Origin of the sequence: Streptomyces roseicoloratus (assembly GCF_004117935.1) — a bacterium.
Taxonomy (GTDB): domain Bacteria; phylum Actinomycetota; class Actinomycetes; order Streptomycetales; family Streptomycetaceae; genus Streptomyces; species Streptomyces roseicoloratus.
Window position 1 is genome coordinate 1 of the sequence record NZ_SDOY01000164.1, and the last position, 80,831, is coordinate 80,831.

The 80,831-nt window shown below is 72.8% G+C and carries 81 protein-coding genes, 2 pseudogenes and 1 riboswitch; of the genes and pseudogenes, 51 read left to right on the top strand and 32 right to left on the bottom strand.

The window, feature by feature from the left end:
• The 8 genes from ESG85_RS28350 to ESG85_RS28385 all read left to right on the top strand — a co-directional run.
• A partial coding sequence (locus ESG85_RS28350) for a dCTP deaminase (RefSeq protein WP_128984031.1) occupies window positions 1-497 on the top strand: 497 nt, incomplete at its 5' end.
• Complete coding sequence (locus ESG85_RS28355; RefSeq protein WP_128984032.1) at window positions 494-1,603, top strand: glycosyltransferase family 4 protein; 1,110 nt, start codon at window positions 494-496, stop codon at window positions 1,601-1,603. The genes ESG85_RS28350 and ESG85_RS28355, both read left to right, overlap by 4 nt.
• Window positions 1,604-1,715: 112 nt before the next feature.
• Window positions 1,716-2,759 (top strand): serine hydrolase domain-containing protein, encoded by a 1,044-nt coding sequence (locus ESG85_RS28360; RefSeq protein ID WP_128984033.1) that lies wholly within the window; start codon window positions 1,716-1,718, stop codon window positions 2,757-2,759.
• Between the two features lie 198 nt (window positions 2,760-2,957).
• Window positions 2,958-3,461 carry a DUF4365 domain-containing protein gene (locus tag ESG85_RS28365; RefSeq protein WP_128984034.1) on the top strand — a complete coding sequence of 168 codons (504 nt, stop codon included), beginning with the start codon at window positions 2,958-2,960 and terminating at the stop codon, window positions 3,459-3,461.
• Between the two features lies 1 nt (window position 3,462).
• Window positions 3,463-4,590 (top strand): hypothetical protein, encoded by a 1,128-nt coding sequence (locus ESG85_RS28370; RefSeq protein ID WP_128984035.1) that lies wholly within the window; start codon window positions 3,463-3,465, stop codon window positions 4,588-4,590.
• A 488-nt stretch (window positions 4,591-5,078) separates the two neighbouring features.
• Window positions 5,079-5,573, top strand: coding sequence for a FliH/SctL family protein (locus tag ESG85_RS28375; RefSeq protein ID WP_246095341.1), 495 nt, complete (start codon window positions 5,079-5,081; stop codon window positions 5,571-5,573).
• Between the two features lie 440 nt (window positions 5,574-6,013).
• Entirely contained in the window at window positions 6,014-6,361 is a 348-nt protein-coding gene (locus tag ESG85_RS28380; RefSeq protein ID WP_128984036.1) for a transcriptional regulator, read from the top strand.
• Entirely contained in the window at window positions 6,358-7,029 is a 672-nt protein-coding gene (locus ESG85_RS28385; RefSeq protein WP_128984037.1) for a nucleotidyl transferase AbiEii/AbiGii toxin family protein, read from the top strand. Before ESG85_RS28380 ends, ESG85_RS28385 begins: the two co-directional genes overlap by 4 nt.
• A 271-nt stretch (window positions 7,030-7,300) precedes the next feature.
• Here ESG85_RS28385 and ESG85_RS28390 read toward each other — a convergent pair whose 3' ends face one another.
• From ESG85_RS28390 to ESG85_RS28405, 4 genes are all read right to left on the bottom strand, one after another.
• Complete coding sequence (locus ESG85_RS28390) at window positions 7,301-7,957, bottom strand: response regulator (protein ID WP_128984038.1); 657 nt, start codon at window positions 7,955-7,957, stop codon at window positions 7,301-7,303.
• A complete protein-coding gene (locus ESG85_RS28395; protein WP_128984039.1) occupies window positions 7,954-8,871 on the bottom strand; it encodes a sensor histidine kinase in 918 nt (305 codons plus the stop codon). Before ESG85_RS28395 ends, ESG85_RS28390 begins: the two co-directional genes overlap by 4 nt.
• Before the next feature lie 183 nt (window positions 8,872-9,054).
• On the bottom strand, window positions 9,055-9,690 hold the full coding sequence (locus ESG85_RS28400; RefSeq protein WP_128984040.1) for a DUF998 domain-containing protein: 636 nt from the start codon (window positions 9,688-9,690) through the stop codon (window positions 9,055-9,057).
• 298 nt (window positions 9,691-9,988) lie between these two features.
• Complete coding sequence (locus ESG85_RS28405) at window positions 9,989-10,480, bottom strand: DUF5994 family protein (RefSeq protein ID WP_128984041.1); 492 nt, start codon at window positions 10,478-10,480, stop codon at window positions 9,989-9,991.
• A gap of 236 nt (window positions 10,481-10,716) precedes the next feature.
• On the opposite strand from ESG85_RS28405, the gene ESG85_RS28410 reads away from it, so the two are divergent.
• The 7 genes from ESG85_RS28410 to ESG85_RS28440 all read left to right on the top strand — a co-directional run bounded on the left by ESG85_RS28410 (window position 10,717) and on the right by ESG85_RS28440 (window position 15,296).
• Window positions 10,717-10,983: a hypothetical protein gene (locus ESG85_RS28410; RefSeq protein ID WP_128984042.1), complete on the top strand. Its 267-nt coding sequence runs from the start codon at window positions 10,717-10,719 to the stop codon at window positions 10,981-10,983.
• 6 nt (window positions 10,984-10,989) lie between these two features.
• Window positions 10,990-11,139, top strand: coding sequence for a hypothetical protein (locus ESG85_RS37060; RefSeq protein WP_425471288.1), 150 nt, complete (start codon window positions 10,990-10,992; stop codon window positions 11,137-11,139).
• A gap of 297 nt (window positions 11,140-11,436) precedes the next feature.
• Window positions 11,437-11,895 carry a DUF5994 family protein gene (locus ESG85_RS36810; RefSeq protein WP_342781429.1) on the top strand — a complete coding sequence of 153 codons (459 nt, stop codon included), beginning with the start codon at window positions 11,437-11,439 and terminating at the stop codon, window positions 11,893-11,895.
• Window positions 11,896-12,523: 628 nt separating this feature from the next.
• Window positions 12,524-12,727, top strand: coding sequence for a cold-shock protein (locus tag ESG85_RS28425; RefSeq protein WP_042817427.1), 204 nt, complete (start codon window positions 12,524-12,526; stop codon window positions 12,725-12,727).
• 245 nt (window positions 12,728-12,972) lie between these two features.
• Window positions 12,973-14,535, top strand: coding sequence for a DEAD/DEAH box helicase (locus ESG85_RS28430; protein WP_128984043.1), 1,563 nt, complete (start codon window positions 12,973-12,975; stop codon window positions 14,533-14,535).
• A complete protein-coding gene (locus tag ESG85_RS28435; RefSeq protein ID WP_128984044.1) occupies window positions 14,532-14,834 on the top strand; it encodes a CBS domain-containing protein in 303 nt (100 codons plus the stop codon). Before ESG85_RS28430 ends, ESG85_RS28435 begins: the two co-directional genes overlap by 4 nt.
• Before the next feature lie 153 nt (window positions 14,835-14,987).
• Complete coding sequence (locus ESG85_RS28440) at window positions 14,988-15,296, top strand: SCO5918 family protein (RefSeq protein WP_128984045.1); 309 nt, start codon at window positions 14,988-14,990, stop codon at window positions 15,294-15,296.
• A gap of 157 nt (window positions 15,297-15,453) precedes the next feature.
• On the opposite strand, the gene ESG85_RS28445 is transcribed toward ESG85_RS28440, so the two are convergent.
• Complete coding sequence (locus tag ESG85_RS28445; RefSeq protein WP_128984046.1) at window positions 15,454-15,834, bottom strand: hypothetical protein; 381 nt, start codon at window positions 15,832-15,834, stop codon at window positions 15,454-15,456.
• Window positions 15,835-16,629: 795 nt separating this feature from the next.
• Between ESG85_RS28445 and ESG85_RS28450 the strand changes: the two genes are divergently transcribed.
• Complete coding sequence (locus tag ESG85_RS28450; RefSeq protein ID WP_128984047.1) at window positions 16,630-16,968, top strand: MerR family transcriptional regulator; 339 nt, start codon at window positions 16,630-16,632, stop codon at window positions 16,966-16,968.
• 520 nt (window positions 16,969-17,488) lie between these two features.
• Here the strand turns inward: ESG85_RS28450 and ESG85_RS28455 are convergent.
• Window positions 17,489-18,358, bottom strand: coding sequence for an alpha/beta fold hydrolase (locus tag ESG85_RS28455; RefSeq protein ID WP_128984048.1), 870 nt, complete (start codon window positions 18,356-18,358; stop codon window positions 17,489-17,491).
• A gap of 114 nt (window positions 18,359-18,472) precedes the next feature.
• Here ESG85_RS28455 and ESG85_RS28460 point away from each other — a divergent pair, with 114 nt between their 5' ends.
• A complete protein-coding gene (locus ESG85_RS28460) occupies window positions 18,473-19,057 on the top strand; it encodes a TetR/AcrR family transcriptional regulator (RefSeq protein WP_128984049.1) in 585 nt (194 codons plus the stop codon).
• The gene (locus ESG85_RS28465) at window positions 19,054-19,245 is read left to right on the top strand and encodes a hypothetical protein (RefSeq protein WP_128984050.1); all 192 of its coding nucleotides are present in this window, start codon (window positions 19,054-19,056) and stop codon (window positions 19,243-19,245) included. Before ESG85_RS28460 ends, ESG85_RS28465 begins: the two co-directional genes overlap by 4 nt.
• 167 nt (window positions 19,246-19,412) lie before the next feature.
• Here ESG85_RS28465 and ESG85_RS28470 read toward each other — a convergent pair whose 3' ends face one another.
• Window positions 19,413-20,432, bottom strand: coding sequence for a hemolysin family protein (locus tag ESG85_RS28470; RefSeq protein WP_128984051.1), 1,020 nt, complete (start codon window positions 20,430-20,432; stop codon window positions 19,413-19,415).
• Entirely contained in the window at window positions 20,429-21,754 is a 1,326-nt protein-coding gene (locus ESG85_RS28475) for a hemolysin family protein (RefSeq protein ID WP_128984052.1), read from the bottom strand. The genes ESG85_RS28470 and ESG85_RS28475 overlap by 4 nt, the downstream gene beginning before the upstream one ends.
• Before the next feature lie 340 nt (window positions 21,755-22,094).
• Here ESG85_RS28475 and ESG85_RS28480 point away from each other — a divergent pair, with 340 nt between their 5' ends.
• Window positions 22,095-23,180 (top strand): sporulation protein, encoded by a 1,086-nt coding sequence (locus tag ESG85_RS28480; RefSeq protein WP_128984053.1) that lies wholly within the window; start codon window positions 22,095-22,097, stop codon window positions 23,178-23,180.
• 352 nt (window positions 23,181-23,532) lie between these two features.
• Here the strand turns inward: ESG85_RS28480 and ESG85_RS28485 are convergent, their stop codons facing one another.
• Both ESG85_RS28485 and ESG85_RS28490 read right to left on the bottom strand, forming a co-directional pair.
• Complete coding sequence (locus ESG85_RS28485) at window positions 23,533-24,465, bottom strand: M56 family metallopeptidase (RefSeq protein ID WP_128984054.1); 933 nt, start codon at window positions 24,463-24,465, stop codon at window positions 23,533-23,535.
• A gap of 4 nt (window positions 24,466-24,469) precedes the next feature.
• A complete protein-coding gene (locus ESG85_RS28490; protein ID WP_128984055.1) occupies window positions 24,470-24,874 on the bottom strand; it encodes a BlaI/MecI/CopY family transcriptional regulator in 405 nt (134 codons plus the stop codon).
• Between the two features lie 213 nt (window positions 24,875-25,087).
• Here ESG85_RS28490 and ESG85_RS28495 point away from each other — a divergent pair, with 213 nt between their 5' ends.
• Complete coding sequence (locus ESG85_RS28495) at window positions 25,088-25,663, top strand: TerD family protein (protein WP_128984056.1); 576 nt, start codon at window positions 25,088-25,090, stop codon at window positions 25,661-25,663.
• Between the two features lie 42 nt (window positions 25,664-25,705).
• Entirely contained in the window at window positions 25,706-25,960 is a 255-nt protein-coding gene (locus ESG85_RS28500) for a twin-arginine translocase TatA/TatE family subunit (protein ID WP_128984057.1), read from the top strand.
• Between the two features lie 67 nt (window positions 25,961-26,027).
• Here the strand turns inward: ESG85_RS28500 and ESG85_RS28505 are convergent, their stop codons facing one another.
• Window positions 26,028-26,468 carry a hypothetical protein gene (locus ESG85_RS28505; protein ID WP_128984058.1) on the bottom strand — a complete coding sequence of 147 codons (441 nt, stop codon included), beginning with the start codon at window positions 26,466-26,468 and terminating at the stop codon, window positions 26,028-26,030.
• A 319-nt stretch (window positions 26,469-26,787) separates the two neighbouring features.
• On the opposite strand from ESG85_RS28505, the gene ESG85_RS28510 reads away from it, so the two are divergent.
• The 5 genes and pseudogenes from ESG85_RS28510 (at window position 26,788) to ESG85_RS28530 (ending at window position 30,681) form a co-directional block, all read left to right on the top strand.
• Window positions 26,788-27,357: a DUF4352 domain-containing protein gene (locus ESG85_RS28510; protein ID WP_128984059.1), complete on the top strand. Its 570-nt coding sequence runs from the start codon at window positions 26,788-26,790 to the stop codon at window positions 27,355-27,357.
• Between the two features lie 345 nt (window positions 27,358-27,702).
• Window positions 27,703-27,819 (top strand): annotated as a pseudogene (locus ESG85_RS28515) (DNA-binding response regulator); the annotation flags it as partial.
• A 332-nt stretch (window positions 27,820-28,151) separates the two neighbouring features.
• A complete protein-coding gene (locus ESG85_RS28520; RefSeq protein ID WP_128984060.1) occupies window positions 28,152-29,279 on the top strand; it encodes an ABC transporter permease in 1,128 nt (375 codons plus the stop codon).
• A complete protein-coding gene (locus tag ESG85_RS28525) occupies window positions 29,276-30,001 on the top strand; it encodes an ABC transporter ATP-binding protein (RefSeq protein ID WP_128984061.1) in 726 nt (241 codons plus the stop codon). Before ESG85_RS28520 ends, ESG85_RS28525 begins: the two co-directional genes overlap by 4 nt.
• Before the next feature lie 68 nt (window positions 30,002-30,069).
• Window positions 30,070-30,681, top strand: coding sequence for a TetR/AcrR family transcriptional regulator (locus ESG85_RS28530; RefSeq protein WP_128984062.1), 612 nt, complete (start codon window positions 30,070-30,072; stop codon window positions 30,679-30,681).
• A 261-nt stretch (window positions 30,682-30,942) separates the two neighbouring features.
• Here the strand turns inward: ESG85_RS28530 and ESG85_RS28535 are convergent, their stop codons facing one another.
• Window positions 30,943-32,349 (bottom strand): M23 family metallopeptidase, encoded by a 1,407-nt coding sequence (locus tag ESG85_RS28535; protein WP_128984063.1) that lies wholly within the window; start codon window positions 32,347-32,349, stop codon window positions 30,943-30,945.
• A 244-nt stretch (window positions 32,350-32,593) separates the two neighbouring features.
• Here ESG85_RS28535 and ESG85_RS28540 point away from each other — a divergent pair, with 244 nt between their 5' ends.
• Entirely contained in the window at window positions 32,594-33,043 is a 450-nt protein-coding gene (locus ESG85_RS28540; RefSeq protein ID WP_128984064.1) for a MarR family winged helix-turn-helix transcriptional regulator, read from the top strand.
• A complete protein-coding gene (locus ESG85_RS28545; protein ID WP_128984065.1) occupies window positions 33,030-33,587 on the top strand; it encodes an aspartate carbamoyltransferase in 558 nt (185 codons plus the stop codon). The genes ESG85_RS28540 and ESG85_RS28545 overlap by 14 nt, the downstream gene beginning before the upstream one ends.
• A 79-nt stretch (window positions 33,588-33,666) precedes the next feature.
• On the opposite strand, the gene ESG85_RS28550 is transcribed toward ESG85_RS28545, so the two are convergent.
• Window positions 33,667-34,116 (bottom strand): large conductance mechanosensitive channel protein MscL, encoded by a 450-nt coding sequence (locus tag ESG85_RS28550; protein ID WP_128984066.1) that lies wholly within the window; start codon window positions 34,114-34,116, stop codon window positions 33,667-33,669.
• 330 nt (window positions 34,117-34,446) lie between these two features.
• On the opposite strand from ESG85_RS28550, the gene ESG85_RS36330 reads away from it, so the two are divergent.
• A complete protein-coding gene (locus ESG85_RS36330; protein WP_246095342.1) occupies window positions 34,447-35,916 on the top strand; it encodes a glycosyltransferase in 1,470 nt (489 codons plus the stop codon).
• Window positions 35,917-35,968: 52 nt separating this feature from the next.
• On the opposite strand, the gene ESG85_RS28565 is transcribed toward ESG85_RS36330, so the two are convergent.
• The 3 genes from ESG85_RS28565 to ESG85_RS28575 form a co-directional block, all read right to left on the bottom strand.
• Window positions 35,969-36,193, bottom strand: a complete 225-nt coding sequence (locus ESG85_RS28565; protein WP_128984067.1) for a DUF4287 domain-containing protein — start codon at window positions 36,191-36,193, stop codon at window positions 35,969-35,971.
• 155 nt (window positions 36,194-36,348) lie between these two features.
• Window positions 36,349-37,143: a YhjD/YihY/BrkB family envelope integrity protein gene (locus ESG85_RS28570; protein ID WP_128984095.1), complete on the bottom strand. Its 795-nt coding sequence runs from the start codon at window positions 37,141-37,143 to the stop codon at window positions 36,349-36,351.
• Window positions 37,144-37,526: 383 nt separating this feature from the next.
• A complete protein-coding gene (locus ESG85_RS28575; protein WP_246095343.1) occupies window positions 37,527-38,981 on the bottom strand; it encodes a hypothetical protein in 1,455 nt (484 codons plus the stop codon).
• Window positions 38,982-39,194: 213 nt separating this feature from the next.
• Between ESG85_RS28575 and ESG85_RS28580 the strand changes: the two genes are divergently transcribed.
• Entirely contained in the window at window positions 39,195-40,154 is a 960-nt protein-coding gene (locus ESG85_RS28580) for a D-2-hydroxyacid dehydrogenase family protein (RefSeq protein WP_181019141.1), read from the top strand.
• A 224-nt stretch (window positions 40,155-40,378) separates the two neighbouring features.
• On the opposite strand, the gene ESG85_RS28585 is transcribed toward ESG85_RS28580, so the two are convergent.
• Both ESG85_RS28585 and ESG85_RS28590 read right to left on the bottom strand, forming a co-directional pair.
• Window positions 40,379-41,218, bottom strand: coding sequence for a CbtA family protein (locus ESG85_RS28585; protein WP_128984068.1), 840 nt, complete (start codon window positions 41,216-41,218; stop codon window positions 40,379-40,381).
• Between the two features lie 14 nt (window positions 41,219-41,232).
• Window positions 41,233-41,460 carry a CbtB domain-containing protein gene (locus ESG85_RS28590; RefSeq protein ID WP_128984069.1) on the bottom strand — a complete coding sequence of 76 codons (228 nt, stop codon included), beginning with the start codon at window positions 41,458-41,460 and terminating at the stop codon, window positions 41,233-41,235.
• Between the two features lie 239 nt (window positions 41,461-41,699).
• Here ESG85_RS28590 and ESG85_RS28595 point away from each other — a divergent pair, with 239 nt between their 5' ends.
• Window positions 41,700-42,344, top strand: a complete 645-nt coding sequence (locus ESG85_RS28595; protein WP_246095344.1) for a histidine phosphatase family protein — start codon at window positions 41,700-41,702, stop codon at window positions 42,342-42,344.
• A 76-nt stretch (window positions 42,345-42,420) separates the two neighbouring features.
• On the opposite strand, the gene ESG85_RS28600 is transcribed toward ESG85_RS28595, so the two are convergent.
• A complete protein-coding gene (locus ESG85_RS28600; protein ID WP_128984070.1) occupies window positions 42,421-42,777 on the bottom strand; it encodes a GntR family transcriptional regulator in 357 nt (118 codons plus the stop codon).
• A 2-nt stretch (window positions 42,778-42,779) separates the two neighbouring features.
• The gene (locus ESG85_RS28605; protein ID WP_128984071.1) at window positions 42,780-43,919 is read right to left on the bottom strand and encodes a hypothetical protein; all 1,140 of its coding nucleotides are present in this window, start codon (window positions 43,917-43,919) and stop codon (window positions 42,780-42,782) included.
• Window positions 43,920-44,120: 201 nt separating this feature from the next.
• On the opposite strand from ESG85_RS28605, the gene ESG85_RS28610 reads away from it, so the two are divergent.
• Complete coding sequence (locus ESG85_RS28610) at window positions 44,121-45,827, top strand: ABC-F family ATP-binding cassette domain-containing protein (RefSeq protein WP_128984098.1); 1,707 nt, start codon at window positions 44,121-44,123, stop codon at window positions 45,825-45,827.
• On the opposite strand, the gene ESG85_RS28615 is transcribed toward ESG85_RS28610, so the two are convergent.
• Together ESG85_RS28615 and cobN are read right to left on the bottom strand one after the other, a co-directional pair.
• Entirely contained in the window at window positions 45,805-46,302 is a 498-nt protein-coding gene (locus tag ESG85_RS28615) for a hypothetical protein (protein ID WP_128984072.1), read from the bottom strand. The two genes, ESG85_RS28610 and ESG85_RS28615, sit on opposite strands and share 23 nt — an antisense overlap.
• A 175-nt stretch (window positions 46,303-46,477) precedes the next feature.
• Entirely contained in the window at window positions 46,478-50,134 is a 3,657-nt protein-coding gene (gene cobN, locus ESG85_RS28620) for a cobaltochelatase subunit CobN (RefSeq protein WP_128984073.1), read from the bottom strand.
• Between the two features lie 36 nt (window positions 50,135-50,170).
• A riboswitch (cobalamin riboswitch) is annotated at window positions 50,171-50,317 on the bottom strand.
• 332 nt (window positions 50,318-50,649) lie between these two features.
• Between cobN and ESG85_RS28625 the strand changes: the two genes are divergently transcribed.
• Genes ESG85_RS28625 through ESG85_RS28635 form a run of 3 tightly spaced genes read left to right on the top strand, consistent with a single transcriptional unit; the run spans window position 50,650 to window position 54,241 of the window.
• Window positions 50,650-52,110, top strand: coding sequence for a cobalamin biosynthesis protein CobG (locus ESG85_RS28625; protein ID WP_246095345.1), 1,461 nt, complete (start codon window positions 50,650-50,652; stop codon window positions 52,108-52,110).
• Window positions 52,107-52,760, top strand: a complete 654-nt coding sequence (locus ESG85_RS28630) for a precorrin-8X methylmutase (RefSeq protein WP_128984074.1) — start codon at window positions 52,107-52,109, stop codon at window positions 52,758-52,760. Before ESG85_RS28625 ends, ESG85_RS28630 begins: the two co-directional genes overlap by 4 nt.
• Window positions 52,757-54,241 (top strand): precorrin-2 C(20)-methyltransferase, encoded by a 1,485-nt coding sequence (locus ESG85_RS28635; RefSeq protein WP_128984075.1) that lies wholly within the window; start codon window positions 52,757-52,759, stop codon window positions 54,239-54,241. The genes ESG85_RS28630 and ESG85_RS28635 overlap by 4 nt, the downstream gene beginning before the upstream one ends.
• An 88-nt stretch (window positions 54,242-54,329) precedes the next feature.
• On the opposite strand, the gene ESG85_RS28640 is transcribed toward ESG85_RS28635, so the two are convergent.
• The gene (locus ESG85_RS28640) at window positions 54,330-55,145 is read right to left on the bottom strand and encodes a cobalt-precorrin-6A reductase (RefSeq protein WP_128984076.1); all 816 of its coding nucleotides are present in this window, start codon (window positions 55,143-55,145) and stop codon (window positions 54,330-54,332) included.
• Between the two features lie 21 nt (window positions 55,146-55,166).
• Between ESG85_RS28640 and ESG85_RS28645 the strand changes: the two genes are divergently transcribed.
• Both ESG85_RS28645 and ESG85_RS28650 read left to right on the top strand, forming a co-directional pair.
• Window positions 55,167-56,282, top strand: a complete 1,116-nt coding sequence (locus tag ESG85_RS28645; protein WP_128984077.1) for a cobalt-precorrin-5B (C(1))-methyltransferase — start codon at window positions 55,167-55,169, stop codon at window positions 56,280-56,282.
• Window positions 56,283-56,351: 69 nt separating this feature from the next.
• Window positions 56,352-56,912 carry a GNAT family N-acetyltransferase gene (locus ESG85_RS28650; RefSeq protein WP_128984078.1) on the top strand — a complete coding sequence of 187 codons (561 nt, stop codon included), beginning with the start codon at window positions 56,352-56,354 and terminating at the stop codon, window positions 56,910-56,912.
• A 158-nt stretch (window positions 56,913-57,070) separates the two neighbouring features.
• Here the strand turns inward: ESG85_RS28650 and ESG85_RS28655 are convergent, their stop codons facing one another.
• Entirely contained in the window at window positions 57,071-57,817 is a 747-nt protein-coding gene (locus tag ESG85_RS28655; RefSeq protein WP_128984079.1) for a hypothetical protein, read from the bottom strand.
• Between the two features lie 102 nt (window positions 57,818-57,919).
• On the opposite strand from ESG85_RS28655, the gene ESG85_RS37065 reads away from it, so the two are divergent.
• Window positions 57,920-57,994 carry a 50S ribosomal protein bL37 gene (locus ESG85_RS37065; RefSeq protein WP_099895366.1) on the top strand — a complete coding sequence of 25 codons (75 nt, stop codon included), beginning with the start codon at window positions 57,920-57,922 and terminating at the stop codon, window positions 57,992-57,994.
• A 117-nt stretch (window positions 57,995-58,111) separates the two neighbouring features.
• On the opposite strand, the gene cobM is transcribed toward ESG85_RS37065, so the two are convergent.
• The gene (gene cobM, locus ESG85_RS28665; protein WP_128984080.1) at window positions 58,112-58,861 is read right to left on the bottom strand and encodes a precorrin-4 C(11)-methyltransferase; all 750 of its coding nucleotides are present in this window, start codon (window positions 58,859-58,861) and stop codon (window positions 58,112-58,114) included.
• Window positions 58,858-60,105 (bottom strand): precorrin-6y C5,15-methyltransferase (decarboxylating) subunit CbiE, encoded by a 1,248-nt coding sequence (cbiE, locus tag ESG85_RS28670; protein WP_128984081.1) that lies wholly within the window; start codon window positions 60,103-60,105, stop codon window positions 58,858-58,860. The genes cobM and cbiE overlap by 4 nt, the downstream gene beginning before the upstream one ends.
• 366 nt (window positions 60,106-60,471) lie before the next feature.
• Between cbiE and ESG85_RS28675 the strand changes: the two genes are divergently transcribed.
• The 3 genes from ESG85_RS28675 (at window position 60,472) to ESG85_RS28685 (ending at window position 62,782) form a co-directional block, all read left to right on the top strand.
• Complete coding sequence (locus tag ESG85_RS28675; protein ID WP_246095346.1) at window positions 60,472-61,614, top strand: LLM class flavin-dependent oxidoreductase; 1,143 nt, start codon at window positions 60,472-60,474, stop codon at window positions 61,612-61,614.
• A gap of 4 nt (window positions 61,615-61,618) precedes the next feature.
• Window positions 61,619-62,251, top strand: coding sequence for an FMN reductase (locus ESG85_RS28680; RefSeq protein WP_128984082.1), 633 nt, complete (start codon window positions 61,619-61,621; stop codon window positions 62,249-62,251).
• A 147-nt stretch (window positions 62,252-62,398) separates the two neighbouring features.
• A complete protein-coding gene (locus ESG85_RS28685) occupies window positions 62,399-62,782 on the top strand; it encodes a VOC family protein (RefSeq protein WP_128984083.1) in 384 nt (127 codons plus the stop codon).
• On the opposite strand, the gene ESG85_RS28690 is transcribed toward ESG85_RS28685, so the two are convergent.
• The 5 genes and pseudogenes from ESG85_RS28690 to ESG85_RS28715 form a co-directional block, all read right to left on the bottom strand.
• The gene (locus tag ESG85_RS28690) at window positions 62,783-63,637 is read right to left on the bottom strand and encodes an ABC transporter permease (RefSeq protein WP_128984100.1); all 855 of its coding nucleotides are present in this window, start codon (window positions 63,635-63,637) and stop codon (window positions 62,783-62,785) included.
• A 281-nt stretch (window positions 63,638-63,918) separates the two neighbouring features.
• Window positions 63,919-64,866 (bottom strand): annotated as a pseudogene (locus ESG85_RS28700) (ATP-binding cassette domain-containing protein); the annotation flags it as partial.
• A 126-nt stretch (window positions 64,867-64,992) separates the two neighbouring features.
• Window positions 64,993-65,397 carry a hypothetical protein gene (locus ESG85_RS28705; RefSeq protein ID WP_128984084.1) on the bottom strand — a complete coding sequence of 135 codons (405 nt, stop codon included), beginning with the start codon at window positions 65,395-65,397 and terminating at the stop codon, window positions 64,993-64,995.
• A gap of 110 nt (window positions 65,398-65,507) precedes the next feature.
• Complete coding sequence (locus ESG85_RS28710) at window positions 65,508-65,939, bottom strand: RidA family protein (protein WP_128984085.1); 432 nt, start codon at window positions 65,937-65,939, stop codon at window positions 65,508-65,510.
• Window positions 65,940-66,110: 171 nt separating this feature from the next.
• Window positions 66,111-66,581 (bottom strand): RrF2 family transcriptional regulator, encoded by a 471-nt coding sequence (locus tag ESG85_RS28715; RefSeq protein ID WP_128984086.1) that lies wholly within the window; start codon window positions 66,579-66,581, stop codon window positions 66,111-66,113.
• 111 nt (window positions 66,582-66,692) lie between these two features.
• Here ESG85_RS28715 and ESG85_RS28720 point away from each other — a divergent pair, with 111 nt between their 5' ends.
• The 6 genes from ESG85_RS28720 to ESG85_RS28745 all read left to right on the top strand — a co-directional run bounded on the left by ESG85_RS28720 (window position 66,693) and on the right by ESG85_RS28745 (window position 73,213).
• Entirely contained in the window at window positions 66,693-67,130 is a 438-nt protein-coding gene (locus tag ESG85_RS28720) for a DUF7144 family membrane protein (RefSeq protein WP_128984087.1), read from the top strand.
• Window positions 67,127-67,570, top strand: coding sequence for a hypothetical protein (locus ESG85_RS28725; protein ID WP_164986341.1), 444 nt, complete (start codon window positions 67,127-67,129; stop codon window positions 67,568-67,570). The genes ESG85_RS28720 and ESG85_RS28725 overlap by 4 nt, the downstream gene beginning before the upstream one ends.
• A gap of 45 nt (window positions 67,571-67,615) precedes the next feature.
• A complete protein-coding gene (locus ESG85_RS28730) occupies window positions 67,616-67,852 on the top strand; it encodes a DUF2630 family protein (RefSeq protein WP_128984088.1) in 237 nt (78 codons plus the stop codon).
• Between the two features lie 81 nt (window positions 67,853-67,933).
• Entirely contained in the window at window positions 67,934-70,201 is a 2,268-nt protein-coding gene (locus tag ESG85_RS28735; protein WP_128984089.1) for an FUSC family protein, read from the top strand.
• A 381-nt stretch (window positions 70,202-70,582) separates the two neighbouring features.
• Window positions 70,583-72,127, top strand: a complete 1,545-nt coding sequence (locus ESG85_RS28740; protein ID WP_128984090.1) for an APC family permease — start codon at window positions 70,583-70,585, stop codon at window positions 72,125-72,127.
• A gap of 66 nt (window positions 72,128-72,193) precedes the next feature.
• A complete protein-coding gene (locus ESG85_RS28745) occupies window positions 72,194-73,213 on the top strand; it encodes a hypothetical protein (protein ID WP_128984091.1) in 1,020 nt (339 codons plus the stop codon).
• A gap of 63 nt (window positions 73,214-73,276) precedes the next feature.
• Here the strand turns inward: ESG85_RS28745 and ESG85_RS28750 are convergent, their stop codons facing one another.
• Complete coding sequence (locus ESG85_RS28750; protein ID WP_128984092.1) at window positions 73,277-75,385, bottom strand: PhoX family protein; 2,109 nt, start codon at window positions 75,383-75,385, stop codon at window positions 73,277-73,279.
• 511 nt (window positions 75,386-75,896) lie between these two features.
• Here ESG85_RS28750 and ESG85_RS36340 point away from each other — a divergent pair.
• The 4 genes from ESG85_RS36340 to ESG85_RS28775 all read left to right on the top strand — a co-directional run.
• Complete coding sequence (locus ESG85_RS36340) at window positions 75,897-77,507, top strand: VWA domain-containing protein (RefSeq protein WP_246095347.1); 1,611 nt, start codon at window positions 75,897-75,899, stop codon at window positions 77,505-77,507.
• A 197-nt stretch (window positions 77,508-77,704) separates the two neighbouring features.
• Window positions 77,705-79,312 (top strand): methionine--tRNA ligase, encoded by a 1,608-nt coding sequence (gene metG, locus ESG85_RS28765; protein ID WP_128984093.1) that lies wholly within the window; start codon window positions 77,705-77,707, stop codon window positions 79,310-79,312.
• A gap of 251 nt (window positions 79,313-79,563) precedes the next feature.
• Window positions 79,564-80,121 carry a Uma2 family endonuclease gene (locus ESG85_RS28770; RefSeq protein ID WP_128984103.1) on the top strand — a complete coding sequence of 186 codons (558 nt, stop codon included), beginning with the start codon at window positions 79,564-79,566 and terminating at the stop codon, window positions 80,119-80,121.
• A 330-nt stretch (window positions 80,122-80,451) separates the two neighbouring features.
• On the top strand, window positions 80,452-80,831 hold a 380-nt coding region (locus ESG85_RS28775; protein WP_164986195.1), incomplete at its 3' end, for a transposase family protein.

Genomic DNA, 80,831 nt, shown 5'->3' on the forward strand with positions numbered 1-80,831 from the left:
CCGGCGAGATCACCATCGACCCGTACGACCCCGCCCGCGTCTCCCCGAACGCCTACGACTGGCGCCTCGGCGACACCCTCCGCGTCTGCGCCGGCGACCTCGACGCCGCCATCCCCACCACCTACACCGAGCAGGCGATCCCCACCACCGGCCTGGTACTCCAGCCCGGCCTGCTCTACCTCGGCGTCACCCACGAGCGCACCGGCTCGGAGGCGTACGCGCAGATGCTCAACGGCGACCGCACCATCGGAGCCCTCGGCATCTGGGTCCACGTCTCCGCCCCGCTCGGACACCAGGGCCACGCCATCCGCTGGACCCTGGAGATCCGCGCGGCCCGGCCCGTCCGCGTCTACCCGGGCATGACGTTCGGCAAGCTGGTCTTCCTGGCCTCCCAGGGCACCCCGGCCAGCTACCAGCGGCAGCTCGCGAAGTACGCCTCCACCGACGGGATCGACATCTCCCGCCTCTACGAGGAGATCGACGGAGGCCGCCGGTGAGTCCTGACCGGAATCCGCTGGTCGCCACCTTCCTGGACCTGCCCGTCGGCAGCCCCGGCGGCAGCGTCGAACTCTTCCTCGACCTCTACACCGGCGAGAAACCCCTCATTCCCGCAAGGGCCTTCATGCTCGCCCCGACCGGACCCCGCCCGCGGACACCGGCCGGCCTCGACCTGCTCAGCGCGAGCGGTAAGTGCCTGGAGGGCCCCGCCTTCCACCGGTACGTCTCCCACCTGCGCCAAGCCCTGACGGCCGCGATCAACCCGTCCCAGATCGACGTCCTGCACCTGCAGCACCTCGCCTTCGGCGCCACCCCCGCCCTGATCCGGGCCCTGCCCGCGCACCCCCGCATCGCCCTGGTCCACGGCACCGACCTGCTCTTCGCCGAAGCCCACCGCGACCAGCTCCAGATCCTGCGGGCCACCGCCCGGGCGGCCGATGCCATCGTCGTCCCCACCGGTGCCATGGCCGACCACCTCCTCAAGCTCGCCCCGCAGACCGACCGCCGCAAAATCACCCACATCCCTTGGGGCATCCCCGACCGCCTCCTCACCGACCCGCCCGCCCGAACCACCCACACATCCAAGAGCCACCTCCGCCTGCTGTACGCGGGCCGGCTGACCGCCGAGAAAGGCGTCGAGGCCCTGATCCGGAGCGTGGCCCCGCTCCAGGGCGTCGAGCTGTCGATCGCCGCCCCCAGCGCTCAGTTCCGCGCGCTGGCCCCACGGCTGCGACAGGCCGGGGTGAGGGCCCGCTATCTCGGCTGGCTCCGCCGTCCCCAGCTGTGGAAAACGTTCGCCGAGCACGACGTACTCGTCATGCCCTCCACGACCCTGGAGGCCATGGGCCTGGTCGGCCTGGAAGCCCAAGCCTGCGGCCTCCCCGTCCTCTACCAGCCCGTCCCCGGCCTCAGCGAAGCCCTCGCCCGCTCCGGCATGGCCACCGACTTCACCCACCCCTCCGCCCTCACCCGGGACCTGGACCGCCTGCGGACCGAACCCGGTCTTCTCTCCGCCCTCAGACAGGCCGGCTACGCCAACGCCGCCCGCTACCTCCTGTCGAAGACGGCCCGCGAACTGGCTGGCCTCGGCCGACAGCTCACCTGAGATCCAGCCGGGCCGGGCAGCACTCCAGGCGACCACCGGCACGCCGTTGCCCGGCCCGACCGACCCACGTCACTACGCTGGCCGCTGGGATGCCCACACGAAGAGGGAGACCATGCCGTACCGCACCGACCGCATCGAGCATCTGCTGAGCGAAGGCGTCCGTGACAAGGTCTACCCGGGCGCGGTGTGGGCCGTCGGCGACTCCGGCGGCGTCCGGGCGGCAGGCGCCACCGGCGTCCTGGATCCCGACGAGCCGGACGTGAAGATGCGGCCGGACACCGTGTTCGACGCCGCCAGTCTCACCAAGATCCTCGCGGTCTGGGCCTCCATCGGAGCCCTGTGGGAGGACAGCATCCTCGACCTCGACGCCCCGCTCGGCACCTTCTGGGACGAGGTCACCGGTCACCCGCTCGGGGCCGTGACCGCCCGGCAGCTCCTGACCCACACTGCCGGCCTCCCCCTCCGCGCCCAGTTGAAGAACCTCTACGGCACCGACCCCACCGACATCCGCCGCGGAGTCCTGCACGAAGCCCTCAACCGGCCGCCTGGCGAAGCCGTCGAGTACACCGACCGGGCCGCCCTCATCCTCGGCTACCTCGCCGAACACCTCTCCGGCCGACCCCTCGACCAGCTCTGCGAGGAGAGGACCTGGCGCCCGCTGGGCATGGACTCCACGCGCTTCGGCCCGTTGTCCGCCGACATGGCGACCCGGTGCGCCCCCACCGAAGTCGACCAGGACACCGGCGCCCACCTCAAGGGCACCGCCCACGACTTCTCCGCCCGTCTCCTCGGCGGAGTGTGCGGCATCGCCGGCACCTTCACCGTCCTCGACGACCTGGCCGTCTTCCTTCGCTACATGCTCGACCACACCACCGCCCCCGCCGCGGCCGGCTTCGGCGCCGAGTGGAGCGCTTACTCCCTCACCGTGCAGACTGGCGGCCTCCAGCCAGAACGTGGCCTGTTCTGGCACCCGGCCCCCGGCACCACCGACGAGCAGGACGTCTGGGTCCACTACGGCTTCACCGGCACCGGGATGTGGATCTCCCCCACCCAGGACCGCTGGGCGGTACTGCTGACCAACAAGCTCTACTACACCCGCGACCGCCAGCCACTGACCGACGTCCGCAACGCCTTCCGCCAGGCGGCATTCGCCTGATCTCTCGGTGCGGCCCAGAGCAGAACGCCGCTGGCTTGACCGCAAACGGCTTCAAAGATGAGGACTCGTGGCCCTGCTGGACGCGCGTGGCGCAAAAGAAGCGGCGACGACTCCTGTTACCGATCTGGACGTTGAGGGCCTGTTCCCACATGCTCCACCCGCCCCTATCCTCGCGATCAAGCGGCAAGGGGAGGGCGCGTGGCAGGCGAAGCGACAAGCTGGCAGAAGGAACAGATCAGCCGCGCGTACGTACATGCCCTCGCTTCCCAAGGCGGTTACACCGTGGGCGAGTGGAACGTCGACAAGGACGGTGTGGACGTCACGCTCCGGGATCGCGGCCTGATGGTCGACTTTCAGCTCAAGTGCACCCAGAGCCCCCGTGTCATCCGAGGCGGATACAGCTTCGACCTGGATGTCGAGACCTACGACAAGCTACGGAGCACGGAGCGCTCCGCACCTGGGCACTTGGTGCTCCTGGTGGTACCGCCCAACCTCGAACTCTGGGTCACCCAGCACTCCGATTCAGTCGTACTCGCCTGCCACGGATACTGGGCCTGCCTGCACGGCCGCGACTCGGCGGCCAGTCGTGCCACCACCGCGATCAGCCTCCCGGAGGAGCAGCAGCTCTCGGTGAAGTCCATGCGTGGCATGTTCGATATGGCGCGCAGCATTCTCCTGTCCGGCAGCGCGAGGGTGAACTGACATGGCTACCGACACGCTTCCCTTCGGGCCGGACGAGATCCGCAGCTATCTCAAGGTCACCGGCTGGTCCACCGTGTCCGGAAGCGACGTCGCCGAACTCTGGCGCCTGCCGGGACCGACCGAGGAAGTCGTCCTCGTTCCCATGAAGTCCGGGGCCCCGGACTTCGGCAAGCGCGCACGCATGCTCGTCGAAGACCTGGCGCGCGTCAGCGCCGAAGACACGCGAACCGTGCAGGACGCCATCGCCTCCGTGTTCCACGACGTGACGGACCTCAGGGCCTCCCACCCCACGATTCGGGACGGATCGATCCCCCTGGATGCCGGATTCGAGCTGTTCCAGTCCGCTAAGCGCCTCCGCGTGGCCTCGGCCGCGGCCACCATCCGACGCCAGGGACACTTTCGTAATTTCCCGACTCGCGCCCGGGACCAAGCCCGCGACGTACGCCTCGGACAGACCCGTAAGGGCTCGTACATCGTGCCCATCATCAGCCAGGCACGGTCACCGCTGGACGTGTACGAGCGGGGGCAGGAGCAGATCGACATCGAGGTCGAGGAGACGCTCTTCGACCGACGAGTGACCGCGACCATGTCCCGTGCCTTGGGCGTGCTGGAGGAAATGGCCGGCGCAGAGCGAGTGCCCACGCCGAGCGAGATCACAGATTCCATCGGGGAAGGCGTCTCGTACGAGCTGTGCCAAGCCCTGTCCAAGGTCGTGAACAGTGACGCGGTCGACACGCTGGACGTCACTTTCAACTGGTCCCGCGTGGCAGCGGCTCCACCTGGCACGCCGCGTGAGGTCGAGTTCAACCACGATGCCATCGCCATCGTGGAGCGAGTATCCGACCAGCTCAAGACGAGCGTTTACAGCCGCGAGAACGTAATCTTCGGCTTGGTCACTCACCTGAACCGTCATCCAGACGACGAAACAGGCCGGGTGGGCGTCCAGGCCCTCATCCAGCGACGCAGCCGCACGGTCTGGATGGACCTTCCCGACGCCGGCTATCACGAGGCAGTCCGCTGCCATGACTCCGGCATCCCCGTGCGCGTCCGCGGGGTGCTCAATAGCCCACCCGGAGGTTCCGCCACCATGCAGGTCGCCGACTTCGGGCCGGATCCGTCCCTGGGGTAGTAGTCGGCCCCACTGATGCCGTACCGGGCGCAAGGCGTGCCCCATCGACACCTCTCGGCACACGTCATGGCGGCGGATATCGGGAATCGGCCTGACGTCACGCTCAAGACAAATAGGCTGCTTGCCGGATCTGACGGGAAGAGGCCGATGCAGTACTGCGAACGCCACGAGATGAACAACTGTGCGGACTGCGCTCCGCGCACACCACGCAGCGCCACGCCCGCCGGCGAATGGGACGGGTGGCCGGCGGCTGCGATCGTCATCCACGCCAGTGGCAAGGCCCACCTCCCGGGCTGCGGACACATCGCCCCGGCCGACATTCGACCACCCCTGTACGGCTGGGTGCTCGCCCCCTCGCCTGGAGCATGGCGTCGCCTCGCACCTTCTAACCCGCTCCACGCCACGAGTGGCAACACGGAGCGAGCGGCCGTAAGCCGCTGCATGACCTGCGACGCAACGCAGTAGGGCAACCGAGAGGACCGCTACGCGTGACCTATCAGCCGGACCGGACCTGCGGGCGACCTACCCGTTCAGGCACCCCCTGCAAGATCCGGATTTCAGGTTCGGACGTGGCCTGCGGCACCCATGCCACCGAGCAGGACAAGGCCGTAGCAGAAGCCCACCGTCGAGGGTGGAACGAAGGGTGGAAAGACGGATGTGAAAGCGGTGCGAGCTCCTCCAAGTCTCACATCGCGCATCTGGAGAAGCGCGTCAAGGAGCTTGAGGAGCAGCTCGACGCCGCACGGCGCGTGTACGAGGTCGACGGCTGCCAGGTCGTGCAAGTCGGTAAGTACAGCTATCGCTGGCGCGGAAGCGACCCACTTGCAGTCGGCGACCGCGTACTACTGCCCGAGAACTGGCTGAGCAAGATCAAGGAAGGCCCGGGCCCCACAGTGGGCGTCGTCACCAAGCTCGGCACCACGTACCGCGGTTCCCTGGCGGACATCGTGGGGCGGGCGCCGACCACCGACGGGACCGATTGACGAACCCCGTGCCACAACGTGCCAGTAGGGGCGGTAAACAGCGGTCAACAGCAGGCGCGGGAGGACAGTCGAGAGACCTACGCCTGACGGCCTTTTCCGCAGGTCAGAGGCCATTTGAGTGCCCAAGTGCGGGGTGATTCCCAAGCTTATAGCGCGGGTTCGATTCCCGTCATCCGCTCCACAGCAAAGCCCCAGGTCAGAGACCTGGGGCTTGTTTGTTGGCAGACGAGTCTCGCGACTCACACGCCCTTCAGCACCGCGAGACGGGGCACGCGAAGGGCACGAAAATCCTCATCGTCTCGCGGGAGGTCCCGTATGAGCCCGCTGACCTGCATCTAGACCATCCTTACCGCCACTGAAGCCCGGTGGGAGCCCTGAGCCAGGTGTTCCCTGTACCGGAATCGCCCGGCCGTCTCGCGCTCCTGCGGAATAATCAAGGCATGGCAGCCACGCCCAGCGTCCCCGAGGTCCGCCGTACCAGATACGCCCGGCGGCTTCCCGCCAAGCTCTCGGAGCTCGGCGGTCCCGCCCACGGCCACGTCGCCCTTCCACTGCACCTCTCGTGGTCCGGCCTGGCCCGGTTCGACCTTGACCAGCCCCGGTTGCGGATGAGCTGTTACCGGATCGTCCTGGCGGAGGGGCAGCACGATGACCTGGTTCACTATCTGAACCGGGACCTGCTGGTCGCCATGTGGCCCGTCCTGCGCACGCTGATCAGCCGGGACATCCGTGACGTCTGGGAGAACGCCTTCAACGAACTGGCGCCCGACGACCAGGCTGCTGCGTGAATCTCACGGAACTGCACCGGCGGCTCCTCGCGGATCTCCTCGCCGTAGGCAACGATTACCCGCTCGTGCTCACGGGTGGCTACGCCGTCCAGGCGCACGGATTGGTCGACCGGCTCAGCAAGGACCTCGATGTCGCCACCGAGAACCCGGCGCCGATGGCGAAAATCGCCGCGACCGTACGCACCGGGCTGGAGCAACGCGGCTGGCAGGTGCGGGGGTTGGAAACCGACCCGCTATACGCGCGGTTGATCGTCACCGACGCCGCCACCGGCGAGGAGTGCGAGGTCGACGTCCTCAAGGAAGCACTCTGGCGCCCGCCCGTGAAGACTCAGCACGGTTTGGTGCTTTCCCTGGAGGACGTCGTCGGCACAAAGGTCCGGGCACTGGCAGACCGCGGCCTGGCACGTGACCTGATCGACGTCCGCGCGGCAGCCGACCGCTGGGGGCACAGCGAACTCGAAGAACTCGGCCGCCGCCATGCCCGCGACAGCTTCGACCTCTCCGACCTTCAGGCCCGGCTCGCCGGCGCGGACTGGATCGATGACACCGAGTTCGCCGCGTACGGACTCGACGACGACCAGACTCTCGAGCTGCGACAGTGGGCTCAGGAGTGGGCCGATGACATCGCCGAGAGACTCCAGGAAGCGGAAGAGCCACCGGACGACTGATCACCGAGCGCCGAACACCACGAGAAGGCTTCACATCTCCGAGGAATCCGGTCGTGCCCCAGCCGTGCCCTTCGGGGCGGTGCCCAGCGGTCACCACGCGTATCGCCGAGCCAACGAGAAGCGCCGCACCAGGCGCCGTTTTCGCAGGTCAGGCATCAGATGATCAAACTGGGCGACGGTGATTCCCAAGCTTATAGCGCGGGTTCGATTCCCGTCATCCGCTCTTCCACGAAGCCCCAGGTCAGCGACCTGGGGCTTCGTTTTGCCATCGTCAACCGTCGGAGCGCGAGGCTCTTACGAGACCGTGCTCGTAGGCGGTGATGACCAGTTGCACGCGGTCGCGCAGGCCCAGTTTGGTGATGGCCCGGGAGATGTGGGTCTTCACGGTCAGCGGGCTGATCACCAAGGCGGCGGCGATCTCGTCATTGGACAGCCCTTCCGCCACCAATCTGACCACCTCGTTCTCACGCGCCGTCAGCGCGTGCAGGGTGGCGGTGGGCCGGGGGCGGTGCGCGAAGCGCTCGATGACACGGCGGGTGACACCCGGGGACAACAGGGAGTCGCCCGCCGCCACGACCTCGACCGCCCGGCGCAGTTCGGCCGGTTCGACCTCCTTGGTGAGGAACCCGCTCGCGCCTGCTTGCAGCGCCTCGAAGACGTGCTCGTCGGTGTCGAACGTGGTCAGGATGATCACCCTGGTCGTCGGCAGCTCGGTCAGGATGCGGCGAGTGGCCACAATGCCGTCCATGCCCGGCATTCTGATGTCCATCAGCACGACGTCCGGCCGCAGCAGAGCGGCCTGACGCACCGCCTCCTCTCCCGAGGCGGCCTCGCCGACGACGGCCAGGAATTTGGCGCGGCCGAGCAGGCTGCGGAACCCTGCCCGGACCAGCGCCTGGTCGTCGGCGAGCAGCACACTGATGGTCATGGCATCAAGCCTGTCACGTGATCCGTCAGAGGCAGGACGACCTGAACGGCGAAGCCCTTGCTCGCGTCGACGCGCAGCGTTCCCCCGAGTGCCGTGACGCGCTCACGCATCCCGGTCAGGCCGTGCCCCTCCGTGAAGCCCGCGGCGGGGCGCCCGTCGTCGGTGACCGTCACCTCCAGTGCTCGCGGTCGTGCCTGCACTCGGATGGCGAGGCGCCCGGCGTCGGAATGGCGCAGGGTGTTGACCACGGCCTCCTGGACGACCCGATAGGCGGTGAGCGCCTGGGCCGCCGGAACGGCGTCGGGATCGCCCGCCGAGTCGTAGCGCACTTCCAACCCGGCCGCCTCGGCCTGCGACACCAAGCCGGCAACGGACTCCAAGCCGTGCTGTGGCACATCGCGGAGCTCACCCACGAACGCCTTCAGGTCGGTCATGGCCTGGTTGCGCACGGCGATCGCGGTGCGGAGGGCGGCGCGCGCCTCCTCGGGCGAATCGTCCAACGCCTCGACGGCGACGTTCAGGTGGACACCGACGACGGCCAGCGTATGGGCGACCACATCGTGCACCTCCCGGGAGATGATCAGCCGCTGCTCGACCAGCCGGGTCTGTTCCAGTTGGAGGATGCGGGCCTGATGCTCGGCCCGCCAACGGCCGTACTGGCGCCAGGAACTCTCGGCGGTCGACACCAGGGCCAACCAGAGCAACTCGACGCCGCCTCGGGCGAGAGCTTCAGGGGCGTCCAGCCCCTGCATGGCCAGGCCGTATGCCAGGGTGAGGGTGCCGACAGCGGCGGCCCAGCCCGGGCGGCTGCGCGCCGCGGTGAACAGGGCGAAGGACAGAGGCCAGACCGCGCCGCCCTCGAACAGACCAGCAGTTTGGTAGCCGACGAGCGTGGCGGCGGACAGGACGAGCACCAGCAGGGGGGCGGCGTCTGCGGACCAGCAGCAGACCGCCCAGGATCACGCCCAGGCCGAACGTGCCGTGCCACGACAGCGGCGCACCCATCGCGGCGGGACCTGCGCCGATGGCCACGGCGGTCAGGAACGCGAGGGCCAGGTCCACCAGCCGCGCCCGCCACCTGCTCTGCGGACGGGAACTCACCGGACGATGCCTGACGTCATGCGGCCCATCGTGCCCGACGCCGAAGGCCGGCACTTCGCCGAGGTGGCGGCCAGGGCCAGCCAGGCCAGGTTCAGGGCGATGACGATGCGTTCGGCCAGGCCCAGGGGGGCCGTGTGGGTGAGGGCGGCCTTGTCCACCAACGCCACGGCGAACAGCACGAACGCCGTCGACGACGCCCACGCGAGCACGGTCAGCGCACGCGCCCTCGAGGCCCACGCCGGATCGCGCCGCCGGACGACCGTCAGCCGGACGATCGCGATCGCCAGCGCCAGGAATCCCGCCCAGGCCGCGACCCCGTGCACACTGTCGGAGAGCGAGGGGCGGCTCCAGTTGCCCGGCGGGTCGGCCGGAAAGACGGCGGCGATCAGTACGCACCCTGCCCAGAAGTGCAGGAGCCACCCGCCCCATCCACTGCCGACGGCCCGAACGGCCACGGCCGCCGATCCGACCGCGACCGCCAGCAGGCCGACGGTCACCAGCCAGCCGTGCTGCAGGTTGACGTACCTGCTGACCGTCTCGGCCATGGGGTCGTACCCCTGATTGACCGCATCGGATATCGCGAAGGCGAGGACGGCGACGGTGAAGCCGGCCAGAGAGACTGTCTTGGTCATAGGGCCAGACAGTAGGTCTGGCCTCCGCCCGGGAGCGTCGTCCCCGCCGCGTCATCCGAGCCTGCGTCAGCGGAGTACACGACTACTCCGATCGATGTACGACCGGGCCAGGACTCACGCTGGTGCTCTGCGGAGCGGACAGGTCCCGGCCGGGCCGGACGTGCGGGGGCGGGCGCAGCCCGGAACTCGGCGATCACGCTCACCGCGTGACGGTGCCGGTTCGATTCCCGTCATCCGCTCTGCTGCGAAGCCTCAGGTCGGAGACCTGGGGCTTCGTCGTTGTCCGGGTGGAGCCGACCTACGAGGCCTCGGGGTGGGGGAGTTCGGCAAGGAGGATCTCGGCGGCCCGGGTGACGTTGTCGGCGCGGACGGCTCGGGCCATGGCGGTGCGGGCGGCTTCGGGCGTCGTGTTCGGCGGGATGACCATGAGGGAGAAGTGGTCGTTCTCGCCGCGGGTGATCAGGACGGTGTCGTCGCCGACGGGGAAGGAGTCGAGGTGCACGACCCGGTCGTCGACGACCAGGCGGGTCGGGATGCTGTTCCAGGCGGAGGCGTCCAGGCCGACCCGGGTGATGGGGCCGAGGTGCTCGGCCAGGGCGGCGACCAGCGGCGGGATCTCCCGCTCCACGTCACGCGAGCGCGGCCACCACGCGCCGTCGAGAAGGCTCTGCCTGGACCCCGTCGTCTCCAGCCGGAGGAGCGCCGTGCCCGGTTCGACGGCTCGGTGGATCTCGTCCGGCAGGAGGCGCGGAGGTGTGGGTCCCCGGGGGGAAGTGCCGGCGTCGGTCATGATCGGTCCGCCCGTCCACGGTGCTTCCGCCTGCCGTCCCTCGGTGGTGGCTTGTGCCGACCGGCGGGCGGGGCCCGTTCTTTCACCGTACTCCGGCAGGGCCCACGTACGCGCCGCGCCCGGTGCGGAGCCGTCCGGCACCGGCCCTGTCGGACGTACGGTGGACGTATCGGTGCGCGTCCACCCCGCTCGGGCCACCCGCGGACGTCCCCCGCTACGGAAAGGACGGTGCCGCCTTGGACCGCAACGAACCAGAAGCCCTGCCTCCGCCGGGATACGCGGAGATCCGCGTCGTGGCCGCCACACCGGACACCGCCCGTAGGGTGGCCGAGGTTCTCCGCCGCTGCTTCGCCGGCGGGGAGCAGCGCAGCTACCCCGCCCCGGGCGGAGGCACCCGCCTCCACCTCACTGTCGACACCGCCCGCCCCGCCGAACCGGCCCGTTCCTGGCTGACCACCAGCAGGCCGCCGAGCGGCACCGGGCCCCACGCCGAGGAACCCTGACCACGCGTGGCGGCTCCTGCCGGCGGGGGCGTCCTGGAAGCCGCGCCGCGGTATCGCGCCACCACCCTCCCCGTCGGCTTCGGCGGCGACCAGCCGCGGGTCGGCGGGGTGACACTCGCGCCCGGGGACCGGATCCTCTGCTTCACCGACGTCTGATCGAGGAGCGCTTGCGCGGGCAGGAGGAGTTCGGCGAGGAGCAGCTGATCGACTGGGTCCACCCGGCCGGCCGGGGTGGCCCGGTACTAGCTGGATCAGGACGACCGGGTCGTACGGGCCGTGGCACGCGGCCTGTCCCACACCCTCGGACGAGCCCGCGGCGAGACCACCACCGACGACGCCACCCTCGTCCTCGTCGAGTGGCGCGGGTGACGGGGTCTCCGCACGTCCGGCGGCACGGCCGACCGAAGAACCGGGCCGTCCCGACCCCCGCGCCCGGCCCCGGCGCGGAGTACGTTGGAGGTACCGGGGGCACCTCGTACCCCGCCTTCACGCGGGCGTCGTTCCCGGCGATCGCTACGCCGGGCCGCCCGCAGGCGTCCCGGGGACGGGGCTCGGCCTCATGACCAGCACGACCGTTCCCACCCGCCAGGCACGCTGGCACTGACACCACACACCTCCCTCGCCGGCCTGCTGGACGGCGCCTGGTGGCCGTACTCACGCGATCTCACCACCGAGCTGCCGCCTCTGGTGGACGCGCTGCGGGGCCGCTGCGGCCGCATCACGCGCATCACCGCGAACCCCGGACCCTGGCCCGTCTCCCCCTACGAGATCCCCGTCGGCGGACATGCCGTGCACGTCGGCTGGTTCACCGAACAGGACCCCGACGCGATGATCCTGCTGTCGTACAGCCTCGACCGCTGCGACCTGCTGGTGATTCCCCCGAGACCGCACCCGAATCCGCCACACGCCTGATGGCCGCCGCGTCCGTCCCTGGCAACCTGCACACCGCAGGCACCCTCATGTCCGACGAGGACACGGTCGGTCGCCGCCTTCGGGAGGCCCGAACCGGTGAGGACACCTGGGAGACGGAAGGCGGGGCCTTCCCGCAGCCCCGCCCCCACCCTCGCCCCGTCGTGGGGGCACGCATGATCTTCCTGCCGCAGCGCGCGTGGAGATGACATCGCCGCAACTGCCGGGCGGTCCGCCTCGTGTCGGCATCGAGCGCCGAGGCGCTGCGCTCATTTCCTTCGGTCTGCCGAGGCGAGCCAAGGCAGGACCGCCCGGAGCGGGCCGGGCGGCGTGAATGCCTCATTCGGGAGGCAATAAATACCTGTCACCGCCAGTGGAGATTCTCACCGGTGCCACGAAGAGGATTTCTTCCGGCGTCACGCGCGGGAAAACGCGGAACGCACACGGACGGCCCCGGCGTGCTACTGTCGAATCAGTTGCAGTTTTGGTACCCGAAATTTCGCACGCTTCGCCGGCCGCAGGTCGTACGGAAGCGTTTCGCATTCCGGTATTTTTCCGGGCAGGGAATCATCGCGGCGACACGGCATCCGTAAAGTGCGGATTCCGCTGCACTGCCCGAAGGAGATATGACATGGCTGCAGGCACCGTGAAGTGGTTCAACGCGGAAAAGGGATTCGGCTTCATCGAGCAGGATGGTGGCGGCCCCGACGTGTTCGCCCACTACTCGAACATCGCCGCCCAGGGCTTCCGCGAGCTCCAGGAGGGGCAGAAGGTCTCCTTCGACATCGCGCAGGGCCAGAAGGGCCCGACGGCGGAGAACATCGTTCCCGCCTGACGCTGACCCGCGGTACGCAGCTGGGGCCCGCATCCTTCGGGGTGCGGGCCCCAGCTGCATGCGTTTCCCAGGGTTTTCCCGCGTCCCCGCACCACGGGCACCACCCCACTCGATCCACCGCGTCAATCATCTTCCACTGGATCCGCATCGCCTGATTCCCTCTCCGCTTCGACCGTTCCGGCAATTTCGAGCGCTTTCGTTCCCGTCGGAATCATCGCCGCGCGCCGCATCAAGGAAGGTTCTGGATGAACCCCACACGCACGGACGGCCGTTCCTCACGCAACCGCCGCAAGGGCGGCCCTGCACACGACTCCTCCGCCGAAACGGGAAGAGGCAGTCGTTCCGCTTCGTCCGGCGCGAAACGAACGGGACGTCCGAGCCGACCGGGCGGGCGCGGCCGACGTGCGGCCACCGCGCGGGGAGAGTTCGCCCTGCCGGAGACGATCACTCCGGCGCTGCCGGCCGTCGACGACTTCGCCGGCCTGGCGCTGGACCGTCGTCTCCTCTCCGCGCTCGCCGCGCAGGGCGTGTCCGTCCCGTTCCCCATCCAGGGGGCGACGCTGCCGAACTCCCTGGCGGGCCGTGACGTCCTGGGCCGCGGACGGACGGGTTCCGGCAAGACGCTCGCCTTCGGTCTGGCCGTGCTCGCCCGGACGGCCGGACAGCCGGCCGAGCCCCGTCGGCCTCTGGCCCTGGTCCTGGTTCCGACCAGGGAACTCGCCCAGCAGGTCACGGACGCCCTCGCCCCCTACGCCCGGGCGGTGGAACTGCGCCTGGCCACCGTCGTCGGGGGAGTGCCGATCGGCCGGCAGGTGAAGGCCCTGCGCCACGGCGCCGAAGTCGTCGTGGCCACCCCGGGCCGCCTCAAGGACCTCATCGACCGCGGCGACTGCCGGCTCGACCAGGTCGCCGTCACCGTCCTGGACGAGGCCGACCAGATGGCCGACATGGGCTTCATGCCCCAGGTGACCGCGCTGCTGGACCAGGTGCGGTCCGGAGGCCAGCGGATGCTGTTCTCCGCGACGCTGGACCGCAACGTCGATCTCCTGGTCCAGCGCTACCTCACCGACCCCGTCGTCCACTCCGTGGACCCCTCCCAGGGCGCGGTCGTGACGATGGAGCACCACGTCCTGCACGTGCACGGCGCCGACAAGCAGCGGCTGACCGCGGAGATCGCGGCGCGGGACGGCCGGGTGATCATGTTCCTGGACACCAAGCACGCGGTGGACCGTCTCACCGACGACCTCCTCGGCCGCGGGATCCGGGCCGCCGCCCTGCACGGCGGGAAGTCGCAGCAGCAGCGCGCCCGCACCCTGACCTGGTTCAAGAACGGCCACGTCACCGTGCTGGTCGCCACGAACGTCGCGGCCCGCGGAATCCACGTCGACCGGCTCGACCTCGTGGTCAACGTGGACCCGCCGGCCGACCACAAGGACTACCTCCACCGCGGCGGCCGCACCGCCCGGGCCGGCGCTTCGGGCAGTGTCGTCACCCTGGTCACCGCCGGCCAGCGCCGCGGCATGGTGCGCCTCATGGCGGCCGCGGGCATCGTGCCCGAGACCACCCCGGTCCGCTCGGGCGAGGACGCGCTGGTCCGGATCACCGGCGCGCGGACCCCCTCCGGCGTTCCGGTGACGATCACGGCGCCGCCCGCCGAGCGGCGGAGCCGGCGGGGCGCCGCCCCCCGCGGTCGACGCGCTCCCCTCTCGACGGCACGGCACTCGGGCGTGCGGCGTTCCGCCGGGCGCGGCGGTCCCGCCCCCGCCCTGTCCGGAAGCCGACCCATCTCCTCAGGAGGCACCTCGTGACGCCGGTCCACACGCAGCCCCGCCCGTCCCGCCCCGTGCCCGCACGTCCGGCGGGCGCCGACGCCGCGGACACCGCCGGACCACAGGTCTGCGACGACATGACCGTGGAGGTGGCCCTGGCCGTCATGGCCGGCGCCCGCACCGGGCACCTGCTCCTCTGCGACAACGACGATCAGCACACCGGCCTCGTCACCCGCGCCCAGCTCATCACCGTCCGCGACAGCGCCGCCTACACGGACCGGCTCCGGCTGCGCGACCTCCCCGACGACGGCCGCCGTTTCCCACGGCGGCCCCTGTGACGCCCTGACGGGCCCGGCTCCCCGCCGAGCCCCGCACCGGCTGTCACGACCGGGAACGGGGCGAGACCCCCAACCCCACCCCGTCCCCGGTCGTCACGTGAACCGCCCCGCGCCGCCGGGACCGCCCCTCTCCCTCGACCTCTGTGAGGCACCATGCGCTGCGTCATCGCCCGCTTCCCCTTCGAGCTCACCAAGACCGGCGTCCTGGACGCCATGAACGGCGTCACACCCGAGGAGATCACCGGCGAGTCCGTGATCATCGGTCGCCGCACCTACCCCGTCAAGCAGGTCGGCCAGGTCATCACCCGGCAGGACCGGCGCGACTTCACCGCCCGTGAGGTCGTCCTCGCCATGACCAAACTCGGCTTCACCTGCCGCGACCTCCCTCGGAGCAGCGCTCCCGCCCACGGCACCGGTTCCCTCCGGGACGCCTCCGCGGCGCTCGGCGCCCCGGCGGCCTGACCCCCGCGGTCCGCGACCCACGGGCGGACACGGACCGACGACCGGGCACCGAGAGGGCCCGACCGGCACCCGGCCGACGCCGCACAGGCGGCGCCGGCCCTGCCGGTCGGGCCCTCCTCCGTATCCGCGTACGCCCGCCGCGGGTCCTCCCGCCAGGTCAGTGATCGGAGTACGTGACGTCGCCGATCGTCCAGGCGCTGACGTCTTCGATCGAGACGCGGTACATGCCTCCCGTCTCCGGAATCGCCGTCGTGCCCTGGAGGATCCGGGCCATGTGGAAGTGCAGGTGCGTGGGCGTCTCGTCCCCGCTCCCGGCGGCGGACTCGTCGCCGCTCCCGGCGGCGAAGGCGACGGAGAACTCGCCCAGCCGGTCGGAGTCCGCCAGGACCTCGGAGACCCGCTGTCGCCACACCGCCTCGGGTGCCAGCCGACCCGTGATCACAGCGCCCCCGATGACGACGGTCAGGGACATCTGGTTGCTCCGCCCGGACTCCACCAGCCGGGCGACGTAGCCAAGCAGCTCGTCAATCTTCGACATGAGGGCGATCCTACGAGTCCCTTCCCCCCGCCCGCCGCGTCCTTCCGAGTGGGCGGCCGGCCTGGCGCTGCCCGTGCGTCTCGGAGACCGGCGGTCGGTCCGGCACGACCTCCCCCGTCTCCGCTCTTCCCTCCGCCCTTCTCTCCGCTCCGCAGGACCGAAAATCTACTGCGGCCACGGTAGACATCAGCATGTGGGCGAGCTATGTTTTTTCTCGTATCCCGCAGAGACAAAGAGGCCTGGCAGAGACGAACTGCCGGCAAGCAGTACAGGTAGTCGCAGTGAGCAGGGCAGTGCGGCGGTGGAGTTCCGAAGCCAGGGCTTTCGCAGGACGGTGACGGAACTGACGGCCGGACTGGGCGGCCCGCAGTGATCAGGGGCCTCCATCAGCGGTACCCCTGGTGAAGGCGCGTCGGGCTGCGGGGCGCGCACCAGGGCACGGAGACGGCGGCGCTCCCTCAGGCCGCCGAGCAGTACGCATCACCAGCAGTACGCATCACCAGCAGTGCGCAGTATCCGCAGGACAAGAAGTCGATCGGCAGGAACGGAGGAACGCGGCGCCATCAGGATCGCCCGGGCGGAAGTCCCGCGTCCGGGTACCGCAGGACATCGATAGCGAGGTGGTCTCCGGTCAAGCAACCGCGATCCCCGCACCCCCGGCAGCAGCCAGGCCGGGCGGGCGGACACGGAAGGCCGGCGTTTCATCAGGGCCGGCAGGTGGTGTAGTAGTTCCTTCAGGGCCCTGGTGCCAGTACTGGCACCAGGGCCCTCTATGCGTTTCCGGGAGAGGTGCGAATGACGGCAGACAACTCGTACGACCGTTTCGACGACGACGACTACCCCGCCTACACCATGGGCAGAGCGGCCGAAATGATCGGCGCTTCCCAGGGCTTCCTCCGCGCCATCGGCGAAGCCCGCCTGATCACGCCGCTGCGTTCCGAGGGCGGCCACCGCCGCTACTCCCGCTACCAGCTCCGCATCGCCGCCCGCGCCCGCGAACTCGTCGACCAGGGCACCCCGATCGAGGCCGCCTGCCGCATCATCATCCTCGAGGACCAGCTCGAAGAGGCCCGCCGCATCAACGCGGAGTACCGCCGCGCCGCCGAGTCCGACGCGCCCTCCGATCGGGCGTGAGACCCTCTGCCCGCCGGCTGCGCCGCCGCACGCCCGGGCAGGGTGGTCGGGACGGTCCGTGTCGGTGGTCGGTGGTCGGGACGGTCTGTGTCGGTGGTCGGTGGTCGGTGACAGGGAGCGGTGCACGGGTGTCGACCGGTCTCCCGCCGGGCCCGGCCGGGTCCTTCTTCGACCGCCTGACGGAGGAGAACCGCGGTCAACGGCCGCGGGATGACGGATGACGGCCCACCGACCGAGCCCGCCGCCGCGGACGAACGAGCGAGGCTGCTGCTGCGCCGAAGCCTCGCGCATGCCGGAGCCTGTCTGCGGACCGCACCGACCATTCGTGCCTTTCCCGAACGTTTCGGCAGGTCGGATCCCCTTGCCACGTCGCCGCGCCGCGTGATTCCCAGGCTTGTGGCGCGGGTTGGACTGGATTCCCGTCACCCGCTCCGCGTCGAGGCCCCAGGTCGGCGACCGGGGCTTCGACGTCGTCCGGACCTCACGCGGCGTCAGGACCCGGGCGGCGGGCTTCCGCTGATCAGCGGGCCAGGAAGGCGAGGATGCGCTGGTTGACCTCCTCCGGCTTCTCGGAGAGGAGGAAGTGGCCGGCGCCTTCGATCATCGCCCCGTCCGAACCCGGCGGCAGCATGGCCACGATGTCGGCGAGCGCCTCCGCGTCGACCACGGGGTCCTCGGTTCCGTGGAGGTAGAGGGTGGGCTGGGACGGCAGCTTGTTCAGCACGCGCGCCATTTCCCATTGCGGGGTGCCGAAGGTCGCAGCCGGGAAGTTCTGCCGGTAGAGCTCCAGGCCGAGGTGGAGCCGCTCCGGCGTGTCGAGTCCCTCCTTCATCGCCTTGCGGTCCTCGGTGGAGTCGTAGCCGGGGACGGTTCCCGTCCAGTGCTCCCAGAGCCAGTCGAGGTACGCGAGATTGTCGGCCGCGACGAGTTGGTCGGCCATGGCCATCTGGAAGAAGTAGAAGTGGACGTACCGCTCGATCCTGCCCGGGTCCGCGCTGTTGCGGTCGTAGAACTCCAACGGCGGGACGTCGTTGACGACCACCTTGGTCCACCGCTCGGGTGCGGCCGCGGCGGCGCCCCAGGTGACGAAGCCGCCCCAGTCGTGTCCGATCAGGACCGCGTCGGAGCCGCCGCCGAGCGCCTCGTGCAGGCCATTGGCGTCAGCGATCAGGTCGGGCAGGCGCATGCTGCCGTCCGGCGGCACCTGGGACGGGGCGAACCCCCGCATGGTGGGGGCCACGGCGTGGTACCCCGCCTCTGCCAGCGCGGGCAGGAGGTACCGGTACAGGTGGGGCGTGTCGAAGCCGTGCAGCATCAGGGCGAGCGGCCCTTCTCCCGCCTCGACGTAGGCCAGGTCCAGGCCGTTGACGGTGATCCGCTTGTGCTCCATTGCCGGCTCCTTGCGAGAGTTACTAAAACGAACGTTCTAACTAGTCGGAAGCTAGCACGGCGCTCACGCGACCCACAAGCTAGAACGAACGCTCTATTCAGTAGACTTCGCGGTATGGCGAACACACCACAGCCGGGCACCCGGGAGCGCGTCGTCCGCGCGGCCTCTCTACTGATGCAGCGGCAGGGGTACGAGGGGACCGGCATCAAGCAGGTCGCCCAGGAGGCCAAGGCCACGCTCGGCTCGGTCTACCACTTCTTCCCCGGCGGCAAGCAGGAGCTGGGTGTGGCCGCGGTCCAGCACGCCGACCAGGAGTTCGCGGAGCTGCTGTCGACCTCGCTGTCCGCGGAGGCCGACCCGGCGAAGGCCGTCGTCGCCTGCGCCGGCGAGCTCGCCCGCCTCCTGCGCGACTCCGGCTGGGTGGACGGCTGCCCGATCAGCGCGACGGCGCTGGAAACCACCGGGCGAGCCCCCGACATCGAGCAGGCCGTCGCCGAGGCGTTCCAGCATTGGCGGGACCTGGTGGCGGGCACGCTCCGCGAAGCCGGGTTCCCGGAGGGCGATGCGCGCGACCTGGCCATCACCGTCATCAGCACCCTCGAAGGCGCCGAGCTCACCGCACAGGTCGCCAAGAGCGAGACACCACTGAGGGTCGCGGGTGAGCACCTCGCCCGGCTCATCGACTCCTACAAGAGGTGAGAGCCGGTTCGGAGTTCGGTGAGGTCGCGATCGTCACCGGGGCCGACCGTGTGTCGGCCGGCGTGTCGGCCGGCGTGTCCGCCGACGTGTCCGCCGGCGTGTCCGCCGGCGTGGCGGCCGACGTGTCGGCCGGCCTCGCCCTCGACTGGGCCCTCTCGCCCACTCCCGGCGACCTCGACAAGCCCTGACCTCCTCCGCCCGGACCTCCTGCCCGGACTTCCTCAGCCCAGACCTCCTGCCCTGACCTCCTCTTGCCCTGACCTCCTCTGCCCGGACTTCCTCCGCCCGGACCTCCTGCCCGCCCCCACCGCGTTTGCCGACTCGCTGACGTCGGCCGCACGGCGCCACCCACGGTTCAGACGGTCTGCGGCCCCATGATCCGGACGAGCAGGTCGTCGAGGCTGACCAGGCCCGTGAGCACACCCTCCTCGTTCCGGACGACGGCGAGGGAGGCACGGACCCGACGCAGCTGTTCGACGGCTTCGGACACCGTGGTGTCGGTGGCCAGTTCGGGTACGGGGCGGGCCAGGTCGCGGGCCGTGCCGAGCCGGCCGCGGGTGCGGGCGACGAGGGCGTCGCGGGCGTGGAGCGCGCCGAGGACGCGGTCGCCGTCGCGGACGAGAAGGCGGGAGCGGTCCGCGGCGGAGGCGCGGGCGAGAACCGTGTCGAGGCCGGCCTCGGCCGGGACACTGACGATGTCGTCCGCCGGTGTCTGGATCTCCGCGACCGGGGTCTGCGGCTCGGTGAGGGAGCGGGTGATGAGCTGCGAGTCGGTCTTGTCGATCAGGCCGAGCCGCTCGGACTCCTCGACGAGGTGGTGGAGTTGCTCGCGGTTGTGGACGGTGGTCAGTTCGTCGCGGGGCTGCACGCGGCACATCCGTACGAGCGCGTTGCTCACCTTGTTCAGGAGCCGGAGCAGCGGGCGGACCGCCTTCACCAGGGCGCGGAAGGGCGGGGTGAGGAGCATCGCCGAGCGCTCGGGGTGGGCGATGGCCCAGGACTTGGGGGCCATCTCGCCGACGACCATGTGGAGGAAGACCACGAGCACCATGGCGACGGCGAACGCGATGCCGTAGCTGAGCGCTTCGGGCAGCCCGAGCTTCACGAGCAGCGGGTCGAGTTCGTGGGAGACGGCCGGCTTGGAGATCGCGCCGAGGCCCAGGGTGCACAGGGTGATGCCGAGCTGGGCGCCCGCGAGCATCAGGGACAGCTCGCGCATCCCGGCGAGCGCGGCCTTGGCGCCGCGCTGCCCGTCGGCGACGGCCTTCTCGATGCGGTGGCGCTTGGCGGCGACGAGGGCGAACTCGGCGGCGACGAAGAAGCCGCTGCCGATGAGGAGCAGGACGGTGACGAACAGGGCCATGGGGAAGCTCATGACTGGGCCTCCTCGGCGGCCGGGCGGGTCGGCTGGACGCGTTCGAGGCGGACGCGTTCGGGAACGTGGCGGTCGAGGCTGAGGACCTCGATCCGGACGTCGTCGACGGTGAGGGTGTCGCCGATGGCCGGGAAGCGGCCGAGGCGATCGATGACCAGACCCGCCACGGTGTCGTAGTCGTCGTCCTCGGGCAGCGCGATGCCGGTGGCGTCCTCGACCTCGTCGAGGCGGCGGCCCGCGTCCACGCGCCAGCCGTCCCCGTCCGGAGTGGCGAGTACGACGACCTTGTCGCTCTCGTCGGCGATGTCGCCGACGAGTTCTTCGGCGATGTCCTCGTAGGTGACGATGCCGGCGACCCCGCCGTGCTCGTCCAGGACGACGGCGAACTCGTCGTCCGCCTCCCGCATCCGTGCCACCGCCTGCGGCAGCGGCAGCGTGTCGGGCAGCAGCAGGGGCCGCCGTGCGGACTCCCCCGCCGTCAGGTCGCCGAACCGGTCCGCGGGCAGGCGGACGAGTTCGCGCACGCCGAGGACGCCGGCGACGTCGTCGGGGTGGTCGCCGAGGACCGGGTAGTTGGAGTGGCCGTACCGCGCGATCAGTTCGACGGCGTCGGTGAGCGTGGCGTCCTTGCGTACGAAGGCGGCGTCGACGCGCGGCACCATGACCTCGTCGAGGGTCCGCTCGGTGAACTCCAGGGCGTGGTCGAGGAGCTCGGCCGTGTCGGCCGGCAGCCGGCCCTGCTCGTGGGACTCGCCGATGAGGTGGCTGAGCTCTTCGAGGGTGGCGCCGTGGTGGAGTTCCTCGACCGGCTCGATGCCCACCTTGCGCAGCAGCCTGTCGGCGGCGCCGTCGAAGACGCGGACGACCGGTCCGACGATCTTCAGGTAGACGAGGGTGGAGGAGGCCAGGGACTTGGCGAGCCGCTCGGGCACGGCCAGGGCCAGGTTCTTCGGGGCGAGTTCGCCGAGAACCATCTGCAGCACGGTCGCCACGACGAAGGCGAGGACGACGGAGATCGTCGACACGACTCCGTCGGACAGGCCGGTGCCCTCCAGGGCGGGCTTCAGGAGGGCCGACACGGACGGCTCGGCGAGGAAGCCGACGACCAGGCCGGTGACGGTGATGCCGAGCTGGGCGCCGGAGAGCATGAAGGAGAGCCGTTCGAGGACCTTCAGCGCGCGGGCGGCCCGCTTGTCGCCGGCCGCCGCCTCTCCGGCGAGCGCGATGCGGTCGGCGGCGACGTAGGCGAACTCCTGGGCGACGAAGTAGCCGGTGCCGGCGGTCAGTACGAGAACGGCCAGCAGACCGAGAGCGGCGTTCATCGGCTGTCGCACCCCTTCGCGTCGTCGGGGTGCGTCGATCTGGCGGACAACAAGGTGCTCCTTCGTCGGGCGGTGATCAGAACCGAGTATCAGGGGAGAGGCGGCGGGGCGCGCCTGCCTGGCCGAGGTGGAGGCCGACCGGTCCCTTCCGTTCCGCCGAAGGGGCGCCCGCCGTCCCTCCGGCCGCGGGCGCTCGTCGTCCGGATGTGTACGCCCCACGGCCCCGACTGGTGCCGAAACCGGATGGCCCATCCTATGCTTCTACACGGATGTAGATGGAACGAGGCCCCACGGCCCGAAGTGCCCGACCGCACAAGCTATGTGAAGGAGTGAACGCCCCATGGTGTTCAAGCGTCTGCTCGGCTCGCTCGGTGTGGGCGGCCCCTCGGTGGACACCGTGCTCGACCCCGGCGCGGTGACACCCGGAGGCACCCTGAGCGGCCAGGTCCACCTCCAGGGCGGCAATGCCGACTTCTCCATCGAGCACATCACCCTGGAGCTCGTGGCCCGCGTCGAGGCCGAACACGACGAAGGGGAGTCCGAGGGCACGGTGGTCTTCCACCGGAGCGTCGTCGGCGGGAACTTCCGCCTCGCCGAGGGCGAGCACCGCAGCGTGCCGTTCTCGTTCCCGGTGCCCTGGGAGACGCCGATCACCGAGCTGCACGGCCAGGGCCTCGGCATCGCCCTCGGCGTGCGCACCGAGCTCGGCGTCGCCGGCGCGAAGGACAAGGGCGACCTCGACCCGCTCGCGGTCCGCCCCCTGCCGGTCCAGGAGGCCGTCCTCGAAGCGTTCGGCCGGCTCGGCTTCGGCTTCACGTCCGCCGACCTGGAACTGGGCCACATCAACGGGACCGGCCAGCAGCTCCCCTTCTACCAGGAGATCGAGCTCGCCCCGGCGCCGCAGTACGCGCACCAGGTCAACGAGGTCGAGGTGACCTTCCTGGCCGGCCCGGCCGGCATCGAGGTGATCCTGGAGGCCGACAAGCGCGGCGGCTTCTTCTCCGAGGGCCACGACGCCCTGACCCGCTTCACCGTCGGGCACCACGGCGCCGAGTCGACCGACTGGAACGCCGAAGTCGACGGCTGGATCCGCCGGCTCGTCGAGCACCGCGCCTCGTACGGCACGGATTCCGCGTACGGCACGCCTTCCTCGTACGGCACGCCTTCCTCGTACGGTTCCCACGACGCCTACGGTCACGGCACCCCGTACGCCGAGAAGGACCGTCACGGTCACCACGGCCATCACGGCCACCACGACGAGCACGGCCACCGCTCCGGCCCGGGCATGGGGACCGCGGTCGCGGCGGGCGCGGCCGGACTGGCCGTCGGCGTCGTCGGCGGAATGGTCGCGGCCGAGGTCGTCGACGAGATCGGCGACTTCTTCGAGGGGGACGAGGAGGGGGAGGGGGAGGGCGACGAAGGCTGAGACCGGCCTACCGGGCGCCGGCCGGACGCGTCTCGGCCCGACGCGTCACGGCCCGACACGTCTCGGCCCAACGCGTCACGGCCCGACACGTCACGGCCCAACGCGTCACGGCCCGACACGTCACGGCCCAACGCGTCACGGCCCGACACGTCACGGCCCGACGCGGGCTCCCCGCATCTGATGGCTTCCGCCTGACCGCCTGATGGCCGCCGTGCGACAACGGCTGCGGCCCCACGCGCTGCCGGCGGTCGCACGGGCCGGCCTCGTCACGGGCCGGCCTCGTCACGGACCGGCCTCGTCACGGACCGGCCTCGTCACGGACCGGCCTCGTCACGGACCGGCTCCGGCGGCGTCAGAGCGGAGTCGCCGCCTTCAGGATCAGGAAGAGCGTGACGGCCGAGTTCGCCGAGGCGAGCGCGGAGACCGTGGTGCCGGCCGCCGCGGCCCACGCGGCCAGGCCCGCGGTGGTGAAAAGCGACGGCCAGACGCTCGCGGCGGGAGCCGGACGCAGCAGGGCCGCCACGCGACGCGGTACCGGGCCGGCCGAGGCGAAACCGGCGAGCGTCACCGACGGGGCGCCCCTGGAAGTCAGCGCCGCCTTGCCGACCGCCCGGGCCACGGTCCGGCGGCTGCCGACCCGGTCGGCCGCCTCCTCATCCGCCCAGCGCTCCGTGGTGTACGCGACCGCCGTGCGCAAGGGACGCAGGAAGGGGTTGGCCCGGGCCGCCACCTGCACGGTCAGCAGGAACCGGTGGTGCCGGGCGTTCAGGTGGGCGCGCTCGTGGGCGAACAGGGCGCGTCGCTCCGGCCCGGTCAGGGTGGCGAGCATCGCGGTCGTGACCACGACACGGTTCCTCCGGCCGGGAAGTGCGTACGCGTAGGCGCTCTCGTCGTCGGGCAGGACCGCCACCGACGTAGCGGGCAGGCCCGCCAAGGCCCGTTCGGCACTCCGCCGTACGCGGTGGTGTCGCCAGGCTGCCCGGGCGCAGGAGACGAGGACGGCGATCAGCGCCGGAATGGCGACCTTGCCCGCGACCTCGTCAAAGGGGACGGCCTCGCGGACCTCGGGGTCGGACCATCCGTCGGGCAGCGGGTTGCCGGGGAGCTGGGCGGTGCCGACCACCATCAGCAGCGCCAGGCACAGGGTGCTGCACACGGCCAGCACACCGGAGAGAGCGGTCAGCAGCCAGGTGGCCACCCGGGGATGCAGATGGTGCTCGGCGAGACGTGCGACCGGCCACGCCGTCAAGGGCAGGACCAGCGGCAGGAAGACGAAGACCCCCATGCCGTCAGTCTTCCCCCTCCTGGGGGCCCTGAGCCAGCAGATCCCGCAACAGACGCTCGTCATGGGCCGAGAGTCCCGTCACGAACCGGGCCAGCACCGCCTCCCGGTCCGCCTCGCCGTCCAGGACCTTCCGCATGCGCAGGGCGGCGAGTCCGGCCTCGTCCGCGACGGCCGTCCACTCGAACGAACGGCCCGCCCGCTCCCTGCTCACCGCACCCTTGGCATGCAGGCGGGTCAGGATGGTGATGACGGTGGTGTACGCGAGGTCGCCGCCGAGCCGTTCCTGCACCCACCCGGCGGTCCGGGCACCGCCGGCCTGGCGCAGGGCGCCCACCACCTGCACCTCGAGTTCGCCCTGCCCACGCCGCCGGGGGTGGGGGCCCTGCCCCTCTCGCCCGCTCTTCGTCATTCCGCCGCCCTCCCGCCGACTCGTCCCGCCCTGTGGAGCGGTTCATCGTACTGAGACGACACGCTTCGGCCCGTCGCCGTTTCCGTGGCGTTGGTCGCGATGTCTCGAGGAGCGGAAGCCGTGGGCCACCGCGCGCGCCCGCCCTTCCGCACGCCTTCTACATCACTGTAGATTTTTGTGCGCCGGCACGCCACGACCCAGAAGGAAGACGACATGAGTGTGAACCTCGCCAAGGGCGGCAACGTCTCGCTGACCAAGGAAGCCCCCGGGCTCACCGCGGTGCTCGTCGGCCTGGGCTGGGACGTCCGCACGACCACCGGAGCCGATCACGACCTCGACGCGAGTGCCCTGCTGCTCGACGACAGCGGGAAGGTCGTCTCCGATCGGCACTTCGTCTTCTACAACAACCTCACCAGCCCGGACGGCTCCGTCGAGCACACCGGTGACAACCTGACGGGTGAGGGAGAGGGCGACGACGAGTCCATCAAGGTCGACCTGGCCGCCGTACCCGCCGCCGTCACGAAGATCGTCTTCCCGGTCTCCATCCACGACGCCGACAACCGGGGCCAGAGCTTCGGACAGATCCGCAACGCCTTCATCCGTGTGGTCAACCAGGCGAACGGCACCGAGCTCGCCCGCTACGACCTCTCCGAGGACGCCGCCACGGAGACCGCCATGGTCTTCGGCGAGCTCTACCGTCACGGCACCGAATGGAAGTTCCGGGCCGTCGGCCAGGGCTACGCCTCCGGGCTCGCCGGCATCGCGGCCGACTTCGGCGTCAACGTCTGAGGCACGAGCAGGACACCCCTCCCCTCCAGAGAACGGAAGAACGTGTTCGGAATCAGCGAGATAGCGATCCTCCTGATCGTCGTCATTCTTCTCCTCGGCGCCAAGAAGCTGCCGGAGCTGGCCCGCAACGCCGGCAAGGCGGCCCGCATCCTCAAGAGCGAGACCAAGGCGATGAAGACGGACGGCGCCCCGGAGCAGCAGGCCACCTACCAGGTCACCGACAGCCGCCCCCACCAGAACCCGCCGCAGAAGGGAACCGAGCACCCCGACAGCCCCTCGGGAAGCCCGCGCCCGTAGCCACCCCCCTGCCGGGGGCGGTGAACGGCGGAGCGAAGCCCCAGGTCAGCGGCCTGGGGCTGCTTCGTCAGTTTTTCAGCGGCGGAAGATGCGGATTTCGCGGATCGTCGATGTCGACGGCGATGGTGAACCCCGCGGTCGAGCTGAAGGTGGCGACGTCGCCGGAAAGCCGGATGCGATCAAGCGGATTGGATGCGGCGAAGAACATCGCCCAGGTCAGTGCGCGGTCGGGAGTCAGGCGTGCGATGAACCCCTCCGAACCGTACGGACCCTCGCCGCCCCACAGGAATCCCCGCTCCCTCAGGTCCACCGCGGCAAGACCGTCGACCGAGGACACCCGGGACGGGTCGTCTTCCCGCACCTCGTCGAGCGCGAACGGGGACAGCACGGAGAAGCCGCAGGGCGCGGCGGCGTCGAGGGCGACGTCATAGGAGCGCCCGTCGGCGAAGTGGAGGGCGTCCTTGACGGGAAGCTCCCACTCTTCCCACAGGCGTTCGATCGCGGTCATTTCCTCTTCCTACGCCTCCGTTACGCCTATTCGGGCCAGAATTCATGCGCCTTCTGATTCGCTCTGCCCAGTTTGCCGGGTGCTGGACCTGTCGCGGGCCACGCACTTCGCCCGCGAGAAGCGGCCGAAGCCGGCCCGCCGGCTCCGCGACGAGCAGCTGACGCCTCAGCTCAGTGGTGCTGATCGACTGCCCGCAGCCGCAACCCCGCCAGTGAAGCCCCGTACCGTGCCTGAGATGCGGTGACCTGCCACGCAGGAGATCATGCCTGTATCCCCGTCACATCGCGCCTTGCAGGACGTGAAGGTTCACGGAGGAAACATGTCTCGTCTGCCAGCGCTCGCGCTGACTGTGGTCCTGTTCGCCGTAGGGGTCTCTGCCTGCGGCAGCCAAACCGTCACCGAGAGTCCAGCGAGCAGCAACCCCACTCCGCCGAGGAAGACCGAACCCCTGGCATCACGGCCCAGCCCCACGCCCGCCGTCGCCGTAGTCGGCGACACGCTGGACCTCACCGGCTCCACCAATGACGCGAAACTCGCCGTGACCGTTGTGAAGGTGGTCGATCCGGCCGCCGGCAAGGATACGAGCCCGGGCGCGGGTGAGCGGTACGTCGCCGTGCAGTTCCGGCTGCATAACACCGGCTCCAAGACTTACAGCGACGCGCCGGATAACAGCGCCAAGCTCATCGACGATCAAGGCCAGCGGTTCAACTCCTGGATCACTGATACGACCGCTGGTCCGGGCTTCGGCGGAACCGTGGTGGTCCCGGTCGATGACACCGCACTCGGATACATCACGTTCAAGGTGCCGACTGACTCCAAGATCACCAAGATTCAGTTCACAATGGAAAGCGGCTTCGCCGAAAACACCGGCCAATGGCGCGTGCCGTGACGGGTCACCTCAGCTGACTCGCCGCCTTGGTCACCGCTGACCCCGAAAGTGCGAACGCACGGGCTCTCCACGGTGGGTTTCAGCCCAAAGTGCCTTCGAAGGCTCCGGTCATCGCGTCCTCCTCGCTGATCTGGAAAGTCCCTCGACGTGTGACCTCCACCTTGTAGCAACCGCGCCCAGTAGGGACATCGGGCACGAGCACCTCGAAGCGGCATACAGCCCCTGGCTTGGTCGACTCACCGAGGCCACCCGTGGCGACGTCCGTCCCTTCGCGAGCGGCACGACGTGCCGGGCCCGGTGGGCCGGACCGTCTACCGGATCAAAGACATCGCCCCGGACTAGTACTTCCTGGACACCGTCCGCATGGCCGCACGCGGCGACGCCCTGCTCGCGCCCTCGATCACCCGTCGGCTGATCGACAGATACCCGTCCCAGCCGCTCGACGCCGGCGTCGGCGGCCTGGTCGTCCCGCGCACCTCCTGAACGTCCCGGGCCGCGACCCGGGTGTCTCCGTGCCCCGCGCCCCTGCGCATCCCGGCCGCACGGCCGGGGCGACGGTCGCGCCGAGAGCGTTCGGCGGCGCATGCCACACCACGTACCGACAGTCGTGTCGACAACATTGGCTAAGATGCCGACGCGGATGTCGTCAAGTTTAAGCAAAGCGGCGCGCCCGTTCCGTCGTCATGCCCCCATCCCCTGTCCCTCCCTCCCCCACTCCCTGGCCCCCGCCCCTGGCCCCCGCCCCTGCCCCTCCCTCTGCTGTCCCCCATCCCCTCCCTCACTCGGAGAGTTCCGTGTTCCTCGCCCTACGCGATCTGCGCTTCGCCCGCGGTCGCTTCGCCCTCATGGGCGCGGTGGTCGCGCTCATCGCCGTACTCGGCGTCCTTCTGTCCGGGCTGGCCTCCGGCCTGGCGGATGCCGGCATATCCGGCCTGCGGGCGCTGCCCGTGACCCACATGGCCTTCGACGAGAAGGCGACCAGCGAGCAGTTCTCCCGTTCGACCGTGGAGCAGGAGGACTGGCAGGCGTGGTCCAAGACCCCGGGAGTGGAGCGGGCGGAGCCGTTCGGGAACACCCTGGCCAATGCCCAGGTGACCCAGGGCGCCAAGAAGGGCGAGCAGGTCAACCTCGCCGTCTTCGGCATGGCACCGGACTCCTCCCTGGCCCCCCGCCCCAGCGAGGGTGAGGGCCTGGAAGAGGGCAGCGCGGGCATCGTGATCACCCAGGAGATCGCCGACCTGGGCGTGAAGGTCGGGGACGTCCTGACCGCGGACAAGAGCGAGGTGCGGCTGAAGGTCGTCGGCCTGGTCGACGACAGCATCTCCTACGGCCACATCGGCGTCGCCTACACCGACCTCGACACCTGGCGTCACCTCCACTACGGCCTGCCGGGCGACCTGCCCGAGGCCGCCGGCCGACAGGCCACGGCCGTCGCCCTGACCCTTGCGCCGGGCGCCGACGTCGCGGCCGTGGAGAAGGCGACCGGCACCCGCGCCGACACCAAGGAGACCACCTTCGGCGCGTCCCCCGGCTACACGGCCGAGTCCAGCACCATGGCCCTGATCAAGGGCTTCCTGTACGCCATCTCCGCCCTGGTCGTCGGCGCGTTCTTCACCGTGTGGACCGTGCAGCGCAAGGCCGAGATCGCCCTGCTGAAGGCGCTCGGCGCCCCCACCGGATACATCCTGCGCGACGCGCTCGCCCAGGTCGTCGCCGTGCTGGTCGGAGCCACGGCCCTCGGCACCGCCGTCGGCCTGGCCCTGGGCAGCGCGATGATCGGCAAGGCCCCCTTCTCCCTCTCCGCCCCGGCCATCGCCACCTCCTCCGGCCTCCTCATCGTCCTCGGGACCGTGGGCGCCGTCGTCGCCGTCCGCCGCATCACCGCCGTCGACCCCCTGACCGCTCTGGGAGCCACCCGATGACCACCCCCGCCACCGACCACCAGGCCACCGCGGCCACCACGGACACCGCGGGCCCCGGCGGACTGCGCCTGGACGACGTCACCCTCACCCTCGGTGACGGCGACGCCGCCGTCACCGCCCTCGACCACGTCGGCCTGACCGTCGCCCCCGGCGAGTTCGTCGCCGTCGTCGGCCCCTCCGGATCCGGCAAGTCCAGCCTCCTCGCCGTCGCCGGCGGCCTCCAGAGGCCCACCTCGGGCACCGTGCACATCGCCGGCACCGAGCTGACCGCCCTGTCGGACAAGGAACGCACCGCCGCCCGCCGCCGCCACATCGGCTTCGTCTTCCAGCAGTCGAACCTGCTGGCCTCCCTCACCGTCAGGGAACAGCTGTTGCTACCCCTGCACATCGACGGCCGTCTCGACACCGCCGCGCGGACCCGCGCCGACGAGCTCATCGAGGCGGTCGGACTGACCCACCGCGCCGACTCCCGCCCCCACCAGCTCTCCGGCGGCGAGCGCCAGCGCGCGGGCCTGGCCCGGGCCCTGATGACCTCCCCCGCCGTCCTGCTGGTGGACGAGCCCACCTCGGCACTGGACCGGGTGCGCTCGGCCGAGGCGGTGCGGCTGATCGCCGAGCAGACCCACGAGCGCGGCACGGCCACGGTCATGGTCACCCACGACACGGCGATAATGGACGCAGCCGACCGGGTGTACGAGATGGTCGACGGCCGCCTGTCCTGACCGACCGGCGGCTTCGGCCCGGCACCTCGCTCCCGGGCCGAAGCCACCCCCTCAGGAGCCCGCCCCGCATGCCGAAGATCAACGCCTCCACCGTCGCCGAGCACCGCGCCCAGCAACGCGAGGCGCTGATCGGGGCTGCGATCGACCTCCTGGTCAACGAGGGCGCCGCCGCCGTCACACCGGCGGCGGTCGGCGCCCGCGCGGGGCTGGCCCGCTCCAGCGTCTACCAGTACTTCGACTCGTCGGCGGCCCTCCTGGCCACCATCACGGAGGAAGCCTTCCGGCGCTCCGACGAGGCACTCACCCGCGCCCTGGCCGCCGCGAACGGGCCGCTGGAGCGCGTCGAGGCGTTCTTCCGGGAAAGCCTCCGCCTCGGCGCCGAGGGCGCACACCGGCCCGCCGTCGCCCTCATGAACGCCGGCCTCCCTCCGGCCTGCCAGCAGCGGCTGATGGAACTCCACCTGGAGCAGGTCGAACCGTTCCGCGCCGCCGTCCGGGAGCTCGGCGTTCCCGAGCCCGCGCTCACGGCCGACCTGATCGCCGGCATGCTGCACACCGCCCTGTCCGCCGTCGAGAACGGCACGCCCCTCGACACGGTCACCGGGAGCACCCTCGCCCTCGTGCGCCGCTGTCTCACCCCGGACGGCGGCACGGTCCGCGCACCGGAGGCGGACGCCTGACGCCCTCGCCCCGCCGAAGCGCCTCGGCCGACCGTCACCCGGGGAGGCCGAGCGGCCGGGCAGCGCCCCGGGGCCCGGCAGGTGCCCAAGCGGCCGGCAGGCGCCCATGCGGCCCGGCAAGCTACTCAAGCGGCCCGGCAAGCACTCAAGCGGACCGCCGGCGCCCGAGCAGCCCGACAGGCCAAGCGGACCGCCGGCGCCCGAGCGGCCCGGCAGGCCATGCGGCCCGCCAGGCGCCCGAGCGGACCGGCCGGAATCCGGTCAGAACTTCAGCACCTCGCGGTCGAGCGGATACCGCGCGCGGTGAAGGCCGTCGTACGGCGAGGGCGTGATCGGCAGGACGCCGGTCGGCTGCAGGCCCAGGTTGTCGTCCCAGATGCGGGGTTCGACGTGTCCGACGACGCGGAACTCCCGGAAGGTGAACGGCGGGCTGTCGGTCGGGAAGAACTCGGGGGTGGTCATCACCTGGAAGTGCAGGTGCGGCGTGGTCGAGTTGCCACTGTTGCCGATCAGCCCGAGGACCCGGCCGGGTTCGACGTGGTCGCCCTCCCGGACCTTGAGCGAACCGGGCTTCAGGTGGGCGTAGAGCAGGTAGCGGCCGGGCGCGACCTCCACGGTGACGTGGTTGCCGACGGTCTCCTCGATCGGCGGGACCGGCGGCGTGACGGGCGGCGTGTTGTCCGGGATCCCGTCCTGGACCTCCACCACCCTGCCGCCGGCCGCCGCCACGACCGGCTGCCGGTAGCTCAGGTAGCTGGTGAGCCGTGCGGGGTCGCCCTCCCAGGTCTGTCCCCGCTCGCCGACCCGGTACCAGTCGATCGCGAAGCGCTGCGGTACGTAGAAGCGACCGTTGATCGGGCCGAGGCCGCGCCGGTGGTGGGTGTTGCCGCAGCACGACTCGCTGGAGTACCAGGTGCCGGGGCGGACCGGCGCGTTCAGGTTCAGCGGCGCGGTGCGGCCGGTCGGGGTGGCCTGAACCGTCTCCTCGAACGGGGAGGAACCGGAGGCGGTGACGACGGCGCCCGAGAGATGGTGTTCGAGGACCTTGGGCGCCCGTTCGCCGCGCTCGAGAACCAGGTCCAGCCAGATCACCCACTGCTGGGAGCCCGCGATGACGGTCGGCGTCGGCCCCGGGGGCGCGGGGGTGTAGCCGTCCGCACCCGGCAGGGGATCACCCACGGGATTGGCGGCGTCGGCCAGCGCCTGGCCGCCCAGTGAGCCCACCACCCGGTGGGTGCGGGCGTCCCGGACCTCGACGCGGTCGAGGCGCACCCGCGTGCTGCTGGACAGGGCGTTCGTGGTGAGCAGTTCGTACGAGAGGTGCGTCCTGCCGTCCGTGGCGCGGAACGGCGTCGGTTCGGTCATCACCGCCGCCGTCAACGGCGTGAACTGCGGGCCGGGTGCCGGACCGGCCCCGTCGGTCCCGTATCCGGGTGCCGTCGAGGCCGTCAGCATGCCGGCTGCGAGGAGGGCGGCCACGAGCCCGCGACGTAGCGAGCTCCGGCGTGTGCGGTTGCGAGGGTCGCGCTCTGCCATGGTGCTCTTCCAGTCGTCGGATCCCGTGCCGTGCAGGGCACCGGCACGCCCCGCGCCGAGGCGCAGGCCCATGTGTAACCCGGCGAGGCGCCGCTCCGGCCCGAGGGCGCCGGAGCCCGGTCCGAACTGCACCCGTCCAGCCGCATCCTGCCCGCCGGGTCGCCGCCGGCGGTGCCGGAGCGGTGGGGCCTTCCCCCGTCCTGTGGAGGGACGTGCCACGCCCCGCCCGCGGAGGCGATGAACAGCGGTCGCCGCGGGGCGGGCCGCGGCCGGGACGCCGGGGCGGCCGGGAAGCCGGGAAGCCGGGAAGCCGGGAAGCCGGGAAGCCGGGCAAAACTGGTTGCATTGCCGAACCTTCTGGTTGTACGGTCGAACCATGTCCAGGAAACACAGCGCCGATGACCCGGCCGCTCTCCAGGCGGCGGTGGCGGGCTTCGTGCGCGCCTTCGGGCTGCATCAGACGGAAACCACCCCCTGCGGGCAGCCGATCTCGGTCTCCGAGGCGCATGCGATGGGTGAGCTGGCGCAGGACGGGGAGCTCCGGCAGGTCGAACTGACCCGCCGGCTACGACTGCAGAAGAGCACGGTGAGCCGGTTGGTGGGGCAGTTGACCGGCCGTGGCTGGGTGGAGCGCGCGCAGGCCGAGGACGACGGACGCGGTGTCGTCCTGCGACTCACTCCCGCGGGGCGGCAAGCGGCGCAGAACCTCGCCGAAGCCCGGCGGGAACGGTTCGCCCGGCTGCTCGACTCGATCCCGGCCCATGAACGGGCGGGCGTGCTCCACGCCTTCGACGTCATGAGGGAGGCATGGGATGGGGATCGGTAGGCGCCGGGGTGCGGGCGCGGGCGCGGGCGCGTTCGGGGGCAGCGTGGGCGTGGCGGTCGTCGGCGCGGTGACGGTCGTCGCGCTGGCGGCGGGCTGTTCGCCACAGGATTCCGGCGGGAGCCGGGCGGATCGGCAGGGCTCGGTCGCCGAGCGGGGCGAGAGCGTGATGCCGTTCGACCTCGAGCGGACCACCCACCGTTTCACCGCCACGGCGACAGGCGGCGTCCAGGACGTGGTGGCCGACCGGCGCGGTGACACCCGGCAGATCGACCTGATACGGGTTCACCTGCGCGAGGAGGCCGAGGCGTTCGGCCGGGGCGACTTCGGCGACCCGGCCGCGATCCACGGCGCCGACATGCCCGGCCTCGCCGAACTGCGAGCGGGGCATGACCGTATCGAAGTGCGCTACACGGAGCGGACCGACGGGGCCACCCTGACGTACACCACCAGGGATTCCGCCCTGGTCGACGCCTTGCACGACTGGTTCGCAGCCCAGCTCGGCGACCACGGCGCACACGCCGAGTCCGGCCACGGAAGTCGATGACGGGGGGAGGGACGGAGAGAGGGCGGAGAGGGGGCGGAGAGGGGGCGGACGCGCGGCCGGCTCCGAGGTCTACCGCCGGTCAGACGGTGGGGGCGACGGTGGAGGTGGTCGGGGGCTGTTCGGTCGCGCAGTGGAGGCACTTGCTCGCTGCCGCCGGCAGGTCCTCGGAGAGGCAGGCCGGGCAGGTCTTGACGGGGCCCGGTTCGCCGAAGGCCTTGACGCCGCGGCGGGCCTGGTAGTGCTTGTACGGCACGACGATCAGGAAGTAGACGACCGCCATGAAGATGATGAAGTAGATCAGGGCGGAGATGAACTGTCCCAGGTCGAGATAGGTCGCCTGGTTGCCGTCGTCCCCGAGCTGCCATCCGAGTCCCATCGACTCGCCGCCCTGGAAACGGCTGACGATCGGGTTGATCACGAAGTCCGTGAAGGCCTTGATCAGGGTGGAGAAGGCCAGCGCGATGACCAGTCCGACGGCGATCGTGACGAGATCGCCGCGCATGAGGAAGTTCTTGAAGCCTTTGAGCACCGTCCGCGTCCTTTCTGGGTGTCCGGATGCCCCGCGTCGGGCTCCGCGGGAGCCGTGCTGAGCAGCTAATCGCAGGTCGCGCGGCAGGCACGGGAGCCACGGCGCGATGACGCACGGACGGCGGCAGCCGAACCGCCGACCGCCTCACCCGTCTCGGCGTTGTCCGACCGGTACGGGCGAGGCGGTCCGTCCTCGCGGGCGGGGGTCCCGGGCAGGCGGGGCGGAGGGCTCGTCCACCGTGCCGTCGTCCATCCCGGGTGGCCGGGACCGAGCGGCTCGTCTACCGTGCCGTCGTCCCCCCGGGGGCGGGGCAGGAAGGCTGGTCGTGTCGTGCGCGTGCTGATCGTCACCGCCGGGTCGCGAGGAGACGTCGCGCCCTTCACCGGGCTGGGGCAGCGGCTCGCGCGGGCCGGCCACGAGGTCGCCGTGGCCGCCCACCCGGCCTTCGCCGAGCTCGTCGGCGGGTGCGGTCTCGGTTTCCGGCCCGTACCGGGAGACCCGCAGCGGCTGATCCGGGACTGGGCCCGCGCCGGATCGCGGGACGAGGTGCGGGCGTTGACCAGGGCGTACGCGGACGGGCTCGCCGACGGAGTCGCGGAGGCGGTGGCGGGCGGGGCCGACCTGCTGCTGACGCCCTTCGGTCCGGCACCGCTCAGCAGGACGGCCGGCGAGGCCCTCGGCATCCCGGTCGTCGGGACGTACCTCGTGCCCGCGTTCGCCACCGGACGGTTTCCGCTGCCCCACGCCAACGGCGGCGACGACGACCTGGGCCCGGACGGCAACCTCGCGGCGGGCCGGGAGGTGCTGCGGCGCGCGGAAGCCGCCTTCGCGGGCGCCGTGACCCGGCTGCGGGCCCGCCTCGGGCTGCCCGACGGCACGCCGTCGGCGCCCGCGGACGTCCGGCCGGTCTTCCACGGCTACAGCCCGCTGGTGGTACCGCGCCCCGACGACTGGCCGTCCGGGGTCCACGTGTCGGGCTACTGGTGGCCCGCCCGTCCGGACGGCTGGCGTCCGCCGGACCGACTGGTCGACTTCCTCCGGGCGGGCCCGCCCCCGGTGTTCATCGGCTTCGGCAGCATGGCGCCGGGGGAGGGAGAACGCCTCGGCGAGCTGGTGGCGGCGGCGGTCCGGCGCGCGGGCGTCCGCGCGGTGGTGCAGGCGGGATGGGCCGGGCTGGGCGGCCACGGCAGCGGAAGCGGAAGGGACTACGGGAGTGCCGGTCGCGGCGGCGGTGGCGGCCACGACGGGAGTGCCGGTCGCGGTGGCGGTGGCGGTGGCGGCCACGACGGCGGCGACGGGAGCCACGGGAGCTACGGGAGCTACGGCTACGCCGACTACAGCAACCACAGCAGCCACGGCGACTACAGCAACCACGGAAGCCACGGCGACCACGGCGACTACGGCGACTACGGCGATGACAGCGATGACGTCCTCGCCATCGGCGACGTCCCGCACGACTGGCTGTTCCCCCGTACCGCCGCCGTCGTCCACCACGCCGGGGCCGGTACCACCGGTGCCGGGCTGCGGGCCGGGGTGCCCGCCGTGCCCGTGCCCGTGATGGCGGACCAGCCGTTCTGGGCCTCTCGGTTGTGCGAACTGGGCGTCGCCCCGAGGGCGTTGACGTTCCGGGAGCTCACCGCCGAGGCCCTCGGTGACGCGATCACCGCCTGCCTGTCCGAGCCTGCCCTCCGGCGCCGCGCGTCCGGGCTCGCCCAGGGAATCGCGGCGGAGGACGGCGCGGCGGCGCTGCTCGCGCACCTCGACGCCCGCCCGGGCACGGGGCCCGCCGGAGCCGGGTGAGGGGGACCGGCTTCCTGCCGGGTGCGGCGGCCGGTTTCCCTCTCGGCCGCGCTTACCGGCCGCTGTCCTCGGCGAGGGTGTGGGCGACGAGGGCGTTGGCGTGGCCGTGGCCCAGGCCGTGCTCGGTCTTGAGCCAGCCGACCAGCTCCATGTGCTTCGTCAGCGGGGAGGAGCGGATGAGGTCCTTCCACTCGGCGATCGGCCGGCCGTACTTCTTCTCGATGGAAGGGAAATAGCTGGCAGGGCCCTTCACGGAGGCGTTCGCCGTGGCGGTCATGGGTGGCTCCGTTTCGGATGACGACGGGTTGTCGCCGGTATGACCGGCGGCACGGCGAGAAGTCATCGCTCCCGGCGGTGTGTTCCGGGTCACTCCGCGGACCGCCGCACCGTCCTCGGATGTCCGGCGCCCCCGTACCGATGTCCGCCGGGGCCTCAGGTGTCCGGGTCCGGAGGCTTCCCCTGCGTCCCGGGGTCGCCGGTCGGCCCGGAGCCATCGGCGCGTCCCTGCGGGGGTGTGCCCAGCCAGGCGGGGAACGGGCCCGAGGTCGCCACGACCTGACCGACCGCCACGCAGACGACGATCACGCAGCAGCCCGCGATGAGCCACGACAGGAACGTGAAGACGTAGCCGATCGGGCCGTAGTGCGCCTGGCTCTGCTGGAGTGCCTGCGGCATCACCAGCGGTGAGGCGTAGGTGAACGCCGTCATCCCGACGCCTGCGAGCACGGCGCCCGGCAGCAGCGGCGCCCAGCCGATCCGCGCGCCGAGCAGCAGGTGCTGCGTCCACCACCACAACGCGACCGACGCCACCACCGAGACCAGCAGCCCTACGACGGCCCCGCCGCCGAAGCCCTGGCGGATCGCCGTCTGGAAGAGGAAGACGCACAACCAGCCCAGGATCCACACCAGCCACCTCCACGCCGTGAGGCGGGCGCTCCCCTTGGGCAGGTCCCAGCAGCGTTCGCAGACCCGCTGGAGCGCCCGGCTGAGTGCCGTCGCCGAGATCAGCATGACGATCACGCCGGCCGCGCCGACACTGCTCCCCAGCTCGCCGTCGGCGGTCAGCGCCTGCTCGACGTCGTCCGTCGGGGCCTTGTCGCCCAGGAACGAGTGGACGGCGTCGGCCAGGAGGTCCTTCACGCCCTGCGGCGCGAAGGTGGACACGACGATCAGCAGCGGAAGCGCCGCCAGGAACGTCTGCGCGGCCAGCCGCGCGGCGGCCTCCATCGTGTTCACCCGGGACAGACGCACGAGGACCCGGCCGACGACCGGTGTCCCCTGGAGCTTCGACTCCGCGAGAGCCCTCCACCGACGCGCGAACGTCTCCCCACGCGGAGGACTCCCCTCACGCGGAGGCTCTCCCTCACGCGGAGGCTCTCCCTCACGCGGAGGCTCTCCCTCACTCGGAGGCTCTCCCTCACTCGGGGGCCTTCCCTCACGCGGAGGCTCTCCCTCACGCGAGGACTTCCCCGCGCTCACGAGCTTCCGCCGACGGGCGAGCATCCCCTCCCGCGGGGGCGTCTCCTCACGTTTCCCCTCGCGCTTGCCCTCCCGCACGAGCTTCCGCCGGCGCGCGGAGCGGGCCTCCGACGTCGTGCTCGGGCGGCGCCTCAGACCGCCCCCTCGGGCGGTGTCGGGGGCGGCCCGCTCCCTGCGACGTGGCGCGCCGGGCGCTCGGCGTCGGTCGTGGCGCGGCCGGTCGCCGCCAGGAGGGCGATCACCGCGAGGACGGCCAGCAGGATCAGTACCAGGAGCAGGATGGTGAGGGCCGTGGGGTGGTTCCAGAGCGCGAAGAGCAGCACCACGACCAGCAGGGCGCCGAGCGTGATCCACCGCCGGTTCGTCTCCGTCCAGACGCCCGCCCGGCCGGTCCGCACGTGGTGGGCGTATCCCCAGGCCGCCGCCGAGTCCGCGGTGCGCTCGGCCGCTCCCCGTACCGCCACGGGCAGCCGGCCGGGGCCGATCAGATACGCGCCGAGGGCGACGACGAGGCCCAGGACGATCGCCGTGCGCAGCGCGACGCGCAGGAAGTGCAGCAGCGTGTCGAACACGGACGCCGCGGCGGCCTTCGACTGGACCTGCGACGGCAGGTGGTCGAGGTAGTAGCGGCGTGCCACGACCAGGCCGATGACGACGACCAGGCAGGCGAACGCCGCCCCCAGCGCCGTACGGGCCAGCGCGCGCCGCCGTCGGTGGGCCAGCAGGACGCCGGCGGCGCCGATGGCGACGACGATCACCGGGAACCAGTTGCCCACGACGTCCAGCGCGTGCGCCAGGCCGCGGACCTTGCCGAGCTGGTCGGACTGGAACAGCACCATCTGCTTGTCGACGTCGGGGATCTTGTCGGCCGGCCCCACGCCCGCGTTCACCAGGTCTTCCTTGACGCGGTCGACGGCCTCGCCGATGTCCAGGGTGACCGTGCCCCCGTCCACGCCGACCGCGCCGCGCCCCTGTCCGGTCAGCGCGTGCACGACGGCGTTGTGGGCGGCCCGGTTGGCGGTCGTCCAGACCTTCTCGAAGCGGTCGCTCTCGACGAAGCGCGTGGCGATCTTCCGGACGGCTCCGTCGACGGCCGAATCGAGCTGCGGACCGAGTTTCCGCACCGCGTCCGCGGCCCGCGGCGGCAGGCCTTCCTTCTTCAGCCAGTCGGAGACGTCCGCCATGACCTGGCCGCCGTCGACGCGTACGTCGGCCGCGTGGGTGATGCGGGCGACGGCCGCCGCCTCGATGTCCGGATCGCTCGCCAGCGGGGCGACCGTCTGCACGTACCGATCGGTGTCCAGGGCGATGTCGTGCACCCATACGGTGAGCAGCGCGACCGGCACCAGGATGCAGGTGAGGACCAGGAGGACCGCCGAGGAGACGCGCCGCGCCCACCTGACCGCCGAGGAGCCGCCCGCCGGGCCGCCAGTCGGGTCCGGGCCGCGAGTCGGGTCGGGGCCGTGAGTCGGGTCCGGGCCGTCCGCCGGGGTCTCCGCCGGGTCCCGTGCGGGGCCGTCCGCCGGCCCTCCCGCCGGTCTCGCCGGCTTCCCGCCCTCCGCGGGTGGTTCCTGCTGGCTGCTCATGAGCGCTCCTGGAGGGTCGGGTGCCTGCCTTCCATTTCTGCCGCCGGCCGGCGCGAGCGCACGTCCGGATGGGCTGTACGGGCTGTACGGGCTGGGCGGCCGCTCGGGCCGTACGCGTGGGGCGCCCCGCGTACTGCGCGCTCCGGAGCCCGCACCCCCGTCCCCTCGTCCCCCCCTCCCCGCCCCGCGCCGTCGTGCGCGATCATGCGCTGTATGAAGCCGCGTTGCGCCATCCTCGACGACTACCAGGGCGTCGCCCTCTCCTCCGCCGACTGGAGCCCGCTCGACGGCCGGGTCGACGTGCGCGTCCTACGGGAGCACCTCACCGACCGGGACGCCCTCGTCGCCGCCGTCGAGGACTGCGAGATCCTCGTGGTGATGCGCGAGCGGACCCCGCTCGACGCCGACCTCCTCGCCCGCCTCCCCCGGCTGCGGCTGATCGTCACCTCCGGCATGCGCAACGCCTCGATCGACGTCGCCGCCGCCCGCGCCCGCGGCGTCGTCGTCTGCGGTACGGCCAGCGCCTCCGAACCGCCCACCGAGCTGACCTGGGCGCTGATCCTGGGCCTGGCCCGGCAGGTGCACACGGAGCACCGGGCGATGCGCGAGGGCGGGCCGTGGCAGTCCACGGTCGGCCTCGACCTCGCGGGCCGGGTCCTCGGCCTCGTCGGTCTCGGCAAGATCGGCGGCCGGGTGGCGCGGATCGGCCTCGCCTTCGGCATGGACGTGGTCGCCTGGAGCCCCCACCTCACCGACGAGCGGGCCGCCGAGCACGGCGTGCGGCGCGCCGGCGGCCTCCACGAGCTGCTCGGCGCCGCCGACGTCGTCTCGCTGCACCTGGTGCTCTCCGACCGCACCCGCGGGCTGATCGGCGAACCGGAGCTCGCGGCGATGCGCCCGCACGCGTACCTGGTCAACACCTCGCGCGCGGGGCTGGTGGACGGTGCCGCGCTGCTGCGGGCGCTGCGCGAGGGACGGATCGCGGGGGCGGGCCTCGACGTGTACGGCACCGAGCCGCTGCCCGCCGACGACCCGCTGCGCACCCTGCCGAACGTGCTCGCGCTGCCGCATCTCGGGTACGTCACCGAGGCCAACTACGCCCGCTACTTCGGCCAGGCCGTCGAGGACATCGAGGCATGGCTGGCGGGCGCGCCCGTACGGGAGCTGGGCTGACGGTCGTACGGGAGCCGGGCCGGCGGTCGTACGGGAGCCGGGCCGACGCCCGTACGGGGCCCGGGTTTTCGCCCGTACGACGGCTCGCCCGTACTGCGACGGCTCGCCCGTACGACGACAGCGCTCCCAGGAGCACGCGATCGGCCCCGCACCTCACGTCGGGTGCGGGGCCGATCGCTTGGCGCGCCGGGAGCCGGGCGCCAGGGGTCGTGGGGTGCGGGCGATCAGGCGGCCGGGGTCGCCGCTCGGACCGCCTGCGCCGCGGCGGGTCCCGGTGCGAGCAGTCGCTGCGCGAGCAGACCGAAGGCGAGTCCGAAGACCGCCCACAGGACGGCCTGGATGCCCAGGGTGGCGAGCCTGAAGTCCCACAGCACGGCGGCCGGGAAATCGGGCTTCACGGCGTCGTCGTTGGCGGGCAGGACCGCGCAGGCGATCACGACCGCGGCGACGAAGCCGGCGCCCGCGACCACGGTCGCGTTCCCGTTGCCGAGGCGCGGGGCGAGCCTGCGGCCCGCGATGACCGCGGCGATGCCGAGCAGCACGCTCAGCAGGATCATCAGGAAGAAGAGCGTGGTGCGCTTCCCGATGGTGTCCGGGTTGCCGACGGCCGGCGGGGTCGCCGGGTACTTCAGGAACGGCACCAGGTAGACCGTGGTGAAGGCCGCCGTCGCGACGAGCGCCGCGGTGGCCTTCGGGGTGAACCGGCCCACCCGTCCGAGGACGAAGCAGAACGCCAGGGACGCGATGCCGCCGAGCGCGACGCCGTAGACGAGCACACCGGTGGCGAGACCCGCCGTGGACTGCATGTCCCGGCTGACGATCTCCTCCTCCTCGGCGGGCTCCTCGGCGGCGCCGTGGCCCCCGCCGTGGTCGTGCGCGGTGGCCTGTTCGGCCTTGGCGGCGGCCTCCTCGACGGCGATCGAGGCGTTGACGGACGGCTCACCGGCGACGTAGGCGACGGCGAAGGCGAACAGTCCGGCGATCAGGCCCGCGAGCATGCCGCGGACCAGGAGCTTTCCCACGAGCGAACCCGTGGGAGCGCTTGGAGCGGTGGGAGCAGACATGGTGCGGTGACCCCTCAGTGGCAGGGGAAACCGAGCAGGTGGCGACCGTCGTGCACCCACTCGTGCACGTCGCTGCCCGCGATCAGGGAGGTGGCACCCTGCTCGGCACCGACGAAGTAGAGGGCGACGAGCGCCAGGATGCCGATGAACGCCGCCCACGGGAGCACCGCGCGGACCGGCAGGGAGACCGGGGCGACGGACGGGGTGGACGTGACGGCGGGCGACGCAATGGCCTCGGCCATGGTGGAACCTCCTCGGGAACGCGCGTCCCATACGGTGGTGCGCGACGACGGTCGTCGGGTCTGACTCGCCGCCCCGCGGGCTGGGGGCGGCTCACAGTGGCGCGACCGTGCCGGACTTGCACCGGGCTTCCGTCTCGCCGTCGTCGTTCTGTGGAAATGTCGACTGACCGTACCGCGCCGGACACTCCGCGCCAAGGGCGCGGGGAGCGGCGCCCGATGAATTGAGGGATGTATCACCCATGGCACCCGCCGAGCCCGTGACGCCCATGGCATCCGCCGGGTCCGCCTCACCCACGGCACCCACCGGGTCCGTCCCGTCCGGCGCCGCCTCGGCCACGACCGTACGGCTCTCCCTCGTCGCTCCCGCCGTGAACACCGCCCTGCGCGAGGCCAGGTTCGACGACTCGGGGCCGGTGGAGCCCGTGGGCCGGGGGCCGTTGGCGGTGTCGGCGGGCACCCTGGTGCTCCGCTCGCCGTCCGGGCGGTGCCGGGCGACCGCCGAGGCGCTGGGCCTGCCGGACGTCCCGGCCGAGGAGGCGCTCGCCGGGTGTGCGATGGGACGGTGGCAGGGCCGGACCCTCGCCGAAATCGCCGCCGAGGACGCGGAGTCGACGGCCGCGTGGCTGTCCGACCCGGCCGCCGCGCCGCACGGCGGCGAGTCGCTGCGGGAGCTGCGGGCCCGGGTCGGCGCCTGGGTGGCGGGCCTGGAGCCCGGCCGCGTCCTGGTGTTCGCCGAACCCGACGTGATCCGCGCGGCGGTCGCCCACGCGCTGGGCGCCCCTGAGGAGGTCTTCTGGCGGCTGGACGTACGCCCGCTGCAGTGCGTGGAACTGTCCGGGCGGTCCGGCCGCTGGAACCTGCGGCTCGGGGCGCCGCTGCGGTGACCGGACCGGAACCGCGAAGGACGGCGGCGGTGGCGTAGCCGGCCGGGGGCGGCGGGCGCCCTGGCGGCGGCTGCCGTCAGCCGAGGCCCGCGCGGGCCAGATCCAGGAACTCCTCGTCCGTCAGGCCCAGTCGGCGTGCCTCGGCCACCAGGGCGTGCAGCCGCTCCACCAACTGGGCCCGGTCGGGCGCCTGCGCGCCGGGCACGATCACGGCGCCGCGCCCCCGCCTCAGCTCGATCAGACCCTCCTCGCGCAGCCGCTGATAACCGCGCAGCACGGTATGGACGTTGACGCCGAGCGATTCCGCGAGTTCGCGCGCCGGGGGCAGCCGCTCGCCGGGAGCGGCGGTGCCGTCGGCGAGGGCGCCGCGCACGCAGGCGGCGATCTGGTCGCCGAGCGGGACGGAGGAGGCGGGGTCGACCCGGAAGAGCACGGTCAGATCCTCTCACCGGGAACGCCGGGCGCGCTGGAGGCCCCGGGGCCTGCCTCCTTCTCCCTCTCCGTCTCCCTCTCCGTCTCCCTCTCCGTCTCCCTGTCGCTCCGGCTCTCCCTCTGAACCTCCTTCGCCCTCGCCGCCAGCGTGTTCAGCAGCGCCGCCGCCGTCTCCCCGTCAGGGACGGTGACCAGGAACTCGAAGCCGTTGGCGCGGCGTACGGACAGGGCCTCGCCCGAGCGGAAGAGGAGGGCCGAGCGGTGGGGGCGGGTGCGGTAGCCCCAGCCGCCGAACTCGGCGAAGCCGTCGACCTCCCGGACCGTCGCGGAGACGATGTCGTCGAGCGGGATCCGGATGCGCGGGCGGTGCAGCACGGCGGGCGTGACCGTCAGGCCGCGGCGGTCCACGGCGACCCGGACCCGGGACAGCGCGAGGCCCGGCACGCCGACCGCCAGGCCGACGAGGGCGATCAGGGCGTACGGCCAGGGCTCCACCAGCACCGCGAGGACCGGCGCGACCGCCCCCGCCAGCACGAACACCGCGGAGAGCGCCGTCATCCCGCGCGAGCCGGTCGCGCGGGACCAGCCGGCGACCTCGCCCGCACCGAGTTCGAGCCGAGGCACCCGCGACCCGCCGTCGGGGCCGTCCGAGGCGGCCGAGACCGCCGGCTCCGGCGGCACGAGGCCGGTGAGCGCGCGGCCGGCCAGGGCGGCGAGCGCCGCGATGCCCGCCACGACGGTGAAGGTGGCGAGCGGCACGGTGACGTCGGCCGGGTCGGTGGCGTCGAGGTTGTCGCGCAGGACGAGGCCGAGCAGTCCGCCCGCGAATCCCGCGGTGGCCCAGGCGCCCCAGAGCACGGCGCGGCGGGCGAACAGGGTCCATCCCGCCCCGAGGGCCACGAGCAGCCCGGAGCCGAGGGCGGCGAAGCCCGCGAGCGGGGTGAAGCCGTCGGCCCTGCCGCCGTTCCCGGCGGCGAAGTGCGTGGCCAGCGGGTCCGGGAGCCGGTCGTACCAGAGGGCGAGGAGGAGCAGGTGGACGCCGAGCGCGAGGACGAACGGCGCGGCGGCGAGCGCACGGACGTGGAGGCGGGGACGGAAGCGGCGACGGGGACGCGGACGGGGCCGGATGCGGAGACGGTTCACGGGACCAGGACCTCCCTCGGTTCTAGTTGTTTGCACTCTACTAGAACAATCCCGCACCCGAGAGAGATTCTCGCGAGACGAAGCGTCTTGCGAGCACCGACGGGGCGGCGTACGGTGAGTGGCGAACGCGAGACGATACGTCTCGGCTCGCAACCTCACCGCTCGACTCGCCCCGCTCCCTTCTCCCTCCCGGAGGCCACCCTGTTCCGTGTCCAACTCACCGACGTCACCAGGCGCCACGAAGACCGGACCGTCCTCGACCGGGTCGCCCTGACCGTCCGCGCCGGCGAACGGCTCGGCGTCGTCGGCGACAACGGTTCCGGCAAGTCCACCCTCCTGCGACTGCTCGCCGGGCAGGAGGCCCCCGACAACGGCACGGTCGCCGTCGAGGCCCCCGGCGGCCTCGGGCACCTCGCCCAGACCCTGGACCTGCCCGGCACGGCGACCGTCGGGGACGCCGTCGACCAGGCCCTCGCCGACGTAAGGGAGTGGGAACGGCGCATCCGGGAGGCGGAGACGGCGCTCGGCTCCGCCGGCGAGCCCGTCGCCGGCACCGGCCGCGTCCGCCAGGCCTCACACCCCGGCCTCGACGCGTACGCCGAACTGCTCGCCGCCTACGAGGCCCGTGGCGGCGCCGACGCCGACCGGCGGGTGGCGACCGTGCTGCGGCGGCTCGGCGAGCGGGCGCCGCTCGACCGCGACCAGGCCCTCGACACCCTCTCCGGCGGACGCCGGCGGCGGCTCGCGCTCGCGGCGGTCCTCGCCGCCGAACCCGAACTGCTGCTGCTCGACGAGCCGACCAACGACCTCGACGACGAGGCCGTGTCCTGGCTCGAGGAGCGGCTGCGCGGCCATCGCGGCACGGTCGTCGTCGTCACCCACGACCGCGCGTTCCTCGACCGGGTCACCACCGCCATCCTGGAGGTGGACCACGAGACCCGGACGGTACGGCGGTACGGCAACGGCTACGGCGGCTACCTGGCCGGCCGGGCCGCCGACCGGGCCCGCCGCGAGCGGGAGTACGCGGAGTGGCGCACCGAGACCGCCCGCCACACGGCCCTCGCCGACGGCGCCATCGACCGCTTCTCGCACATCCCGCGCAAGGCTCCCGCCGCGTTCAGCGGCGCGGGCGCCTTCCGGGCCCGGTCACGGGCGCACGGCGCCATGAGCCGCATCCGGGCCGCCCGCACCCGGCTCCGGGAACTCGCCGAGCACCCGGCGCCGAAGCCCCCGGAACCGCTGCGGTTCACCGCCCGGTTCGAGGGCGGGGCCGCCGCGGTCGACCTCGCGGACGTACGGGTCGCGGGCCGCCTCCGGCTCGACGCCCTTCGGCTCGCGCCCGGCGGACGACTCCTCGTCACCGGGCCCAACGGCGCGGGGAAGACCACCCTGCTGCGGCTGCTCGCGGGCGAACTCGCCCCGGACGGCGGCACGGTGAGCACACCCGAGCCGGGCCGCGTCGGACTGCTCCGACAGGACGGCGGCGGCGGGCCGGCCGCGGACTCCCGTACGGTGGCGGCCGCGTTCGGCGAGGGACGCGAGGAAGAGCTGCTCGCGCTCGGCCTGTTCGCCGAGCGCGACCTGGCCACCCCGGTCCGCGCCCTGTCGGCCGGGCAGCGCCGCAGGCTGGACCTCGCCCGTCTGGTGAGCCGGCCCGTCGACCTGCTGCTGCTCGACGAGCCCACCAACCACCTCTCGCCCGGTCTGGTGGAGGAGCTCGACGCGGCCCTCGCCGTCTACCCGGGCACCCTCGTGGTCGTCAGCCACGACCGGCGGCTGCGCGCGGGATTCCGGGGCGGACGGCTCGAACTGACGCCATGGACGGGCGGCCCCGGCACACCGCGAACGGCCGGCACACCGCGAACGGCTGGCACACCGCGTCCGGTCAGCGCACCGCGTCCGGCGTGAACGTGGGCTGGTCGAAGGTGGGCACCGGGACGACGGTCACGGGGTCGCCCGGCTGCCACGCGGGCGGCGGCTTGTAAGGGGGCGGCGTCGGACGCGGCGGGGCCGGCGGCGGGTTCGGGCCCGCGTAGATGTTCTGCGGCTCCGACGCCGTCCGCTTCGTCACGCCGGTCTTGCCGCCGGTCTTCGCACCGGTCTTCCCGCCCGTCGGGTACGGCTTGGGCGAGCCGCTGATGGCGGGCCGCGTCCGGAGGTCCGACGGCGTTCCGGACGGCTTCGGCTTCGCGGACCCGGTCGCCGACGGTTCCCCGGGGGGCGTGGCCGACGGGCTCGGCGAGCCGGTGGGCGTCGCCGAGCCGGTGGCGCCCGGCTTCCGGTCCTTGCCGTCGCCGGAACCCGAGCCCGAGCCCGAGCAGGCTCCCAGGGCCAGGCTCAGGCCGAGCACCACCGACACCGTCACAGCTCCGCGGGCACGCACGCCCACCACCCCACCCCTGGTCACGTCCTCGATTCGCACATAGGTGCGGCCGGGATCGTAACCCGGGCCCGAGGCCGGCCCCGGACCCCGGCCGACCCCGGCTCCGGCCCGCCCGGGGCCGTGCCCGGACCTCCGCCCACCCCGGCTCCGGCCGAGCCCGGACGCCCGTCCGGGCTCAGTCCTCGTCGCCGCCCTCCAGGTCGCCCTCCGTCTCCAGGAAGACCTGCCGCAGCGCCGCCAGCGTCTCCGGGTCCGGCTTCTCCCACATGCCGCGGGACTCCGCCTCCAGGAGCCGCTCGGCGATGCCGTGCAGCGCCCACGGGTTGGCCTCCTTCAGGAAGGCCTGGTTCTCCGCGTCGAGGACGTACTCCTGCGTCAGCTTGTCGTACATCCAGTCGGCGACCACGCCCGTCGTCGCGTCGTAGCCGAAGAGGTAGTCGACCGTCGCCGCCAGCTCGAACGCGCCCTTGTAGCCGTGGCGGCGCATCGCCTCGATCCAGCGGGGGTTGACCACGCGGGCGCGGAAGACGCGGCTGGTCTCCTCGACGAGCGTGCGGGTGCGGACCGTCTCCGGACGGGTGGAGTCGCCGATGTACGCCTCCGGCGCCGTGCCGCGCAGCGCGCGCACCGTCGCCACCATGCCGCCGTGGTACTGGAAGTAGTCGTCCGAGTCGGCGATGTCGTGCTCGCGGGTGTCCGTGTTCTTCGCCGCGACCGCGATCCGCCGGTACGCCGACTCCATCTCGGCGCGCGCCGGGCGGCCTTCGAGGCCGCGGCCGTACGCGTAGCCGCCCCACACCGTGTACACCTCGGCCAGGTCGGCGTCCGTGCGCCAGTCGCGCGAGTCGATCAGCTGCAGCAGGCCCGCCCCGTACGTGCCCGGGCGGGAGCCGAAGATGCGGGTGGTGGCGCGGCGCTCGTCGCCGTGCTCGGCCAGGTCGGCCTGGGCGTGGGCGCGCACGTGGTTGTCCTCGGCGGACTCGTCCTCGAGGCCCGCGACCAGCCGTACGGCATCGTCGAGAAGCCCGATGACGTGCGGGAACGCGTCCCGGAAGAAGCCGGAGATGCGCAGCGTCACGTCGATGCGCGGGCGGCCCAGCTCGGCGAGCGGGATCGGCTCCAGGCCGTTCACGCGGCGCGAGGCGTCGTCCCACAGCGGGCGGACCCCGAGCAGCGCGAGCGCCTCGGCGACGTCGTCGCCGGCGGTGCGCATCGCGCTCGTCCCCCACAGCGACAGGCCGACGGACGTCGGCCACGCGCCGTTGTCGTCGCGGTAGCGGGTGAGCAGCGAGTCCGCGAGCGCCTGGCCGGTCTCCCACGCGAGGCGGGACGGCACGGCCTTCGGGTCGACCGAGTAGAAGTTGCGGCCGGTCGGCAGCACGTTCACCAGACCGCGCAGCGGCGAACCGGACGGGCCCGCCGGGACGAACCCGCCGTTCAACGCGTGGACGGCGTGGTCGAGTTCGTCCGTCGTGGCGGCGAGCCGGGGCACGACCTGGACGGCGGCGAAGTCGAGCACGGCCGCGACCTCCGGGCCGTACCCGGCGGCGACGGCCGCGACGGCGGCCGGGTCCCAGTCCGCCGCCTCCATCGCCTCGACCAGCTCCCGGGCCTTCGCCTCCGCCTCGTCGGCGGTCGTCCGGGTCGCGGCCGACTCGTCGAGGCCCAGCGCCTCGCGCAGACCGGGCAGCGCCTGCGTGCCGCCCCAGATCTGGCGGGCGCGCAGGATCGACAGGACCAGGTTGACCCGGGCCTCGCCGGCCGGGGCGCCGCCGAGGACGTGCAGACCGTCGCGGATCTGGGCGTCCTTGACCTCGCACAGCCAGCCGTCGACGTGCAGCAGAAAGTCGTCGAAGCCGTCGTCGTCCGGGCGGTCCGCCATGCCCAGGTCGTGGTCCAGCTTCGCCGCCTGGATCAGCGTCCAGATCTGCGCGCGGATCGCCGGCAGCTTCGCCGGGTCCATGCTGCTGATCTGCGCGTACTCGTCGAGCAGCTGCTCCAGGCGCGCGATGTCGCCGTACGAGTCGGCGCGCGCCATCGGCGGGACGAGGTGGTCGACGAGCGTGGCGTGCACCCGGCGCTTGGCCTGGGTGCCCTCGCCCGGGTCGTTCACGAGGAACGGGTAGACCAGCGGCAGGTCGCCGAGCGCCGCGTCCGGGCCGCACGCGGCGGACAGGCCCGCGTTCTTGCCCGGCAGCCACTCCAGGTTGCCGTGCTTGCCCAGGTGCACCATGGCGTCGGCGCCGAAGCCGCCGTCCTCGGCGCGGGCCGCGATCCAGCGGTAGGCCGCCAGGTAGTGGTGGGACGGCGGCAGGTCCGGGTCGTGGTAGATCGCGATCGGGTTCTCGCCGAAGCCGCGCGGCGGCTGGATGAGGACCAGCAGGTTCCCGCGGCGCAGCGCCGCGAGCACGATGTCGCCCTCCGGGTTCCGCGAACGGTCCAGGAACATCTCGCCCGGCGCCGGGCCCCAGTGCTCCTCGACCTGCTCGCGCAGCTCCCGCGGGAGTTCGGCGTACCAGCGCTTGTAGTCGGCGGCCGGGATGCGGACCGGGTTGCGGGCCAGCTGCTCCTCGGTCAGCCAGTCCTGGTCATGGCCGCCGGCCTCGATCAGGGCGTAGATCAGCTCGTCGCCGTCACCCGAGACGAGCCCCGGGATGTCCTCCTCCGGCCCGAAGTCGTAGCCCTCCGCCCGCAGCCTGCGGAGCAGGGCGACGGCGGAGGCCGGGGTGTCGAGGCCGACCGCGTTGCCGATGCGGGAGTGCTTCGTCGGGTACGCGGAGAGGACCAGCGCCAGTTTCTTCCGGGCGTTCGGGATGTGCCGGAGCCGGGCGTGGCGCACGGCGATGCCGGCGACGCGGGCGGCGCGCTCGGCGTCGGCCACGTACGCCGGGAGGCCGTCCTCGTCGATCTCCTTGAAGGAGAACGGGACGGTGATGAGCCGGCCGTCGAACTCCGGCACCGCGACCTGGCTCGCGGCGTCCAGCGGCGACAGGCCCTCGTCGTTCTCCTCCCACGCCGACCGGGAACCCGTCAGGCACAGCGCCTGCAGGACCGGCACGTCCAGCGCGGCGAGCGCGCCCGCGTCCCAGGCCTCCTCGTCGCCGCCGGCCTGCGCGTCGGCCGGCGTCGTGCCGCCCGCGGCCAGCACCGTCGTCACGACGGCGTCGGCGGTGCGGAGCGTCTCGATCAGCTCCGGCTCGGGCGCCCGCAGGGAGGCCACGTACAGGGCCTTGGCCTGCCCGCCCGCCTCCTCGATCGCGTCGCAGAGGGCGCCGACGAACGCGGTGTTGCCGCTCATGTGGTGGGCGCGGTAGTAGAGCACGGCGACGGTGGGGCCGTCCGTGCTCTTCGGGGTCCGCTCCAGCGCCCCCCAGGTCGGGGCGGGCGCCGGGGCCTCGAAGCCGTGGCCGGTCAGCAGCACCGTGTCCGACAGGAAGCGGGCGAGCTGGGCGAGGTTGCCCGGGCCGCCGTGCGCCAGATACGCGTGCGCCTCGGTGGCGACGCCGACCGGGACGGTGGAGGAGCCCATCAGCTGGGCGTCCGGCGCCTGTTCGCCGCTGAGCACGACGACCGGCTTCCCGGCGGCGAGGACCGTGTCCAGGCCCTCCTGCCAGGAGCGGACGCCGCCGAGGAGGCGGACGACGACGAGTCCGGCGCCGTCGAGCAGCGCGGGAAGGTCGTCCTGGGGCAGCCGGGCGGGGTTGGCGTAACGCCACTCCACCGGGTTCGTGGTGTCCTCGCCCCCGCCCGCGGCGGCGTTCGCCGCGGCCGCGGCATTCGCCGCGCGGGCGCTGAGCAGGTCGGTGTCGGAGTGCGACAGCAGCAGGAGCATGGCGAGCTCAGGCCCTTCCTCGGGGTTGTCCGCGCCCCGGGTGGTCGTAGGACGGCGGGAGTTCCTGACTCACCGGCCACCCGGAAACCCGGAGCCGGCTCACAGTGGCGGGACCGCGCCGGATTCTCACCGGGCTTCCTCCCCGGGGCCCTGGGACCCCATGCCGGTCTGCATCCTAGATCGTGCGGGAACGGTGACGGGCGGAGACGTGACGTCGACCGAGTCACACCGGCGGGGCCGGGCGCCTTCGAACCCGTCGTCGCCGGCGGCGGGGCCGGGCGCCTTCGAACCCGCCGTCGCCGGCTTGCCGTCCTCTTCGACTTCCCGGGTTCCCGGCCCTCCCGTTCCCGGCACTCCCGCTCCCGGCCTTCCCGTTCTCGGCCCTCCCGCCGTCGCCGGCTGCGGCCGGCCCTCCCGCTCCCGGCCCTCCCGCCGTCGCCGGCTGCGGCCGGCGTGGGGTGTGGCGTCGTCCACAGCACGGGGAAGGCGTTCCGCCCGTGGGTATGCTCGCCGCCATGCCGGCCACCCCTCACGCCTCGTCCCGGCGGGACGAACCGCTCATACGGGACCGCGGTGACGCATGCCCGGGGGCGTTGCGCCTGCACCGCGCCGACGACGGCTTCCTCGCCCGACTCCGCCTGCCCGGCGGGAGACTGACCGGGCGTCAGGTGGAGCTCCTGGCCGATGCGGCCGAGCGTCTCGGGGACGGCGGCATCAGCATCACCTCGCGGGGGAACGCCGAGCTGCGGGGCCTGCGGGACGGCTGTGGTGGTGAGCTCGCGGCGCTCCTGGAAGAGGGCGGGCTGTTGCCCTCGCCCACCCATGAGCGGGTCCGCAACATCGTCGCCTCGCCGGCCGCGGGCCTGGACGGACTCGGTTGCGCGGACGTGCAGTTGTGGGTCCGCGAGCTGGACGCGCTGCTGTGCGGCGAGCCGTGGGCCGCGGGACTTTCCGGGCGTTTCCTCTTCGTGCTCGACGACGGCCGCGGCGATGTCGCCGGGCTCGGCGGCGATGTGACCTTGGTCGCAGCGGACGACCCGCACGCGGACGACGACGGGCGTGGGGCGGGGCCGCACGCGCTCGTGCGCCTCGGCCCCCAGGCCTTCCGCGTGGCCGCCGCCGACGCGCCGCGCGCCGCGCTCGCCGCGGCCGGCGCGTTCCTGCGGGCCGCCGAGGAGGCCGGCAACGGCGCCTGGCGGGTACGGGAACTGCCCGGGGGCCACATACCGGACCTGGCCGGCGCCCTGGCGCGGGCCGGCATCACGGCGGACCCCATGACGGAGGCCGCGGCGCACCCCGTGGCCGACGCCCGGACGCCGCACCGCGACCCGCGGGGCACCCGTCCGCACGGCACCGGTCCGCACGGCACCGGCCCGCACGCCGGCCCCCTCGTACCCGGCCCGCTCGTACCCGGCCCGCTAGGCGGCGGTGCCGCCACGGTCGCCGACGCGGTGTCTGCGGCAGGGGCGGGCACCGGCGCCAGCAGCTCCGACTCGGACACCGGTGCCGACACCGGCACCGACTCCAGCACCACCGCCGGCACCGGCGCCGTGTACGTCCTCGCGCCGCTCGGGCGGCTGACCGCCGTCCAGTTGCGGGCGCTGTTGCCCGCCGACGAGGTGCGGCTCACGCCCTGGCGCGGTGTGGTCGTGCGGACGGACCCCGCTCGGCTCCCGGAGCTGGCGGCGTGCGGTCTCGTCACCCGCCCCGACGCCCCCGGCGCCGGTGTCACCGCCTGCACCGGCCGGCCCGGCTGCGCCAAGTCCCTCGCGGACGTACGGGCGGAGGCGGCGCGCGCGCCCGCGGGCCGGCTGCCCGTGCACTTCTCCGGGTGCGAGCGGCGCTGCGGCCATCCGCACGGCACGTGGGTGGACGTCCTCGCCACCGGCGACGGCGACTACCTGGTGGACGGCGCCCCGACCCCCCGTACCTCCCTGCCCGAGGCCGTGGCCACGGCCCGCACGACGACGAGATGAGCGAGAGCAACAGGATGTTCGAGTACGAGAAGGACGGCGCGGAGATCTACCGCCGTTCCTTTGCCACGATCCGCGCCGAGGCGGACCTCGCGGACCTGCCCGACGACGTCGCCACCGTCGCCGTGCGGATGATCCACGCGTGCGGCATGACGGACCTCGTCCGGGACCTCGCGTACTCCCCCGGTGTCGTCTCGGCCGCCCGCGCCGCGCTGCGCGCCGGCGCGCCGATCCTGTGCGACGCGCAGATGGTGGCGAGCGGTGTCACCCGCAAGCGGCTGCCCGCCGACAACGACGTGCTGTGCACGCTGTCGGACCCGGCGGTGCCGGGGCTGGCCGCGGAGCTCGGCACGACCCGGTCGGCGGCGGCGATGGAGCTGTGGCGGGACCGTCTCGAGGGCTCGGTCGTCGCGATCGGCAACGCGCCGACGGCGCTGTTCCACCTCCTGGAGATGGTCGCGAAGGGCGCGGGCCGCCCGGCGGCCGTCCTCGGCATCCCGGTCGGCTTCATCGGCGCCGCCGAGTCGAAGGACGCGCTCGCGGCGAACGGCCTCGGCCTGGAGTACCTGGTGGTCCGCGGCCGGCGCGGCGGCAGCGCCATGACGGCGGCCGCGCTCAACGCCCTCGCGCACGAAGCGGAGATCCAGAAGTGACCGGAAAGCTGTACGGGGTCGGTCTCGGGCCCGGGGACCCGAACCTGATGACGGTGGCGGCCGTGAAGGCCATCGCCGAGGCGGACGTCGTCGCCTACCACTCGGCCCGGCACGGCCGGTCCATCGCGCGTTCCATCGCGGCCGAGCACATCCGCGAGGACCACGTGGAGGAGCGGCTGATGTACCCGCTCACCGTGGAGACGACGGACCACCCGGGCGGCTACCGGGGCGCGCTCGACGACTTCTACGAGGAGGCGGCGGCGCGGCTCGCCGCGCACCTCGACGCGGGCCGCACGGTCGCCGTCCTCGCCGAGGGCGACCCGCTGTTCTACGGCTCGTACCAGCACATGCACAAGCGGCTGGCGCACCGCTACGACACGACCGTCATCCCCGGCGTCACGTCCGTGAGCGCCGCGGCGGCCCGGCTCGGGGAGCCGCTGTGCGAGGCGGAGGAGGTGCTGACGATCGTGCCCGGCACGCTGCCGGAGGACGAGCTGACGGCGCGCCTCGCGGGCACGGACTCGGCGGTGGTCATGAAGCTCGGCCGGACCTTCCCGGCCGTGAAGCGGGCGCTGGAGCGGGCCGGCCGGCTGGAGGACGCGCGGTACGTGGAGCGGGCGTTCATGCCGGGCGAGCGCACCGGGCCGCTGGCCGAGGTGGACCCGGAGTCGGTCCCGTACTTCTCGGTGGCCGTGCTGCCCTCCCGCATCGACGCGCAGCCGCCGGTACGGGAGCGGGGCGAGGTCGTGGTGGTGGGCACCGGCCCGGCGGGCGCGCCGTGGCTGACGCCGGAGTCGCGCGGCGCGCTGCTCAACGCCGACGACCTGGTCGGCTACACCACCTACCTGGACCGCGTCCCGGTGCTCCGCGCCTCGCAGCGCCGGCACGGCTCGGACAACAAGGTGGAGTCGGAGCGCGCCGAGTTCGCCCTGGACCTGGCGCGGCGCGGCCGGCGCGTCGCCGTCGTGTCGGGCGGCGACCCGGGGGTCTTCGCGATGGCGACGGCGGTCCTGGAGGTGGCGTCGGAGGAGCGCTACGCGGACGTTCCGGTACGGGTCCTCCCGGGCGTGACCGCCGCGAACGCCGCCGCTGCCGCGGCGGGCGCGCCGCTGGGCCACGACTACGCGACGATCTCCCTCTCCGACCGCCTCAAGCCGTGGGAGGTCATCGCCGGCCGGCTGCGCGCGGCAGCGGAGGCCGACCTGGTCCTGGCGATCTACAACCCGGGCTCCAAGTCCCGCACGCACCAGGTGGCGGCGGCCCGCGACCTCCTCCTGGAGGTCCGCTCCCCGGACACCCCGGTCGTCGTGGCCCGCGACGTCGGCGGCCCCGAGCAGTCGGTCCGCGTCCTCACCCTGAAGACCCTGGACCCGGCGGAGGTCGACATGCGCACCCTCCTGCTGATCGGCTCCTCCCAGACCCGCACCACGGAACGCGCGGACGGCCGCACGATCGCCTGGACCCCCCGCCGCTACGGCTGACCGCACGCGCCCCGGCACGGCCCCGGCCGGGGGTCGGGCGCGGGGCGCGGGGCGGCCCGGAGACCGATCCGGGCCGGTGGGTGCGTCCCTACGCCCTGCCGCCGGCCGGCAGCCGGGTCCGTACCCACTCCGCGGCTTCCTCCGGCGTCGTCGCCGTCGTCACACCCTCCGGGACCGGCGGGCGGCGGACGACGACGACCGGGACGCCGGCCTCGCGGGCGGCGGTCAGCTTGGGGGCGGTCGCCGCGCCGCCGCTGTCCTTGGTGACGAGGACGTCGACCCGGTGGCGGCGGAGCAGTTCGCGCTCGCCGTCCAGGGTGAACGGGCCCCGGTCCAGGAGGACTTCGGTGCGCGCGGGCATCGGTGCGTCCGGTGCGTCGACGGAGCGGACCAGGAACCACTCGGGCCGTCCCGCGAACGCGGCCAGGCCCATGCGGCCGGTGGTGAGGAAGACCCGCTCGCCGAGCCCGTCCAGTGCCGCCGCGGCCGCGTCCAGGGACGCCACCTCGTGCCAGTCGTCACCGTCGACCGGGACCCAGCCGGGGCGGCGCAGCGCCAGCAGGGGAACATGGGCGGTGGCGGCCGCCGCGGCCGCGTTGAAACTGATCCGCTCGGCGAAGGGATGGGTGGCGTCGATGACCGCGTCCACGGCGTGCTCCCGCAGCCACCCCGCGAGCCCCTCCGGCCCGCCGAACCCGCCGATCCGCACCTCCCCGGCCGGCAGCCGGGGCGCCGCGACCCGCCCGGCGAGCGAACTCGTCACGCGGAGCCCCGGGGCGACGGCGTCCCGCGGTCCGGCGGTGTCCCCGCGCCCCGTGGCGCGGACCGCCGCCGCGTCGTGCAACAGGCCGGCCAGCGCGCGGGCCTCGGTGGTGCCGCCGAGGATGAGTACGTGCGGGGACATGGGAATCCTGGGAGTCCGTTCATGAGTTCCGGCGGGCGTGCGGCCCAACTCAAGCACACCGGTCTGCGCCCCGGCTGGACGACCGGCGCCTGTGCGACGGCGGCCACGGCCGCCGCGTACACCGCGCTGCTCACCGGCGACTTCCCGGACCCGGTGACGATCACCCTGCCCAGGGGGCACACGCCGTCCTTCGCGCTGGCCGCCGAGTCCCTCGCGGACGGCGCGGCCATGGCCGGGGTCGTGAAGGACGCGGGCGACGACCCGGACGTCACGCACGGCGCGCTGGTCCGCTCGACGGTACGGCTGCTGCCGCCGGGCTCGGGCGTCGTCTTCCGGGCGGGCGAGGGCGTCGGTACGGTCACGCTGCCCGGCCTGCCGCTGGACGTGGGCGAACCGGCGATCAACCCGGTCCCCCGCCGGATGATGCGCGACCACGTCGCCGAGGTCGCCGCCGCCCACGGCGGCACCGGCGACGTCGAGATCACGATCTCCGTCGACCACGGTGCCGAGATCGCCCGCTCCACCTGGAACCCGCGGATCGGCATCCTCGGCGGCCTGTCGATCCTCGGCACGACCGGCGTCGTCGTCCCCTACTCCTGCTCGGCCTGGATCGACTCGATCCGCCGCGGCGTCGACGTGGCGCGCGCGGGCGGACTCACGCACGTGGCCGGCTGCACGGGTTCGACGTCGGAGCGCACGGTGACGTCGCTGTACGACCTGCCGGAGATCGCCCTGCTCGACATGGGCGACTTCGCGGGCGCCGTCCTGAAGTACGTCCGGCGCCATCCCGTGGACCGGCTGACCGTCTGCGGCGGCTTCGCGAAGCTGTCCAAGCTGGCGGCGGGCCACCTGGACCTGCACTCGGCCCGCTCGCAGGTCGACAAGTCCTTCCTGGCCGACCTGGCCCGTACGGGCGGGGCCTCCGAGGCGCTGGCGGCGGAGATCGCCGCCGCCAACACCGGTCTCGCCGCCCTCCGCCTCTGCGAGGCCGCCGGCGTCCCGCTGGGCGACCTGGTCGCCGCCCGCGCCCGCGACGAGGCCCTGTCGGTCCTGCGCGGCGCGCCGGTGGCGGTGGACGTGGTGTGCATCGACCGGGCGGGCACGGTGGTGGGCCGGTCGGCGGTGGCGGGGCCGTGACCGGCCCCGAGCCGGCGACGGGACCGTAAACGCCACGACAAGTGCCCGGCCGGGAAGGAGAATTCCCGGATGACCGACTTCTCGCACAAGCCCACCCTCACCGGCGACCTCGTCGTCCTCCGGCCCGTCACCGAGGACGACGTCCCCGCCCTCCTCCCGATGCTGCGCGACCCCGAGATCGCCCGGCTCACCGGCTCGCACGGGGACGTCGAGGAGTCCGCGCTGCGCGCCTGGTACGGCTCGCGGGGCGTCCAGACCAACCGGCTCGACCTCGCGGTCGTCGAGCGCGCGACCGGCCGGGTGGTCGGCGAGGCGGTCCTGAACGAGTGGGACCGGGCGAACGAGAGCTGCGCCTTCCGGATCGCCCTGTCCCCGGACACCGTCGGCCGCGGCCTCGGCACCGAGGCCACCCGCCTGATCGTCGGCCACGCCTTCGAGACCCTCGGCCTCTACCGCGTCTGGCTGGAGGTCTACGCCTTCAACCCGCGTGCCCGCCGCGCCTACGAGAAGGCCGGCTTCCGCCCGGAGGGGGTGCTGCGCGGGGCGCTGCTGTGGGAGGGCGAGCGGGTGGACGCGGTGCTGATGGCGGCGCTGGCACCGGAGTGGCGCGCGGGGATCACTCCGGCCTGAGCGCGCGGGGCACGGCGCGGCGCTCGTGTCCGCCGTGGGCTTCGGCGAGTGCGGCGCGTTCGGCGCGTTCGGCGCGTTCGGCGCGTTCGGCGCGTTCGGCGCGTTCGGCGCGTTCGGCGCGGCCTGCGGCCGGCCCGCCCGCGGTGAGCGCCCCGTGCTCACGCCTCCAGACAGTCGACGACGTCCCCGGGTGACGGATAGCCGATCCCGGCGATGTCTCCGGCGAGGTCGGCGAGTGACGCGTCGGGGTTGAGCGCCGCCACGACCTCGCTCGTCAGCGGCTCCAGCGCGAGGACGTGGCGCACGGCCCGGACGTCGACCTCCGTCTCGTAGTAGTAGGAGGCCCACGCCGCGTACGCCTCCGCCGAGCGGTCGACGAGCAGCTCGAAGAGGTGACCGGCGCCGTCCGCGTCACCGTCGGCGTCGCCCCCGGTGGGGAAGTCGACGGTGCCGGTGCGCCACACGGGGTCGGACGGCTCACGCCACAGGCAGCACGTGACCGTCAGGACGCCGTCCTCCTCGCAGAACGCCGGCTCCGTCACGTACGGGCGGAAGGCGTCCGGTACGGAATCGAGGACGCCCGGCCACGGTTCGGGGTCGTCCCTGCGGGCCCACGGGCTCATCGGCGATTCGTGGTCGAAGCCACGGACGTACGCGCCGGAGGCGGAGAAGACGACGGCGTACTCGTCGCCCGAGCCGTTCCGCATCGAGGCGAGCGCCTCCCCGTCGCCGTCCCCGTCGACGTCCCCGTCGCCGTCGCCCCAGTGGGCGTCGAAGGAGTAGTACCGCCCGTCCCACTCCGGGCTCAGCACCGCGTCCAGCATCGCGAGCCCCCGGCAGTGGTCGCGCAGTTCCCCGATGCCCGGCAGCGCCCGGGCCACGTCGTAGACGGTCACGTGGCCCATTGCAGCGCACGGCACCGACAGCCGACGTGCGGGCTCCACCCGCCGACCCTAGGCTCGGCAGGGCAAAGCCCCCACAACGGTCATCGAACGGGAGGTATCCCCATGGCGAAGCGCGGCAACAAGAAGCGGGCCCGCAAGAAGAAGAAGGCCAACCACGGCAAGCGGCCCAACGCCTGAGGCGGAAGCCGTCCCCGGCCGCCGGCTGCGCGGGCCCTGCCCCCGGCCACCGGCCGGAACCGCAACCGGAACCGGGTGGGGCGGCGTCCCTCACCGCCCGCCCGGCCCGTCACGCGTTCAGCAGCCGTGCCGGTCCCGGGCCGGGTCGTACAGGTGGCTGTCGCGGAATTCCGAGGCGGCCAGGGTGCGGCCCACCACGATCACCGCGGTCTTCGTGATGCCCGCCGCCTTCACCTGGTCCGCGATGTCCTCCAGGGTGCCCCGCAGCACGACCTCGTCCGGGCGGCTCGCCATCGCGACGACCGCGGCCGGGCAGTCCACGCCGTAGTGCGGGACGAGTTCGGAGACGATCCGGTCGGCGTAGCGGGCGCCGAGGTGCAGGACGAGCAGGGCGCCGCTGCGGCCCAGCGTGGCGAGGTCCTCGCCCTCCGGCATGGGCGTGGCCTGCTGCGCGATGCGCGTGAGGATGACCGTCTGGCCGACGGTCGGCACCGTCAGTTCCCGCTTCAGCGCCGCCGCCGCGGCCGCGAAGGCCGGGACGCCGGGCACCACCTCGTACGGGATGCCGGCCGCGTCCAGCCGGCGCATCTGCTCGGCCATGGCGCTGAAGACGGACGGGTCACCGGAGTGCAGCCGGGCCACGTCCTGCCCGGCCTCGTGGGCGGCGGCGATCTCGGCGACGATCTGGTCGAGGTCCATCCTCGCCGTGTCGACCAGCTTCGCGTCCGGCGGGCACTCGGCCAGCAGCTCGGTCGGCACGAGGGAGCCGGCGTACAGGCAGACCCCGCACTTCGCCAGGGTCCGTGCGCCGCGCACGGTGATCAGGTCGGCCGCGCCGGGGCCCGCGCCGATGAAGTAGACGGTCATTGCTGTGGAGAACCCTTCGTTACGGACCACTGGGTGACGGGCATGGCCTGGCGCCAGCCGGTGAAGCCGCCCACGGGCACGGCCGAGGCGACCGCGAGCCTGATCAGCTCGCCGCCGTGCCGCCGGTAGCGTTCGGCGAGCAGCGCCTCGGACTCCAGCGTCACCGTGTTGGCGACGAGCCGGCCGCCGGCCGGGAGCGCGTCCCAGCAGGCGTCGAGCAGGCCGGGCGCGGTCAGGCCGCCGCCGATGAAGACCGCGTCGGGGACGGGCAGACCGGCGAGCGCCGCGGGCGCGGGCCCGGTGACGACGTCCAGGCCCGGTACGCCGAGGGCGGCGGCGTTGCGGGTGATGCGGGCGGCGCGCTCGGGCGACTTCTCGACGGCGACCGCCCGGCACGTCCGGTGCGCCCGCATCCACTCGATGCCGATGGAGCCGGAGCCGCCGCCGACGTCCCACAGCAGTTCGCCGGGGGCCGGGGCGAGCGCGGCGAGGGTGGCGGCGCGCACGTAGCGCTTGGTGAGCTGGCCGTCGTGTGCGTACGCCTCGTCGGGCAGGCCGGGCGTGGTGCCGAGCCGCAGCGCGTCCGGGTCGCGCACGCAGTCGAGGGCGAGGACGTGGAGCGCGTCGGCGCGCTCGTACGGCCAGTCGGCGGCGGTCCCGTCGAGCAGGCCCTCGCGGGGGCCGCCGAGCTGCTCAAGGACCCGGATCCGGGTGCCGCCCCAGCCGCGCTCGCGCAGCAGCGCGGCGACCCGCGCGGGCGACTCGGGGCCCTCGCCAAGGACGAGCAGCCGGCGGCCGTGGTGGAGCGCGGCGGTGAGCGCGTCGAGCGGGCGGGCGACGAGGGAGACCGTCTCGACGGCCTCGAGGGGCCAGCCGAGGCGGGCGCAGGCGTACGAGACGGAGGACGGGTGCGGCAGGACGTGCAGGGGGGTGCCGGGGCCGAGGATCTCGGTGAGGGTGCGGCCGATGCCGTGGAAGGAGGGGTCGCCGCTGGCGAGGACGGCGATCCGGCGGCCCTGGTGGGCGGCGAGCAGCCCGGGCACGGCGGGCCGCAGGGGGCTCGGCCAGGGCACCCGCTCGCCGGGGCAGTCGTCCGGTGGCAGGAGGTCGAGCTGGCGGGGGCCGCCGATGAGGACCTGGGCGGCGCGCAGGGTGCGGCGGGAGTTCTCGGGGAGCCCGTCCCAGCCGTCGGCACCGATGCCGACGACGGATATGGCGTCGGTCGGGTGTCTCGCGTCGTTCACGACGGGGACTTTACGGGAGGGGCGTCCGGGCGCCGGGAACCGGCCGCCGGGCGGACGGAGACGTGCGGAGACGGAGGGAGGCGTGCGGAGAGGTACGCGGAAACGCGGGCGCGGGAGCGGGCGCGGAAGGTGCGCGGAAGCAGGGGAACGGGAGCGGGCGCGGGCGCAGAACGTCGGAAACGGGCGCGGGCGCGGGCGCAGAAGGTCGGGAGCGGGCGCGGAAGGTGCGCGGAAGCAGGGGAACGGGCGCGGGAGAGGGCGCAGGAGGTCGGAAACGGGCGCGGGCGCGGAATAGGTGCGGCGGTGGCGCCGTTGAGCCTGACGGTTTAAGATTCAACCAAATGGACCCCGCGAGAGGTGAGCACGATGCAGTTCGGGATCTTCACCGTCGGTGACGTGACGACCGACCCCACCACCGGCCGCACCCCCACCGAGCACGAGCGCATCAAGAACACCGTCGCCATCGCGCTCAAGGCCGAGGAGGTCGGCCTCGACGTCTTCGCGACCGGCGAGCACCACAACCCGCCGTTCGTCCCGTCGTCCCCGACGACGCTCCTGGGTCACATCGCCGCCCGCACGGAGAACCTCGTCCTCTCCACCTCCACGACCCTCATCACCACCAACGACCCGGTGAAGATCGCCGAGGACTACGCGACCCTCCAGCACCTCGCCGACGGCCGCGTCGACCTGATGATGGGCCGCGGCAACACCGGCCCGGTCTACCCGTGGTTCGGCCAGGACATCCGCCAGGGCATCCCGCTCGCCATCGAGAACTACGCGCTCCTCCACAAGCTGTGGAGGGAGGACGTCGTCGACTGGGAGGGCAAGTTCCGCACCGCCCTCCAGGGCTTCACGTCCACCCCGCGCCCGCTCGACGACGTCCCGCCGTTCGTCTGGCACGGCTCCATCCGTTCGCCCGAGATCGCCGAACAGGCCGCGTACTACGGCGACGGCTTCTTCGCGAACCACATCTTCTGGCCCAAGCAGCACACCGAGAAGATGGTCGGTCTCTACCGCCGGCGCTACGCGCACTACGGCCACGGCACCCCCGAGCAGGCCATCGTCGGCCTCGGCGGCCAGGTCTTCATGCGCAGGAACTCGCAGGACGCGGTACGGGAGTTCCGCCCGTACTTCGACAACGCGCCGGTCTACGGCCACGGCCCGTCCCTGGAGGACTTCAGCCGCGAGACCCCGCTGACGGTCGGCTCGCCGCAGCAGGTCATCGAACGCACGCTGTCCTTCCGCGACTACGTCGGCGACTACCAGCGCCAGCTCTTCCTGATCGACCACGCGGGCCTGCCGCTGAAGACGGTCCTCGAACAGCTGGACATCCTCGGCGAGGAGGTCGTCCCCGTCCTGCGCAAGGAGTTCGCGTCCCTGCGCCCGGCCGGCGTACCGGAGACCGCGCCGCTGCACCCGGCCGTACGGAAGAACACCGACGGCCACCACGACACCGGCACCGACGGCCACCACCACACCGGCGCCCAGGTCCGGAACCAGGAGGTCTGACCCCATGCGCACCCTCAAGCTGGTCGCCGTCTCGGCCGGGCTCAGCAGCCCCTCCTCCACCCGGCTGCTCGCCGACCGTCTGCTCCAGATCACCCGCCACCGACTGGCCGAGCAGGAGTACGCGGTCGACGTCGACGTCGTCGAACTGCGCGACGTCGCCGTCGACATCGCGAACGGCCTCGTCACCGGCTTCCCGTCCGAAAGGCTCCAGGAGGCGATCGACAAGGTCACCGGCGCGGACGGCGTGATCGCCGTGACCCCGGTCTTCACGGCCTCGTACAGCGGTCTGTTCAAGTCCTTCTTCGACCTGATCGACCCGGCGGCGCTGACCGGCACCCCGGTCCTGATCGGCGCCACCGGCGGCACCGCCCGCCACTCCCTCGTCCTCGACCACGCCCTGCGCCCGCTCTTCGCCTACCTCCGCGCCGTGGTCGCCCCGACGGCCGTCTACGCGGCCTCGGAGGACTGGGGTTCCGGCGGCGACGCGTACACGGAGGGCCTGCCGTCCCGCATCACCCGGGCGGGCACCGAGTTCGCGGACCTGATCGCGGGCCGCCCGGAGCGGACGCGGGAGGACGACGAGATCGTCCCCTTCGCACAGCAGCTGGCGGACCTGCGCCTGGGCCAGGCGTACTGATCACGAGCGTCGTAGCCGTCCCGTCCGGATCCCGGCCGGGTTCGCGCCGGACGAGTGAACCCGAAGGGCGGGAGCGAAGCCCCGCCCTTCCCGCCCTACGGAGAGCTCGACGGGCGCCGGGCGCCCGCCCGGCGCATGATGCGTCTCATGGACATCAAGCTCGAGCTGATCGGCGTCCCCGTCAGCGACATCGACCGCGCCAAGGCCTTCTACGAGCAGGTCGGCTTCCACGCCGACCACGACGTGACCGTCAGCGACGCGATCCGCTTCGTCCAGATGACGCCGCCCGGATCGGCCTGCTCGATCGCGTTCGGCCAGGGCATCACCGAGATGGCGCCGGGCTCCCTGGACAACATGCAGGTCGTCGTCGCCGACATCGAGGCCGCGCACGCCGACCTCACCTCCCGCGGCGTCGACGTCAGCGCGATCGTCGACCAGCCCTGGGGCTCCTTCGTCTATTTCGCCGACCCGGACGGCAACCGCTGGGCGGTCCAGCAGATCACCCCGCGGAACGCGTCGGACGCCGGCTGATCACTTGCGGTTGTAGAGGCGCATCGTCACCGGGCCGAACACCACCACGAACAGCGCCGACCAGCCCAGCGTCCAGGCGAGGTCGGCCGCCGGCCAGTCGCCCGCCATCAACTCCCGTACCGCCGTCGACAGATGCGTCACCGGGCTGTTGTTGACGAAGGCCTGCAGCCAGCCGGGCATGGTCCTCGGGTCGACGAAGACGTTCGACAGGAAGGTCAGCGGGAAGATCACCATCATGCTGACGCCGATGACGGACTTCTCGCTGCGCAGCAGCAGCCCGAACATCGTCCAGATCCACGAGAACGCGAACGCGAAGACCAGCAGCAGGGCGGTCCCGAGGAGCACGCCCGCCACCCCGCCGGCCGGCCGGTAGCCGATGACGACGCCGACCGTCAGCATCACGGCGGAGGCGATCAGATAGCGCACGACGTCGCCGAGCAGATAGCCCACCATGGGCGCGGGCCGCCAGATCGGCAGCGTGCGGAAGCGGTCGAAGACGCCCTTCTCGATGTCCGTGTTGACCGAGACCCCGGTGTACATCGTGATCATCATGACGCTCAGCACCAGGATGCCGGGCAGCAGGAACTGGATGTACTGCGAGACGGAGCCGGCCAGCGCGCCTCCGAAGAGGTACGTGTACATCAGCACCATCATGATCGGGAACGCCGTCACGTCGAACAGCTGCTCCGGCACGTGCTTGATCTTCAGCATCGCCCGCCAGCCGAAGGTCAGCGAGGCGGAGAGCGCGCTGGGCCGCGCCGGACGGGTGTGACCGACGAGCAGGGCGGCCAGTTCGTCGGCCCTGGGGGCGACGAAGTCCGCGGTGGTGGCCTTGTCGGTGGTGCTGGTGGTCACGGTGCTCATGCCCTGCCCTCCGGCGCCCTGCCCTCCGTTGCCCCGCCCTCCGTTGCCCCGCCCTCCGTTGCCCCGCCCTCCGTTGCCCTTCCCTCCGTTGCCCTTCCCTCCGTTGCCCTGCTCTCCGTTGCCCTGCCCGCCGGCGCCCCGCCCTCCGGCTCGCTCTCCTGGTCGCCGTCGCCCGCCCGGTCCCTGCCGCCGTCGCCGCGGCCGTCGCCGCCGCCGCTTCCCGAGTCACCGCTGCCGCCACCGCCGGACCCGCCGCCGTCGCCCGCCGGGTGGTCCGTCAGCGCGAGGAAGACCTCGTCCAGGCTGGGCTGGCCGAGCGCGAAGTTGTCGACCGTGATCCCGGCCCGCGCCAGCTCGGCCAGCGCCCGCGCCGCCTGCTCCGCGGCGCCGATGTCGGTGCCGCGGCCGTTCACGGTGGCGGTGAGCGCGACCGGGTCGGGATCGAGCTGCACGGCGGCGTTCAGCGCGGCGGCGAGGACCCGCTCGGCCTCCGGCCGCTGCTCCGCCTCCCGCAGCCGTACGTGCACGGAACCCGAGCCCACCGAGGCCTTCAGCTCGCCCTTCGTTCCCTCCGCGATCACCCTGCCGTGGTCGATCACGGCGATCCGGGAGGCCAGCTGGTCGGCCTCGTCCAGGTACTGCGTGGTCAGCAGCACCGTCGTGCCCTGGGCCACGACCGCGCGGACGATGTCCCAGACCTGGTTGCGGCTGCGCGGGTCGAGGCCGGTGGTCGGCTCGTCGAGGAAGAGCAGGTCGGGCACGTTGAGGATGGAGGCCGCGATGTCGATGCGGCGCCGCATGCCGCCCGAGTAGTTCTTGACCTGCCGGTCCGCCGCGTCCGCGAGCCCGAAGGCGGCGAGCAGCTGCGCGGCCCGCTCGCGGGCGGCGGGGCGGGAGTGGCCGAGCAGCCGGGCGAGGAGGACCAGGTTCTCGGTGCCGGTCAGGTCCTCGTCGACCGAGGCGTACTGGCCGGTGAGGCTGACCCGGCCGCGCACCGCGTCGGCGTCCCGCACGACGTCCCTGCCGAAGACCCGGGCGCGGCCGGCGTCCGGCCGGAGGAGGGTGGCGAGCATCTTCACGGCGGTGGTCTTGCCGGCCCCGTTGGGGCCGAGGACGCCGTAGACGGTGCCGGCCGGGACGCGCAGGTCGATGCCGTCCACGGCGCGGTTGGTGCCGAAGACCTTGACCAGGCCTTCGGTCTCGACGGCGAGGTCGGTCATACGCGTGTCCTCCCGGCGGGCGGTTTCGCGCCCGCTCCCCACCAGTCTCCGACGGCCGGCCGGGTCGTGCCAGGCGGCCTGCGCCGCGCACGCCGGACTCGGCCCGGGCGGGCCGGCCTCGCCGCCTCAGTACGGCGCGGGTCGGCCGGCGGCGTCCTCGTGGGTGTAGAAGAGGTAGAAGGCGCCGGCGCCGGTGGCCACGCCGACGATCAGGCCGAGCATCGACGACGAGAACACGCTGTGGTCGGACAGGCTGAAGAGGAAGCCGATCGCGATGCCGGTCAGGGCGCCCCAGGCCGCCGCGCGCAGCTCGCGCCGCAGCGTCCGGCCGTAGCGGCGGAGCGCGTACACGGACACGGCGAGGACGACGGCCGAGATCAGGCCGAGCCAGAGCTGACCCCAGGACAGCGCCTCGCCGCGGCGGGCGATGACGGGGGCGTACAGGCCGTAGGCGATGCCGAGGGTGACGGGCAGCCCCCAGCCGTGCGTGCTGAACTGCCGGTGGGCGGGTACCGCTGCGTGTGCGGCCATGGGAGGACTCCTTTCCCGCGCCGTGCCCGCGCGGACGTGCCGCGCGGGCGTGCCGCGCGGGCGTGCTGCACCCTCCAGGGCACACCCGCCCGGTACCCGCCGCAAGTGGATCAGCCGGCCGCCGGCGGCCGTACGGCGACCGCGTCGATCTCGAAGAGCATGCCGGGCAGCGCGAGGGCCGCGACGCCGCTCAGGGTCTGGGCCGGCAGCCGCTCGCCGAAGACGGCGTACAGGGCCTTGCCGAGGACCTCCAGCTTGGCGAGGTCGTGGTCGACGACGTACGAACCGAGCCGGACCACGTGCTGCGGACCGAGGCCCACGCCCTCCAGGGCGCGGCGGAGGTTGGCGAGGGCGAGCTCGACCTGCGCGGCGAAGTCGCCGGGCACGGGCGCGCCGGTGGCGTCGGAGGCGTACTGGCCGGCGACGAAGACGAGTTCGCCGGGCGCGGAGGCGACGTGGGCGTAGCCGAAGGGCGTGGGGTCGTGGAGGGTCGCGGGGTTGGTGAGGGTGCGCTGGTCGTCGTGCGGGTGCGTGACGCTCATGAGGTGCGTACTTCCTTCCCGTAACAAGGACATCGAATATCCAGAATAAAGTGGGGTGCTGGGGATGTCGACAGTGCCGACAGGACGCCGGCAGGACGCCGGCCGGGCGGGCTCGTCGCGGACGTGCGAGCAGGGGCGGCCCGTTGCGGGGAGCACGGCCCGACCCTGGCCTCAGAGGTCGGCGAACCAGCGGCGGATCCGGTCGGGTGCGCCGGGCGCCTGCCGTTCCGCCCGGGCCCGTACGTCCGCGAGGGTCTGGGCGGCGAGCTCCCTCCGCCAGGCGAGGTCGGCGCGGCCCATCGCGTCGGCGATGGCGCACTCGGCGGTCGGCCGCCCCGTCGTCGCGCCGGGCCCCTGGCCGCGGATCTCGGTGCAGCGGAAGGCCTCGTCGGGGCCCTCGATCGCGGTGACCACGTCCATCAACGTGATCCGGTCGAGCGACCTGGCGAGCCGGAAGCCGCCCTGGCAACCGGGGACGGAGCTCAGGATCCCGGCCCTGACGAGGGACTGGAGCTGCTTGTTGAGGTAGGCCGGGGGCAGCTCGTGGTACCCGGCGAGCCGGGCCGCGGTGACGGCGCGCTCCTCGCCGATCCAGGCCAGGTTGAGGCAGCTGTGCAGCGCCCACTCGACACCCTCGTTCATCCTCACATCCTGGATATTAATCATCCAGGTTACGAAGAGGCAATCCCCCGTCTCACCCGCCCGGCCCATCAGAAGGTTCCGAACCGGACGCCCGCTCCCACGATGAGCAGCATGAGCCAGAACACGACACCTCCGCGCCCGTCCCCGACGCCGGCGAGGGACGACGGCTGGGCCGCGGGCGGCACCATCTTCGCCGGCGTCCTCATGACGGTCATCGGCGTCCTGGACGTCTTCCAGGGCATCGCCGCGATCGCCGAGGACGACGTCTACGCCCGGGTCGGCGACTACGTCTTCAAGTTCGACCTGACCTCCTGGGGCTGGATCCACCTGTGCCTCGGCGTCGTCGTCATGATCGTCGGCTTCGGGGTCCTCAAGGGCGCCGCGTGGGCCCGGATCGCGGGCATCGCGCTCGCCTCGCTGAACATCGTGCTCCAGTTCCTGTTCCTGCCCTACCAGCCCTGGTGGGCGCTGTTCTCCATGGCGGTCTCGATCTTCGTGGTCTGGGCCCTCGCGACCGACGGCTCCTACGGAAGGAACACGGCCGTATGACGCGCCGACCCCGCACGGCCCGCGCCGCCGCCTTCCTCTCCCTCGCCGCCCTCGGCGCCGCCCTGACGGGCTGCGACCAGGCGAAGGACGCGGCCGGGGGCATCGTGTCCTCGGCCACGGCGGCGGTGGCGTCCGCCGCGCAGCGGCAGATGGACGAGATCAAGGACGGGGTCAACGCCAAGGCCGACGTCAAGGCCGGGCCGACCTCCGTGGACGGCGACCGGACGGTCGCCGAGATCACCGCGACCAACCCCAAGGACAAGACCGCCGACTACACGGTGATGGTCAACTTCCGCGACACGCAGGGCAATCTGCTCGACGCCGTGGTCCTGAACATCGACGGCGTCGAGGCCGGCAGGTCCAGGACCGGCACGGCGCGCAGCAACCGCACCCTGTCCGGCGACACGGAGGCCGAGATCGCCCAGGCGGTCCGCCACTGACGCCCCGCCTCGCGCGACGTCCACCGATCGGCCAGGCTGGAAAGCATGGAGAACGACGAGATCCTCGAGAACATCGGCTCCCTCGTCGAGGAGGAGCGCAGCCTGCGGCAGCGCACCGGCGGCCTCCAGGACGAGGAACGCACCCGGCTCGCCGAGCTGGAGGTCCAGCTCGACCAGTGCTGGGACCTCCTGCGCCAACGCCGCGCCAAGGCCGAGTTCGGCGAGGACCCGGACACAGCGGCCGTCCGCCCGGCGGCCGAGGTGGAGAACTACCGCAGCTGACCCACGGCGTCCCCCGCCACCACCGACGGAACTCGGCCGCCCTCCCCCGCCACCACCCCGGGCCCGCCGTACGTTTGACCCATGGCGAACCCCGCACCACCACCCCGCACCCCCCGCCTCGCCCCGCCCACCTGGCTCACCACCGGCCTGCGCCCCCAGCCCGCCCAGGTCCCCTGGCCCGCCGTGGCCCGCGCGTCGATCGCGCTCGCCGCACCCCTCGCCGTGGGTTTCGCCACCGAACGGCCCGCGTACGGCGCCCTCGTGTCGATGGGCGCCCTCTCCGGCGTCATCGGCGACACCGCCGACGCGTACCGGATGCGGGTCTTCAACATCGCCGTCCCGCAGCTCTTCGGCGCCCTCGGCGTCACCCTCGGCGCCCTGGTCTTCGGCCAGGGCTGGCTCGCGGTCGCCGCGCTCACGCTCATCGCGCTGGTCTCCGGGATGATCTCCTCGATCGGCGCGGTGGCCTCCGTCTCGGGCCTGCTGCTGCTCCTCAACGCCGTCGTCGGCGCCGGCCTGCCGATGCCGGACCCCTGGTGGAAGGCGCCGCTGCTGCTGGGCCTCGGCGGCATCGTCGTCCTGACCCTCACCCTGCTCGGCTGGCCGCTGCGCGGCGGTCAGCCGGAACGCGCGGCGGTCGCCGGGACCTACCGGGCGATCGCCGACCTCTTCGAGGCCGCCGGCACCGACGCGTACGACGAGAAACGGCAGGCGGTCACGGCCTCGCTCAACCAGTCTTACGACATGGTCCTCGGCCGCCGCGCCCGCCAGCACGGCCGGGCGCCGACCCTGGTGCGGCTGCTCGCCCAGCTCAACGTGGTGATCCCGATGGCGGAGGCCGCGCCGGCCGCGCACCTCGCGGCCCGCCGTTTCCACCGGCCGCTGCCCCCGGAGGTCCCGGCCGCGGTGCGGGACCTCGCGGACGCCGTGGAGACCGGCCGCACGGGCGACCCGGACCTGCGCCTGCCCGAGGCGCGGCGCCCGTCGGAGAAGGCCGTGGAGGCGTCCGTACGGTACGCGGCGACCGTCGTCCACCAGGCGGAGCACAGCCCGTACCAGGCGTTCAACGCGGCGAAGGGGGCCGACCGGCTGGGGCGGCCCGCCGCCCTGCGGGTGCGGATGCGGCGCGCGGCACGCGGTGTGCTGCTGTCCGGGGCGTCCTGGCGCTACGGCCTGCGGCTCGCGCTGTGCATCGGCCTCTCGCAGGCGCTGGTCTCGCTGATCGCGGTGCCCCGCTCGTACTGGGTGGCGCTCACCGTCACGTTCGTCATGAAGCCGGACTTCGGCTCGGTGTTCTCGCGGGCGGTGCTCCGCGCGTTCGGCACGGCGGCCGGGCTGCTCGTGGCGGCGCCGATCCTGGCCGCGCTGCCCCGCGGCTGGGGAGACGTGCCGGTGATGCTGGTGCTCGCCGCGCTGATCCCGGCGTTCTCGGCGAAGGGGTACGCCTTCCAGACCGCGGCGATCACGCCGGTGATCCTGCTCCTGTCGGACCTGCTCAACCACCAGGGCTTCCACCTGGTGCTGCCGCGGCTGTACGACTCGCTGGTCGGCTGCGCGATCGCGCTGGTCGCCGGCTATCTGCTGTGGCCGGAGTCCTGGCACACCCGGGTCGCGGACCGGCTGGCCGACGCGGTCGAGGACACGGCCGCCTACGTGAACCTGGCGTTCGGCGCCCCGTCCCGGACGGGAGGCGGCGGCGGTGACGCCGAGCCGGAGCACCACGGAGGCAACGACGACCACGGCAACGCCGGTGACCAGGGCACCCGCGTCCGGGCCCGGCGCAAGCTGTACCGCGACATGTCGTCCGTACGGTCCGAGTTCCAGCGCGCCCTGACCGAGCCGCCGCCCGCCGGGGACCTGGCCGCGGCGTGGTGGCCGCTGACGATCGCCGTGGAGCGGATCGTCGACGCCACGACGGCCGCCCGGGTCCGCGTCGACCACGGTGCGCCGGCGCCGCATCCGGCGGAGGTCGCCCTCGTGGAGCGGCAGTTGCGGGAGCTGGCGGAGGGACTTCGTTCCAGCGAGGTCCTGGTGGAGGTGCGCGCGGATCTGAGCGGCGACGAGGACGGCGTGCTCGCGCCGCTCCGCCAGGAGGTACGGGCGGCCCGCGCCATCGCGACCCCGTCCCCGAACGCCGCCACGGCCCCGTCCCCGAACCCCGCCACGGCCCCGTCCCCGAACGCCGCCACGACGCCCTCCCCGAGCGCCGTCACGACCGTGCCCGAGGGCTCCGGCACGACGGCGTCCTCGCCCCCGGAAACCGGCTCGTCCCGCTCCCCCGGCTCCGCCCCGGACCCCACCTCCGGGCCGGTCCCGGACCCGCCACGGGACGGCGGCAGCGCGCCGTAAACCCGGCCAAAGGGGCGTACGGAAGTGGTTACCGGCGGTTGCGGAATCGAACCCTCCCACCACCGTTACCGGATTCCACGCGTACGACTACGATGCGCTCGAATTCACCGTGATCCACGTCGCGTTCCGTCCCCGGGCGCCCCGGTGGCCCGGTCACGTCGTCCTGCGCAGCTCTCCCCGCACCCCTCGATTCCCCCCATCCCCCTCCCCACGTCCCCCATCCCACATCCCCGCGTCCCCCATCCCCCGGCTCCGACCTCCCCGCCGCCCCGACCTCCCCGCCGCTCCGGCCTCCCGCCGTACGAGCGTCCCCGCCGTCCCCTCCGTCCCCGCGTCACCGTCCTGCGTTCCTCCTCCCCCCGCGCCCACGAGGACACCGCCATGCGCACCACACCCGGCAGAGCATCCGGCAGAGCACCCGGCAGACCCGGCCGCCGCGGCCGCCGCGGCCCGGACCGAGGCCCCGGGCGGGGCCTCCAGCCCAACGCCCTCGGCACCTTCGACACCATCGTGATGGCCGTGGCGGGCAGCGCGCCCGCGTACTCGCTCGCCGCCACCACCGCCGTCCTGTTCGGGGCGGTCGGCCTCGCCGGGCCGGCGTCGCTGCTGTACTGCGCGATACCGATGCTCGGCATCGTCCTCGCGTACGCCCGCCTCGGCCGGATCGACGTCAACGCGGGCGCGGCGTACTCGTGGGTGGGCCGCACCCTCCACCCCTTCCTCGGCTTCCTCTCCGGCTGGGCGCTGGTCTTCGCGACGACCGTGTTCATGGTGGCCGGATCGCTGCCCGCCGGCTCCCTCACGCTCTCCCTCGTCGACCCGGAACTCGCCGACAGCACCGCGCTGTCGCTGGTGGTCGGCGCCGGCTGGTTCCTGATCATGCTGCTCGTGGTGCTCGGCGGGGCGCGGCTCACGGTGCGCGCCCAACTCGTCATGTCGGGCGTGGAGATGCTGATCCTCGTGGCGTTCGTCCTGGGCGCGGTGATCCACCGCGGGCACGCCACGGCCTTCGACTGGTCGTGGTTCGGCCTCGGTCACTTCGACGGCGCCTCGGGCTTCGCGTCGGGCGCGCTGATCGCCGCGTTCTACTACTGGGGCTGGGACGTCACCAGCAACCTCAGCGAGGAGACCCGGGACAGCCGCCGCACCGCGGGGCTCGCCGCGCTCGTCGGCATGGGCGTGGTGTTCCTGCTCTTCGAGGCGTTCACCGTCTCCGTGAACGTGCTCCTGAGCGCCGAGCAGATCGAGCACGGCGGCGCGAACGTCCTCGCCGTCCTGGGGCAGGAGATCTGGCCGGGCGTCGGCGGCAAGCTGCTGCTCCTCGCGGTGCTCCTCTCGACGGTCGCCACCCTGGAGACCACGCTCATCCAGGTCACCCGCTCGCTCTTCGCGATGGGCCGCGACCGCACTCTCCCGCCCGCGCTCGGCACCGTGCACCGCCGCTGGAACACCCCGTGGGTGGCGGTGGCGGCCGTCGGCGCCGCCGCGCTCGTGATGTTCGCCGCCGCGGCCGCCGCCGGCTCGATCGGCCAGGTCCTCGGCGACGCGGTGAGCGCGATGGGCCTGCAGGTCGCCTTCTACTACGCCCTCGCGGGGATCGCGGCCGTCGTGGCGTACCGGGGCCGGCTGCTCACCTCGGTGAAGGAGTTCGTGCTGGGCGGGGTCTGGCCGCTGTTCGGCTCGGCGTTCATGCTGTGGGCGTTCGTGGAGTCGCTCGGCGAACTGTCCACCGCCTCGCTCGCGATCGGCCTCGGCGGCCTCGCCGCCGGCGTCGTACCGATGCTCCTGTACTGGAGGAAGGGCAGCGCCTACTACCGCCCGGCGCGCCTGGACGCGACCCGCGCGCTCGCCGCGACGGCGCCGTTCGCCTCACCGGACTCGCCGCGCGCCCGCCGGTCCGACAAGTCGCTGGCGACGGACTTCTGAGTTCCCGACACCGTCCGCAGGCCGTCTCCGCCGACGGCCGCCACTGTCCGCGAGGGAGGTACACGGATGGCCGCACTGCGCCGCCGCTCGGCCCGACAGGGCCGGTTCACCCCGGACTTCGACCCCGACTCCGGCGACCGGGCGCTCACCGAGGCCCGTCACGACATGGTGATCGGCCGCTGGCAGGGCGTACGGGACCTGCTGAGGGCCACCGGGGACGACTGGTCGCTCCGCACCCACCGGCTGCGCCTGCTCTCGCACGCCGCCGCGGGCAGTTCGACGGTCGAGGTGTGGTGGGCGGCCGAGCCGGGCAACCCGGACGCCGCCGTGCTCCGGGCGGCGACCGAGGTGGTCCGGGTCTTCGACGCGGCCATCGCCGCCGGCCGGGGCAGCACGATCGACCGGGGCCGGGTCGACGCCTCCGTCGACGCGTGCCTGACGGCGGCCGACGCGGCACCGGCCGACCCGATGCCGTGGGTGTCGCTGCTGTCCGTGGCCAGGCTGTACGAGGGCGGTGTGCCGCGCCGCCGACTGCGCCACTGGTTCGACGAGTTGCGGCGCCGCGACCCGTACAACACCGAGGGCCACACCCAGGTGCTCCGCTACTGGTCGGCGCGCTGGCACGGCACGCACGGCGCGATGTACGACTTCGCGCGGGACGCGGCGGGCGTCGCGCCGCCCGGTTCGCCGCTGCCGATCCTGGTGCAGATCGCCCGGGTCGAGGAGTACCGCTACGTCGTCGACGGCGCGCTCGGGCGCGGCCCGGTGCGCGGCTTCGACCAGCACTGGAAGCACGAGCTGGCGGTGACCGAGCTGCGCCGTACGCACGCCCGCTGGATCGGCGGCCGCGAACCGGGATCGCCGGTCCGCCCGGAGGAGGTGGCGGAGCTCAACTACCTCGCCCACGCGGCGTGTCACGCGGGCGAGGCCGCACTGGCGAGGGAGCTCCTCGGGATGCTGGGGACGCGGGCGGCGTGGGTCCCGTGGGTGTACACGGGCGAGCCGGCGGAGCAGTTCGTACGGTTCAGGGAGGGGCTGGGGCTGGTCCCGGGGGCAGGGACGGGGACGGGGGCGAGGCCCGAGTAGAGGCCCGAGTAGGGGCTAAGCCGCCCGCCCCCGCCCCCGCCTGCGCCCCCGCCTGCGACGGCGTCAGACGCCGATGTCGCGGCCGTCGGTGCGCCAGACGGCGACGACCGCCGGGCGGACGATCCGGCCGGGGCCGTCGGGCCAGGCGGAGGCCGGCTTCTCGACGGAGGCGCCGTCGACCTCGCCCGGGTGCTGGACGGCGACGAGGACGCGGCGGTCCTGGACGATCGGGCCGCAGGTCTCGGCACCGGTCGGGACGGTCAGGAACTGCTTCAGCTCACCGCGCCGCTCGCCGTGAGTGGCGACGCCGTAGAGGCCGTCGTGGGAGCCGAGCTGGTTGCCGTCGGTGGAGATCCACAGGTTGCCGTGCGGGTCGAAGGCGACGTTGTCGGGGCAGGAGATGGGACTGACCCGGTCCTTGGGGAAGCCGGCGAAGTAGGTGGTGGGATCGTCCGGGTCGCCCGCGACGAGGAAGAGCCGCCAGGCGAAGCCGTCGGCTGCCGGGTCGTCCCAGTGCTCGGCGAGTTCCAGGATCTGGCCGTGCTTGTTGAGGTTCCGCGGGTTGGCCTCGTCGGCGCCCGGGTTGGTGCCCTTGCCGCGGTTGGTGTTGTTGGTGAGGGCGACGTAGACGCGCCCGGTGCGCGGGGAGGGCTCGACGTCCTCGGGGCGGTCCATCTTGGTGGCGCCGACCTTGTCACCGGCGACGCGGGTGAAGACGAACACCTCCTCGGCGGTCATGCCGGGCACGTGCGAGACGGCGCCGTCGGGGCCGGCGGTGGCGAGCGGGATCCAGGTGCCGGAGCCGTCGAACTCGCCGTCGCGCGGCAGCCTGCCGCTGCCGTCGATCTCGGCGGCCGGGGAGTCGCCGGTCAGCCGGGCGACGTAGAGGGTGCCCTCGTCGAGCAGGGTGAGGTTGTGCTCGCGCGCCTTGCGGGAGTTGCCCTTCGCCATCCGCTTGCTCGACACGAACTTGTAGAAGTAGTCGAAGCGCTCGTCGTCGCCCATGTAGACGACGGGACGGCCGTCGGCGGTGAGGCGGGGCTGCGCGGCCTCGTGCTTGAAGCGGCCGAGGGCGGTGCGCTTGCGCGGGGTGGAGTCGGGGTCGTACGGGTCGAGCTCGACGACCCAGCCGAAGCGGTGGGCCTCGTGGGGCTCCCGGGCGAGGTCGAAGCGCTCGTCGAAGCGTTCCCACTTGCGTTCGGAGGCGCCGGAGCCGAAGCCGTACCGCTTGTCGGTGGGACTCGACCCGTTGGCGAAGTACTGGTTGACGTTCTCCTCGCCGTGGAGGGTGGTGCCCCAGGGGGTGGTGCCGCCGGCGCAGTTGTTGAGCGTGCCGAGGACGGTACGGCCCTCGGGGTCGGCGGAGGTCTTCAGGAGGTCCGAGCCGGCGGCGGGGCCGGTGAGCTCGAACGGGGAGGTGGTGTGCAGCCGCCGGTTGAGGGGGTGGCGGGTGACGGGGGTGAGCCTGCCGGTGCGGTGCTCCTCCTGGACCACGACGACGGACAGGCCGTGCGCGGCCCAGGCGGTCTCGACCTGCTCGCGGGTCGGGTCGTCGGGGTCGTAGCCCCGGAACATCAGGATCTCGTCGGTGTATTCGTGGTTGGCGACGAGGACCTGGCGGTGGGGTTCGCCGCGCAGCGGGAGGAGCGAGAGGAAGTCGTTGTTGTAGCCGAACTGCCCGGCCTGGGCGGCGGCGGTCTGGCGGTCGGGGTCGAAGGCGGGCGCGCCGCGGAGGATGGGTTCGCCCCAGCGGATGACGACGTTCTGGGAGTAGCCGGCGGGGACGGTGACCCGGTCGGCGGTGTTGGGCGCGACGGGCCGGAAGCGCAGGCCACGGGCACCGTCGGCCTCGCCGTGACCGCCGTGGCCGGCGTGGCCGGCGTGGCCGGGTCGGTGACCGCCCTGCGGGAGTGCCTGGGCGGCGGGAGCGTCGCCGAGGGCGAGGGCGGAACCGGCGGCGGAGGCGACGGTGACGACGGCGGCGGCCCGCAGGGCGGTACGGCGCGAGAGCACGCCGGCGATGACGTCACCGACGTAGGCGTTGTCGGTGGTGTTGGGCACCTCCTGGAAGCAGGCGTCGCCGCAGCGGTAACGGCACGTGAGGGCGGAACGTCCGCCTCCGTGCGCATCCCCGTGTGCGTGACTTCCCAGCAGCGGCAGCGGTTTGCGCACGTCGTCCTCCAGGTGTGAGCGCGGTCGGCGGTGACGTTATGTGCGCACCTCTGCACGGTGGAGGCGGGAGAGTGAACGCCCGATGAATGCGCGACGACCGGGGGCGCCCGGGTCGTAGGGCGCGGGGAGGGCGGCCGCTAACCTTACGTGTCCGCCCTGGCCAGGGATGAAGGACGCATACCGCACCCAACTCATGCGAAGGGGTTACCCCATGGGTATTCGGAGCTTGCTGCGCAAGGTATTCGGCCGCGACCGCGCGAACGCCGCGGAACTCGAGGTCCCGGCAACCTCCGTCCCGCCCCAGGGCACACCGCGCGAGGCGGGGACGGATGAGGGGACCGAGGCGAAGGCCGGAGCGGATGCCGAGGCTTCGGCCGAGGCTGGGGCTGGGGCTGTTACTGAGGCTGCTGCTGGGGCTGGGGCTGGTGCTTCGGCGGAGTCGGGGGTCGAGGCAGGGGCTTCGGCTGACGCTCGGGCGGAGGCGGCCGCCGACGCGAAGGCGGAGGTGCCGGTGGGCGCCGCCACGGGCGCGGCCGGAGCCGGGACCCTGGCGGGTGCCGGGACCGGGGTGGGTGCCGGGACCGGGGTGGGTGCCGGTGACGGCGGCAAGCCGACGGCCGCGGAACTCGCGGCGGCGGACCTGGTGGCGGCGTCGTTCGACAACCCGCAGATCCCGGCGGCCCGCCGAGCGGGCAACGCGGAGGCGGCACGGACGCGGGCGGCGGACGCGGATGCGGACGATGCGGCGTCGGAGGCGGACGCGGACGCGGCAGTTGCTGGGGCCGAGGCGCAGGCCGACGCGAAGGCTGAGGCGCAGGCCGAGGTCGAGGCCGAGACCGAGACCGAGACCGAGGGCTCCTCGGCGGAGCCGGAGCAGAGTGCCGCGGGCAAGCCCGCCGACGGTGCCGAGCCCGAGCCGGAGCCGGAGCCCACCGACGCCGCGGAGAACCCCACCGCGGAGTCCGAGAATCCCACGGCTACGGACGAGGAGCCGCAGGCTGCCGAGGCCGCCGACGCGCCCGCGCAGGAGGAGCCGACGGCGGAGCCGACCGCTGCGGCGGCAAGCGGCCAGGAGGTCCCGGCGGATCCGGAGACCGAGGCGCCCGCCGCCGAGGAGGCGGCCCCGGCCGCCGAGTCCGCGGCCGAGCCGCTCGCCGCAGACGCCACCCCGGCCACCGACACCGCACCGCCGGTCGCCGCGGACGCCACGTCCACCGACACCGGGGCAAGCGCGGAGCCCACGCCGGCCGGGCCCGAGGCCGAGGCGGAGCCCGTAACCCTGGCGGAGCCCGTAACCGAGGCCCCGGCCGCCGAGACCCCGTCCGCCGAGCAGCCGGCCCCCGCCGCCGAGGCGCCGAACACGGAGGTTCCGACCCCGACCCCGACCCCGGAGCCCACCCCGGCCCCGGAGTCGGCCCCGGAGCCGGCCCCCGCAGCCACGGCCGCAGCACCCGCCCCCGCCCTCTCCCTCGCCAAGCTCAAGGCCGCCGCCCCGCACCTCGCCGACGCCTACAAGGCGGCCGGCGCGGTCCTCAAGAAGCAGGGCCTGTCGGGCGCCCGTGCGGCCGTCTACCTGGTCGTGGACCGGTCCGGTTCGATGCGGCCGTACTTCAAGGACGGCTCGGTCCAGCGGCTCGCCGAGCAGACCGTGGCCCTGGCCGCGCACCTCTCCGAGGACGCCACCGTGACCACGGTCTTCTTCTCCACGGAGATCGACGGCACCGCCGTCCTGACCCCGGCGGACCTCACCCCGACCCGCGTCGAGGAGATCAACGCGACGCTCGGCCGGATGGGCCGGACGAACTACGACCGGGCGGTCGAGGAGGTCCTCGCCCTCCACGAGAAGTCGGCGGACCCGGCCCGCCCGGCGCTGGTGGTGTTCCAGACGGATGGTGCGCCCGAGTCGAAGACGGCCGCGACGCAGGCGCTGACGGAGGCGGCGGACCGCCCGTACGCGACGCACTGGCGGCTCACGGTGTGGGGCGAGGAGGAGACGAAGGCCTTCGACTACCTCCGTAAGCTCGCCACGCCCCGGACGGCGGTCCACTTCGCGGGCCCGTCCCCGGTGGAGACCCCGCACGCGACGTTCTACCGCGAGCTGCTCGCGGACTGGACGGTCTGAGCCCACCGCGCGCACACGAGAGCGCACCGGCGCGAGCACCCCACCGCTCACCCACTGCGCACCGAGGCGAGCCGCTCGCCGCGCACCCGCCGCGCACCGGCGGACGAACGACGACAGCGGCCCCGAGCCCGCCGGCCCGGGGCCGCCGCTGTTTAAGCGTGTGAAGGCCACCGGTTCAGGCCGTTAAAATTCGCACCATGGCGGCCACTGGATCCGAGAAGCAGGGCTCGAAGGCGTACTACGTCACGACCCCCATCTACTACGTCAACGACGCTCCTCACCTGGGCCACGCCTACACGACCGTCGCAGGCGACGTGCTCACCCGCTGGCACCGCCAGCGCGGTGAGAAGGTGTGGTACCTCACCGGCACGGACGAGCACGGTCAGAAGATCATGCGCACCGCGGAGGCGAACGACGTCACGCCCCAGGAGTGGTGCGACAAGCTCGTGGAGGAGGCCTGGAAGCCCCTCTGGGAGCACCTGAACATCGCGAACGACGACTTCATCCGCACCACGCAGAAGCGTCACACCGACCGCGTGCAGGAGTTCGTGCAGGACCTGTACGACAAGGGCGAGATCTACAAGGGCGGGTATGAGGGCCCGTACTGCGTGGGCTGTGAGGAGTACAAGCTCCCCGGCGACCTCATCGAGGCGGAGGACGGCACGAAGCTGTGCGCCGTCCACAAGAAGCCGGTGGAGATCCTCAAGGAGGAGAACTACTTCTTCAAGCTGAGCGAGTACGGCCCGAAGCTCATCGAGTTCTACGAGGCGAACCCGGGCTTCATCCAGCCCGAGTCGGCCCGCAACGAGGTCGTGAACTTCGTCAAGCAGGGCCTCGAGGACCTGTCGATCTCCCGCTCGACCTTCGACTGGGGCGTCCCGGTGCCGTGGGACGACAAGCACGTCATCTACGTGTGGATCGACGCGCTCCTGAACTACGCGACGGCGGTCGGCTACAACGAGAACCCGGAGAAGTTCGACGAGACCTTCCCGGCGAACGTCCACCTCATCGGCAAGGACATCCTGCGCTTCCACGCGGTGATCTGGCCGGCGATGCTGATGGCGCAGGGCCTGCCGGTGCCGGGCAAGGTCGTGGCGAACGGCTGGCTGATGGTCGGCGGCGAGAAGATGTCGAAGTCGAACCTGACGGGCATCAAGCCGCAGGACCTGACCTCGCACTTCGGCGTGGACGCGTACCGCTGGTACTTCCTGCGGGCGATCGCGTTCGGTTCGGACGGCTCGTTCTCGTGGGAGGACTTCTCCGCCCGTTACACGTCCGAGCTGGCCAACGACTACGGCAACCTGGCGTCGCGCGTGGCGGCGATGGTCGGCAAGTACTTCGGCGGCGAGCTGCCGGCGGCGACGGCGGACGGCGACGCGGAGAAGGCTCTGCACGAGGGCCTGGCGAAGGCCGTGGCGACGGCCGACGCGAAGATCGGCGAGGAGCTGGACTTCCAGGCCGGCATCCTGGCGATCTTCGAGTTCGTGAAGCAGGTCAACGGCTACATCACGGAGCAGGAGCCGTGGAAGGTGGCCAAGGACGACTCCGAGGAGGGCCGGGCGCGCCTGGCGACGATCCTCTACACGGCCGCGGAGTCCCTCCGCGCCGTGGCGGTCCTCCTGAACCCGATCATGCCGGAGACCTCGCAGAAGCTGTGGGACTCCCTGGGCGCCGAGGCGTCCCTGGGCACCCTGGCCTCCCAGCCCGTCCAGGACGCCGCGACCTGGGGCCGGCTCCCGGCCGGCGCGACGGTGACGAAGGGCGCGGTCCTGTTCCCGCGCCTGGAGGACCCGAAGAAGGACTGACGCGCCACACCGACCCCGACGGCCGCCGCCCCACCAGGGCCGGCGGCCGTCGCCGTACGGCGAACCACCGCGTCACCCACAGGGATGAAGCCGCCCGCACCCCACCCAACCAGGACACTGGCATATGCCACAGTCCGGCCATGGCGACAGCGACGAATCCGTCCGCGCAAGCGGACGAACACGTACCGTGGAAGGCACCACCGACCCCGGAGGAGGCCGCCGTGGAGGCAGTCGAGCAGCGGACCCGTGCGATGACCCAGGAGCTCTTCGAGGAGCTCGCGCGGGTCGGCGACCGGCTGAGCGACGCCCTGCGCCTGGAGTTCATCGACGGGAAGATCGGGGAGAAGGCTTTGCCTGACGGCGACCACGGGCGGATCATTCAGTGGCTGACCCGCCTCTGTCTTCAGACCAACACGGAATGGTGGCTGCACGCCGACCAGGGGCTCCGGGTCGAGACCTACCGCAAGGGCAACGCCCGCCCGGACGGTGTCCTGGCCCCCAGCGACGCCTTCGTAGGCCAGGGCGAGTGGGCGTCCGCCGACGGCGTCCTCATGGCGGTCGAGGTGACCTCCCACGACTCCGACACCGACCGCCGCGACCGCGTCGAGAAGCCCCGCGCCTACGCCGAGACCGGCATCCCCGTGTACCTCCTGATCGACCGCGCGGCCGGCGAGGTACTGGTCCACTCCCAGCCGGGAGAAGGATGCTACGACATGGTCGTGACCGTCACCTTCGGCAAGACCGTGACCCTGCCGGAGCCCGTCGGAATGGAACTGGACACCGAGCCGCTGAAGGAGTGGGTCGGCTGAGCCGACCCACCGGCCGGAGCGACTGTCGGTCGCGCTTGACATGGAGCGGTATTCCAAGATCAACAAACCGGGCGGCGATCACCATCTGTTCTATGAGTAGCGACACCCACACAGATGGCTGAGCAGGCGAGAGAGACCTGGCTAAATCGCATTGCCGCAACTGGCCTGACGGTCTCAGACGACATCGCGCCCGACAGCGTCCCTCCTGTCCTGGAGACAGTGAGCTCTTTCCAACCTGTCGGCCAGGAGGGGCGGTTGGGCTGACAGACGGGTGAAGCCCCTGGTAGATGGGTTTTCGACTAAGAAATCCGTCTCCACCAGAGGCTTCGTGTGCTTGTCTACCCGTCGGGCGTCGACGTGTCCAGCTCCGCCCTGCGCTTCCTGTCCGCCAAGCTCCGTCAGCGCCGCCGGGAGCTCGGTACCCGCTGGCGGCGCCTGAGTGCCGGCCGGCAGGCGCTGCTCACTCTTGCCCATCTCCGCAACGGCCACCCGTATGCCCAGCTGGCGGCCGGGTTCGGCATCGGGACGACGACCGCGTACCGGTACATCACCGAGGCCGTCGAGGTCCTGGCCGCTCTCGCGCCGACTCTCGCGGAGGCGGTCCGGGCCGCATCGTCGAAGGCGTTCGTGCTGCTGGACGGGACCTTGCTGCCGATCGACCGGATCGCCGCGGACCAGCCCTACTACTCGGGGAAGCACAAGAGGCACGG

Bases quoted from the DNA above. Each gene is read 5' to 3' on its own strand.
- ESG85_RS28525 (WP_128984061.1), top strand. From the start codon at position 29,276: ATGACCACCCCCGCCACCGACCACCAGGCCACCGCGGCCACCACGGAC.
- ESG85_RS28360 (WP_128984033.1), top strand. From the start codon at position 1,716: ATGCCGTACCGCACCGACCGCATCGAGCATCTGCTGAGCGAAGGCGTC.
- ESG85_RS28725 (WP_164986341.1), top strand. From the start codon at position 67,127: ATGACGCGCCGACCCCGCACGGCCCGCGCCGCCGCCTTCCTCTCCCTC.
- metG (WP_128984093.1), top strand. From the start codon at position 77,705: ATGGCGGCCACTGGATCCGAGAAGCAGGGCTCGAAGGCGTACTACGTC.
- ESG85_RS28735 (WP_128984089.1), top strand. From the start codon at position 67,934: ATGGCGAACCCCGCACCACCACCCCGCACCCCCCGCCTCGCCCCGCCC.
- ESG85_RS28625 (WP_246095345.1), top strand. From the start codon at position 50,650: ATGCCGGCCACCCCTCACGCCTCGTCCCGGCGGGACGAACCGCTCATA.
- ESG85_RS28645 (WP_128984077.1), top strand. From the start codon at position 55,167: ATGAGTTCCGGCGGGCGTGCGGCCCAACTCAAGCACACCGGTCTGCGC.
- ESG85_RS28655 (WP_128984079.1), bottom strand. From the start codon at position 57,817: ATGGGCCACGTGACCGTCTACGACGTGGCCCGGGCGCTGCCGGGCATC.
- ESG85_RS28770 (WP_128984103.1), top strand. From the start codon at position 79,564: ATGACCCAGGAGCTCTTCGAGGAGCTCGCGCGGGTCGGCGACCGGCTG.
- ESG85_RS28480 (WP_128984053.1), top strand. From the start codon at position 22,095: ATGGTGTTCAAGCGTCTGCTCGGCTCGCTCGGTGTGGGCGGCCCCTCG.
- ESG85_RS28440 (WP_128984045.1), top strand. From the start codon at position 14,988: ATGCGCTGCGTCATCGCCCGCTTCCCCTTCGAGCTCACCAAGACCGGC.
- ESG85_RS28595 (WP_246095344.1), top strand. From the start codon at position 41,700: ATGGCACCCGCCGAGCCCGTGACGCCCATGGCATCCGCCGGGTCCGCC.
- ESG85_RS28730 (WP_128984088.1), top strand. From the start codon at position 67,616: ATGGAGAACGACGAGATCCTCGAGAACATCGGCTCCCTCGTCGAGGAG.
- ESG85_RS28450 (WP_128984047.1), top strand. From the start codon at position 16,630: ATGACGGCAGACAACTCGTACGACCGTTTCGACGACGACGACTACCCC.
- ESG85_RS28630 (WP_128984074.1), top strand. From the start codon at position 52,107: ATGAGCGAGAGCAACAGGATGTTCGAGTACGAGAAGGACGGCGCGGAG.
- ESG85_RS28685 (WP_128984083.1), top strand. From the start codon at position 62,399: ATGGACATCAAGCTCGAGCTGATCGGCGTCCCCGTCAGCGACATCGAC.
- ESG85_RS28680 (WP_128984082.1), top strand. From the start codon at position 61,619: ATGCGCACCCTCAAGCTGGTCGCCGTCTCGGCCGGGCTCAGCAGCCCC.
- ESG85_RS28495 (WP_128984056.1), top strand. From the start codon at position 25,088: ATGAGTGTGAACCTCGCCAAGGGCGGCAACGTCTCGCTGACCAAGGAA.
- ESG85_RS28445 (WP_128984046.1), bottom strand. From the start codon at position 15,834: ATGTCGAAGATTGACGAGCTGCTTGGCTACGTCGCCCGGCTGGTGGAG.
- ESG85_RS28650 (WP_128984078.1), top strand. From the start codon at position 56,352: ATGACCGACTTCTCGCACAAGCCCACCCTCACCGGCGACCTCGTCGTC.
- ESG85_RS28675 (WP_246095346.1), top strand. From the start codon at position 60,472: ATGCAGTTCGGGATCTTCACCGTCGGTGACGTGACGACCGACCCCACC.
- ESG85_RS28470 (WP_128984051.1), bottom strand. From the start codon at position 20,432: ATGAGCTTCCCCATGGCCCTGTTCGTCACCGTCCTGCTCCTCATCGGC.
- ESG85_RS28705 (WP_128984084.1), bottom strand. From the start codon at position 65,397: ATGGCCGCACACGCAGCGGTACCCGCCCACCGGCAGTTCAGCACGCAC.
- ESG85_RS28580 (WP_181019141.1), top strand. From the start codon at position 39,195: ATGAAGCCGCGTTGCGCCATCCTCGACGACTACCAGGGCGTCGCCCTC.
- ESG85_RS28430 (WP_128984043.1), top strand. From the start codon at position 12,973: ATGAACCCCACACGCACGGACGGCCGTTCCTCACGCAACCGCCGCAAG.
- ESG85_RS28585 (WP_128984068.1), bottom strand. From the start codon at position 41,218: ATGTCTGCTCCCACCGCTCCAAGCGCTCCCACGGGTTCGCTCGTGGGA.
- ESG85_RS28540 (WP_128984064.1), top strand. From the start codon at position 32,594: ATGTCCAGGAAACACAGCGCCGATGACCCGGCCGCTCTCCAGGCGGCG.
- ESG85_RS28475 (WP_128984052.1), bottom strand. From the start codon at position 21,754: ATGAACGCCGCTCTCGGTCTGCTGGCCGTTCTCGTACTGACCGCCGGC.
- cobM (WP_128984080.1), bottom strand. From the start codon at position 58,861: ATGACCGTCTACTTCATCGGCGCGGGCCCCGGCGCGGCCGACCTGATC.
- ESG85_RS28370 (WP_128984035.1), top strand. From the start codon at position 3,463: ATGGCTACCGACACGCTTCCCTTCGGGCCGGACGAGATCCGCAGCTAT.
- ESG85_RS28390 (WP_128984038.1), bottom strand. From the start codon at position 7,957: ATGACCATCAGTGTGCTGCTCGCCGACGACCAGGCGCTGGTCCGGGCA.
- ESG85_RS28710 (WP_128984085.1), bottom strand. From the start codon at position 65,939: ATGAGCGTCACGCACCCGCACGACGACCAGCGCACCCTCACCAACCCC.
- ESG85_RS28740 (WP_128984090.1), top strand. From the start codon at position 70,583: ATGCGCACCACACCCGGCAGAGCATCCGGCAGAGCACCCGGCAGACCC.
- ESG85_RS28485 (WP_128984054.1), bottom strand. From the start codon at position 24,465: ATGGGGGTCTTCGTCTTCCTGCCGCTGGTCCTGCCCTTGACGGCGTGG.
- ESG85_RS28505 (WP_128984058.1), bottom strand. From the start codon at position 26,468: ATGACCGCGATCGAACGCCTGTGGGAAGAGTGGGAGCTTCCCGTCAAG.
- ESG85_RS28590 (WP_128984069.1), bottom strand. From the start codon at position 41,460: ATGGCCGAGGCCATTGCGTCGCCCGCCGTCACGTCCACCCCGTCCGTC.
- ESG85_RS28745 (WP_128984091.1), top strand. From the start codon at position 72,194: ATGGCCGCACTGCGCCGCCGCTCGGCCCGACAGGGCCGGTTCACCCCG.
- ESG85_RS28490 (WP_128984055.1), bottom strand. From the start codon at position 24,874: ATGACGAAGAGCGGGCGAGAGGGGCAGGGCCCCCACCCCCGGCGGCGT.
- ESG85_RS28460 (WP_128984049.1), top strand. From the start codon at position 18,473: ATGGCGAACACACCACAGCCGGGCACCCGGGAGCGCGTCGTCCGCGCG.
- ESG85_RS28530 (WP_128984062.1), top strand. From the start codon at position 30,070: ATGCCGAAGATCAACGCCTCCACCGTCGCCGAGCACCGCGCCCAGCAA.
- ESG85_RS28380 (WP_128984036.1), top strand. From the start codon at position 6,014: ATGGCAGCCACGCCCAGCGTCCCCGAGGTCCGCCGTACCAGATACGCC.
- ESG85_RS28565 (WP_128984067.1), bottom strand. From the start codon at position 36,193: ATGACCGCCACGGCGAACGCCTCCGTGAAGGGCCCTGCCAGCTATTTC.
- ESG85_RS28400 (WP_128984040.1), bottom strand. From the start codon at position 9,690: ATGACCAAGACAGTCTCTCTGGCCGGCTTCACCGTCGCCGTCCTCGCC.
- ESG85_RS28455 (WP_128984048.1), bottom strand. From the start codon at position 18,358: ATGGAGCACAAGCGGATCACCGTCAACGGCCTGGACCTGGCCTACGTC.
- ESG85_RS28570 (WP_128984095.1), bottom strand. From the start codon at position 37,143: ATGGAGGCCGCCGCGCGGCTGGCCGCGCAGACGTTCCTGGCGGCGCTT.
- cobN (WP_128984073.1), bottom strand. From the start codon at position 50,134: ATGCTCCTGCTGCTGTCGCACTCCGACACCGACCTGCTCAGCGCCCGC.
- ESG85_RS28715 (WP_128984086.1), bottom strand. From the start codon at position 66,581: ATGAACGAGGGTGTCGAGTGGGCGCTGCACAGCTGCCTCAACCTGGCC.
- ESG85_RS28720 (WP_128984087.1), top strand. From the start codon at position 66,693: ATGAGCCAGAACACGACACCTCCGCGCCCGTCCCCGACGCCGGCGAGG.
- ESG85_RS28405 (WP_128984041.1), bottom strand. From the start codon at position 10,480: ATGACCGACGCCGGCACTTCCCCCCGGGGACCCACACCTCCGCGCCTC.
- ESG85_RS28640 (WP_128984076.1), bottom strand. From the start codon at position 55,145: ATGTCCCCGCACGTACTCATCCTCGGCGGCACCACCGAGGCCCGCGCG.
- ESG85_RS28510 (WP_128984059.1), top strand. From the start codon at position 26,788: ATGTCTCGTCTGCCAGCGCTCGCGCTGACTGTGGTCCTGTTCGCCGTA.
- ESG85_RS28425 (WP_042817427.1), top strand. From the start codon at position 12,524: ATGGCTGCAGGCACCGTGAAGTGGTTCAACGCGGAAAAGGGATTCGGC.
- ESG85_RS28575 (WP_246095343.1), bottom strand. From the start codon at position 38,981: ATGAGCAGCCAGCAGGAACCACCCGCGGAGGGCGGGAAGCCGGCGAGA.
- ESG85_RS28545 (WP_128984065.1), top strand. From the start codon at position 33,030: ATGGGGATCGGTAGGCGCCGGGGTGCGGGCGCGGGCGCGGGCGCGTTC.